Raw genomic sequence first — 115,343 nt, 5'->3', positions numbered from 1 at the left:
CAGTATTAAGCGGGTTAAACGTAAGCGCGACGTTGAAATCAGGCCCGTTCAGGGCATAAGACTTGAGACTCGGCAAGTCGATTGACAGGGTATACAGCCCGGTACGGGGGTCTACCCCGCCCCGGGTAAAACTCATGAAACTAAAGGCATTGGAATGGACGGACGTGACATTGCTCATGACGGCGAATCTCCAGAAACACCTGCGTGACAGAACGCGTATTCAGTATTCATATCCAAAGCAGGACAGCTTTCCATCGATTTTCCCTCTTACGACTTTCCGTTCGAGACGCAGGCCAGGCTTCACCTGGTCACCCACATCAGATTCATCAAGCTTCTCAATTTTCATCCATTCCGTGCCCAGCGGGTGCTTTGTGCCTTTCACGGTAAAGAAGAAGTTCCCGCCGCTTCCACAATCAGGATCGTCCGCTAGCCAAAGTAGTGCTGCAGAGGGGAAATTCTCCACCTTAAAATAGTAGACTTGGTCGTTACCGCAGGCCATATCCTTAAGATGGATTTGTTTTTTGGTACTCCAACTAAACTCCTTGGTGCACGACTTACCCGGGTTTTGGTCTTTATCATTAGCAAACGAAATTTTCACGGTGTTACTTGACTGTGGCGTAGTCTCCGCATAGGCGCATCCGAACGCCAGAACAGTGACTGTACACAACGCGACACTCCATTTGAATGCGCTCATTTTAGCGATCTCCTTGATTCGAGAGAGTGACGCCCACAAACCGACTGTGTTTCAGATGATTACGATGTCCAACGATTGATTCTGGCAAGAATGAAATCTTTCGCTGATGTAGATTTCCGTTTCGGTCACGCAAGCGCACTGCCATTTCTCTGGAGAGCGTTGCGATGGCGTCGTTCTTTTTGGAATCGATCCAGCTCACGTCATCGCGACGATGGTTGGTAATGATCAAGGTCTCGACTTCAAACTCCTTGAAATCCACGGGAATTTCCAAATCGATCAAGGATGGGAGCTGCTTTTGCAATGCATCATCAAACCTTACATGCGTCGGCGGTTGAGTATCCTTATCCGTTTTCGCATAAAATATCCAACCTGTGAAACTGACCCCTTGTTCGCTGCGGTGGTTGTTCTCCCAGCTGAGCGTACTGACATTTAACTTTCCTTCCACATCAGGCGGCAAGGTTTCCAGCCCAGACGGGACAAACTCACAGGTCATAAACGCCGACAGCTTATATTTTAACTTCCAGTAATCCACCGTACGCGGGAACAGGTAGAAATCATCGTGCCCGGGAAGGTCAGGAAGTTCGTAATAGTTACCACCACCGTCTACGCGGTATCCTTTGAACGAGTAGAGATCGTCATCCGTAAAGTCAGGAAGCGGCTTCGCCGTCACCTCAATTTTTGAATTAGTATCGCTGGTGCTATTGGAGTAGAACCACTCATTACTGTCAGACTGCAACCCTGAATAAAACGTAGGAATCTCACCTGCCGTGCCCAGGGTATGCAAATAGAACGTCGAGGTTTGCTCCGTCGCAGACCTCGTCGTCGGCAGCGACGAAAGCAGATTGCCAGGGATGGCAGGGTCGAAGCGATTACGGAGCTTGCGCGTGGCCCAACGGAGCTTACCAGTCTCTATACCTTCAGCGTCTTCCAGATCAGGCAGTTCTTGACGGGCAGCGCCCTCAAAAATACGAATACTGTTGAGTTCTTTGATGCTCAAAGGGTAATGCTTGCCATCCACTTCTGCCGTATCAACCGTCACCTCGATCTGCAGTTGCTGGAACCCATTAGGGAAGAGCGCCCCTGTCGTGCCCAGGTTCGCACCGCCTTTGACCTTGATGTTGTGAACCCTTAACGATTTCCAAGTAGGTTCTTGCTGCATTTGAGATTGCTGCACCACGCTGTAATCAGTGGCATAAACCACACCGTCCTTCAACACTTCGCAGAGCACTACATTGTTTTGGGTTTGGGTGTTGTCCGAAGCCGTAAATTGCCCGCTTTGGTTGATCGCACCCTTCCCAGCCATAATTCGCCAACGCTTGGGCAGCGTCGACAACATGCCCGAGGTCTCTGCCAGCTTCACACTGGCCTGGGATTGCAACCGCGGCACGAAACGCGGCTCAAGCGCGAGCAGTTGTTGCGCATTGACCATGACCAGGGCAGCCGTGCCCTCTTCGCTGTCCTTCGCCTGGATCTGTTGAACCGCCAGCGGCCTCAAGGTGGTATCCGCAAAGGGCACAAATACCGCCGAGTGCCCGTCGGTGACACCCAGCTCCCCCTGCTCAGCGCCTAGCAATCTCCAATCAATGGTTCCTGACCCACCCGTTTCCCAGGCACTGAGGTGAATTTCTCGTTGATTCGGGGCGAAACTGACGACCCGTGGCATCAGCTGGAGCCGTTCATAAGCGACTTGCACACGTGCAGACGCGATATACGTCTCACCGCCTTGATCAAACTCTGCCGTGACCAGCACCGTGAGGTTTTCGTGGCCAATATGGTCCACATCAGGCGCGCTATAGAGGCCTTTGGCTGTGATTTCCCCTTGCGCGGCAGCCGTATGATTAGTCAAGCCGGTGATGCTCCAGCGGCTGGCTTGCTGCTCTCGACCTGAACCGTCATACAGTTTGAACTGCACGTGCTCACCGGCATGAATGACGCGGCCAGAGGGCTGCACAGTCATGGTAGTACGCAGTGGATTGATGTTGCCAAACACCGCGAGATCACACGGCGTAGCTCGCTCGCGCTCGATGAATTCGTGGGAGGCCGGGAAGAGTATGCTATTGAGCAATACCAAATCGATTTCACTGGCATGCCCCAGCAAGTGGTCGGAAATCACCAACGTGGCGGAGTAGTCACCATCGGGTAGCAAATACGGAAAGTGCTGGTCGGGTGATGCACCGTCCCGGCCATCTGCGCGCACGCGAATGAACACCAGTACCGCACCATCACCATAATTCATTGCACTTCTGACCTTCGCACCCGGTGCAGCCTGAGTTCGCAAAATAAACCCGGTAGGGGTCAGCGGGCCATATCCGTCAAGGTCGATAATCCCCAGCTCGAAAAGGCTGCAACGTGCCGGCAACCCTTTGAACCACTTGGCAAGGCTGGCAGTGAGTTGGGCATTGAGAACGCGGTTATCGGCAAACAGGTTGCACCGAAACGAACTGCCCTTGGCAAGGTCAAGCGTCACCCTGCCCCGGCGGTCCACCGAGCCAGTTACCATGGCCAGGTCTACATCGATCTCCACCTTGAAGTCCATGGCTTCACTGAAGTTGAATACCGAGAACAGCTTACTGTCGTCCCTGTTGGTACTCGAACAGGTGCCGGCAATGATGCTCATCGTCAGGCGGGCCCTGGAATTCGTCACCGAAGCCGTGCTGAATGACAGCAGCGGCGTACCCAGCTCGATATTCGTCAGGCTGATTGCAGTGGAGGGCGCTGAGGCACGATCGTTCTCAACTGCAGCCCCCTCATCGATATCTAGCGAGAGGTGCACGCGCGAATCGCTGACACGCTTGGCGCTGACCGAAGTCAATGAGGGGGCGCTACTGACAAGCTCGGGCTGCCCCCCAGTTGCCTCCCGCGCGCCTGTGCTCAGTTCAAGTGTCAGCAGTGGCAAATCCCGAGGGCCACCCAAGCGGTCTAGATACTGCTGGTGCAGCAACCGGTTGAGTCGCTCACGGCTATACACCGCCACGGCTCCCCACCCAAGGGTGACAGACTTTCCCCACATACGCGCCAGCACTTCCAGCATGGAATTGGACATGGTTTAATCCTCTTGACGATGCATCCGGTTCGATGCGTTGAATGATCACTAACCGATGGCGGCGTTACACGCCCTGCACGGCTGATTCAGTGGGCGTACCAAGTGCCCCTGCAGATCGCCAAACGGCGTATCGGGCAAGATGGCCGTAACAGTGCATATGCAAGGGAGCCGTCATCGGGTGGCCAGTAGAGCCCAGCGTCTTCCAGGAAGCCGTCACCGAGCAGCTGTTTCCAGATCACCTTTTTGGTGAAGTCCGTACCGTTGAAGGACGCGCTCAATTGAACGCTACCGTCAGGCTTTGGTGCTCCTGCCTCTAGATACAGAAGAGGCTCTTCCTGCATGACCAGCACATGAACATGAGTGAGCTCACCCGTTTCACTGTTCTTCACCTCGATCTTTTCCAGCAGATAGGCCCCCTCATCCAGCTGCCAACCGGCCGTGTAGGTGCAACGGCGGCCGTCGTCACTGGGACTCACTTGCCCGCTTCCTTCCTGCTCAATGACACGCCACTGCGGGTCGCCACCCAGAGCGCCGGCGGTGAATGTCAGCTGATCGTCGAAGGAACAGACACGGATCTGCGGATTGGCAGTGATGCCCTGTGGTAAGACGGTCAGCATCGAGGTGCTGCGAGCACGGGTCTGGTTATCGGTCGCCACCACCAGCACACGGGCTTGGCGATAGCGCAACGCATGGGCCGGCGGGGCGCTGTAGCGGCCAGATACAGGGTCGATTTGCCCAATGTCCCCCGCATTACCGGGCATCCCTTCCAGCGCCCAGCTAACCGAAGCAAAGGGCGATTCGACCCTGAACGTATGAGTTTGCCCAGGCGATAGTCGTATGCCTTGATCAAGAATACGCAGGCGTTGAGCATTGCTAGCGATCGACCCGAACAACGCCAGGCCATGCGGAAGCTCCACATCCTGTCCAGCAAAGCGGTTGTTTCCGGCCAGGCTGAAGCCCTCGAGCACCCTTTCGGGGATTCTCGCCGTAAGCGTGCGCGACAGCCCTTCAAGCAGTGCCTGCTTGAGTACTAATGCGACGAACTGATTGACCTCCTCACGCAGCGCCTCGGGAAGATTGCCTTCAAGCCCCTTACGCAGCGTGACCTCAACGTGCTCCGGCCAAGGCCATGCCACCTGAGCCATGAGCAAGCCGCCATCTGCCTCTTGCTCGGACGGTCGGAAGAAATAGAATCGATGATGCAGGCGAAATTCGAATGTTCCAGAAAGCCCCCGCCAGCCCTCTTCGCCCTTGGGTTTGTAGTCGAAGCCAAGGTCGCACTGAGAGTGCCAGTTCAGTTGCACTTCATCCTCATCGAACTCGGCGCGCAATGGCGTATCGCCTATCCACGCCTCAACGCTGAACCGCTCCGATTTGAACTCAAAGCGGTTGCCCTTGTGTTCAAGCCCAAAGACCGGAAGCTTTCCAGCAGTGGCTTGCATGCGTTCAATCACACCCTGCGGTGTCAGGCGGTAGTCGATCATGCCGCCTTCGATCATGGCCTCGAAGGCATAGGCATAGGCGGCCCGGTGCAACAGCCGCCGGGAGAGCAAAAGAGTGACCGGCGCACGCTCCGCCATCGCATCCGGCAGCAGGAAGGGTAAGTCCGAATCTTCCCTCGGATACTGGCCCACGGGGCCGTGCTCAAGCGCTGCAAAAACAACCAGCGCACCTTGCTTGTCAACACGACTGGTTTGGATCCGTGCCCCGATACCCCGCACCTGGAGGAATGGGTTATTGGATGTTGCTGAAACAGCCGCCAGCGCGTAAAGGCCACGGTCCTCAGGCAAGGTTTGAAGGAAGTCTGCAAGCTGCTGGCCACCTGCCCAACGTTCCTGAAGACTGTCACCCACATCGAACTCAAGGCTTTCAGCTTCAGGCCGTTTCAGGTCTAACCCAAGGCGAAGTGCCTGGGTATCAAAGCGCGTGCGCCCTCGCACCTGCAAACTGTCGAGCGCATCATGCGCAGAGACGGCCAGCACATCGTAGAAGTCATCCTCAATGATGTGTGTGCCGCCTTCCACCGCCAAACTGAAACTTACCCTGGGGTTATCGTAGGAGGCCACACGCCAGTCCAGAGACGGCGCGGTGAGCCGGTAGTTGTTCAGCACATGCGTTTGTTTGCTACTGGGAACCCTGATACTGAGCTGTTCCCAACCCACATCCCGTCCTTGAATGATGTGATTGATTTGGGCTTGCTCAACCAGTGAGCCGACCGTAGCGGGCGACATCGCGAAAATGAAATCCCAGTCCGACAGGTGTGGATTGCGTTTCATCCACTCCAACAAGGCCAATAGAGAATTACCAGGCATGGCGATCACCTCAAATGCGTTCAGGGCTTGGGCGCTTCAGTAGAAGCAGTGGAGGTCTGGGTGCTAGTGGCCAGGCGGCGGCGTCTCGTGACCGAGGACTGAGCTTCATAGGCTTCGATCGATGCGTCCAAAGGGAGTGGCAAAATAATGAAGCCTTCGAGATCACCCCATTCCTGGCTCTGGACACGCCCTGCAACTACGGCAAACCGGTCACGGCTGTTACGCTTGACCTCGTAGCGGTCCTGGCTGATGGTTCCCGGCCCGTACACTACGGACCACTCGACATCCTTTTGCTCGTCAGTGCCGACCCAAAGGGCTGGCCGAACCCAGTCCGTTTCGATTGAACTTCCCCACTCTTCGGGTGTGACCGGCATGGGCTTTTTCCGCTTCATGCGCGTTACCACACACGTGCTGCGCTCGCCGTAGACACCTTTATTACGGACCGTGATGACGTCGACTTTGAATGCGTCGGTGCGCGAATCCGCACCTGCGATGTAAGTGTTGGCAGCACCTGAGGCATCTGGGTCAGCCAACCGACCATGAGGGTTCGCGTTAGCGAACGACCACTCAATGTCGACCGTTCCACCGTTCCCGGCAGTCAGTTCCAGCGACTCACCCGGCGCGGTCACCTCAAGCAACGGACTCAAGGCGATGGCATGATCGACCACGGTAACCAACGCTGAACGAGTCACGGCTGTGATTGGGTCCGTCGCGGTAATGCGTACTTGCGTGAAACCGCCTTTGAACCCAAGGGCAAACGGAGCGTGATAGGTCCCGTCGGGGTCAATGCTGCCGACCTCATCTGAAAACACCTGCAAGGCATCGACTTGCCAGCGCACGTTATTAACCGGCGGCTCGACCTTGAACTGTAAAGTGCCACCGGGCTGGAGAACGGGCTCCATTGGATGGACCGCAAAGTTATTGCCATCTGGGCTGACATTGCCAAAAACGGCAATGGCTTTAGCACCATGCACTTCATCGCCCACAAACGCATTACCAAAGTTAAAATGCAGCGTTTCCTTGACCAAGGGCTCAAGGAGCTGGTCCACGTTTAAATCCATGGCCAGCTTCTCCCGCAACAGCCCAACAACCTTATCCTCCACCGCTTTGCGGATAGCGTAGTGGTAAATCGCACGTATGAAGTTCTTGTGAAAATCGCCTAATCCCTTTCTCAAGCCTAATGACTGAGTGTTTGACGCTTCTAACCCGCCTGGCGACGCCTCTTCAAGACCGTCGAAAATAAAACTGGACAGTTCATAAGCACCGCCCTGACGGTCGGCACGACGATAGGCAATAAGGCACGTGATGTCCTTATTAATATTAACGACCTTGAGATCTGGGAAATCGTCAGCCGTGTGGAGGTTGTAGTTGTCTCTTAACGACAACATTTTGGCGCTGGCATTAAGTTTCATTAGCCACGTTACACGGGCGCCATCGTCATCGACTTCAACTCGAAGAGGTAACGCAGACACCGGCCCCCTCAAAGTTTCCATGTCAATTTCTACCAAATGACTAGGCCCTAGTGAAATAGGCACAGTGGCATTTATCATCGGCGATGAAATGACTCCCCAAAACTCACTTGCCCCTGTGAGCACACCCTTGGAATCTGCATCAATTTGATAACGTAGCCCGGAGGGCATCATCGGTATCATCAGTGACGTTAACCGCCCAAGCAGATGCTCCAGGATCAAACGGCGAGCGTTGAAAATTCCAGCGGCCGAAAAGTCCTTCGTCCCTTTGTCCGGGATCAAGTACCGAAAATCAGAGTTGCTGTCCGGCATGCTACCGCCTAGGCCCTTGTGCATGCGAATGAACGCAAGCATGGCGCCATCCCCTTCCTGGGAGCCCTCGGCAGCCGGCGCCAAGGCACTGGCTGGCTTGGCCTGCGTTCGCAATTTGAAGGACTCAGGGCGCAACAGGGGCCGGTTGCCCGACGCAATGGAGCCAAGCGGCCATACGCGCTGCTCATCCGGGAGACGCTGGAACAACTCTTTGAAGAAATTACCTCCTAACTCTCGCTCCTCTTCCTGATTGGAGAAGGTGAGCGTGAAGTTGTCGCTCTTGCTGAGGTCGAGCATGATCGCTCCCCCGGCCGACACATCGCCGGGGACATCATCCAAGCGCAGATCCAGGCGCAACTCCGGCCCCGCCAACGGTCCAATCCAATCCAAGCGCTGCACATACCAGTGGCTGACATCCTTCCTCAACCCCAGTTGATTACCCCCGATAACAGCCATGCGCAACCGCGCCTTGGCATCAAACAGGTCAGCATTCTCAACCGACAACCGGGGGTGGGCGAGAAGAAAGTCATGAATAAGTGTCTTTGACTCATTGCTCACACTCAGCTCGCCATTGACCGGCTCAAGAAAACTTTGAGTATTGAAGCGACGAATATACTCCTGCGCCAACAGCGCATTGAGCTTGCCACGGTCAAGGGCCACAATCGCGTCCCAACCAAACAAACGGTCGTGTGCGCGCAACCACTGCAATACACTTTCAAGGGAAGTTGAAGACATGCTGCACCTCTCACGGTTCACGTGTGGTATCAAGCGATGAGTAAAATGTCGATGTGGCGGAAGCTTTTGAAACTGCGCCCACCGTCGAAGCTGACATTTGCCGATATCCGAAAATGTGTATTCACTTCCAGCTGACTCAGGAACGTAAGGGGTAAAGACGCCGAAGCGAGCCCGGCTTGATACTCGTCCCTGGTAATATCGGAGTCGCGCATCGACCAGCTGGCAGCGGTCTGGGACACCCCTTCTGCGACAATGCGCAACCGTTGCCCCTCGGCCATGAACGGCCAACTTCTCAACGTGAACAGCGCATCTGTATTAGATTCGGCAACTTCAGCCAAAGAAAGCTTCCCACCTCTGACTTGCATACTCTGTATGGGTGGAAAACTGCCAATCCCCAAATCAGCGATGCGCAGGTCGAACGGGTCTGAATCTTGTGGCCATTGGTCGGGTAGCGTAACGGTGTAGTACAAGCTCACGCGCTTGCCTAAGTTGGCGGGAATCGTGCCGGGCGGGACATTGAACAAACGGGGGTCGCCAACCGAAACGGGGAATTCCAGCGTTTCATGGCCCTGCCAAATCAACTTGACCTCCCCCCCACTGATCTCCGCGTTACCGGGAATACGCACTGTCGCGCCACTGCGTAAATCGGCCGGGTAAACCACGCCCTGATTTTCTTCACCTTCAGGTATCGAGTTTTCGACGATGGGCGCCGACAAAACCAACGGCTTACGCAACACCAACCCCAGCGCGTGCGAGTGCCTGTCCAGGTGTCGGCGGGCGTACTGATAGCTGATTGCGAAGGGCTTACCGAAGTTTTCGACATTGCTGACCCAGGCACGGTCGATTACCGCCATGAACTGGCTGTCCAGCGAGGTATGATCAACACGTGCGGCATAAACGACGCGCTCGACGCCTTCGATGTACACGATCAGTACATCGCCCATCCTCAATTCGGCGTTAGCCGGTATGATCAGTTCAATGCCATCTGGAAATGCGTCTGGATCCAGCGACCCACCCGAATGCCCTTTGACGCGCGGTGCCTCTAGCAGCGGCTCAGAAGGCGGTCGGCTGTAAGGGATATCAAAACGCTGCACTGAAGATTCAGTAAATCCACCGTTGGCATACTCAATGCGGTAGTGCAGATCAGCAAATCCATCTTCAAGCACGGCGATCTGATCATAGGGCAAGGTCCAGCTCACAGGGCGGCCAACATCTTCCGGCTTTAACGTATAGGAACGTACATACGGCTCAAACGGATCGTCTTCAGCAAAGTACCCCAACCACGTCAGTGTCAGAACGTCACCTGCTGTCATGGCCTGATAAGGGGGGGTTACTGCCGTTGCATCTTTATCTTCCAAGTCTTCGATTGCGATCTTCAAATCATGGGATTGGCGTACCTGAGCCACCCCCAACCGCAACCCAGCGGGTACGGGACGGTTGACGCGAAACGCGAGGCGCTTGGACTCCTCGCCTACAGCCCCGCCTGGCCCATCAAGCGCATAAGAGTAGAAAACATCGCCACCGTCCAATTCGCTCAGAATGGGGTATGGGATGTCGAGTTTGATGCGCCCTTCGTCATCCAGTTCTTGAACTTGAACACGGTCGACAATATCCCGCGCCTCACCGATTGCAGTGCGGCCCCACCAACGAATATGAAAGAAGTCATCAACGCTCATGGCCGGGGCCGGCAAGTACGTTGACAAGGCGCGACCGGCCAGCAGCGCGAGATCCACAGACTCAGTGTCGGGGTCTAGATAAGGTTCAGGGATGTGGGGTATGTCCATTGATTTCAATTTCTTATGGCGCCGCATGATTTCACCCTCATTGAGCGCTTGTGCTCGTTGAATGTGAGGAAGTATTAGCGCCAAGGTCCAGCGTTGAATACTAGTAAAAATGCCAGGTGACCCGTACCGCTCAAACAGATAGCGTGATCAGCAGCAATCGACTCTGCACCGACAGGAAGGTGCTAGCGCCTTCCCTCTCATGCACACGGGGGTTACTTCAAAATGTCGACCAATCTGTCACTGCATTCCAACGCGATGAACTTTCTAAGTTTCATGAAAAATGGGGTAGATCCGCGCACGGGGCAGTACACGTTGTCGGTCGAACTTCCCGCACTGCTCGGCAACCGCCAATGTGAGCCATCGCTTACCTTGAACCTTGACTTCAACCCTTTAAACCAGGCGGACTCTGGCTACGGAAAAGGGTGGAACTTAAACCTGTCACAGTATTCGACCCAGAATCAGATGTTGTCCCTGAGCACCGGTGAGTCCTTCCAATTGACAGACAGTAGTTCGGGGCAACGCCTGGGCGTGAGAGAACAAAAGTTGACCAGCTTCAATGTCTATAAAGAGGGCAAAGACAGCCTGGACAAGGTCACGCGGTTTCGAGTGATGCACCGTTCGGGCGTGGTCGAGATCCTTCAGGTGCATGGAAAAAGCACTGCACTTCCGGTGGAGATTCACTCACCGAATGGCCGCAAGTTGTATTTGACCTACACACATTTCCAAGGCGATGACTATGTCGTCAACACCATAAAGGACAGTGGCCAGGAACCCTTGTTGAAAGTTGAACGATCGGGCGGCCAGGTGACATTCGACTACTTGCCTTTTACCAAGGGTACGGCCACATCGCGCTTGCGTTACACCATGGTGTTGGAGGGCATCGAGAATTGGGTCAGCCAAATCACGCTGCCGGGTGATGAACCCGCCACGTGGCAATTCAGGTATCGAAACGTGCTCGGCATTCTCTGCCTGGATACCGTTCATACGCCCACCGGCGCTAGAGAATACCTGTCATACGAAGATGGCGGTCATCCGTTCCCAGGCAATATCCGCCAAAACTTACCGCGGGTGACCCGTCACCGCATCGAACCACGCTTCGGCCAGCCGCCCATGGAAGTCACTTACACCTACGGCTTCATGGACGCAGGCGGCGTGTTTCGTAACCACAGTTTCATCGGCAGCGGCACCAACATCGGCTGGGACGATTCAGGCCGAGACAACCTCTACAAGTACGTCGGTCCGTACGAGTATCGCTCGCAGGAACAGGCCAGGGTCAACGGCAATGTTGTTCGCACGGTCGAGCGCCGCTTCAATCGATTTCATCTGCAGACTGCAGAAATCACCACCCAAGGCAATTCGGTGGCTGAGGTGCTCAATGAATACGCCTCTATTGACGACAAGCCATTCGATCAGCAGCCCGCCACCTGCCAGCTCATTACCAAGGAGCAACGTCGCTGGCGCCTTCTCGACAATACTTGCCCGCCCCGCAGCGAGTACATCGAAACGACATACGATAACCACGGAAACATACGCACAAAAAAACTCGCCAATGGGGTGATCGAACGTTTCGAATGGTATTCCGCCGCGGGTGAAGAAGGCTGCCCGGCTGACCCAGAAGGCTTTGTCCGTCACCTCAAGCAAAAAACCACCACGCCTGCGCCCGCGCTGGGGGACACGCCAGCAAGGGTGCAATACGAGCGTTATCGCTACCTCACCCTGCCGCGCTTGAACGATCCCGAACACGACGAAACCAATCCGGACCACGCCTGGCACAAACAGCAGTGGCATGCCGTGCATAGTGAGACCCTGACCGAACAAACCGACACCGAACAGGTTCTTTCGCAGGCCCGTTACTACTATGCAAATTCAGCCGGTGATCTGCTGCTGCATGGCCGCCGTTACATGCAGGTCAAAGTGTGCAATGGCTTGGAAACCGTCACGCAGTGGCACTTCACCCAGGTCGATGGACCCGACGCAGGCCGACCCGTCCTGCAGACGGAGCAGGTACTGATCGGCTATGACGGCACCCGTCGCAGCACCCTGGACCAACGCTCATTGCAGCATGGCAAACCCCTGCTGGTACGCAACGAAAACGGCTTAGACACCTGCTACGAGTACGACCCACTGCTGAGGGTAACCAAGGAAACCGTGGCACCCGGCACTGCCTTCGAAGCCGTGCGCGAGTATGCCTATACCTTCGCCAACTCAACTGACAAACACACCTCCCAGACGTTGACCAACGCGCGCAAGGTAAAGACCGTGACCTTGGTCGATGGCCTCGCCAGGGTCGTGGAAGAGCGTCGCGACAACGTATACGAGGGTTACCCACAACGCTTTCACACCACCCATACTCTACGTTACGACGCGCTCGGCCAACGCGCATCAGAAACGCGCTCGGACTGGCTCCACGCGCAAGGAGGCCGCGACCTGACCCAATACTTCGAGTATGACGAGTGGGGCCAGCAATGCTGCGTCATCGGCCCTGAAGGGGTGGACGCAACAGCGATCGGATCAGATGCCGTGCGTGTTTACGAAGTCACCAGCCCCCTCGGTAGCCGCGAGCATCCGGGTGGCCCGATCGTGACACGCTGGCGGCAGGTGGGTAAAGGAGCGGACAAGATCATCCGTGACTGGGAACAGGTCTGGCAGAACCTGTTCGAAAAACCCCAGCGCACCCTCCGCCTTGACGCATCGGGTGTGCAGTGCGTGACCCGAACTTACGCGTACGATGGCCTGGGCCGATGTGTAAGTGAGCTCGATGAGCGGTTGTATGCTACCGATTACAGCTATGACGGCTGGGGAAGGATGATCAGCACCCAGTTGGCGGATGGCACCCGCGTCGAACGCGACTACGCCCCTCATACCGAAGCAGACCTGCCCACCGGCATCACCGTCGTCCCTGACAATGCTAACCTTCCCCCCTGTCAGATTGGCGAGCGCTGGTTCGATGGCCTTGATCGGTTGGGCCTCAGCCGAACCGGTCCGCGAACCGAGTACTTCTACTACCGTGGCGGCGAATCGCAACCCCGCGAGCACAAAACGGCGGCAGGCGCCAGGGTCCTCTATGACTACAACCTGGCGCTTACCACAGAGCCGACCTCCAGCGTCGCTGAGGATGAGGAAAACGTTTTTGCCTTCAACCCGGTGAGTGCCCGTATTACAACCGCTGATAATGCTGAGAGTGGTCGCAGTTACGACTACAACATCGCCAATCAGATCGTTGAAGAGCGCTGGGTCAACCCGCAAGACGCAACGACCAAGTCGCGAAAATACCTCAGTTCCCTCGACGACCGGCTGCTGCAAAGCATTGAAGCCAATGGCATCACCACTCGGCACAGTTACGATTGTTATGGTCGACTGGCCACTACGGTACAAGGGACAGTGAAGGCCGACCACGCGTATAACAAGCTCGCTCGGCTGTCGCGCATCACCACCCTTGATACCGTCACGTCCGCAGAGTTGGTGACTGAACTCACCTATGACCACCGAGACCGAGAGTGCCGAAGAACCTGGCGACAGGCCGGCCGACCGGACCGTCTCCAGGTACAGAAGTGGGGCGAAGACGACTTGCTGACCTGCCGCGAGCTGACCGAAAACAACCAGGTCTTGCTCAGGGAAACCTTCGTCTATGACAGGCGAAGCCGCCTTACCACTCATAAATGCGAAGGCACGCAATTGCCACGTGATGCCCTGGGGCGACCGATCAAATCGCAGACGTTCGTGATGGATGCTTATGACAACGTCAGCACGACTGTCACTCAATATGCGGATGGTTCACGCCAGGAACGCGCAAGGTACGTCTACGCCGCCAACGACCCCTGCCAACTGCGACGCATCGAGTACACCCCGGCACGCCCCACCGGCAACTCGGTGCTGCGCTACGATACCAATGGCAACCTGATCAGTGACGAACGCGGGCGCACGCTGACGTATGACAGCCGCAACAAGCTGCTCTCGGTCGATGCCACCCGCTACCGCTACGACGGTTTCGGGCACCTGCAGGGCAAGCAGGATGCCAGCGGTGAAGAGACCATGCTGTTGTTCGACGGCGACCGCCTACGCCTTGCCGTGCGTGGCAGCCTGAACAGCCTGTACTGCCACCTTGGCGACTGGCCGTTGGCGCAGCAGAGCAATGACGGCAAGGCGCCGCTGTTGTTACAGACGAACGCCAGCCACAGCGTCATCGCCGAAAGCCTGGCAGGTGACCATCGTTACGCGGCCTACACGGCGTACGGTGCTCAGCCTGTGAACCTCACCGAACCGCTTCGCGCAGGGCTGGGGTACAACGGCGAGGTAGTGGACGCTGACAGTGGCTGGTATCTGCTCGGCAATGGTTATCGTGCCTACAACCCAGCACTGATGCGCTTCCATAGCCCAGATGTTCAAAGCCCGTTCGGCGATGGCGGATTGAACTATTACGCCTATTGCCAAGGCAACCCCGTCAACTTCCGCGACCCGACCGGGGCGTCTGCTATCGGATGGAGCGGTCGGTTGCGCGAAGTCTATGAAGACGACCCAAACAACGGGACGGTGGGCGACGGGTCGACGACGTGGAGAACGATCGGGCTCTGGATCGCTTACGGCATCGGCGTTGTGATCACGGCTGTTACCGTGGCGGTAGCCGTGGTGGCTACCGCCGGCGCAGCCACACCCGCGGCATTTGCTGCGGCGGCATTACTCAAGGTCACTGCCGCCTCACTTGCGACCGCTTCAACGGTCGCCGGGGGTATTAGCTTGGCGGATCCTAATAATCAACTAGCGGGTGACATTGCGCTCTGGACAGGGATTGCAGCGGCTGCGACCTATCTACCAGGGGCAATTAATGCGGCTAGACAGGGTATGGGACAAGGGTTTAAGGCACTGGCCCAACATTCACCAAAATGGCTAAGCCACCATGCGAACAGAATAGGGATGGGCATGCCAAAATTCATGCGGTATGGGTTCAACAGAGTCCTTGGAACTCGGATAGGTAGCTACTCCGTCGAAGCGGCCGAATATGCTAGCTTCTCGGAAAGAATAATACCACAAATAAGACTCCCCATAGCCATCCCAGAGTTTGGTGAGGAACTGGCAAGCCGCTCTCATCGACTATTCGATGCCCAGCTAATTTCAAACGCAACATCATCTATACGACATTAAAACTATCTTCAACGACATTGAGTACGCCACGCACGTATCTGCCCACGCATCCACCCGCCAGTCGAATGGAGCAAAACCATGAGCACACCACTCGCTTCATCCAACCCACGCAACACCGCCGAACAAGTTCGCCTTGATTACCGCACTGCACGCGAACAAGCCAGGCAATCACGCCTTGATGAATACGCAACACGTAAAAACACCAACCAGCCTCTGCAGCCTGTGGAGGTAAAAGACATGGTTCACCCCGACGGCACGTTGGCACGCAAAGCATTGGACAGCGACCTTGAGGTCACCATTCCCAGTTGGCAGTTGTTACCTGAAGATGGCGATACAGAGTATGTATACCTGCAACTTTCCAAAACGGGAGACACCGAGTCCGGCTATCAAGATGTCGCCTTCGAAACATTCAACGGGCCTACCGACGGTTCGATCTTCCCCTACCCCATGCACATCCCTCAGAACGAACTTCCTGCAAACGGCACCGTTCACGTCCGTTACCGTCATATCAACTTTGTGGGTCAACCTACTTTTTCCACTCCTCGCTCACTTATTTGCGACAGCCTGCCGCCGTGGGGAAGGGACGCTCAGCCCGAGGGCGTATTGTTTACCGCGCTGGTCATTGATGATTCGAACCTGGGTGCCGGCGTGCAAGGCACCCTCCCTGTCGACCCCCACGCCGGCGAGGGCGATACCTACGAACTGTATTTCCTCGACCGCTGGCCAGAAGAAGGCGACGATTTCGACAACCCTGTCGACAAGGGTATTGTACCTACTGACAGGTCCGTGGTGATTCCAGCTCACCACTTCACGTACAATGGGGACGGCAAATACCATGTGGCCTATTACCTTTGGGACAGGGCTGGTAATAAAAGTCGACTGTCCCTTCCTATTACGCTGAATGTGGTATTGGGTGATTTGCCCGATAACCTCAAACTTCCCACAGTGCCCCTGGCTCAACGCGATAACCTTATCGACCTGAAGGACGCGATCCAAGGCGTTACCGTGGAGATCGATCGATACGAGCACGCGCGCGAGAATGATCGCGTTGTGGTCCGCTGGGGTAACTCCGTGCTGGCCCCGGAGACCGTGGGGGTTAAAGATAAAATAACCGTACATGTCCCTAACCCGGTACTGCGCCGTGAGTTCGGTACCGCTGCAGGCCCGCTGACGACGACGGTCAGTTATCAGGTATTGCGCGGCGAGGTGCCTTTCCCTGCTGCCCCCTTGTCGGTGGCCGTCGAGGTCGATTTCAGCGTGGTCGGGCCTGAGCGCCCCGACCCCGACGACAGATGGCCTAACCCCGTCAACGATCAGCTCGTGGCACCGACCATTCGCGGGAAGGTATCTAACACCGACAACGTCCTGACACGCGCTGACAAAGAGCAGGATGCCACCCTGACATTTGCCCACTACCAGAACATCCTGAGCGGGCAGTATGTGGACTTTTACTGGGATGACGTGCGGGTCAGCGAGAAAGAATACGAGGTCGATACCAACGACCCTGATCCCATTTCGATCGATATCCCCTGGAAGTACATCCTGCAGGCCGGCAATAAACCTGACGTCAAGGTTTACTACACCGTACGTGCCGACATCGCTGCCCTGAATGAACAGTATTCCGTACCGCAATCGGTGAATGTGGATGCCATTGAACTCATCCTGCCGCTGCCCGGCTATGAGGGCATCGAGAACAATTGGCTGAACTGCGGCTCTTTGGCAGACCCGGCCAATCCAGGCGCGCCATTGTCACTTAGGGTGAAGATTCCAGATCTAAGCAACGATCTGAAGGTCGGTGATCGTGTGACCATGCACTGGGAACCCTGGATTGGTAGCAGTGACAACGATGGTTCCAGGCCTGTGCCCGGCGCCGCCGAAAGCAAAACCATCACACTGGACCCCGATAACATCGGTGGTTTCACCTGGCACATCGAACCTTATGCAGAGCGCTTGCTCCCGACATTCAACCCTTCGGTATCCATCAGGGCTCGGGCGCGCTTCCGCTACGCCAAGGAAGACGACTCGATCACGTCCGATTGGGCGGTGCAACGGCTCAGCCTGGCATCCGGTTCCAGTTCTTGCCCACTGCCGCCCCTACGCAAGCCGTAGTTAGCGAGGCCGTACCCACAGGGTACGGCCAGCTACTCCCCTGCCATTCAACGTGGGATTTTTCGCTTAGAGATGTAGGGGTTTTCCTACATCTTCGCGGAAACAAGGAATTTACGCTCGGCACCCTACCGATCCATCGACTGTTGGAGTCCTTCAGGATCACGTGTGTGACCTCACTTTCAATACAGGGTGCTCTCAATGACCAATCGCTCAACGCCCCAGCCCAACCTGCTGCTTCGCTTCGCGCCTACCTTGCTCGCCGGCCCGCTCTTGCTGCTTGGCACACCGGCGCTGGCACAGACCAACGTGACCAAGGACACTGTTATCAGCCCTGGGGCGCCTCTGGACAATTACCGGGTCATGAACGGCGCTACGCTGACCGGCAATGACGCCACGTTGCTCTATGTCGATGTCGAATCCGGCGCGTCGTTGGTGCTCAACGACGCCCAGGTCGATCCAGGCAGCAGGGGCGCGATCGGCGTAGCACTGGTGGGCGCCAATGCGTCCCTGAACCGCACCACGGTCACGGCCGCAGGCCGCGCTGTGACTGCGACCGTAGATAGCGCTGGCCGTGGCTCCCTGATCCAGGCCACGGATAGCATCCTTCACGGTGGCAACCGCGGCGCCGTGATTAACGACAGTCGAATAGAACTTGAGCGCAGCGAGCTGCGCGGGCTTGACGCGAACAGCGTTGGCGCAGAATTCTTCAACGGCACACTGGTGGCCAAAGACAGCAGCGTCAGCGGTGGACAAAACGGCGTACGCATGCGCGAAGCCCCCGGCGCGGCAGGCGGCGTTGCCACGCTGGTACTCGACAACAGCCTGGTCGAGGGCCGCGACGGCTCAGCGGTAGTGGTTGGCCGCGGCGCCGGGCGCCCCACCTCGGCACAGGTCGAGGTGCGCAATGGCGCCGAGCTCCGCGCCAGCAATGGTGTGCTGCTGGAAGTTGCCGACAGTGCCACGGCAACCTTGCGCGTCAGTGACAGCAACACGCACCTGGTGGGTGACGTGCGCGTGGCGCAAGGAGGCAATGCCAGCGTAACGCTCGAACATTCCGCCACCCTCACAGGCCGCCTCGACAATGTAGAGCGGCTGGCAGTGGACAGCGGCGCGCAGTGGGTTACCGTCGGCGACAGCACGCTCGCCAACCTGGCGATGGCGGGCGGTAGCGTCCGTTTCGGCAACCCCGGCGACTTCCATACGCTTTCAGTAGACAATCTGTCCGGCAACGGCACCTTCATCATGGAAGGTAACTTTGCCACCGGCCAAGCGGACCTGCTCACCATCACCGGTAGCGCCACCGGCGAGCACACGCTGCGCATCGACAGCAGTGGCACGGACCCCGTGGCCGAAAGCAGCTTGCACGTGGTCCATGCCGCCAACGGCGATGCCCGCTTTGCCTTGGAGGGCGGCCCGGTAGACTTGGGCACATTCTCCTATGACCTGGTGAGCAAGGAAAACACGGACTGGTACCTCGACCTGACCACCCGCAAGGTAAGCCCTGCTGCAGGCTCGGTACTGGCCCTGTTCAACAGCGCACCCACCGTCTGGTACGGCGAGCTCGGCAGCCTGCGTAGCCGCATGGGCGAAGTGCGCCAGAACAGCGGCAAAGCTGGAGGATGGATACGTACGTTCGCCAACAAGTACAACGTTTCGGCAGCATCCGGTGTGGCCTACCAACAAGCCCAGCAGGGCTTTTCGTTCGGTGCCGATACGCCACTGCCGATCGGCGACGGCAACTGGCTGGCCGGTGTGACTGCAGGCTACAGCAGCTCCGAACTGAACCTTGACCGGGGCACATCGGCCAATGTCGACAGCTATCACCTGGGTGCATACACCACCTGGCTCGACCCGCAAAACGGTTACTACTTCGATGCTGCGGCACGGGTCAACCGCTACGAAAACAGCTCCGATGTACGCCTCAGCGACGGCCAGAAAACCAAAGGCAACTACAACAACCATGGCGTCGGTGTTTCCCTGGAGGGCGGCCGTCATCTGAAATTTGACCAAGGCTACTTCGTTGAACCCTTCGCCCAGTTGTCAGCACTGGTCATCGAAGGGAAAGACTACGACCTGGACAATGGCATGCGCGCCGAGGGCGGCAACACCCAGTCAGTGCTGGCCAAGCTCGGGACTACTGTCGGGCGCACCTACAACGTCGACGACGCACGCATGGTTCAACCTTATGTGCGGATGGCATGGGTGCATGAATTTGCCAACGACAATGCGGTCAAGGTCAACGGCAACCATTTCAACAACAACCTTTCAGGCTCGCGCGGTGAAGTGGGTGTCGGGGTTGCGGTGGCCTGGGCCGACAAATGGCAGGCTCACGCCGACTTCGACTACAGCAACGGCGAGAAGCTCGAACAGCCCTGGGGCGTGAATCTCGGGGTGCGTTACAACTGGTGATTTTTGTTCATGGGGAGGGTCGTCGGCGACCCTCCCCTTTTTGTCCATGGAGAACCGTCAATGGCCACTTCAAACACCTCGCCCAGCGGCAAACGATCAACCCCGGCTAAGCGCTCGAAAAGCAGCAGTACGCGTAATGACATGGTGTTCTATTTACCCCCCATCATTCCCGCCCTGCTCATGGACGTGGACGATGCGCCAAGCAATCAACTACCGTTCGCTGCCACCTACAAGCCACTGCGCGTGGAGTTCCCCAAATGGCTGTTCTCAGACCCTTCTGAGGAAGACCCTGAAACGCTGACGCTGTACATGGAAGTCTTGTATGACCTGGCCAGTGCCAGGACCGCCATGCGGGTCCCAGTCGCTTCTAAGACGTGGACTGCCCCGATTGCGGAAAACGACCTGTTCGTTGAAGTTCCCACCCGCTATTTGCGCGATGGTCGTTACAAGTACCACTATGAAGTCACGCTATTCAACGGCGATCTTACCCCGTCCAAAGAACTGATCATCAACATCGACACGACACCACCCTCGCTAGGCCAGACGCCCCTGTTCAGTTTCAACCCGGCTGTGGTCAGGAACACACTCACTGATGCCTACTTCCAGAACAACGACCAACAGCTCATAGGGGCATTGCCACGGCCTCGCGCTGAAGATATTCCACCAGGTTTCGAAGGCGAAACACTGCCTTATATCGGTGCTGCGGTCGGCGATGTGGTGATGTGGTACTGGAGCCAAGACCCCGCTGGCAATGAGTTGGTCGGCCGTCGTGAACTAAAAACGGTCGACTTGGGAAAGCCGCTGGAGGTGAGCTTTCCGGCTGATTTCATACGCCAATCCGGCAACGGGATGCATTTCCCTCGGTACGAAGTTCAGGACCGCGCCGGCACGGCGCTTCAGCGTTCGATGAGCGTGGCACTGAATTTTGAGGGTACTCCGGTTGCTGCCCGGACGCCGCCCAGCATCAAGGAAGCCTCTGGAAACGCGTTTTCCAGCGAACTCAAACCTGTCGATGCGAGCAATGGCGCAACAGTCCTCATACCGGCTTCAGCAGTAATCGAAGGGGCCAAAACCCGTGTGTATTGGGGGGCTCCTGGCACTGCCTTTGCCTATGAAACTGACACGCCAGTCTCTCCAGGTTCCAGAGAATATACAATCCCCAAGGCCTTCATTGCACCGCATATGAACAAGGTCGTCGAGGTCTACTACCACGTCCAAGTCGAGGGCGAGAAACCGTCGCAGATCCACCGCACCGCCGTGCAATGGATTACCGGCCTGCCCCGCACGCAGTCAGACCAGATCCAAGATGGGTTGTTGGTGTTGGATACCCTCAGCGGCGGCCCCGCCACCTTCACAATCGGCACTTGGTCACACATCGCCACCTCGCAGTACATCAGTGCCTGGATCGAAGGCGTGGAGCGCGGCAACGTGGAGAATGCAGTGATACTGCCGATCGCCACTGAGATGGAAGTGCCAAGCGAGGATACGACCATTACACTGGGCTCACTGGACAAAGCCAGCCTCGAGAAGCTTGCGCCACTTTATCAGTTTCGGATCCACGTACGCGTAAGCTTCGACGATAAGGAAAGTTGGAGGGTCTTTCCGTTCGTGGACGCGACGTTGGTGGACTCCGAACGTTGAGCATTATTTGGAAAAAAAAACGCCACTCGATTGAGTGGCGTTTTTGTAACTGAATACTTAAATGCAACGAAAAAAGACGCCTAAGCGTCTATTTTCAATGATCCACAGAACAATAACGCCTCTGCAAATCAATAAATGGAGCGGGAAACGAGACTCGAACTCGCGACCCCGACCTTGGCAAGGTCGTGCTCTACCAACTGAGCTATTCCCGCATTGTGAAGCTTTTACCGCTAATCGGCGTGAAGCGCCTTGACGACCTTCACCACCACTGCACCGCATAGACGCCACAGTATTTAAACTGGAGCGGGAAACGAGACTCGAACTCGCGACCCCGACCTTGGCAAGGTCGTGCTCTACCAACTGAGCTATTCCCGCAAATGGCGTCCCCTAGGGGACTCGAACCCCTGTTACCGCCGTGAAAGGGCGGTGTCCTAGGCCACTAGACGAAGGGGACACACAACACTTTTCAGTGCGCCAGATATTGAACCTCACGATTCAACCTGGGCTTTCTTTTCCTGCCCCGCCGTTAAGCGTTGCCGGAGAAACTGGAGCGGGAAACGAGACTCGAACTCGCGACCCCGACCTTGGCAAGGTCGTGCTCTACCAACTGAGCTATTCCCGCAATATGGCGTCCCCTAGGGGACTCGAACCCCTGTTACCGCCGTGAAAGGGCGGTGTCCTAGGCCACTAGACGAAGGGGACACGCTGCAAGCATTTACATGCTGCTTTCACTCCCTGCCGCGTTTCGCTTTGTGCTTTACGCTGCAAGTGGCGCGCATTCTATGGATGCTTCGAAGGTGCGTCAACCCCTTTGTAGAAATTTATTTAAATCAATGACTTCCGGGTGTGCCGAGCGCTGTTTCAGGCAGCCCGCAGGGGTTTGGCGTTGATTTTCTGGCGTCAAGTCAGCATTAATGTGCCAGCATCCAGCCATGGCATAGTTTGCCGATAGAAAAGAGAATGCCTGTCAGGGCCTCTTCCGAGCAAGCTCGCACCTACACTCAATAATGCAAACCTATTCATGAGGCATTAACGGTGACACCACTTCTGATCACTCTGCTCATCGTGGCGGGTATCGCGTTGCTGATCGTGATCGGCTACCTCAACAATGTGGTCGAGAACAGCAAGCTGGAACGCGCACGGTTGAAGATCGAGCTGGCCGACCGCTTGCGCCGCTGCGGCGAAATCACCGAGACCTTCCCCGGCCAGTTCATGACCCCGGCCCTCAAGCTGCTGCTGGCCCGCCTGGAGCTGAACCTCAACCAGCGCCAGCTGACGGTGGACAAGCACAATGCCGAACTCAAAGCGCGCATCGCCGAGCTGGAGGGCCTGATCGCCCTGGGCGAAAAGATCCCGGTGAACAACCCGCCCAACCCGATCCAGACCGAGGCCAAGGCCAAAGACGTACGTTTTCTGCTCGAAGCGCTGCACACGCAGGTGGCCCGCGCCGCACAGGAGGGCTTCCTGCCTGCCAACGAGGCCAAGCAGTGGGTCAAGGAGATCCGTCATATTCTGGTGCTGTTGCACATCGAGTTCTTCAACAACCTTGGCCAGCAGGCCTTGCAGAAAGCCCAGCCGGGCCAGGCACGCCTCGCCTTCGAGCGGGGTGTGCAGTATTTGCGCAAGCAGCCAGAGCCGAAGGTGTATGAAGAGCAGCTGACCTACTTGGAGAAACTGCTGGCACGGGCTAACGCCCAGGTGATGGACCGCATGGCGCCGGCGGAGGACGAGCACAACGAACTGACCGACGGGCTCAAGACCGACGAGGAAGAGACCTGGAAGAAGAAGGCGATGTACGACTGATTGCTAAACCTGCACTGGCCTCTTCGCGGGCAAGCCCGCGAAGAGGCCGGAACAGGCAACCCAATTATCAGCAGTCAGTCAATTCCAGAAAGATCGCCGCCAACCGCTCCAACCCCACCTGGTCCGCCTCACTGAAGCGCCCCACCTTCGGGCTGTCCAGGTCCAGCACCCCAATCAACCTGCCCGCCTTCACCAACGGAATCACCAGCTCGCTGTTGGATGCGCTGTCACAGGCGATATGCCCCGGGAACGCATGCACGTCTTCCACCCGCTGGGTTTGCCGCGTGGCCGCAGCCGCACCACACACACCCTTGCTGAACGGAATGCGCACACACGCCACCTGCCCCTGGAACGGCCCGAGCACCAGCTCTTCGTTGCGGTTCAGGTAAAACCCCGCCCAGTTCAGGTCGTCCACCTGGTTATAAAGAAACGCCGAAAACTGCGCGGCGTTGGCGATGAAGTCACGCTCGTCGGCAAACAGCGCCTGCACTTGCGCGGCCAGCAGGTTATAGCCATCGAGGCCGGCGCCACTGGCATTGAGGTCGATCATTTACTTTTGCTCCAGCAATTGCAGCCCGACCCAGTAGCGGGCGAACTGATAGGCACAACGGCCATTACGGTTGCCGCGGCCAGTGGCCCAGCGCACGGCGAGGATGTCCAGGGCTTCGTCACGCTGCCAGTTCAACCCGGCAGGGCGCGCCAACTGGCCGATCCAGTGTTCGACCACATTAAGGAAGTGGTCCTGGGTGAAGGGGTAGAACGACAGCCACAGGCCAAAGCGGTCAGACAGGGCAATCTTGTCTTCCACGGCTTCGCTGGGGTGCAGCTCGCCGTCGACGCGCTTCCAGTTCTCGTTGTCGCTCTCTTTTTCCGGCACCAGGTGGCGACGGTTGGAGGTGGCGTACAGCAAGACATTGTCGGGGGCTTGCTCCAGCGAACCGTCGAGCACGCTCTTGAGCACCCGGTAGTCGCCCTCCCCGGCTTCGAACGACAGGTCGTCGCAGAACAGGATGAAGCGCTGCGGCAGTTTTTGCAGTTGCTCGACCACCCGCGGCAGGTCGGCCAGGTGGTCGCGCTCGATTTCGATCAGGCGCAGGCCGGCACCTTCGTGCTCGGCCAGCAAGGCGCGCACCAGCGACGACTTGCCGGTGCCACGCGAGCCCCACAGCAAGGCATGGTTGGCCGGCAGGCCATTGATGAACTGATGGGTGTTGCGGCCCAACTGGTCACGTTGCTGGTCGACCCCGATCAGGTCGCTCAGGCGGATGTCCAGGCTGACTTCAAGGGGCATCAGGTAACCGGTGCGGCCATCGCGCTGCCAGCGGGCAGCCAAGGTGGTGTGCCAGTCGATGTCCGGGCGTGGTGCGGGCAACAGCGGCTCAAGGCGCGCCAGTACCGATTCGGCGCGGTCCAGAAAAGCAATCAAGCGAGCGTCCATGACGACTCCTACAAATTTCAGTTTTTTGGGGCCGCTGTGCGTCCCTTCGCGGGGCAAGCCCGCTCCCACAGGGCCCGCGCAGAGCCAGGGGCTACGCTGTACCTGTAGGAGCGGGCTTGCCCCGCGAAGGGCTGCACAGCGGCCCCCGCTTGGCGATCAACTGAAATGAACAGACAGACCCGCCAGCAGCCGGGGCTATTCGGCTATGCTTGCGCAGCGCAAGGGACGTGAAACCGGCTCGGGACTCATGGATATCAAGTTCACCAATCGCCTGTCATACAAGCAAGCCCGGCTGACAGTCCTGGTCGGCTTCATCCTGGGAACATTGCTCAGTCTCATCCAGATCGGCATCGATTATGCCAGCGAAGACGCATCCATCAACCGTGAAGTGCGTGCACTGCTGCAAATCAGCCACAACCCGGCTTCGCGCATCGCCTACAACATCGATGCCGAACTGGCCCTGGAGCTGACCCGCGGCCTGCTGCAATCGCCAGCAGTGATCCGCGCCCGGCTGATCGACAACAACGATACCGTACTGGCCGACGTCGAGCGCCCGCGCCTCGAAGACCGCTACCGCCCGCTCAGCGACTTCCTGTTCGGCGAGCAGCGCCAGCTTCAAGACCGCCTGTTTCTCGCCCATATGCCCAATGAATACCTGGGCACCCTGTACCTGGACGTCGACACCTACGCCTTCGGCAGCCGCTTCCTCGACCGCGCCGGCATTACCTTGTTCAACGGCTTTGCCCGCAGCCTGGTGCTGACCGGGATCCTGCTGGCGCTGTTCTACATGATGCTGACCAAACCGCTGGTGACCGTGATTGGCGCGCTCAGCGGCAGCGACCCGCGCAAGCCGCGGCAAACCCGGCTGGAATGCCCCCACGGCCACGAACACGACGAGATCGGCGTGCTGGTCAAAGTCGCCAACCAGCAGTTCGTCAGCATGGCCACCGAGATCGAGCAGCGGCGTAACGCCGAAAACCGCCTGACCCAGTACCTGAACGAGCTGGAAGACATCGTGTCGGCGCGCACCGACCAGCTCAAGGCCAGCAACAGCAGCTTGAGCCTGACCAACCAAGAGCTCGAAGAAGCCCGGCGCCGGGCCCTGGACATGGCCCAGGCGCGCGCGGCCTTCCTGGCCAACATGAGCCACGAGATCCGCACCCCGCTCAACGGCATGCTCGGCATGATCGCCCTGGCCCTGGACAGCCCGCTGCCCAGTGAACAGCGCCAGCAGATGACCATCGCCCACGACTCGGGCAAGGTGCTGGTGGAGCTGCTGAACGATATTCTCGACCTGTCCAAGTTCGATGCCGGCCAACTGGAGCTGGAACGCATCGCCTTCGACATGAGCTCGATGGTCGAGGACACCGCCAACCTGCTGTCGCAGAACACCGCGCAAAGCGTCGAGCTGACCTGCCTGATCGCCCGCGACTTCCCCAGCAGCGTGCTCGGCGACCCGACACGGGTGCGCCAGATCGTCAGCAACCTCTTGTCCAACGCGCTCAAGTTCACCCGCTTCGGCCGCGTCGACATCCGCCTGGTGACGATTGTCGGCGGTGTGCGCCTGGAAGTGCGCGATACCGGCATCGGCATCCCCGAGGAGGCGCAGGCGCGAATTTTCCAACCCTTCACCCAGGCTGGCGCTGGCATCACCCGCCAGTACGGCGGCACCGGCCTGGGCCTGGCACTGACGCGCAACCTGTGCAAGGCCATGCAGGGGCACCTGCATATCCAGTCCGAACCAGGCTTTGGCAGCCGCTTCAGCGCAGAGCTGCCACTGGCCGTGCACACTGAAGCCATCCCGCCGGCGCCGCTGCAGGGCCGCGTGGTGGCCCTGAGCGATGCCAGCAGCGGGCTGCATGAGCTGCTGCAAGACCTGCTGCCCGCCTGGGGCCTGGCGTACCAACGGCACGACAGCAGCGCAGGCCTGCACACTGCAGCGTTCGACCTGCTGATCACCGACGACCTGGAGCACCTGCTGGCACTGCGCCCTGCACTGAAGACGCCCATCCTGCTGGTGACGGCCTACGGCAATTTCCTGCCCAATGAGCAATCCATCAACCTTGCACCGCTGCACCAACTGGCCCGGCCACTGGCGCGCAACGCGTTGTACCAGACGCTGCGGCGTATCCTGCAAGGCCACGAGCCCGAGCACCCGCTGGCCAACCCGCACACCTCCCCGGAAGAAGGCCGTGCACGGATTCTGCTGGTGGAGGACAACCCGGTGAACCAACTGGTGGCCAAGGGCATGCTGGCCAAGCTCGGCTGCCAGGTACAGCTGGCTACCCAGGGCGCCGAGGCCCTGGCGTGGCTAGAACAAGAGGATTTCGACCTGGTGCTGATGGACTGCAACATGCCGGTGATGGACGGCTACGAAGCCAGCCGACGCATCCGCCAGAGCGGCCGCTGGCCAGACTTGCCAATCGTCGCGCTCACCGCCAATGCCATGCCCGAAGAGCGCGAACGCTGCCGGGCGGCGGGCATGAACGACTACCTGGCCAAGCCGTTCCGCCGCGAAGAACTGCTGGCGCTGGTCGAGCACTGGGTGCCGATCAGCGGCTGAGCAGGCGCTCGATGTCTGCTTCCAGTGCCTGCGGCTTGGTGGTCGGCGCGTAGCGCGTGACCTGGCCGCTGGCCGGGTCGACCAGGAACTTGGTGAAGTTCCACTTGATCTTCTGGCTACCCAGCAAGCCGGGGGCGCGCTGCTTGAGCTCGACGAACAGCGGGTGAGCACCCGGCCCGTTGACCTCGACCTTGCGAAACAGCGGGAAGCTCACGCCAAAATTGCGCTCGCAAAACTGCGCGATGTCCCGCGCTTCGCCCGGCTCTTGCTTGCCAAACTGGTTGCAGGGGAAGCCCAGCACCACCAGGCCGCGCTCGCGGTAGGCCTGCCACAGCTGCTCCAGGCCTTTGTATTGCGGGGTAAAGCCGCACTGGCTGGCGGTATTGACCACCAACAGGACTTTGCCTGGGAAGTCACCGAGCTTCTTGTGCTCGCCACCCAGCGTCACGCAGGGGATGTCCAGCATCGATCCAGCCATGTTCAGGCTCCGGTCAGTCACGTGGTCGAAGGTCGATGCACACCGAGTTGATGCAATAGCGCAGGCCGGTCGGGGGTGGCCCGTCAGGGAACACGTGGCCCAGGTGCGCATCGCAGCGGGCGCAGGTGACTTCGGTGCGGATCATGCCGTGGGAGGTGTCGCGAATCTCGATCATCGCGCTGTCTTCGATCGGCGCGTAGAAGCTCGGCCAGCCGCAGCCGGAATCGAACTTGGTCTGCGCATCGAACAGCGGCAGGCTGCAGCAGATGCAATGGTAGATACCATCACGGCGCTCGCTGTTGTACTTGCCGCTGAACGGCCGCTCGGTGCCTTTGAGGCGGCACACCTGGTACTGCTCGGGGTCGAGCATCGACCGCCATTGTTCAAGTGTCTTCTCGATCTTTTGCATGTAGGGACCTCGACAGGCTTAATTTCACCCCGCGCCGTCTTTTCCGTAACGCGGGTGGCACGTATATTAGTTGGCTTCGTGTGCCAGGCGTTCAGTCTGGCACCCGCTTCCTGCCCTTTCAAACCTTTCGAAAGGGCGCGGTGCGTATTCTCAACCGGGACCCCATCATGCAGTTCAGCAAATCGAACAAGCTCGCCAATGTCTGCTACGACATTCGCGGCCCAGTGCTCAAGCACGCCAAACGCCTGGAGGAGGAAGGCCACCGCATCCTCAAGCTGAACATCGGCAACCCGGCGCCGTTTGGCTTCGAGGCGCCGGACGAAATCCTCCAGGATGTGATCCGCAACCTGCCCACCGCGCAGGGCTACAGCGACTCCAAAGGGCTGTTCAGCGCGCGCAAGGCGGTGATGCAGTACTGCCAGCAGAAGGAAATCGAAGGCGTCACCATCGAGGACATCTACCTCGGTAACGGCGTGTCCGAGCTGATCGTCATGTCGATGCAGGCGCTGCTCAACAACGGCGACGAAGTGCTGATCCCGGCCCCCGACTACCCACTGTGGACCGCCGCAGTGAGCCTGGCTGGCGGCAAGCCGGTGCACTACCTGTGCGACGAACAGGCCGACTGGTTCCCTGACCTTGAAGACATCAAGGCCAAGATCACCCCGAACACCAAGGCCCTGGTGATCATCAACCCGAACAACCCGACCGGCGCGGTGTACTCCAAGGAGCTGTTGCTGGGCATGCTGGAGCTGGCGCGCCAGCACAACCTGGTGGTGTTCTCCGACGAGATCTACGACAAGATCCTCTACGACGAAGCCGTGCACATCAGCACCGCCTCGCTGGCCCCCGACCTGCTGTGCCTGACCTTCAACGGCCTGTCCAAGTCGTACCGGGTGGCGGGTTTCCGTTCCGGCTGGCTGATCATCTCGGGGCCCAAGCACCACGCCCAGAGCTACATCGAAGGCATCGACATGCTGGCCAACATGCGCCTGTGCGCCAACGTGCCGGCCCAGCATGCCATCCAGACCGCCCTGGGCGGCTACCAGAGCATCAACGACCTGGTGCTGCCACAAGGCCGCCTGCTGGAGCAGCGCAACCGCACCTACGAGTTGCTCAACGACATCCCGGGCGTGAGCTGCGTGAAGCCGATGGGCGCGCTGTATGCGTTCCCGCGGATCGACCCGAAGGTCTGCCCGATCCTCAATGACGAGAAGTTCGCGCTAGACCTGCTGCTGTCGGAAAAACTGCTGATCGTGCAAGGTACAGCGTTCAACTGGCCATGGCCGGACCACTTCCGCGTGGTGACCTTGCCGCGGGTGGACGACCTGGAAGCGGCGATCGGGCGGATCGGGAATTTCCTGCGGACTTATTCGCAGTAAGTGAAGGCCTCTTCGCAGCACAAGGCTGCTCCTGTAGGAGCAGCCTTGTGCTGCGAATGGGCTGCAAAGCAGCCCCAAAAGTTTCTTACATCCTGCAACGCTCTACCTCACAGCCCCCACCGCATCCTCTGCCATACTCCGCCGTACACAGTTTGAAATAGTCGCCCGATTGAATCGGCACGGCTTGCACCTTATATACCCCGCAGTAAGCAACACACTCATCCGTCAGGAGAACGTAACAACCATGATGCGCATTCTGTTGTTTGTAGCCACCAACCTCGCGGTGGTGCTGGTTGCAAGCATTACCCTGAGCCTGTTCGGTTTCAACGGGTTCATGGCCGCCAACGGGGTCGACCTCAACCTCAGCAGCCTGCTGGTGTTCTGCGCCGTGTTCGGCTTTGCCGGCTCCCTTGTCTCGCTGTTCATCTCCAAGTGGATGGCGAAGATGAGCACCGGCACCCAGATCATCTCCCAGCCGCGCACCCGCCACGAACAGTGGCTGTTGCAAACGGTCGAGGAGCTGTCGCGCGAGGCCGGCATCAAGATGCCCGAAGTGGGTATCTTCCCGGCCTACGAGGCCAACGCCTTCGCCACCGGCTGGAACCGCAACGATGCCCTGGTAGCGGTGTCCCAAGGCCTGCTGGAGCGTTTCTCGCCCGATGAAGTGCGTGCGGTGCTGGCCCACGAGATCGGCCACGTGGCCAACGGTGACATGGTCACCCTGGCGCTGGTGCAGGGCGTGGTGAACACCTTCGTGATGTTCTTTGCCCGCATCATCGGCAACTTCGTCGACAAGGTCATCTTCAAGAACGAAGAAGGCCAGGGTATTGCTTACTACGTCGCGACCATCGTTGCCGAGCTGATCCTGGGCATCCTGGCCAGCATGATCGTCATGTGGTTCTCGCGCCGCCGCGAGTACCGTGCCGACGAAGCCGGCGCACAACTGGCCGGCACGGCCGCGATGATCGGCGCCCTGCAGCGCCTGCGTGTGGAGCAAGGCCTGCCAGTCCATATGCCGGACACCATGAAGGCCTTCGGCATCAATGGCGGCCTCAAGCACGGCCTGGCCGGGCTGCTGATGAGCCACCCGCCGCTGGAAGACCGTATCGAGGCGCTGCGCCGTCGCGGTTGATTCACCCAGCAAAAACAAAAAAGGGCGACTTCGGTCGCCCTTTTTTGTGGGTGGTCCCCTTCAGAGGCCTATGCGATACACCCGCTCGAGCAGGCTGGTAGCACCGGCCTGGGCGAACTTCGGGCTCTGCTCAATGATTTCCAGCACCGCCAGCGGCTCCACCTGCCGACCGGCAAAGCCGTGCCGCACCTCATCATCGGCGACCGAAAACGGCGGGCCAGCCAACAGCGCCTGGTCATAATCCAGCGTCACCAACAGCCCTTGGCACCCCGCTGGCAGCACGTCAGCCAACAGCCGCATGTAGCGCAGGCGCATCTCGGGCGGTAAAGCAATCAACGCCGCACGGTCATAGAAACCCGCGCAATCGGCCACATCCTCGGCCCGCAAGGCAAAGAAGTCCCCGCACCACAGCTCCACCTCGGCGCTTCTCCAAACCTCGAACGCGCCCTTCTGCGAGACTTCAGCCTCAAGCCCGTGCTCTTGGAAAAAGCCCTCCACTGCCCGCCGCGACAGCTCCACCCCCAGCACCCGATGCCCCTGCCCTGCCAGCCAGGCCAGGTCCAGGCTCTTGCCACACAACGGCACCAGCACACGGCTGCCAGCCGGCAGCGCCAGCACTGGCCAGTGCGCTTGCAGGTAGGGGTTGACCTGCGCTTGATGGAAGCCGATCTGGTTGTCGGCCCATCGTTTGTGCCAGAACGCTGGCTCCATGGTTGCTCCTGTACTTATCAAGCGCTTCGATACATAGCGCAGAAAACTTGGTTTGGATTTCGATCGGTAACTGATCGAAGATGACTGCATCTTAACCCTCAGGACATCACCATGCTGCCCAGCCTGTTCATTTCCCATGGTTCCCCCATGCTTGCCCTGCAGCCGGGCGCCAGCGGGCCGGCCCTGGCCGGGTTGGCCAATGCCCTGCCGCAACCCAAGGCGATCGTAGTGGTGTCGGCGCACTGGGAAAGCCGTGAGCTGCTGGTGACCGGCAGCCAGCAGCCCGAGACCTGGCACGACTTCCACGGCTTCCCCCAGGCGCTGTATGCCGTGCAGTACCCAGCACCGGGTGCCCCTGCGCTGGCTGAGCAGGTGTGCGCATTGCTGGGCGCTGCCGGCTTGCCGGCGCGCACCGATGCGCACCGGCCGTTCGACCATGGCGCCTGGGTGCCGTTATCGCTGATGTACCCGGGCGCCAACATCCCGGTGCTCCAGGTGTCGCTACCCAGTCAGCTAGGGCCTGCCTTGCAGCTCAAGGTTGGCCAGGCACTGGCAGGGTTGCGCGCGCAGGGGGTACTGCTGGTGGGCTCGGGAAGCATTACCCATAACCTAGGCGAACTGGACTGGCACGCCGGGCCGGATGTGATAGAGCCTTGGGCGCTGGCGTTTCGGGATTGGGTGGTGGCGCGGCTGCAGGAGGATGACCGGGATGCGCTGGTGGGTTACCGGCAAGCGGCACCGTTTGCGGTGCGTAACCATCCCAGTGATGAGCATTTGCTACCGCTGTTTTTTGCCCTCGGGGCTGGGGGCACGTTCGGCATCGTCCACCAGGGGTTCACCTTGGGGGCACTGGGGATGGATATCTACAGGTTCGACTGAAACACAGATCCCCTGTAGGAGCAGCCTTGTGCTGCGAAGAGGCCGGTGCAAGCACAGTGAATGCTCGCTGCTTGCACTGGCCTCTTCGCAGCGCAAGGCTGCTCCTACAAGGGGCCTTGTGCGCTTCACTCAGGCAAAAAAATCCCCAGCTCAGGCCGGGGATTTTTTTATTACGCCAGGATCAATCTTCGCGGTAGCGACGCAGCTTCAGCTGCTTGCCAGCCACGCGGGTGTCCTTGAGCTTGGACAGCAGACGCTCCAGGCCATCTTCCGGCAGCTCAACCAGGCTGAAGCTGTCGCGTACCTGGATACGGCCGATAGCGTCACGGGCCAGGCCGCCTTCGTTGAGGATCGCACCCAACAGGTTCTTGGCAGCGATGCCGTCACGGGCACCCAGGGCAGTACGGCAACGCACGCGGCCTTCAGCCAGCGGCATTGGCGCACGACGCTCACGGTCACCACGGTCACTGCGCTCGCCACGCTCGGCACGCTCACCGGTACGCTCACGCGGTGCACCAACGCCCGGTACCAGCGGCTGCTCGCGCTCTACGGCAGCCAGGTCCAGCGCCTGACCATTGGTGGCTTTGCGCAGCAAGGCCGAAGCCAGGGCACGCGGGCTGCAACCCAGGTCGGTGGTCAGGCGGTCGAGCAGGTCGCCATGGCTGGCTTCCGATTCGGCCACCAGCGGCGCCAGGCTCGAGGTCAGTTTCTTGATGCGAGCATCCAGAACGGCCTGGGCATTGGGCAGGCGTGCTTCGGCAACTTTCTGCCCGGTAACACGCTCGATCACTTGCAGCATGCGGCGCTCACGCGGGGTGACCAGCAGCAGTGCACGGCCTTCGCGACCGGCACGGCCGGTACGGCCGATACGGTGAACGTAGGACTCTGGGTCGTACGGCATGTCGACGTTGAACACGTGCGTGATGCGCGGTACGTCCAGACCACGGGCAGCGACGTCGGTGGCGACGACGATGTCCAGGCGGCCATCCTTGAGCGAGTCGATGACGCGCTCACGCTGGTTCTGGGCGATGTCGCCGTTCAGCGCAGCAGCCTTGTAGCCCTTGGCTTCCAGCGCGGCGGCCAGGTCCAGGGTGGCTTGCTTGGTACGCACGAAGGCGATCAGCGCGTCGAACTCTTCAACTTCCAGCAGACGCAGAACAGCCGGGATCTTCTGGTCGGCATGGACCATCAGGTGAGCCTGGTCGATCGCGGTAACGGTCTGGGTCTTGCTCTGGATCTTGACGTGCTTGGGTTCACGCAGGTGACGTTCGGCGATCGAGCGGATCGACGACGGCAGGGTTGCGGAGAACAGGACGGTCTGACGGCTAGCTGGGATTGCGTCGAAGATCACTTCGAGGTCATCCATGAAGCCCAGCTTGAGCATTTCGTCGGCTTCGTCCAGTACCAGGTACTGTACGGTCGACAGGACTTTTTCGTCACGACGCAGGTGGTCGCACAGACGGCCTGGGGTAGCGACGACGATTTGCGCGCCGTTACGGATGGCACGCAGCTGTGGGCCCATCGGGGCACCACCGTAAACAGCGACCACGTTAACGCCCGGCATCTGCTTGGCGTAGGTTTCGAAAGCGGTAGCAACTTGCAGCGCCAACTCACGGGTTGGCGCCAGGATCAGGGCTTGCGGTTCGCGCTTGCTCACGTCGATCTTGTTGAGGATCGGCAGGGCGAAGGCAGCGGTCTTGCCGGTGCCAGTCTGCGCCTGGCCGATCATGTCGTGACCGGCGAGGATGATCGGGATCGACTGATGCTGAATGGCGGACGGCTCTTCATAGCCGGTAGCCAGTACAGCAGCAACAATATTCGGATTGAGATCGAGAGCGGCGAATCCGCCGGTTTCCTGGGTCATGGGTCTGCCTCTAGGTGCATCCGCAAAGACCCATGCTCCAAAGCTGCACATGCCTTGAAAGACCAGAAGGTCACCCAGGCAGCTTTGGCGGCGGGGATTTGCGAAAACGATTGAAAAAGAAAAACTTGGGAAGGTCCGCCTAGCGGACGTGCAGCCGAAGCTGGACTCGGAGGATTTGCACCACCTGATTTTGAGGTCCGCTAAAAGACCGGCGCGTACTATACCCGAATTAATGGGTTACGTGAGGAAAATTTTCAGTAGACCGGAGCCACCAGGTAGCCACTAGCGACCACGGGCTGAATCGTTAATTCACATCCCCTTGTAGGCGCAGCCTTGCGCTGCGCCTACAAGGGGATGTCAGCAGCTCAGGTCGCAGGCCGAATTTCTTTGATCAGCCCGTCAAGGGTATACCCCAACTGCGGCGCCAGCGCCTCGGCACGCGCCCGCAGCCCTTGCATGTCCAGCGTTTGCTCAAGGTCCGCCGGCACCAAGAGGATCACGTTGCCCTCCTTCACCGGCAACTCCCAATAATGCCGGTGGTACAAGCCGCGCAGCAGCGCCGCGCCCAGCGGCCTGCCGTCATCGCTGGCCCACTGGTTGATCACCAGCCACCCCCCAGGGTTGAGCTGTTTCTGGCAGTTGTCCAGAAAACCCCAGGCCAGATGCCCGACACCCGGGCCAAAGTCGGTGTACAGGTCGACGAAGACCAGGTCGGCCTTTTCTGCGCTGGGCAGCAGCTCGATGGCATCGCCCACCCGCACATACAGGCGCGGGTCATCATCCAGGCCCAGGTATTCCATGGCCAGGCGCGGCACGTCTGGGCGCAGCTCGATGGCTTCGATATCGTCCAGCGGCAGAAACTTCATGCAGGCCTGGGTCAGCGTGCCGGCGCCCAGGCCCAGAAACAGCGCACTCTCGGGCTGCGCGTGGCACAAGGCGCCGACCAGCATGGCGCGGGTGTAGTCATATTCCAGCCAGCTGGGGTCGGCGGTGAACACGCAGCTCTGCTCGATCGCGTCGCCGAATTCGAGAAAACGGTAGTCGTCCACCTCGTACACGCTGATGACGCCAAAGGCATCTTCGACCCGTGCCAGTAGCCGCTCTTCCCGTTCCGCCGTCATGTTCGCCACTCGCCCGTGCAAAAACGCGCATTGTCCGCCAACACCCCCGATGCAACAAGCGCGGCGGCAACTGTTACCATGACCCAAAGCCTACAACCCACAAAATCGAGCCCGACATGAACGCACCGTGGAGCCCTGACAGCTGGCGTGCCCTGCCTATCCAGCAGCAACCGACCTACCCCGACGCCGCGCACCTGCTCAAGGTCGAACAGACCTTGGCCAGCTACCCGCCGCTGGTGTTCGCGGGCGAGGCCCGCGAGCTGCGCCGGCAGTTCGCCGAGGTCACCGAAGGCCGCGCGTTCCTGTTGCAGGGCGGCGACTGCGCCGAGAGCTTTGCCGAATTTTCCGCCGCGAAGATCCGCGACACGTTCAAGGTGCTGCTGCAGATGGCCATCGTCATGACCTTTGCTGCCGGCTGCCCGGTGGTCAAGGTCGGGCGCATGGCCGGGCAATTTGCCAAGCCGCGCTCTGCGGGCGACGAGACCATCGGCAACGTCACCCTGCCCGCCTACCGTGGCGATATCGTCAACGGCATCGGCTTTGATGAAAAAAGCCGTGTCCCCGACCCGGACCGCCTGCTGCAGGCCTACCACCAGGCCACCGCCAGCCTCAACCTGTTGCGCGCCTTTGCCCAGGGTGGCTTTGCCGACCTGCACCAGGTGCACAAGTGGAACCTGGACTTCATCGCCAACTCGGCGTTGGCCGACAAGTACCATCAACTGGCCAACCGTATCGACGAGACCCTGGCCTTCATGCGCGCCTGCGGGCTGGACAGCGCGCCGCAACTGCGCGAGACCAGCTTCTTCACCGCCCACGAAGCGCTGCTGCTCAACTATGAAGAAGCTTTCGTGCGCCAGGACAGCCTGACCGGCGACTACTACGATTGCTCGGCGCACATGCTGTGGATCGGCGACCGCACGCGCCAGCTCGACGGCGCCCATGTCGAGTTCCTGCGCGGCGTGCACAACCCGATCGGGGTCAAGGTCGGCCCCAGCATGAACCCCGAAGAACTGATCCGCCTGATCGACACCCTCAACCCGAGCAACGACCCCGGCCGGCTCAACCTGATCGTGCGCATGGGCGCCAACAAGGTCGGCGACCACCTGCCAGGGTTGATCCGCACTGTCGAGCGCGAGGGGCGCAAGGTGCTGTGGAGCTCCGACCCGATGCACGGCAACACCATCAAGGCCAGCAGTGGCTACAAGACCCGTGACTTTGCGCAGATCCTCGATGAGGTGAAGCAGTTCTTCCAGGTGCACCAGGCCGAAGGCAGCCATGCGGGCGGGATCCACATCGAGATGACCGGGCAGAACGTCACCGAATGCATCGGCGGCGCCCGCCCGATCACCGAAGACGGCCTGTCGGACCGTTACCACACCCACTGCGACCCACGCATGAATGCCGATCAGTCGCTGGAACTGGCGTTTCTGATTGCCGAAACCCTCAAGCAGGTGCGCCGCTAAACCGCCGCATCTACAAAAAACGGCCTATTTGCGCAGCGGATCATCCCAGAAGTGCCGCTCGGCCTCTTGCTGGATATCCGCCCGGCTCAAGCCCAGGTCGTGCAATGTCGCATCGCTGAGGCTGGCCAGTTCCTGGCGCTGACGGTACAGCTCCCACCAACGCGCCGGCCGCTGCAGGGCTGCGTGCCACAGGTGGTTCAGGGAAAAGGCAGGTTGCTGGATGCTGCTGACATGACCTTTCATCGTGAAGCCCTCCGTGTTGATGGCTCCAGTCTCGCGCCGGGCTTAAGATCAATCCAACGAATGTTTCTGATGCCATGCATCTCGGAGATTGATGCAATGTCCCAGTATCAAAGCCTTGACGCCGACGTGTTGCGCACCTTCGTCGCCATTGCCGAGCAAGGCGGTTTCACCCGCGCCGGCGAGGTGGTCAACCGCACCCAGTCGGCGGTCAGCATGCAAATGAAACGCCTGGAGGAAGACATCCTGCAGCGCCAGCTGTTCGAGCGCGAGGGCCGCCAGGTACGCCTCACCGCTGAAGGGCAGGTACTGCTTGGCTATGCCCGGCGCATCCTCAAGCTGCACGGCGAAGTGTTCAATACCTTGCGCATGCCGCACATGGTCGGAGTGGTACGCATCGGCACACCCGACGATTACGCCATGCGCTTTCTGCCGACCATCCTGTCGAGTTTTGCCCAGGCTTACCCGCTGGTGCAGGTGGAGGTGCATTGCGATTCGTCAAAGCAATTGATGCTGCGTCAGGACCTGGACCTGACCATCGTCACCCGCGAACCGGGCAACGAAGTCGGCCAACTGTTGCGCCAGGAACGATTGGTGTGGGCTGCCGCCGAAGGGTTTTGCCCGCAGGAGCAACGGCCCATGCCGGTGGCGCTGTTCAACACCGACTGTTTTTGCCGCGCCTGGACCTGCAATGCGCTAGAAGCGCAAGGCATCGACTACCGCATTGCCTACACCAGCCCAAGCCTGGCGGCGATCTTTGCCATCGTCACTGCCGGGTTGGCGGTGACGGCACAGTTGCAGAGCCTGATCGGCGGCAACATACGGATTTTGGGCGAGAGCGACGGGCTGCCGCAGTTGCCGGTGGCCAATGTGATGCTGGTGCGCAGCACGCAGCACCCGTCCCCGATCACCGATTGCATGGCCGATTACATCGTCGAAGGGTTCAAATAGATCAGTGGCAGCCATAGCTTTGTGTAGGAGCAGCCTTGTGCTGCGAAGAGGCCGGTGATTTCAGCGACATTTTGCGCTGCTTGGACGGGCCTCTTCGCAGCGCAAGGCTGCTCCTACAGGGAGATGGCTGCAGCATGTACGCTCAAAGCTCAAACCCCAACATCACCGCACACACCACCAGAAACGCACAAAACATCGCCCGCAACACCTTCTCTGGCAGGGCATGCGCCAACCTCACCCCCCAGCTGATGCTGAGCAGCCCACCCACCGCCAAGGGGATCCCTACCCCCCAATCAACACTCTGGTGCACGCCATAGGTCAACAGGGTCACCGTCGTACTGGGCGCCGCCAACGCCAGCGACAACCCCTGCGCCACCACCTGCGTGGTCCCGAACACACTGGTCAGAATAGGCGTGGCGACTACCGCGCCCCCTACCCCGAACAACCCACCCATGGTCCCGGCAAAACTGCCCAGCACGCCCAGCCACGGCCAGGCGTAACGCAGTTCAGGGCTGGGCGGCGCGACCTTGAGGAACATCCGCGCCACGTTCCACACCGCCAGCGCCACCAGAAAGCCGACAAAGCCCAGCCGCATGGACTGGGCATCGATGCCCACCGCCCAAATCGACCCCAGCCAGGCGAACAGGAAACTGCACAGTGCCAACGGCAGCGCATGGCGCAGCTCGATGCGGTTGCGCTGGTGGTAGCGCCACAGCGCCAGCAACACATTCGGCACCACCATGACCAACGCAGTGCCCTGCGCCAGCTGTTGGTCCAAGCCGAACAACACCCCCAGCGCCGGGATTGCAATCAACCCCCCACCAATCCCGAACAAACCACCCATGGTGCCCAGGGCAGCGCCCAACGCGATATACAACAACCACTCGATCATCAGGGCCTCTGCGCCTCTCGCTTGTAATGGTGAGCATGCTACCGAGTCGGGGCTGGTGGGGAAACGCACAGCAGTGCACAATGGCTGTGCGTTTTATGCAAAGCCGAGCCACCATGAACCCCGATATCCTCACCGACCAACTCAGCCTGTTTCTCGACGTGCTGGAAACCGGCAGCTTCTCTGCCGCCGCGCGGCGCCACCCGTTGACGCCCTCGGCCGTTGCCCGGCGCATCGACAACCTCGAAAGCGCCGTGGGCAGCCGGCTGTTCACCCGCAGCACCCACGCGGTGCGTGCCACCCCGGCCGGCAACGCTTTTGCCGAACGCGCACGACGCATCATCGAGGAGCTGCGCCTGGCCCGCGCCGAAGCTGTCTCGTTGAGCAGCGCCCCGGAAGGCCTCATCCGCATCGACGCCCCCGCCGCGTTTGGCCGTCGCCACCTCGCCCCGGCCATCGCCGACTTCCTCGTGGCCTACCCCGGACTGGACGTGCACCTGCGCCTGATCGACAGCTTCGTCGACATGCAGGGCAGCCACCTTGGCGAAGTCGACCTGGTATTGCGTGCAGGCCCCCTGGCCGACACGCGCCTGGTCGCCACACCGCTGGCCTACATGGTGCGCATCGCCTGCGCCAGCCCGGCCTACCTGGCCAGCCGAGGCGTACCGGCGTGCCCCAGCGAGTTGCCTGCGCACGACGGCCTCGACTGGGACGGCCTGGCGCCACCGTTTGCCTGGCGCTTCAGCGTGGCCGGCCAGGCCCGCCTGTACCGGCCATCGCGCATGCGCATGGCCGCCAACAACGCCGAAACCCTGCTGTTCGGCGCCCTCGCGGGTTTGGGCATTGCCCATCTGCCCACCTGGCTGATCAGCGACTACCTGCTGCGCGGCGAACTGGTCCCGCTGTTTTGCGAAGGTGGCCTGCCAGCCGCCGAGTCCAGTGGCATTTATGCGTTACGCCTGGCACATGAAACGAACTCTCGCAGCCGTTTGCTGCTCGAATTTCTCAAGAGCCGTTTCAGCCCCATTCCACCCTGGGACCTGGCCCTGCGCAGTGAACTGCGCTGGCAATGAACGCACTAATGATCAGCGTGCTAGATTTCCCCATTGATTATTCCAAGGACCTGCATGAACGCCGACACCCAAGCCTCCTGTGACGAGCTGCTGCTGGACAACCAGGTCTGCTTCGCCCTGCATTCGACCTCGTTGCTGATGACCAAGGTCTACAAGCCGCTGCTGCAAACGCTGGGCCTGACCTACCCGCAGTACCTGGCCATGCTGGTGCTGTGGGAGCGGGATGGCCTGACCGTGGGCGAGATCAGCCAACACCTGCTCACCGACCCTGGCTCGTTGACCCCGCTGCTCAAGCGCCTGGAAAGCGAAGGCCTGCTCAAGCGCACCCGCAGCCGGGAGGACGAACGGGTGGTACTGGTGCAACTGACCGACAAGGGCCGTGATTTGCAACAACAGGCCAAACAGGTGCCCCCGTGCATCCTCAAGGCCAGCGGGCGCAGCCTGGAACGCCTGAAACAGCTGCAAGCCGACCTGCTCGAACTGCGCGACAACCTGCAGAAAAACCTCTGAGCGCTATGCTGTGTGATGGCCGTTCGGATGAACGGTGATGATTTATCTTGCGCGCAAACTAATTGCGCGCTAATTTAAATCCCACACCTACCCAGCGCCGCCGCCACCCGGTTGCGCACAGCACATTAGCGAGGCTCAAGATGCAAAAGGTCACTCCGCTGTACATCGCAGAAGCCACCTCCACTGGCGGGCGCGACGGTAAATCCCGCTCCAGCGACGGCAAGCTGGAAGTCAAGCTGAGCACCCCCAAAGAACTGGGCGGCGCGGGCGGTGACGGCACCAACCCTGAACAAATGTTCGCGGCCGGCTACTCGGCCTGCTTCATCGGCGCACTGAAATTTGTCGCCGGGCAAGAGAAAAAAGCCCTGCCGGCCGATGCCTCGATCACTGCAAACGTGGGCATTGGCCAGATCCCGGGTGGTTTCGGCCTGGACATCGACCTGCACATCAACCTGCCGGGCCTGGCCCAGGCCGATGCCGAAGGTTTGGTGGAGAAGGCGCACAAGGTCTGCCCTTACTCCAACGCCACCCGCGGCAATGTGGATGTAAGGCTGCACGTGACGGTCTGAATGCAGGCATAAAAAAACCCGGCCGAGGCCGGGTTTTTTGTGCGCATCACAAGAAGAATTACTTCTTGGAACGGCCTTTGAAGCTGTTGTCGCGAGTGTCGATGTCGATCCACTCGTCGATCTGGATGAAGTCGGCAACCGAGATCTCGGTACCGTTTGCCAGCTTGGCAGGCTTCATCACTTTGCCGGAGGTGTCACCACGCGCAGCGTTCTCGGTGTAGACAACTTTACGGCTGATGGTGGTCGGCAGTTCAACCGATACCAGGCGGCCTTCGAAGAAGACGGCTTCGCAGATGTCTTCCATGCCTTCTTCGATGTACGGCAGAACGGCGTCGATGTCTTCGGCGTTCAGTTCGTACATGGTGTAGTCGGTGGTGTCCATGAAGGTGTACGAGTCACCGCTGATGAACGACAGGGTCGCTTCTTTGCGATCCAGGATCACGTCGTCCAGCTTGTCGTCCGCACCGTAGACGGTTTCGGTCTTGTAGCCGGTCAGCAGGTTCTTCAGCTTGGTTTTCATGATCGCGCTGTTACGGCCCGATTTGGTGAACTCAGCTTTTTGAACCAGCCACGGGTCGTTGTCGATCCGCAGTACGGTACCGGGTTTCAGTTCTTTACCAGTTTTCATTACGAAGTATCCGAATCTGGATGGATTTATAAAAATCGAGGCCGCATATCATAGCCAATTTCGGTAAAACTGTACCAGCGTCATGGCAAGGTCCGGCCGAGTGGCCTGCCGGGCCGCCCAATCTCGGGCATGCTGCTGCAGTTCTGGCCAGTGCCGCTGGGCCGCTTGCCACGCCTGGCCGACGTCGTTGTCCATGTTCCAGGCACGCCACAACGCAACCAGTGCGTCAGCGGCATCGTCTGACAGGCCTTGTCGATAATGCGCAAGGAACGCTTCGAGTTTTTCCCAGTGGGCGTTCTCGTCCTGCACGTAGATGTGCCACAGCATCGGCCGCCCAGCCCACTGCGCACGCACGAACGAGTCTTCACCGCGCACGGCATTGAAGTCGCAGGCCCACAGCAGGCGATCATAATCGTCCTGGCTGACGAACGGCAAAATTTGCACCGTCAGCGACCCGCGCAGGCGCACATCGCCCACCGCCAGCCCCGGCTCGCCCAGCCAATGGGCGACGTCAGCCAGGATGCGCCCTTGCGGTACCAGTAGGTGGGTCGGCTGGGTATCTGCTGCCAACGCATCCAGCCAGTTGCCCAGCTGGGTGTTCTCATAGGCGAACAGCGAGATCAGCCGCGCTTGCGCCTCGGGGTGTACACCCAGGCGCTGCAAGAATGCCTGCCGGGCTTCGGCAGACTGCGCGAAGGCTTCGCGCCGCGCCAGTAAATCGCCCTCACGCAACAGGCCACCGGTTTTTTCGGTAAAGCCTGGGAAGAAGAATACTTTGCGCAAGCCGTTGGGCTGGGGCGACGGCAAACCGTGGCAACCCTCAACCCAGTCCTCTGCACTGAGGTAGTCGAGGTTCAGCCACAGCGGCGGCTTGGGCCGCGCACGCATGGCCTCGACATAGTGCACCGGCAGCTGGCAGGCGAACGCGCCGATCACCACCTCGGCAGGCTCCACCGGCAGCCACTCGGCAGGCCACTGGCGCACATCGACACCGTGCTGCCATTGTTGCAGCGCCGTGGCATCGGCACCGGGGCACATCGGCACGAAGGCGTTCAGGTCGTCCACCCACAGGCGCACCGCCAGATCGTGCTCGTCCACCAGTTGCCGCGCCAGGCGCCAGGTGACGCCGATGTCGCCATAATTGTCGACGACGGTGCAAAAGATGTCCCAGGTGGCCTTCATGTGCCCTCCCCCTCATGGTGCCCAAAACCGCGAATTCTGCGGATTAATTGCCGTGGACAAAAGCACCCACGGGTAAAATTCGCCGACAGCGTGCGACAATGCACCTCGAACTGCCCTGCCAGGAGGCTGCCATGCCCCGCCACCGCGAACTGAAAATCACCCTCAAGCCGTTGCAACTGATCCTCTGCGTGGCCTTTGGCCTGTGGCTGGGCGCCGTGGCCATCGCCATGAGCCTGTGGTTGGCGTTGCAGCTGTGGCCAGAGCAGGTGCAGCCGGTCGCCCAGGCCATGGCCCCTGCCCGCAGCCAACCCGCCGCGCCGCCACCGGCAGATGCCCAGGGCGAAATGTTCGAGCGCTACAAGGACATCCTGCACCAGCAGCAACTGCAACAGGCCGCCGAGGCCGCCCAAGGCAACCCTCGCAACCTTAACAGCCCCAAGTGCCAGTTCTGGCTGCAACAGAACCGCACCGCGCCCACCGAAAAAAGCCAGGCCCATGTGCTGGAGTTCTGTTACTGAAGATGGACAAGCCCCTGCTACTCACGCGCATCGTCGCGACCCTCGAACATGACGTAGACGTGCTGAGCCGCGCCGCGCAGACCGCGTACGAAGCCGCCACCGCGGAAGAGAACATCGCCGAAAACAAGTATGACACCTTGGGCCTTGAAGCTTCGTACCTGGCAACCGGCCAGGCGCGGCGTACTGCCGAGATTCGCCAGGCGTTGCAGATTTACCAGCAACTGCTGTTGCGTGACTACGACCCTGCGCGTGGCGTGCAGGTGAGCAACCTGGTGACCCTTGAGGACGAGGGTGGCCAGCAACGTAGGCTGTTCCTCGGGCCTGAGGCGGCGGGGTTGAAAGTGGGTGAAGGGGATGAACTGGTGACCGTGATCACACCGCGCTCGCCGCTGGGGCAGCAGCTGGTGGGCAAGCGGGTAGATGACGAGGTGAGCTTGGGGGCGCAGGTATTTTTCATTGTTGATGTTGCCTGACCCGGCCTCTTCGCGGGGCAAGCCCGCTCCCACAGGTATTGCGCCACCCTGTGGGAGCGGGTTTACCCGCGAAGAGGCCGGTTCAGGCAGCATCAATCTAAAGGCCCTGCAGCGCATCGAACTGCCCCGCCAACCCCTGCTGGGCGAACTGCTCCACGACAAAATCGATAAACGCCCGGGTCTTCCCGGGCAACAATTTGTGCTGGGCGTAATACACGCTGATATGCCCATCGTCCACATACCAATCCGGCAACACCCGCCGCAGCCGCCCGGCCTGCAGGTAAGGCACGGCAAACGGCAGACTGACCAAGGCAACCCCCAACCCCTGCTGCGCCACCGCGCAGGCCGCATCCGAATCACTCATGGTCATTGCTTGGCGCAGCACCAACGGCTGCTGCTCCTGCCAGCGACTGGTCAGCGGCCAGGAGCGCACCCGGCCGGTCTGCGGTGAGCGAATCAGAATGCCGGCGTGGCGCTGCAGCGCCTGCGGGCCCTCGATCGGCGCCTGTGGGTCCAGGTAGGCAGGCGCAGCCACCAGCACCCGGTGTGCCGGGGTCAGCTTGCGCGCCACCACCCCCGGCGGCAAATCAAAACCGCCACCGATGGCAGCATCGAAGCCTTGGCCGATCAGGTCGACCTGGCGATTGTCGAAATGCCAATCCGGGGTAATCGCCGGGTAACGGCGCAAGAATTCTCCCAACAGGGGTAACACGTACAACCGCCCAAACACCGTGCCCATGCTGACCCGAAGCAACCCGGCTGGTTGGCCTTCGGCACTGGCCAGGTTAGCCACGGCGTACTGGATGGTACGAAAACTGTCACTCACTTCACCCAGAAAACGCTGGCCTGCTTCGGTCAAGGTCAGCTTGCGGGTACTACGCTGGAACAGTCGCACGCCCAACCGGGCTTCCAGCTGAGCCACATGCTTGCCCACTGCGGCGGGGGTCAGGCTCAGGCGGCGAGCGGCCTCGGCGAAGCTGCCGACCTCGGCGCTGCGGATAAAGCATTCGAGGGCGTTGAACGACTCCACGGCCATGATTAACAACCAAGGGTTTACTCTGCTGATAGTGATTGCCATCTTATCAGCAGGTAATTAGCCACCGATACTGCGCCCATCCAAGGCATTCGGCCTTGCTTCCCAGCAGGAGATCAGCATGTCCAAACAACTTCCACTCGACGGTAAGGTAGCCCTGGTCCAGGGCGGCTCCCGCGGCATTGGTGCGGCCATCGTGCGCCGCCTGGCCCGCGACGGTGCTCGGGTTGCCTTCACCTACGTCAGCTCCGCCGGCCCGGCAGAACAGCTGGCCCAGGAAATCATCGGCAACGGCGGCCAAGCCCTCGCCCTGCGCGCCGACAGCGCCGACGCCGCCGCCGTGCAATTGGCGGTGGATGACACCGCGAAGGCCTTTGGGGGGCTGGACATTCTGGTGAACAACGCCGGTGTGCTGACGGTGGCGCCGATCGCCGAGTTCGACCTGGGCGACTTCGACCGCATGCTGGCGGTGAATGTGCGCAGCGTGTTCGTCGCCAGCCAAGCGGCCGTGCGCTACATGGGCCAGGGCGGGCGCATCATCAACATCGGCAGCACCAACGCCGAGCGCATGCCCTTTGCCGGTGGCGCCCCCTACGCCATGAGCAAATCGGCGCTGGTTGGCCTGACCCGCGGCATGGCACGCGACCTCGGCCCCCAGGGCATCACCGTCAACAACGTGCAGCCCGGCCCGGTAGACACCGACATGAACCCGGCCAGCGGTGAGTTTGCCGACAGCCTGATACCGCTGATGGCCATCGGGCGCTATGGGCAGGTGGATGAGATTGCCAGCTTCGTGGCCTACCTGGCGGGGCCGGAGGCGGGGTACATCACGGGGGCCAGTTTGACGGCGGATGGTGGGTTTGCGGCTTGAGGTGGGCGCAGTTCTAGGTGTCTGCCTTGGTTTTTTTTTGCGCCTGGGAGATCGAGCGCCGCCCGCGCGGCGCTCGATCTCCCAGGCGCTAAACATCCCCCGCCATACCCTCAACGCCCTAGAATACAGCCCCCTGCCAATGCCCCCCGAGATCCCCATGAACGCCCCGACCCTCAGTCGCGCCCTGATCCTGCTGATGGCCACCGCCACCGGCCTGGCCGTGGCCAGCAACTACTACGCGCAACCGTTGCTGCACAGCATCGCCCTGCAGTTCGGCCTGAGCACCGCCGGCGCCGGCAGCATCGTCATCGCCGCCCAGCTCAGCTATGGCGCTGGCCTGTTGCTGCTGGCGCCCCTGGGCGACCTGTTCGAGCAACGCCGCCTGATCACGGTGATGACCGCCATTTCGACCCTCGGCCTGGTCATCAGCGCCTGCGCACCGAGCCTGCCGTGGTTGCTGCTCGGCACCGCGCTGACCGGCCTGTTCTCGGTGGTGGCGCAAATCCTGGTGCCGATGGCCGCGAGCCTGAGTGAGCCGCACCAGCGCGGGCGCGCAGTGGGCACACTGATGAGCGGCCTGTTGCTGGGCATTCTGCTGGCGCGTACGGCGGCCGGTTTCATGGCGGAGTTGGGTGGCTGGCGCAGCATCTATGTGCTGGCCGCGGTACTGATGGCCATCACCGCCCTGGCCCTGTATCGCAGCTTGCCGCAGCACCACAGCCATGCCGGTTTGAAGTACCCGGCCTTGATCGGCTCGGTGTTCCGCCTGTTCATCGAAGAGCCCGTGCTGCGCTTGCGCTCGCTGCTGGGCTTGCTGGCGTTCAGCCTGTTCGCGCTGTTCTGGACACCGCTGGCCTTCCTGCTGGCGCAAGCGCCCTACCACTACTCGGACGCGGTGATCGGCCTGTTCGGTTTGGCAGGCGCGGCGGGAGCGCTGTCGGCCAACTGGGCTGGGCGCCTGGCCGACCGAGGCAAAGGGGCGTTAGGCACCACGGTCGGGCTGATCGTACTGCTGCTGTCGTGGGTGCCGCTGGGCTTTGCCGAGTACTCGCTGCTGGCGTTGCTGCTGGGGGTATTGATGCTCGACCTGGCCGTACAGCTGGTACACGTGAGCAACCAAAACGCGGTGATCGCGCTGCGGCCAGAGGCGCGCACACGGCTGAATGCAGGCTATATCACTTGCTACTTCATCGGCGGTGCGCTGGGGTCGCTGCTGGGGACGCAGTTGTTCCAGCGTCAGGGCTGGATGGGCATTGTCGTGGCCGGCTTGGTGATCGGTACGCTGGCACTGTTGGCCTGGGCGCTGGCCGAGCGCAAGCGCATCAGCCGCGACATTGCAACGCACTACCCTCCGTCGCCTGAGCGTTGACTGCCTGCCTCGGGAGGGCTCAAGTAAGTGCTGGACAATGCCCCCTCCCTGAAGGACGACTTTATGACAAGACTCACGGTTCGATCCGGCGATTTCTTGCAAGGTGAAGGCGAGTATCGCAACGGATCGCTCACACTCAAGACCCCGCGCAGCCCCTCGCCTGGCGAGCGGATCTCACTCGCACGCATCAGTGACCTCAAGCTGTCCAGTTTGGAGTCCAGCCGCAGCCTGGGTACCGCCCTTGGCTGGGGTGTAGCTGGGGCCTTGGTGGCCGGGCCGGTGGGGCTGCTGGCCGGGCTCTGGCTCGGTGGCAAGGAAGAAGAAGCCACCTTCCTCGCCACCTTCAAGGACGGGCGCAAACTGCTGGCCGTCACCGATGGCAAGACCTGGTCGAAGATCGACGACAACTGGCGCCAGCACAAGCGCCCGGCCAGCAACGACTGAATATCGCGCGGGCGTGATCGTCCAATGTTGAAGGCGGCTGTTAAGATGCCGCCTTTTTCATGGCCTGTACCGGCCTCTTCGCGGGGCAAGCCCGCTCCCACAAGGGTTGCGCAAAATCCTGTAGGAGCGGGCTTGCCCCGCGAAGAGGCCGGCACAGGTGTCGCGTATCCAGGAGCCTCCGCATGCCCCCGCTTCGCCCCCGCCTGCCCCTGAGCTTGCTCAGCCTGGGCCTGGCCCTGCATTGCCCTCATTTGCTTGCCGAAGACAGCATCGTGCTGGACCCGCTGCGGGTCTCCGACAGCTATGGCAACGACGGCTACCAGGTGCGCGAAGCCTCGGTGGGTGGCTTCCAGCCCGCGCCGCTGCTCGACACCCCGGCCTCGGTCAGCGTGTTCAGCCAGCAATTGCTGGAGGACCGCCAGGTGCGCAAGCTCAGCGAAGTGCTGCAAAGCGACGCCTCGGTGGGGGAAAGCTATGCGCCCATCGGCTATTACGAAAACTTCAACGTGCGCGGCTTCGAGCTGAATGCCGCCAGCAGCTACCGGATCAATGGCCAGACTATCGCCGGCGAGCAGAACGTGGCCCTGGAAAACAAACAGCAAGTGGAATTGCTCAAGGGCTTGTCGGGGCTGCAAAGCGGCGTTTCGGAACCGGGCGGCCTGATCAACTACGTGACCAAGCGCGCCGAAGACGTGCGCAGCGTGACGGTATCGACCAACGAACAAGGCGAACGTTACCTGGCCACCGACCTGGGCGGCTGGTTCGGCAGCGAGCGGCAGTTCGGCCTGCGCGCCAACCTGGCCCATGAAGACATCCGCAGCTATGTCGACCATGCCGACGGCAAGCGCGACTTCGCCTCGCTGGCCTTCGACTGGCAGATCAACCCGGATGCCACGCTGCAGCTGGACGCCGAGTACCAGCACCGCGAACAACGCTCGGTGCCCGGTTACCAGTTGCTCGGCGGCACCGAGGTGCCACACGGTATCGACCCGCATGATCGCCTGGCCTACCAGCAGTGGGCCAAGCCGGTGCAGAACGATTCGCTGAACCTGGGCGGGCGTTTCGAGTACCGCTTCAACGAGGCTTGGACCGGCACGTTGAGTGCGTCGCGCAGCAAGGTGGTGATCGACGATTACAGTGCGTTTGCCTGGGGCTCGAGCGAGGGGGCGTTTTTCGGCAGTAATGGCGACTACGACATCTATGACTACCGCAGCCCGGATGACACCCGCCGCACCGATGAAGCACAGGCCACGCTCAACGGCCGCTTCGATGCCTTGGGCGTAGGGCACGACCTGACAATCGGCAGCAGCGCGCAACGCCGCACGGTGGATCAACGCCCCTATTACAACGAGTGGCTGGGTACCGGCAGTATCTACACCGGTGCGCCAGCACTCGCCCCGTCTGACAAGCCGATCGGCGCCAGCGAGCGTCGCCTCGACAGCCGCCAGTACGGCCTGTTCGTGAGTGATCGCATCAGCTTCAACGAGCAGTGGCAAACCGTGATCGGCGCTCGCGAACTGCGCCTGGACGAGCAGACCTGGGACGAGACCGGTGTTGCCGGGCGCCACACTCGCCAGTACCAGTTGCTGCCCAATGCTGCGCTCATCTACAAGCCACGCCCAGACACCACGCTGTACGCCAGCTATGCCAAAGGCCTGTCGGCTGGCGGTACCGCACCGTGGTTTGCCAGCAACGCGGCTGAAATCCTCGCCCCCACCCTGTCACGCCAGCTGGAGTTGGGCATCAAGCGCGACTGGCAAGGCATCAGCTTCAGTGCCGCACTGTTTCAGATCCGCCAGGCGTATCAATACGCACGCCCCGATGGCCAAGGCACCTTCACCTATGTCCAGCAAGGCCAACAGAAAAACACCGGCCTAGAGCTGGGCGCCAGTGGCTGGGTAACCTCGAACCTGCAAGTGCAGGCGAGTGCCGCAGCCATTCGCGCGCGGGTAAAAAACAGCGGGACCGAGGACTACGAAGGGCATCAGGCAATCAATGTGCCCAACCTGCGTGCGGCGCTGCAGGCCGAATACAGCCTGCCGGTACCAGGCCTGGCGCTGCTGAGCGGTGCGCGCTACAGCGCCAGCAAATATGCCAGCCAGGCGGGTAATGTCGAGGTGGGCGGTTATACCGTGTTCGACCTCGGCAGCCGCTACCGCACCCGCATTGGGGGGTATGACACGGTGCTGCGGTTGACCGTGGATAACGCGTTCGACAAGCGCTACTGGCGCGATGTGGGGGATTACCTGGGGGACAACTACCTGTTCCAGGGTGCGCCGCGTACGGCACGGTTGTCAGCGTCTGTAAGTTTCTGAAACCCTGCGCACTGCCTTTGTGTAGGCGCGGCCTTGCGTCGCGAAAGGGCTGCGAAGCAGCCCCAGCAATATGTGCGGCGACGCTGAAACCTGGGGCTGCTTTGCAGCCCTTTCGCGACGCAAGGCCGCTCCTACAGGGACCGCCATCACCTGACAGGTGAGCAGCCCAAAAACAAAAAGCCCCCGAGCTTTTCAGCGCGGGGGCTTTTTGTAGAATGTGGCGGTGAAGAAGGGATTTGAACCCTTGATACGATTTCTCGTATACACACTTTCCAGGCGTGCTCCTTCGACCACTCGGACACTTCACCGTTTTCTCTTCAAGCCTTTTAGCCTGTCGAGGCGCGCTAATTTAGTGGAAGGCCTTTCCTTTGGCAAGCATTTTTTTCAAATTTTTCATGCATTTGCATTTGAGGCCCGGTAAACGCTGACCGGCCAGTCAGCCTTGCTGCTTTACCTGGCCCACGGCGCTGGGTAACGTCGTCGCCACGCCAACAAAAGGACTCTGCAATGAGCGAGCTGATTACCTACCACGCCGAAGACGGCATCGCCACCCTGACCCTGAACAACGGCAAGGTCAACGCCATCTCGCCGGATGTCATCACTGCCTTCAACGCCGCCCTCGACCGCGCCGAACAGGAACGTGCCGTGGTGATCATCACCGGGCAGCCGGGCATTCTGTCTGGCGGCTACGACCTCAAGGTCATGACCAGTGGCCCCAAAGAGGCGATAGGCCTGGTTACCGCCGGCTCCACCCTCGCCCGCCGCCTGCTGTCGCACCCGTTCCCGGTGATCGTCGCCTGCCCCGGTAATGCCGTGGCCAAAGGGGCCTTCCTGCTGCTGTCGGCCGACTACCGCATTGGTGTCGACGGTCCCTACAAGGTCTGCCTGAACGAAGTGCAGATCGGCATGACCATGCACCATGCCGGCATCGAACTGGCCCGCGACCGCCTGCGCCGCTCGGCCTTCCACCGCTCGGTGATCAACGCCGAGATCTTCGACCCGCAAGGCGCACTGGACGCCGGCTTCCTCGACAAGGTGGTGCCGGCCGAGCAACTGCACGAGGCGGCCCTGGCAGCTGCCCGTGAACTGAAGAAGCTGAACATGCTGGCGCACAAAAACACCAAGCTGAAGGTGCGCAAGGGCCTACTGGAGGCTCTGGACAAGGCTATCGAGCTGGATCAGCGCCACATGGGCTAACCCTGCCGATCGACAGACTCACCCCAGGTTTGCCTCTTTGAGTGCACAGTCGTACACTGGAATGCGACTATCTGGTGTGAGTCATCCCATGCTTTATTCGTTGCGCATGCTCCTGCTGGCCCTGCATTTTCTGTTGGTTGGCGCCGTCGGCCTGATTATCGGCCTGTGCCGCCCCTTCAACCCCGACAACAGCCGGGTATTTGCCCGGCTTTATAGCGTGCCGGCCGCCTGGCTGATGCGCGTCAAGGTCAAAGCCGAAGTCGGCCCATTGTTCGATCACCCGCCCGGTTGCGTCATCATCGCCAACCATCAGTCCAATTTCGACCTGTTCCTCATTGGCCAGGCCGTGCCGCGGCGCACCGTGGCTATTGGTAAAAAAAGCCTGGGCTGGATCCCGTTGTTCGGCCAGCTGTTCTGGCTGGGCGGCAACGTGCTGGTCGACCGCAAGAATGCCTACCAGGCGCGCAAGGCGCTGCAAAAGACCACGCGGGTGCTGCAGGACGATACATCGATCTGGATTTTCCCCGAGGGCACCCGCAACCCGGCAGAGCACCTGCTGGCGTTCAAGAAAGGCGCCTTTCACATGGCCATCGAAGCCGGTGTACCGATCGTGCCGGTGTGCGTCAGCCGCTATGCCCGGCGTTTGAACCTGAACAGCTGGCGGCAGCGGACGGTGATCGTACGCTCGCTGCCGCCGATTGCTACCGCGGGTTTGAGCCAGCGCGACATCCCCGCCCTGGTCGAACAGTGCCGCAGCCAGATGCAGCAGTGCATCGACCGCATGGAAGATGAACTCGCACGCCGCTAGGTTGCCCTCTGGGCCCTTACAGCCCAAGCTGTAAGAGTGTTCAATCGAATAAGTGGACAACCATGGGTCGAGTCGTGGCGTCGGCGGTGTACAGCGCCGGCAGAAAGGTCACTAACATCAGCATCGACGAAGGCAGCGAATGGGCGCGCAAGCCCGGCCACTTCGTCTGGATCGGCCTCGAAGAGCCCAACGCCGAGGAGCTGGCCAACCTGCAGCGGCAGTTCAACCTGCACGAGCTGGCCATTGAAGACGCGCTGGAAAAGCACAGCCGGCCCAAGCTTGAAACCTTCGGTGATGCGCTGTTCATCGTCACCTATTCGCCGGTACGTCATGAAGGCAAGCTGGAGTTCATCGAAACCCATATCTTTGCTGGCAATGGCTACATCATCACCTGCCGCAACGGCCACTCGAAATCCTACGCCCTGGTGCGCCAACGCTGCGAAGCACGGCCGCTGCTGCTGGAGCATGGCGAGGACTTCGTGCTGTATGCGCTGCTCGACTTCGTGACCGAGAACTACCAGCCGGTCAGCGAGGCGATCCATGGCGAAATTGAAGAACTGGAACAAAGCGTGCTGGGCGGTTCGCTGCAAGAGGATGACATCCGCCGGCTGCACAGCCTGCGGCGCGACATCTTGCGCCTGCGCCGGTACGTGGCGCCGATGCTGGAGGTGAGCGAAGAACTGCAGCGCCTGAGCTTTCCGTTCATCGACAAGAACATGCGACCGTATTTTCGCGATGTGCAGATTCATGTCACGCGGCAGATGGAAGACCTGGTCGGCATTCGCGATATCGCCAGCCAGACCATCGAGATCGGCATGTTGCTGGAGTCGTCGCGCCAAAGCATCGTGCAACGCAAGTTCGCGGCCTGGGCGGCGATTCTGGCCTTCCCCACGGCGATTGCCGGGATTTATGGGATGAACTTTCAGAACATGCCGGAGTTGGCGTGGCAGTACGGGTATTTTGGTGTGTTAGGGGTGATTGGGTTGGGGTGTGCGGGGTTGTATGCCAGCTTCAAGAAGTCGGGTTGGCTTTGAGATGTTGGGGCCGCTGTGCGGCCCCCCGCCATCACGCCACGCTGTCTTTACTCACCGACTGCCCAATGAACCGCAACATCCACTCGCCCACCAGGTCGCCCTGGTGCTCGGTGGCCAGGCTGGCAATGGCCTTGTGGTACACCTCATCCCCCAACGACGTCTGCCGCGCATCCAGCAACGCCCGGGAGTAGTCATGCACGAACTCTGGGTGCCCCTGGAAGCACAGCACCTGGTCACGAATGTGGTAGGCGGCGTTGGGGCAGAAGTCGCTGGAGGCAATTACGGTCGCGCCTTCCGGCAGCTCGGTGACCTGGTCCTGGTGGCTGATCAGCAGGGTCAGCTCGGAAACCTCCGGGTCCATCCAGGGCGCATGCGCCGCCAGTGAATAACGGTGGATGCCCACACCCCAGCCCTTCTCGGCGCGCTCGGCCTTGCCACCCAGGGTCAAGGCCAGCAGCTGATGGCCAAAACACACGCCCAGCAGCTTCTCGCCCCGTGCGTAGAGTTTCAACAAGTAAGCCTTGAGCGTCTGGATCCAGGGATCGGAACCGAACGAATCGGCCTTGCTGCCCGTCACAAGGTAGGCATCGAACACTTCATCGTCGGCGGGATAGTCGCCGTTCATCACGTTGTACACGCGAAACTCGGCGGCGATCGGCTGACGCGAGAACAGCTGCTCGAACATCCTGCCATAGCCGTGGTACTGCGCCGTCAACTCCGGTCGCAGGACATCGGTTTCCAGGATGCAGATGCGTAACGACATAGAAATAGTCCTGAACGACATGGGTGGGAATCTGCTGTAGAGACTGCCGCGAAAGGCACGTACAAGCAAGTAGGCTGCACTGACGAACGGTCATATTTCGCCGGCGTGTCGTTTGCAGTAACGCCACTGTCTAGCGAGAGCATGCCAGCCAGCTGGCCATTGGCCTCATAACCCAATGAAATTAACCAGCCTTACAATTAGAACAAAGGGTTCTCAAACATGGATGACGCACACCCTACTGTTGGTTGTATATCGACTTTCAAGAGGCAAGCAGAACAGGCGTCAACTTACGCCACTGCGATCGACCCGAAACGCGACAGGGAAGCCAACGGGTATTCAGGAATAACAACAAGAAGGCGGTCCGCCATGTTCAGACAATCGAAAATACGCCAAGCAGGGCTCATTCTCTTCGCCACGACTCTACTGCTGATACTGCCGAACCTGACACGTTTGTTCGGCTGACGGTGGCTGTGGCGTCAACAGGCAGCGCGCATGTAACCTGCCGGCCTTGAAGGTCGGAGATTCCACATGCGCCACTGCCTTGCCCTACTCGCCCTGCTTTTGAGCCTGCCACTGTCGGCGGCGCAGCTGCACCTTGAGCTGGGCGACACCTCGCGCCAGTGGAGCAGCGCCGAGCTGCTTGCCCATCCGCAGGCGCGCGACATCAGCATCGAGCAGGACGTTTCCTATAAGCGCCCCATGCAGTATCGCGCGGTCCCCTTGGCTGTGCTGCTGCAGGGTGTGGGTGTGAACGACCACTTGCAAGCCGTGGCGCTGGATGGTTTTGCTGCCGAAATGCCTGCCGCGCCGCTGCTGCAGCAAGGGCCGGCGCGTGCCTGGCTGGCCGTCGAAGACCCGGCCAAGCCGTGGCCCGCGTTGGGCAACGGCAAGCCGAGCGCCGGGCCGTTTTACCTGGTCTGGACAGCACCGCAGGCCAGCGGCATCCGCCCAGAGCAGTGGCCGTTCCAGATCGCCAGCATCCGCCGCCTGGCTTCGGTGGAGCAACGTTTCCCGGCACTGCTGCCAGACCCGAAGCTCCCGGCCGATAACCCGGTGCGCCAGGGGTTTGCGTTGTTCCAGCAGAACTGCCTGGCCTGCCACCGCCTCAATGGCGCGGGTGATGCCCAATTTGGGCCAGACTTGAACCTGCCGCACAACCCTACCGAGTACTTCCAGCCGGCATTTTTGCGCAAGCTGATACGTGACCCGCAAAGCCTTCGAACGTGGCCGCAGGCGAAGATGCCGGGGTTTACAGAGGCGGTGCTCAGCGAGCAGGAGCTGGATGCGCTACTGGCTTATCTGGGGCATATGGCGGGGCGTAAGCCCTGAGAGGTTGGGGCCGCTTGGCGGCCCTTCGCGGCACAAGGCCGCTCCTACAGGGAGGTGCATAAGCCTGTGGAGCGGCAGTGGGTGAGTCAGGGTCAGGCGCACAGTCGCTCTTGCTTGACGCCCCATCCTTCCACCTCGCCACCGTACGGTGAAACGAGTTGCTCGAACGTTTCTTCGAAGTCGCCAATCCCTCCATAAGTGGCATACATGACCTTGCTCAGTTCAAGGTGCCAGGCGCCGTCTTTGCGTTCGCGTACCTGGGCGTTGAGGGACTCGCCACGAAATTGCCCGGCTGCCCGTCGCGCGCCGGCTTCATCAGGGAATACTGCGTAGAACTCGATAGGGTGGATGCGGGTGAAGTCAAAACCGCCAGCTTTCATCTGGCGCAGGACATTGCTGCTGATATCGTCGTTCTGGCTGCTCATGAATCGTCCTCCTGCAATGCAATGGATAGACTTTCCGGGCACTACGTACCTGCCGGCGGTGCCGGACAGATCGAGTTGTATAGAGCTGATGCAAGACGCGAATGTTATGGGTGCCGACCCGCAGAATAGGTCGGCACCTGGGTCCAGCGTAGTGCCTGCGTGGGCACCACGTCAACGCAAGCTTCAGGGCGCTTCCTGGATACGGGTGATGGTGACGCCATTTTGCTCTTTGAGCCAGCGCGCCGTGGGGGATGGTGCACGGTCCTGGAAGTCGTTGAGGTCTAATTCATCCATGACCGGAAACAAGTGCGAGCGAATGGCACGGGCCGCGTCTTCTTCGCTGGGGCAATGTTCAGCCCGCAGCCGCAATGACGTCGGTTCGCCTTTCTGGTCGGCAAAGATGACTTCCCACTCTTTCATGGAACGAGCCCTCGATCTGAAGAACGCCGGGTGTGTGGCGCCTGTATAGCTTGACCTTGGGCGGGGGGATTTGTTCAGTTGGCAGGGCTTTGCGGTGGCGAAGGGGCCGCGAAGCGGCCCCTATTGCAGCGTTACTTCGGCGTGCCGTGCACGACGCCAGCGGTGTTGTCCAAGAGGCTCTTGGTCGCCGTCTGGATGTACGCTTCAAGTTTTTTCAGCATTTCCGGCTGGTCCGGGCTTTCGATCAGCTCGGCCTTGAACTCGCTGCCCAACTGGTAGCGGTACATGCGCGGGCTCATGTCCTTGGACTCGATGAGGATGCGGTCACCCTGCACCAAACCCACGATCTGCTCGCTGCCCGACGGCTTGATCATGCCCACGCCCTGGTCGCCCTCAGGCAGGTTGAGCAGGTCGCGGCCCCAGCACTGATGGCGGGTCTGGCCACCCAGGCGGCCCATGATGGTCGGCACGATGTCGACCTGGGTACCGACGGTGTGGTCGACCGCACCGAACTTCTCCTGGATGCCCGGGGCAATCAGCAGCAGCGGTACGTTGAAGCGGCCCAGGTCCAGCTCGGTGACCTGCTGGTGGTTGCCGAAGCCGTGGTCGCCGACGATGACGAACAGGGTCTCCTTGAAGTACGGCTCTTTGCGCGCCTTCTCGAAGAACTGGCCCAACGCCCAGTCGGAATAACGCATGGCCGTCAGGTGCTCGTCCAGGCGGCCTTGGCCGGTCACAGGCGCCACTGGCAGGTCCTTGGGCAACGCGTACGGCGTGTGGTTGGACAAGGTCTGCAGCAGCGCATAGATCGGCTTCTTGCCGTCGTGCTTGGCCAGCTCCTCAGCGCCACGGTCGAACATGTCCTGGTCGGACACACCCCAGGTCGGGTCGGAGAACACCGGGTTGACGAAGTCATTGCGGCCAATGAACGTGGTCATGCCTTGGTTGCCGAAGAAACCGGACTGGTTGTCCCAGGCGAAGTCACCGTTGTAGACGTACACGTCGTCGTAATCGCGGGCGCTGAGCAGTGCCGGCAGGCCCGACAGCTTGTGCCCGCCTTCCGGGGTCTGCATCAGGTATTCGAAGCCTGGCAGGTTAGGGAAGCAGGCCATGGTGGCGAACATGCCCTGGTGGGTATGGGTGCCGTTGGAGAAGAAGCGGTCGAACAGCAACCCTTCCTTGGCCAGTTTGTCGAAGTACGGGGTGATGTTGTTAGGGCTGCCCAGGGCGCCCACCGAGTGGCCGGCGAAGCTCTCCATGAGGATCACCACGACGTTCTTGATCGGCAGGGTACGGTCGGCCGGTGGCACGAAGTCACGGCGGATCGCCGCTTCGTCGGCGTCGACCAGGGTGTCGTGAGCGGTCAGCAGTTGCTCACGCACGGTCTGCGTGGCCAGCGGCTGGTCCAGCACCGGCTTCCAGATGTTGGCGCGGTCTTCGCCGAAGCGGCTCTTGGCGGCATCGATCAACGTCAGGGTGCCGTTCAGACCCAGCTGGTTGACGAAATTGGAGTCGGTGGTGAAGGCATCACCCCAACGCATCGGCGGGCCCTGGCGCAGGGTGCCACGGGCGGCGACCACGGCCACCAGCAGGATCACCATGAACACCGCCAGGCGGTTGTACCACGGCGCTACGCTGCGCTGCGGGGTGGCGCCGGTCGGCTGGCCGCCGCGCGTCATGCGGTCGATGCCCTTGAACAGCAGGCTCAGCAGCCAGGTGCCAATGACCCAGGCCAACAGGTAACGGACCACCGGGAAGCCGTACCAGAGCATGCTCATGACGGTCTTGGGGTCTTCCTTGATGTACTGGAACACCAGGCCGTTGAGGCGCTGGTGGAACTCGCGGTAGAAGTCCATCTCCATCAGGCCGAGGAACATCACCACGCTGGAGGCGAGGGTCAGCCACAGCCGGAACACGCCACGCCGGGCCATGGCCCAAGGGCTGAGAATGGCCAACAGCAGCGGAATGCTGATGTACACCACCACCCGCAGGTCGAAGCGCAACCCGTTCAGGAAGCCTTCAGCGACAGTCGCATAGGGGGTATCGCCGATCATGTCGCTGTTGTAGACCAACAGCGCCAGGCGCACGAGGCTGAGCATCAGCATGATGACCAGGCCGCTGAGCAGCGTGTAGGCCAGGTGGGATTTCAGGGTCGGCGCGAACGACGCTCGCGCGCCCTGTTTCAAGGCATCCGTGTTAGCCATGAATGGGAAAGTCCTAGGATTGCGGGTTTGCGGAGATGGCGAAGGTTAATACCAACGCAGCATTGTGCGGGTGCGGATTCTGTTTAAACCAATGTGAAAATTTTGTCACGGCCGCATTTCTGCTTATGTCCGGTATCAGATCCGCACATTGCCCCTGGGCCCGGCAATTGCCCAAATCACCAGCCCTATCACCGGCAGCAGCGCGATCAGCAGAATCCACAGCACCTTGATGCCCACTTCGCTGCCACTTTTGATCACATTGAGGATCGCCCAGATATCCAGGGCCAGAATGATCAGGCCAACCAAGCTATTGAATGTAGACCCCATGCCGCTACTCCCTTGCAAAGACGTTGCAGCACAGCATAGCCAGCTATCACGTCGATAGAAGGGAATCCTTGGCCGATCGTGCAGGTCCTTGCTTAGACTGCCTGTATTCATTGATTCGAGGTTCACATGCCCCCAGCCCATTCCGAAACTGCCACCCCACCCTCGCTGCTGAGCGCCTGGCGGCAACAGGTGCTGACGACCCCCTGGCTTAGCGCCGGCCTGGGGTTGAGCCTGCTGGCGGTGATCGTGCTATTGGCGGCAAGCCTGTGGAACGCGGTCAACGGCGACCATGCCGATAACCTGCACCTGGCGCTGCTGGGCGGTTTGTCCGGCTTTGGCGCCACGGCCCTGGGCGCGGTACTGGCGGTGGTGCTGCGTGATGTGAGTGCGCGCACCCAGGATGTGATGCTCGGCTTTGCCGCCGGCATGATGCTGGCCGCCAGTTCGTTTTCGTTGATTCTGCCGGGCCTGGATGCCGCCCGCGAGATCACCGGCAACGGCCCGGCGGCGGCGTTTACCGTGGTGCTGGGCATGGGCCTTGGGGTACTGCTGATGCTGGGCCTGGACCGCTTCACCCCACACGAGCACGAGAGCACTGGCCCTTGCGGCCCGGAGGCAGAGCGCATCAACCGGGTGTGGCTGTTCGTGTTGGCGATTACCCTGCACAACCTGCCCGAAGGCATGGCGATTGGGGTCAGTTTCGCCAATGGCGACATGAACATCGGCCTGCCGCTGACCAGCGCGATCGCCATCCAAGACATCCCTGAAGGCCTTGCCGTGGCCTTGGCGTTGCGTGCCACGGGGCTGTCGAACATGAAGGCGGCGTTGGTGGCGGTGGGTTCAGGGCTGATGGAGCCGCTGGGTGCGGTGATCGGCCTGGGGATTTCCACCGGTTTTGCCTTGGCCTACCCGATAAGCATGGGGTTGGCGGCGGGGGCGATGATTTTTGTGGTGTCCCACGAGGTGATTCCCGAGACCCATCGCAATGGCCACCAGACGGCGGCGACCCTGGGGTTGATGGGTGGGTTTGGGGTGATGATGTTTCTGGATACAGCGCTGGGCTGAGTTCTTCGACTGCCTGTAGCGGCCTCCTCGCGGGGTAAGTCGGACCGCGAAGAGGCCGGTACAGGCAGCCATCAAATCAGACGTGAACCGCGACCTTCAAAGCCTCCAAAGCCGGCTCGGTCTTGATCCCCACCTCAGCCCCCAACTCCAGCACCCGTGCCAGGTCATGCTGGCCGACCATCACCATCTGCAATTCATCATCCAGCAACTGGCTGAAGTTCAGCAGCACATACCCCCCCGCCTCCTTGTTCAACGCCCCCATCTGCACCTGGATGCGATTGAGCGCGGTCAGTGGCTCGGTGCGCGCCAGCTGCTTGGGCTTGAGGGTGAACGGCACGCTCTTGTCGAACGAGTCGGTGATGTTCTGGAACAGGTCCTGATAGCTGTCAGCCTGGAACAGCACGGTGTCCGGCAGGCTGCCCAGCACGATCCACTCCCCCAGCGGGATAGGGAAGGTGTCGTCGTAGTTGATGTCCGGGTTGGCCGCCAGGAAGGCGACGGGGTCGGCGTAGGCCTGGGCGGCCTCGTCGGCAATGCGCTCGATGTCTTCATCGCGCATGCAACCGGCGCCGATGAGGGTGATGAGTTCGAGCAATTGGTTTTTCATGAAGGGGGCCTGCGACCGGTGAAAAGTCGCCAAGGATAGCCGCAAACGCCCCCGAACAGTTAGCCGGCCAGCGCCTGCAGGCGCGCCACGGCGTCTGCCGCGCCCATGGTTTGCGCGGCCATCAGCGCGGTGGCGCCGCGGGCATCCTGGTGTGCCGGGTCGGCACCTTGGGCCAGCAGGTAGTCGAGGATCTCGCTGCGGTTGAACATCGCCGCCAACATCAACGCGGTGCGCCCGTCCTGCGCGGCGGCATCGACCGGCACCCCATGCTCCAGCAACAAGCGGATCATGGCCAGGTCGCCTTTGAACGCGGCGCCAGCGATTGGCAGTTGGCCATTGTCATTGGCCATCAATGGGTCGGCGCCGTGCTCCAGCAGCACGCGCACCGCGTCATGGTGGCCGTGGTAGCAGGCCAGCATCAACAAGGTGTCGCCCTTGTGGTTGCGCAGGTTGGCAGGCAGGCCACTGGCAAGCAACCGCTCAAGCATCGGGGCGTCACCTTGGCGGGCGCGTTCGAACACCTGCTCGGCGAAGGCCGCGGTTTCGTCATCGGTCATGGCGGCAGGCGAGGGTTGGACGGTGGACATGTTGAACCTCCTGGCAAAAATGGTTGCCCAAGTCTTTGTCAGGCAAGGCCATGCGGTCAAAGGTTCAGATTCTATCGGGCCGATAGGTAGCCGGCAGGCCGTGCAAAATGCACTGTGCAAAATGCACGACCTTGCAGGTTGCACGAAGAGATCCTTTCGGCAGCATCGTAAGCCGTTGAATTTAAAGGATTTTTAACTTAATCAGTTTCTGGCACGGTCACTGCAACTATCAACTCACGTCTGCCACACAACAGTCAGGAGTTGATATGGACCTCATCCAGGAAAAGTTCGTCTCGGTGTTTTCGGCCTACCAGGTCGCAACCCAGCCCCGCCCCGATGGTGGTGTCTTGCTCACCCTGCGCGCCGCTGATGGCAAGGTTACCCGCCGCGTGTTGACCTACGGCCAACTGCACAGCGCCGAGCAGCTGTCCTGGGCGATCAGCGCCATCCGCCGTGACCTGGCTGAACAGGCCAGCGAGCTGCCGGTGATTTCGATGCTGCAGAGCCAGCAACGGTTTGCCTTGCCGACCTATCGTTGATTGCCAGCACCGGCCTTTTCGCGGGCAAGTCGGACCGCCGCACCGCCGCTCCCACAGGAATACCACTGACCTGTAGGAGCGGCGGTGCGGCGGTCCGACTTGCCCCGCGAAGAGGCCCGCCCAAGCATTACAACTCGTCAATACCTAAAAACGCCCGGGCAGTCTCATCCCCGGTCAACCGCGCCTGCAGCCCCTGCTCACTGCCAAACAACCGCAGCGCCAGGCAGAACGGCGTCTCGCCCAGCTCAACCCAGCGCCGCGTGCCTGCCGGCACCACCAGCTGATCGCCCTTCTCGCACAGCACCGAATACACGAACTCGCCCAAGCGCAAACCCACTTGCGCCCGCCCGCTAACCACAGCGAACACCTCTTCGGCGTCATGCACATGCTCGTCACGTACATCCGCCTGTGCCGGGTCCACCCCGTCACGGTTGAGCAGTGTGAAGGCCGCACTGCCGTGGCCGGTCATCAACTGGTCGAGGTGCTCCCTGCAAGCTGCCATCACCTCGTCCTCCGCACTGCCAGGGCGAACCCGCAGCGCAAGCGGGTGATGAACAAAACGCACGCCCTGCTCGGCCAGTGTCGCGGCAATGTCGTCGTGGTGGGTCAGCAGCTTGTTCGGCAGGCCTGGGCTGGACGGGTGGAAAACGCTGAGGGTACTCATCAGTGGCGGGTCCTGGTCGATTGCGAACAAAGGGCAATGATAACGGCTGCGGCCAAGGCTGCGGCGCTGGCCATACCAAAGGTGAAGGTCGGCCCCAGCAGTTTCCAGCTGTAGCCCGAGTACAAGGCGCCCAGCGCACCGCCGGTGCCAGATAACGCCGCGTACAACGCCTGGCCCTGGCCTTGCTGGCGAGCGCCGAAGCTGGCCTGGACGAACGCGATGCAGGCGGCATGGAAGCAGCCAAAGGTGGCCGCGTGCATCACCTGGGCCAGCACCAGCACCGCCGGGTCATCGGCCAGGTTGCCGAGCAGCAGCCAGCGCAAAGACGCCAGCAGGAAACTGGCCAACAACACCCGCTGCACGGAAAACCGCGCAAAAATGCGGCTCATGGCCATGAACACCAGCACCTCGGCCACCACCCCCAGCGCCCATAAAAGGCCGATGGCGCTGCGGCTGTAGCCCAGGTGTTCCAGGTGCAGGGTAAGGAAGGTGTAGTACGGCCCGTGGCTGAGCTGCATCAGCGCCACGCACGCATAAAACGCGATTACCCCAGGTGCCCGCAGTTGCTGTAAAAAGCCGCCCGCCCCGCTGCGCTCGCCCTGCTCCACCGGCTGGGCATTGGGCACCCACAGGCTGGCGAGGACGATGCCCGCCATGATCGTCACCAGGGCGACCGGGTAGATGTCCAGGCTGAGCCATTCGAACAAGCGCCCCAAGCCCACCACCGTGAGGATGAAACCGATCGAACCCCACAGGCGGACCTGGCTGTAGCGGGCGGTTTGCCCGTGCAGGTGCGCCAGGGTGATGACTTCGAATTGCGGCAGCACCGCGTGCCAGAAGAACGCGTGCAGGGCCATGACCAGCGCCAGCCAGGCGTAGCTCTTGCCGAAGAAGATCAGGGCGAAGCTGGCCAGCGTGCACAACGCGCCCAGGCGCACGATCAGCAGGCGCTGGCCGGTACGGTCGCCCAACCAACCCCACAGGTTGGGGGCGACGCAGCGCATCAGCATGGGGATGGCCACCAGCTCGCCGATGCGCGCCGGGGAGAAACCCAAGTGGTCGAAGTACAGCGCCAGGAAGGGGGCTGTGGAGCCCAGCAGGGCGAAGTAGAAGAGGTAGAAGCTGGACAGGCGCCAGTAGGGGATTGGGGGCATGGAATGGGCCGATGGTGTGTTTAGCGTACCGGCTCGATCCCACTGTGTAATCGATGGACTCGCCCCCGCCGAGGCATCACAGTGCCACGGTGGCGTTCAAAGAAGCCAACGGCAGCGAGGGCGAGACCATGAAGAAGCATAGTTCGAAGCACGATCCCCTGTCTTCCACTGATGTGGAGCTTTGCACAACCCTCTGCGTAGACCTGGCCAAACAGGTCTTCCAGTTAGCAGGCGAGGATGCTACCGGGCGGGTGATCTACGAAAATCGCATCAAATCCCGTCAAAATTTCCATGATTTTCTAATCAAGCTGCCAGTGACGGTGACTGTCTTAATGGAGTGCGGTCCTGGTGCTCAAGCCTGGGCCAGACTACTGCAGGCCAAGGGTAATCCGGTTCGGATCCTGCCTGCGCAACGCGTTGCCGAACACCGCAGCGGCGCGAAGAATGACCGTAACGACGCCCATGCCATTTTGCGTGCCGGTCGCGATACCAGTATTGCCTCAATCCCGATCAAGAGCACTACAGCACTGGCTATTCAAGCGCTGCACCGTGTCCGGCGCGGCAACATCAAGCGGCATACAGCGCTGGGTAATCAGATACGTGGCCTGCTGCTAGAGCATGGCGTCTCCATGCCTCAAGGCGATGCGGCGATCAATTCGCATGTGCCACGGGCTCTTGAAGATGCCTCTTTACCTCTGCCCGACTTGTTGCGCGAGTTGCTCGATGAGCTGCTGACTGACTGGCTCTCTCTGGGTGAACGCATTGCGACGCTGAGTAGGCGGCTTGAAGCGACAGCCCAGGAAGATAAGGTCGCACAGCGGTTGATCACCATTCGTGGCGTGGGCCCAATCATTGCCACGGCGATCGTGGCGAAACAGACCGAGCCTAGCCGCTTCGCCAGTGGCCGAATGTATGCCGCCTTCTTCGGTATCGTGCCCGACCAGCACAGCAGCGGAAACAAAATCAGGCTGGGCAGGATGAGCAAGCGAGGTGATGGCTACATACGCAGCCTGATGATCCAGGGGGCGCATGCTGTCTTGAGTCAGCTAAGGCCTGATTCCGATCAGCCAGACGATCACCGCCTTTTACGCTGGCTATCCCGCCTTGGACGCAAGGAGGCGGCGATCAGACTGGCTAATCGAAATCTGCGCATTATCTGGGCCTTGTTGCAGAGCGATCAGGTATATCAGCGCAAACCGAACAGCAACTCGGAGGCTGCTATGAGCCTCTGATCAACCGAGCAATGCCACCGGGGCGCCGAGCGCTCCAACCCCTGCTAGTGAACATTGACCCCTGGTAAGACCGTCGCAGACAGATGCCTCTGCTCCTACAGGCCTGATGAATGGCCTCAATGTAAACGGCACGCTGCGAGCTCACCACGATGTTGGCCAGAAGCAAAAAGCTTCCTCGAATAGGCCTGATACATAGATGCAACCGGGTTCCTAAGTTCAAAAGCAGCTAGACAGTGTGGGCGAGTCCATACATAGGAGCAGCCTTGTGCTGCGAAAGGGCCGGTAGAACCACTGCACGAATGTGCCAACTGCACCGGCCTCTTCGCAGCACAAGGCTGCTCCTACACAGAGGTGTGCCGGTGCATTCGGCACATCAATCACAAATGGATCAAAGCTGGCCCAGCACCGGCGTACTGACCTTCACGTCGGCATTCTGTGCGCGGTGGCGCAGCAGGTGGTCCATCAGGGCGATGGCCATCATCGCTTCGGCGATCGGCGTGGCGCGGATGCCGACACAGGGGTCATGACGGCCCTTGGTGATCACGTCCACCGGGTTGCCCTCCACATCGATGGAACGGCCCGGCGTGGTGATGCTGGAGGTCGGCTTCAGCGCCAGGTGCGCAACGATCGGCTGGCCCGAGGAAATCCCCCCCAGAATGCCGCCGGCGTTGTTGCTGAGGAACCCTTCCGGGGTCAGCTCGTCACGGTGCTCGGTACCGCGCTGGGCGACACTGGCAAAGCCGGCACCAATCTCGACGCCCTTGACCGCGTTGATGCTCATCAGCGCATGGGCCAATTCCGCGTCGAGGCGGTCAAAGATCGGCTCGCCCAGGCCTGGCATCACGCCTTCGGCCACGACGGTGATTTTCGCCCCGACCGAATCCTGGTCGCGGCGCAGCTGGTCCATGTAGGCCTCGAGTTCCGGCACCTTGTCCGGGTCGGGGCTGAAGAAGGCGTTGTGCTCAACCGATTCCCAGGTTTTGAACGGAATCTCTATTGGGCCCAGCTGGCTCATGTAGCCACGCACGGTGATGCCCTGGGTGGCCAGGTACTTCTTGGCGATGGCCCCTGCCGCTACACGCATGGCCGTTTCGCGGGCCGAGCTGCGGCCGCCGCCGCGGTAGTCACGCTCACCGTACTTGTGGTGGTAGGTGTAGTCGGCGTGCGCCGGGCGGAACAGGTCCTTGATCGCCGAGTAGTCCTTGGACTTCTGGTCGGTGTTGCGGATCAGCAGGCCGATTGAGCAGCCGGTGGTGCGGCCTTCGAACACACCGGAGAGGATCTCGACCTCGTCCGGTTCCTGGCGCTGGGTGGTGTGCCGGCTGGTGCCAGGCTTGCGCCGGTCGAGGTCATGCTGCAGGTCGGCCAGGGAAATCTCCAGGCCCGGCGGGCATCCATCGACAATGGCGACCAACGCCGGGCCATGGCTTTCGCCTGCGGTGGTGACAGTGAACAGCTTGCCGTAGGTATTGCCGGACATGGACGCTCCGCGAGTCTGCCTGAGGTGAACGAAAGCGGCAGTATACGGAAAAATACCGAGGGATTGGTTGTCTGTGCTGGCCTCTTCGCGGGCAAGCCCGCTCCCACAGGAATATCACTGCTTTCAGGCTAGGGGTAATCCTGTGGGAGCGGGCTTGCCCGCGAAAGGGCCCGCACAGGCAACTACCCACCGAACCTTCCCACAAACATTGGGTCAAACCGACATCTCCCCACCGTAGTACCCCATGATGCCGCGCCTCGTCGCCTTGTTGTTCATGCTCTGTGCTGGCCTCGCCCAGGCCGCCTCCCCCACCGTCTTGCAGCGCCCCATCGACCTCGACACCGGGCAGGGCGTGCTGCACGGCAGCCTGCTGCTGCCACAACAGGCCACGCCGCCCCCGGTGGTGTTGATCATCGCGGGCTCCGGCCCCACCGACCGAGACGGCAACAACCCGGCCACGGGGCGTATCGACAACCTCAAGCGGCTGGCCCTGGTGCTGGCCAACGACCACATTGCCAGCGTGCGCTATGACAAGCGCGGCGTGGCCGCGAGCCAGCCGGCCACGCCCGATGAGCGTGACCTCAGCGTCGAGCGCTATGTCGCCGATGTGGTTGCCTGGAGCCACAAGCTCAAGGCCGACCCGCGGTTCGGCCCGCTGATTCTGGTGGGCCACAGCGAAGGCGCGCTGATCGCCAGCCTCGCCGCCGAACAGGCAGGTGCCAGCGCGGTGATCACCTTGGCCGGCGTCGGCCGCCCGTTGGCCGACGTACTGCGCGAGCAGCTGGCCCAGCGCCTGCCGCCCGCCCAATTGGCCCGTGGCAGTGACTTGCTCGACCGCCTGCAGGCTGGGCAGACCAGCCTGGATGTGCCCGCGCCGCTGCGCCAGGTGTTCCGTCCCAGCGTGCAGCCGTACCTGATTTCGCTGTTCCGGCAGAACCCAGCGGCGGCGTTCGCGCAATTGCCGATGCCGGCGCTGATCGTCCAGGGCCGCAACGACGTGCAGGTCGACGTAACGGATGCCGAGCGCCTCAAGGCTGCGAAACCGGATGCGCAACTGGTGCTGATCGATGGCATGAACCACATGCTGCGCATCAGCCCCAAGGCCATGAGCGAACAGCGTGACAGCTACCTCAACCCCGAGCTGCCACTGGCCCGTGAGCTGGGGGAGCGGATCGTTACGTTCATCCAGCATTTGCCATCGGCCTGACCCTCAGGTCTTGGCCGGGGCTGCCGATAAGGCGGTATTGGCGGCGAATCCGGGGCCGCGTTGGCGGCCCATCGCCGGCAAGCCGGCTCCCACAGGTGCAGCAGTGCCCTTGAGAGCAGCGCGCCCTTGGTGGGAGCTGGCTTGCCAGCGATGGGCTGCGCAGCAGCCCCATTTGTCGCATGCCCGAACCTAAGGACAGCCCCCATGACTATTGCCCCCGCCGCCCAAGAGCCGGCCGACGAGCCACAACCCCAGGACGGCGCCGCGCTGCCTTGGGCCGACCTTGCCGCCGAACACTTCCAGCTGTTGCGCCTGGCCCCCTTGCCCACCGACCGCGCCACCGGCGCCCGCCCCCTGCGCTTTGTGCAGTTCGGCTACGCCGAGCGCCACGACAAAGCCCACAGCCTGCTGCGCATGGAAATCCAGCTGCCGGGGCAAAAGGTGCGCAAAGAACAGAACCACCTGGATATCCGCGTCGACCACGCCGAGCGCCTGGTGCGCATTGGCAGCGACCAGGGCCTGCAGCTGGAACCCCTGAACCGCGGTATCGGCCGCTTCATGCTGGCCCAGGCCGTGCAATGGCTGCAGCGCAGGTGGTCGCATTACCGGGTCGAAGGCATGGCACTGCCGAGCAAGGATGCCCTGAGCGAGGATTCACGCCTGCGCCGGGACCAGTTCTTGCGCGGGGTGGGTATCGAAGTGGAGTACGAAGACCCTCAGCACCTCAAGGGCCGTACCGTTGAAGCCACAGTGGGCCAGCTCAAGGGCGCCTGGAGCAGCGAGCGGCTGCAGCGGGTGGAGATTCTCGATGCGGCCAACTTGCTGCAGCAGGCCGATCAACAGCTGCAGGAAATGGAAGGCCAACTGCGCGAACGGGATGAGCGGGTGGCCAAATACCGGCGTGAAGATGGCGGGTTGCGCTTTACCATCACCTGCCTGGTGGCATTTGCGATGTTTCAGGCCGGGTTGTTGATCTGGATTGCTACCCGCTGAGACCGTGGCGCCTGCTTCGCGGGTAAACCCGCTCCCACAGGTGCAGCACTGGCCTTGAGAACGGCGCTGTACCTGTGGGGGCGGGTTTACCCGCGATGGGCTGCAAAGCAGCCCCCACTCAAACCCGGGCTTTGAACAGCTCTTGATGCTGCCGGCACTGCTCAGCCGTCAGCATGAACACCCCATGCCCGCCCCGCTCGAACTCCAGCCAGGCGAAATCCACCTCGGGGTACAGCGACTCGACATGCACCTGGCTGTTGCCCACTTCGACAATCAGCAACCCTTTGTCGGTCAGGTGGTCAGCCGCCTCGGCCAGCATCCGCCGCACCAGGTCCAGGCCATCGTTACCGCAGGCCAGGCCCAGCTCAGGCTCGTGGTGATACTCGGCCGGCATGTCGCCAAAATCTTCGGCATCGACATACGGCGGGTTGGACAGGATCAGGTCAAAGCGCTGCCCTGGCAGGCCATCGAAACCATCGCCCTGCACGGTGTAGACGCGCATGTCCAGGCCGTGACGCTCGATGTTCTGGTTCGCCACTTCAAGGGCATCGAACGACAGGTCGCCCAGCACCACTTCGGCCTCGGGGAACACTTCGGCCGCGACGATGCCGATGCAACCAGACCCGGTGCACAGGTCCAGAATGCGCGCAGGCTCTGACGCCAGCCACGGCTCGAAACGTTTTTCGATCAGCTCGCCAATCGGCGAACGGGGCACCAGCACGCGCTCGTCGACAATGAACGACATGCCGCAGAACCACGCCTCGCCCAGCAAATAGGCGGTGGGCACGCGTTCTTCGATACGCCGCTTGAGCAGGTGCTGCAGGCGCACGCGTTCGTCGTCCTCGAGCATGCAGTCCAGGTAGCTGTCGGCCACCTCCCATGGCAAGTGCACGGCGCCCAGCACCAGCAGGCGGGCTTCGTCCCAGGCGTTGTCGGCACCGTGGCCGAAGAACAGCTCGCGCTCGTGGAAGCGGCTGACCGCCCAGCGAATGTAGTCGCGCAGCGTGCGCAGACGGGATGTGATCACGGGGGTACTCCTAATTCAGACCGTACAAAAGTCTAACAGCCCAACCCGCACAATTGTTCCTTGGCGTTCCCCAAAGGGTAGCCACAGGCCAGTAACCACGCTGTTTGCGATGTCAACCATTCCCATTGACGCCAAGGCAAGGGACAATAGGTATACAAAAGCCCTTCCAAGGAGCCCTTGATGTCCGTTCCAACCACGATGTTCCGCCTCACTGGCCGCGACTACCCGCCGGCCAAGCTGAGCCACGCCAGCCTGATCATCATCGATGCGCAAAAGGAGTACCTCAGTGGTCCCCTGGCACTGTCGGGCATGGACGAGGCCGTGGCCAACATCGCCCGGTTGCTCGATGCCGCGCGCAAGAGCGGCCGTCCGATCATCCACGTCCGTCACCTGGGCACTGTCGGTGGCCGTTTCGACCCACAAGGCAGCGGTGGCCAGTTCATCCCTGGGCTGGAGCCACTCGAAGGCGAAACTGTCATCGAAAAGCGCATGCCTAACGCGTTCAAGAACACCAAGCTGCACGACACCCTGCAGGCGCTGGGCCACCTGGACCTGATCGTCTGCGGTTTCATGAGCCACTCCAGCGTCAGCACCACCGTGCGCCGCGCCAAGGACTATGGTTATCGGTGCACCCTGGTGGAAGACGCCTCGGCGACCCGCGACCTGGCGTTCAAGGACGGGGTCATCCCGGCCGCACAGATTCACCAGTGTGAAATGGCCGTGATGGCCGACAACTTCGCCTGTGTCGCCCCTACCGCCAGCCTGATCTGATCTAGGGCGGGTAACGACCGCCCGGCAGCCGGGCGGAACCCAAAGGGCGAGCGCAGGTCGAATTCCGGATATCCACAGAGGAAATCGGAATGAAGCTCAAAGGCAGTTTCGACGCCAAACGCCTGCGCACGCGCGAACCGCGCAATTGGGGCGCACGCCTGGCTGCCGGCCTGTCCGCCTTGCTGGCAACGCTGGGTGTGCTGCTGGCCATGGCCGGCATCGCCGGCCTGCTGGGCAATTACCCGGCCCTGCAAGAACTCAATGCCAACAAACCGCTGGCCAGCATCCTCACCGGGGCTGGCTTGCTGTTGCTGTGGCTGGGCGTGCGCTTCTGGCGGCGCAGCCGTATTCGCCTGCGTCGCGGGCGGGAATTGAACCTGTCGCCGCACTTGATGAAAAAACACGACTGAGTCTTTTGTATCGCCTGTGCGGGCCTCTTCGCGGGGCAAGCCCGCTCCCACAGGATAACTTCAGCGCCTAGGCCAGAGAGTAATCCTGGACTGCCCCCAGAAAGTTGGACAGTTTCAGCTAGCAGCCTGAGCCCTGTAATCAACAGGGCTCAGGCCGTTAAGCCTTAGCTTGATGCGGTCATGGTTGTAGTAATGAATGTACTCATCCAGACCCGCCTTCAGTTCTTCGACGCTTTCAAATCGCTTCAGGTGGAAAAACTCTGACTTGAGCGTACCAAAGAAGCTTTCCATGGCCGCGTTGTCCAGGCAATTTCCTTTACGCGACATGCTCTGTTTTACGCCGCGCTGATAGAGCTTGTGACGATACTGAGGCTGTTGATAGTGCCAGCCCTGATCCGAGTGCATCACCAGCTTTGGCGTCTCGCCCAGCCTCTCAAGCGCCTTGTCCAGCATGTTTCCAACCAGGCTGCAACAGGGCCGGCTGGCCATTTCGTATGCCACGATCTCGGCGTTGTACAAGTCCATGACGGGTGAGAGGTAGAGCTTTTGCTCGGCGACCTTGAACTCGGTTACATCGGTTACCCACTTCTGATTGGGCCGTTGAGCCACGAAGTTACGCTCTAAAAGATTCATTGCCACTTTGCCCACTACGCCCCGGTAGGAACGGAATTTCTTGGGCCGCACGACCGATCTCAGGTCTAGCTCAGCCATCAACCGCTCAACGACCTTCTTGTTAACCAGGGTCCCGTTGTTTCTGATCACGAGCGCCACGCGTCGATAGCCATACAGCTTTTTGTGCTCGTGATAGACACGCTGTATCTGCTCTTTGAGCTCAGCATGCTTGTCCGGCTTCTGTTGGCTTTTGAGCTGGTAGTAGAAGGTGCTGCGCGCCAGCCTGACCATCCGCAGGAGGTCAGGTAAAGGAAATCTGCGCTTGAGCTTGCAGACGATCAGGACTTTTTCGTCTGTATTCGCTCCTTCTCCTCGCGCATAGCTTTGAGCTCCTTTAGGACAGCGTTCTCCATGCGCAGGTATTCGAGCTCAGCCAGCAGCTGCTCGCGGGGCTTTTGCGCGTCATCGATATCAGTGGGCTCGACTGGCTTAATTTTCTTTGGCACGTGAGTAGGCTTTCTTGGTTTGGCGGCAGTAGGCGCTGCGGGGCTACCACTGTAGTACCGTCGTTGCCAAATGCCTATCTGCGAAGACTGTCCGAGATCAAAATGGGCGGCTGTTTGGCGCAAAGAGAGCCGATGTTCATGCATGTACTTCAACACCCGATGCTTGAACTCTTCGCTATAACGCCGGCCGTGAGGGCGTCGGCCGATGCTGGAGTCGGCTTGGTGGCTGGCCACCCAGCGCCTCAGCAGGCTGAAATCGATGCCAAAGTGACGAGCCACTTTTCGGAAGCCGTGGCTGCCATCAAGGTAGGCTGCAATCGCCTTGAGCTTGAACTGCTCGGTGTACTTGCCCATAGATCCCCCAAGGGTTGGATTGGTGTCCAACTTCTTGGGGGCAGTCCATCCTGTGGGAGCGGGCTTGCCCCGCGAAGAGTCCCGCACAGGCTGCACACAGCCCCACAGTCGCGTAAACTACGCCGCCCACGTGGAGGCATCATGCAAGACGACGACTTTTCCCTGTTCCATGCCGAAGTGCGCGGCGTCAAGCCGATCAAGCACGACCGTGCCGAGGTCGGCAAACCCAAGGCCGACCGCAAGCAGCTGGCCGGCCTGCGGCAGGCGGCTACCGTGCGCAGCGACAAGGCGCTGGTGATCGACGGCATGTCCGACCAGTTCGTCATCGACGTTGGCGCCGAAGACGAACTGATGTGGCGCCGTGACGGCGTGCAGGAAACCCAACTGCGCAAACTCAAGCTCGGCCAGATTGCCTTCGAGGGCAGCCTCGACCTGCACGGCATGACCGTCGAGAAAGCCCGTGAAACACTCTGGGACTTCATCGCCGAGGCCACCAAGCTGGAAGTACGCTGCGTCCGCGTCACCCACGGCAAGGCGGCGCGCCTCGACGGCAAGCGCCCGATGATCAAGAGTCACGTCAACACCTGGCTGCGCCAGCACCCGCAAGTGCTCGGTTTTGCCTCGTGCAACCCGCGCCATGGCGGCACCGGCGCGGTGTATGTGATGCTTAAACGAACCATGCTCGAAGGACGCGACGAGTAACGCCGCGCTTGCAGCGCCGCCCTTGCCGCCGTACCCTTCGTTTTTGCGATTTTTCCCACAGGTAGATACATGTCCCTGGAACAGAACTACACCGAGATTCTCAGCCAGATCGGCGAGGACGTCTCCCGTGAGGGCCTGCTCGACACGCCCAAGCGGGCTGCAAAGGCCATGAAGTACCTTTGCCGCGGTTATGAGCAGACGCTGGAAGAAGTCACCAACGGCGCGCTGTTCACCTCCGACAACAGCGAGATGGTACTGGTCCGGGACATCGAGCTGTACTCGATGTGCGAGCACCACATGCTGCCCTTCATCGGCAAGGCGCACGTAGCCTACCTGCCCAAGGGCAAGGTGCTGGGCCTGTCGAAGGTGGCACGCATCGTCGACATGTACGCACGCCGCCTGCAGATTCAGGAAAACCTCAGCCGCCAGATCGCTGAAGCGGTCGAGCAGGTAACGGGCGCTGCCGGCGTGGCCGTGGTCATCGAAGCCAAGCACATGTGCATGATGATGCGCGGTGTCGAGAAGCAGAATTCGAGCATGATCACCTCGGTGATGCTGGGCGAATTCCGCGCCAACGCCGCCACCCGCAGTGAGTTCCTCAGCCTGATCAAGTGATTGGCTGGTTACCCTGAGCCGACCCTGCTGGGTCGGCTTTTTCTTTTCAGGAGTTGCCCATGATCGTCAAAGCCCTGCGGGTTGGCCTCGGCCAGCTCATCGTGTTCGGCGACTGGATCAGCCGCCCGGCCAAGCGTAAGCGCGATGCCGCCGCCCAGGCGCGTGTCGAGCAAGCGGCCAGTGGCCTTGCGCTGTACCAGTTCCATGCCTGCCCGTTCTGCGTCAAAACCCGCCGCACCCTGCACCGCTTGAACGTGCCAGTGGCGCTGCGTGACGCCAAGAACGACCCGCAGCATCGCCAGGCGCTGCTGGAAGGCGGTGGCCGCGTGAAAGTGCCGTGCCTGCGCATCGAGGAAGAAGGCAAGGTGAGCTGGATGTATGAGTCCAAGGCCATCATTGCCTACCTGGACAAGCGCTTCGCGTCCGTTTGACAGAACGCGTGGGGGCTACCGGCCTCTTCGCGGGACAAGTCGGACCGCGAAGAGGCCGGTACAGGCTCAGCCCACCATCGGCACATGCCGCGGATGGCTGGCCACGCGCTCCAGCCAGGCCCTGACCGCCGGGTAATCCGTCAGGTCGAACCCACCCTGCTGCGCCACATGGGTGTAGGCATACAACGCCACGTCGGCAATCGAATACTGCTGCCCCACCAGGTACGGCGTCATCTGCAACTGCCGCTCCATTACCTTCAGCGCCTTGTACCCGCCCTTGTGCAGCTTGCGGTACTCCTCCAGCCGATCATCCGGCAGCCCCAGGTAAAACTGGATGAACCGCGCCACGGCAATGTACGGCTCATGGCTGTACTGCTCGAAAAACTGCCACTGCAAGACCTGCGTGCGCAACCGCGGCTCAGTAGGCAAGAACTCGCTGCCGTCGGCGAGGAAGTTGAGGATGGCATTGGATTCCCACAGGTACGTGCCGTCTTCCAGCTCCAGCACCGGCACCTTGCCATTGGGGTTCATCGCCAGAAATTCAGGCGTCTCGGTTTCGCCTTTTAGAATATCCACCGGGTGCCACTCATACGGCCGGCCCAGCAGGCTCAGCATCAGCTTGACCTTGTAACAGTTGCCCGACTGGTAATCGCCATAGACCTTGTACATCACCCCTCCCCTCCCATGCAGTTGCGCATTCGTGCCCAATAGTTGGCGACTGTACGGCTAAAAGCAATGGCCGCTGTATGGCAAGGATCAACCTTGCTCGCGTTAGTCTGAAAAAACTGCTTACACCTTTACAAGGATTTTGTTCATGACCGATGCCACTTCCGCACGCCTGCGGCCCCTGGCAGACAGCTCCCCGTCGGCGGTGGTCGCCGGCTTCATTGCCATGCTCACCGGCTATACCAGCTCACTGGTGCTGATGTTTCAGGCCGGCCAGGCGGCCGGGCTGACCACTGCGCAGATTTCGTCCTGGATCTGGGCGCTGTCGATCGGCATGGCGGTGTGCAGCATTGGCCTGTCGCTGCGCTACCGCACGCCGATCACCGTGGCCTGGTCGACCCCAGGCGCTGCGCTGCTGATTACCAGCCTGGGCGGCGTCAGCTATGGCGAGGCCATTGGGGCGTACATCACCTGCGCCGTGCTGGTGCTGATCTGCGGCCTGACCGGCAGCTTCGAGCGCCTGGTCAAACGTATTCCGGCCTCACTGGCCTCGGCGCTGCTGGCGGGTATCTTGTTCAAGATCGGCAGCGAGATCTTTGTCGCCGCGCAGCACCGCACCGTGCTGGTGCTGGGCATGTTCTTCAGCTACCTGCTGGTCAAGCGCCTGTCGCCGCGTTACTGCGTGCTGGCCGCGTTGCTGGTCGGTACGGCGCTGTCTGGCGCCCTTGGCCTGCTGGACTTCAGCGGCTTCCGCCTGGAAGTGGCCACGCCGGTGTGGACCACGCCGAGCTTCTCGCTGGGGGCGACCATCAGCATTGGGATTCCGCTGTTCGTGGTGGCGATGACCTCGCAGAACATGCCCGGCGTGGCCGTACTGCGGGCCGATGGTTACCAGGTGCCGGCTTCACCGTTGATTTCGGCGACCGGGTTTGCCTCGTTGCTGCTGGCACCGTTTGGCTCGCACGGGGTGAACCTGGCGGCGATCAGCGCAGCGATCTGCACCGGGCCACATGCCCATGAAGACCCGAGCAAGCGCTACACCGCGGCGGTGTGGTGCGGGATTTTCTATGGCATTGCCGGGGTGTTCGGGGCAACGTTGGCGGCGCTGTTTGCGGCGTTGCCGAAAGAGCTGGTGCTGTCGATTGCGGCCTTGGCGTTGTTCGGCTCGATCATGAACGGGCTGACCGTGGCCATGAGCGAGGCGCGCGAGCGTGAGGCGGCGTTGATTACCTTTATGGTGACGGCGTCGGGGTTGACGCTGTTCTCGATCGGGTCGGCGTTCTGGGGGATTGTGGCGGGGGTTTTGACCCTGATGATCCTCAATCCGCGCAAGATCTAAGGTGTTGTAGCCTGCACCGGCCTCTTCGCGGGGCAAGCCCGCTCCCACAGGGATATCACCAAGCCTAAGAGCTGTGGAGTACCTGTGGGAGCGGGCTTGCCCCGCGAAGAGGCCGGTGCAGGCTACACAAAGCTCAAAGCCTGAAATGCCCCACCATCCCCTTCAAGTCCGTGCCCAACTGCGCCAGCTCGACACTCGACCTGGCATTGTCCTGCATCGCCAACGCCGCCTGATCGGCGCTGCCGCGGATCTGCGTAACGCTGCGGCTGATCTCTTCGGCCACCGAGCTCTGCTGCTCGGCCGCGGCGGCAATCTGCTGGTTCATCTGCTGGATCATTGAAACCGCCGAGGCAATGCTGCCCAGCGCACTTTCAGTCTGCAACACATCCGCCACCGCCAAACGCACCAGCTCGGTACTGCCGCGGATCTGCGCCACCGACTGCTGGGCGTTGCCGCGCAAGCTCCCCACCAGGGTCTCGATCTGCTCGGTCGATTGCCGGGTACGCCGAGCCAAGGCCCGCACCTCATCGGCCACCACCGCAAAACCACGCCCCTGCTCGCCCGCACGCGCCGCTTCGATCGCGGCATTGAGCGCCAGCAGGTTGGTCTGCTCGGCGACGCTTTTGATCACTTCCAGTACATCGCCGATGGTGTGGATCTCGGCACTGAGGCTGTCGATGCCGGCACTGGCCGTCTCGGCAGCCGACGCCAACTGCTCGATACGCTGCATGCTCTGACGCACCACCACTTGCCCAGACTCGACCTTGTCATCGGCAGACTGGGCCGCCTGCGCCGCTTCCTCGGCATTGCGCGCCACATCGTGCACGGTGGCCGTCATCTGCTGCATGGCGGTGGCCACCTGTTCGGTCTCCTCCTTCTGGCTGCCCACCTCGCGGTTGGTCTGCTCGGTCACCGCCGACAGCGCCTGCGCACTGCCGGCCAGTTGCTCGATACCCTGCTGCAGCCCGCTGACAATGCCCGACAGCCCGGCCGCCATCTGCTGCATGGCCTGCATCAACTGCCCCACCTCGTCGCGGCGCGGCGCTTCTGCTTCCAGGCTCAACTCGCCCGCGGCAATGCGCTGGGCACGGGCGATGACGCGCTTGAGCGGGCCGACCACCGCACGGGTGATCAGCCAGGCCGCCAGCACACCTACCAACAGCGCCAGCCCCGTGGCCAGGGCAATGGCCAGGGCATTGCGCGACAACTCACCTTGCAGGGCCTGCTCCTGCGCCAGGTAGGCCTGGTCGACCCGGCCGGTGACCTGCTCGGCCCGCGCCTGCAGCTGCGCCTTCAGGCCCTGCTCCTTGGCCAGCAGGTCGGTGTATTCGTTGAGTTTGTCGGAGAAACTGCCGATGTGCCCAGCCACTTCGCCCAGCACACTCTGGTACCCGGCATCACTGACGGCGGCCTTGAGCTGTTCGACCAGGCTTGCGGCTTCGAGGGTCTGGGCGATGCGCGTCTGGCCCGTGCCTTCTTCACCCTTGCGGCTCTTGTCCAGGCGCACGCGGGCTTCGTCCATTGCTTGCAGCATCAGCCGCGACACCTGCGCCACCTGCGCGGCCTGCTCCAGAAACTCGCCGCCCTGCTGGCCCTGGGATTGTTTGAGGGTGTAGGTGCCGTCGTCGGCCAGCCCGGCCTGCAGCACATCCAGGTTGTTGGCCACGCTGGACACCGACCAACTGGCCATGTCCAGCGCCAGTTCCTTGGCCTGCACCGCTTCGACAAAGGCCTCGAACGCCTGGCCATAGGCGCTTAGCTCAGCCTCGGCCGCCGCCAGCGCCGGCAAGCCACGGGCACGTTCGGCCATGCCCTGCAGGCCCATGCGCAAGGCCTCGGCCTGCTTGATGTCAGAACTCATGGCAAAGGTTTGTTCGTGCTGGCGCAACCTGAGCAGGTCGGTATTGACCTGGGCCAGCTGGCGCAAGCCGTCGAAGCGTTGGCCCACGCTGTGCAACGCGGCGATGCCGATGGCCGCCACCGCCAGCGTCAACAACAGCACCAGGGTAAAGCCCAGGCCGAGCTTGCGGGCCATGCCCAGGTTGGCCAGAACACCGTGCTTGGTCGCGCCCATCGCCGATTCCCCTTCACCTTGTCAGGTTTTGCCGAAGGCCAAGCGTGGCAACGATACCCGTGCACTCACAAGGGCCTGACGCCAGAATAGTGTCAAATAGCTATGAGCGTGTCGCTTTCAGGGTGCTGGAGGTCGCCCTGCGTGTTTGAAGAAGGCCTGGGCGCGGGAATCCTGCCCGTAAGCGACATTGATGCGCAGCCAATCGCTGGTCGCACCCTGGTAATCGAAGGCGCTGCCAGGGGTGAGCAGCACCGCATGCTCCAGGGCCAGCCGCTCCAGGCTGGCAACGTCACGCCCGGGTACCCGCGCCCACACGAACATACCGCCGTAAGGCTCACAGAACACCTCCCACCCCGCCTGCTCCAACTGCCCGAGCAATTTGGCCATGTGCTGGCCCAGGCGCACCCGCAGGCGTTGCACGCTTTTGCGGTAGCTGCCGTTGGCAAGCATCTGCCCCACCACCTGCTCGGCGAAGCGCGACGTGCCGATGCCACTGACCATCTTCAGCTCGGCCAGCCGCGCCAGCAGGGCCGGGTCGGCGACCAGGTAGCCGACCCGCAGCGAGCTGCTGAGGGTTTTGGAGAAGCTGGCCATGTAGATGACCCGCTGTTCGCTGTCCAGCGTGGCCAGGCGCGTGGCCGGGCCTTCCTGGAAGTCGGCGTAGATATCGTCTTCGATGATGCGCAGGTCGTGCTCGCGGGCCAGCTCCAGCAGGCGGTAGGCAACCTTGGGGGTCAGGCTGGTGCCGGTCGGGTTGTGGTACAGGCTGTTGATGAACAGGCAACGCGGGCGGTGTTCGGCCAGCAAGCGCTCCAGCGCCGCCAGGTCTGGGCCTTCGGCCAGGCGGGGCACGGGCAACATGCGCACCTGGTGCTGGCGCAGCAGGTTGTACAGGTTGTAGTAACCGGGGTTTTCCACCAGCACCGTATCGCCAGGGCGCAGCAAGGTGCGCACCAGCAGGTCGAGGCCATGGCTGGCGCCTTGAGTGGTGAGGATGCGTTCGGGGCCGGCGGCGATGCCCTGGCGCGCCAGGCGCTTGTGCAGTTGCTGACGCAGGCTGGCCAGGCCCAGCGGTGGGCAGTAGTCGAACAGGTCTTGCGGGTTGCCGCGGCTGACCTGGCGCACCGCCTGGGCCAGCTCGGTGGCCGCACGCCAGCTGTTGGGCAACCAGCCACAGCCGAGCTTGAGCAGCTCGTCATGGCCCTCGCGAAACTGCCGCCAGTGGCCATCGCCAGCCTCGCCCCAAGGCAAGCCATCGTCCGCCTCGCCCACCGGTTTACGCTCGGCGACGAAAAAGCCGGTGCCATGCCGCGCCTCCAGCCAGCCGCTGGCGACCAGGCGATCATAGGCCTCGATCACACAAGACGCGCTGACCGCCTGGCTGCGCGCCAACGCACGGATCGACGGCAGACGGGCGCCGGGGCGCAGGCGTTGGTGGCCGATCCAGGTTTGCAGGTGGTTGGTGAGCTGCTGCACCAAGGGCGTGGGGCTGGTGCGGTCTAGAGGGAAGTGCATGGCAAGTGTTCGCAGGTTTTGAGCGAACAGTTAAGCATAAATGGGGTGGCGGTGTGTCTGGTTGCGGGGGCTGCTTGGAATCATTGTTGCCTCACCGGCGCGGCCCTCACATCGCACGCGATTCGGGTAGGAGCACGCTGTACCTGTGGGAGCGGGCTTGCCCCGCGAAGAGGCCGGTGAAAACACCGGAAGTCTTGGCTGCTTTCACTGGCCTCTTCGCAGCACAAGGCTGCTCCTACCCGGATTTTTCACAGCCCATTGAACTGCGCTGTACCTGTGGCACTGCCCTTTGAAAAAAACCAGGATCTTACCCATGCCCCGCGCCCCCGCCAGACTGGCCTTCGCCCTATGCCTGATCACCCTCGCCGTCAACCTCCAGGCCCCGCTCTACATCACCTACGCCGACCTCTCCGGCCAGGGGGCCGCCGCCACCGCCGTGGCCTTCTCCGGCTACGTGCTGGGCGTACTCCCGGTACTACTGGCCCTCGGCGGGCTGGCCGACCGGGTTGGCCGCCGCCCTATGATCATCGCCGCGCTGATCCTGTCGATGATCGCCACCGTGCTCATGCTACTCGCCCCCAGCCTGCAAACCCTTGGCCTGGCGCGGCTGTTCCTGGGCCTGGGCACCGGCCTTGCCTCGGCCACGGCAACCGCCTACATGGGCGAGCTGATGGGCAGTGACGGCAGCCCCCGTGCCGCCAACTGGGTCACCGCCAGCACCTCGCTGGGCTTTGGCCTGGGCGCCGCGCTTACCAGCCTGTTCTTGCTGCGCGGCCCGAGCCTGACCCCAGGCAGCTTCCACCTGCAGCTGCTCCTCGCCGCCGTTGCCCTGGTGCTGGTCTGGCGCCTGCCCGACCCGCGCCCGACACAGCGCAGCGCCATGCTGCGGCTGCCGTGCTACCCCCGCGGCAGCGTTGCCTATGGCCTGGCCATCTTGCTGGCCTGGGCCTGCGTTGGCTTGGTCATCGCCCTGCTGCCGGGGATTTTGCGCCAGCATGGCTTGAGTGCCTGGTCGGGGTTTTCGACCTTCTGCGTGATCAGCTGCGGCTTGTTGTTTCAGCCGATGGCACGTCGCCTGTCGAGCCTCAAGGCCACGCTGCTGGGGCTGCTGATTCTGCCGTGCAGTTACGCGGTGCTGGCTTGGGGGGCCGATGCTGGGCGACTGGTGGCCGTGTTGCTGGGCGCGGTGGCGGCCAGCAGTGCGTGTTACGGGTTTATCTACCTGGGCGGGTTGGCGGCGGTGAACCAACTGGCCGGCACAGAAAAAACCCGGGCCAGTGCCGGGTTCTTCCTACTGGCGTACCTGGGCTTCAGCTTGCCGGTGATCTTTACCGGGTTGCTGAGCGACCGCTTGGGGTCACGGATGGCCTTGCTGGTGTTTGGTGGGGTGCTGCTGCTGGGGTGCGTGCTGGTTGGGTTGGCGTTGTGCTTGTCTGCGCGGACTGCTGCAGCGCAAAGCCCGCAGCTACAAGTACGCAACTGACCCTTGTAGGAGCGGCCTTGCGTCGCGAAAGGGCCGCGGAGCGGCCCCAGCATCCTGTGCCAAAACGCTGAAATCGTGGGGCCGCTCCTACAAAAAGGTCACATGCCCCGGACTTGTCAGATCGCCGTAGCCCCGCCATCCACTGTCAGGCTGTGCCCCGTGGTGAAGGCTGCCCCATCGCTGCACAGGTACAGCACCGCGCTGGCAATCTCCTCCACCTTGCCGATGCGCCCCACCGGGTGCATCGCCGCCGCGAATTCCGCCTTGCGCGGGTCCGCTTCATAGGCACGGCGGAACATGTCAGTATCGATCACCGCCGGGCACACCGCGTTAACCCGGATGCCCTTCTTCGCATACTCGATGGCCGCTGACTTGGTCAGGCCGATGACCGCGTGCTTGGAGGCACTGTAGATGCTCATCTTCGGCGCCGCCCCCAGCCCCGCCACCGACGCAGTATTGACGATCGCCCCACCGCCCTGGGCCAGCAGCAATGGCAACTGATACTTCATGCACAGCCACACCCCTTTGACGTTGACGCCCATGATGGCGTCGAACTGCGCCTCGCTGCCCTCGGCCAAGCGGCCCTGCTCGATCTCGATACCGGCATTGTTGTAGGCATAGTCCAAGCGGCCATAGGCGGCGATGAGCTGCTCATGCAGCTGGCGCACATCCGCTTCCCGGGTGACATCGCAGGCGATGAACATCGCATCACCGCCCGCCTCGTGAATCAACGCCACCGTGGCCTCACCGCCGACTGGGTCGAGGTCGGCCACCACCACCTTCAAGCCTTCACGGGCGAAGGCCAGCGCCGTTGCCCGGCCGATACCTGCGGCGCCACCGGTGACCAGGGCTACCTGGCCGGAAAAGGTCATGCTCATCGTTTGCTCCTGGTTGTTTTTTGGGGGATTGCATCAGGGCCGCTAGGTGCGGGGCTGGAGGGGGGCGGCGCCTGTGAGATCGAGCGCCGCCCGCGCGGCGCATCGCGAGCAACGCTCGCTCCTACGTTTGTTTCGGGCCAGTTATTCCTGGGGCAAACGCGCGCGACCGCCTTGTTTGTTCGACGCGATATCGCGCCATGCACCAAAGGCGGTCGCGCGCGCCTGTCACAGGCGTTACTGGCCAAAAACAAACGTAGGAGCGAGCGTTGCTCGCGATGCGCCGCGCGGGCGGCGCTCGATCTCCCGGCCACCAAACATCTTCCGCCGAACACCTGCCGGCCATTACCCAATGCCGCGCCAAACACCCACCAACCATCACCCACCCGCTGCCCCAGAGCATAGTCACCCCCTTCCCCCCCGTGCAGCATCATCACACCCACGGTTGAGCTACCATGCCTACCAGTGATTTTGCGCTACAACCTGCATCAGCAAGGTAAATTGCCCTTACACCGATCAACTGCCCACAAGGACCCGCCATGACCCAGACCAACCGCCGCTTCCTGCTCGCCAAACGCCCGGTCGGCGCCGTGCGCCGTGACGACTTCAGCTTCGAGGCAGTACCTGCCGAACAGCCCGGCGAAGGCCAGATTCTGGTGCGCAACCTGTACCTGTCCCTCGACCCCGCCATGCGCGGCTGGATGAACGAAGGCAAGTCCTATATCCCCCCGGTGGCCCTCGGCCAAGTGATGCGCGCCCTCGGCGTCGGCGAAGTGGTGGCCTCCAACCACCCCGACTACAAACCCGGCGACCACGTCAGCGGCCCGCTCGGCGTGCAGGACTACTTCACCGGCGAGCCCCAAGGCCTGCACAAAATCGACCCCAGCCTCGCCCCCCTGCCCCGCTACCTCTCGGCCCTGGGCATGACCGGCATGACCGCCTACTTCGCCCTGCTCGAAGTCGGCCAACCCAAAACCGGTGACACCGTGGTCATCTCCGGCGCCGCCGGCGCAGTCGGCAGCATCGTCGGGCAGATCGCCAAGCTCAAAGGCTGCCATGTGGTCGGCATCGCCGGCGGCGCCGAAAAATGCCAATACCTCAAGGACGAACTCGGCTTCGACGGCGTCATCGACTACAAGGCCGAAGACGTACTGGCCGGCCTCAAGCGCGAATGCCCGAAAGGGGTAGACGTGTACTTTGACAACGTTGGCGGCGAGATCCTCGATGCCGTGCTCACCCGCATCAACCTCAAGGCCCGCATCGTCATCTGCGGCGCCATCAGCCAGTACAACAACAAAGAAGCCGTCAAAGGCCCGGCCAACTACCTGTCGCTGCTGGTGAACCGCGCGCGCATGGAAGGCTTTGTGGTGTTTGACCATGCCAAGGATTACGGCAAAGCCGCGCAGGAAATCGCCGGCTGGCTGGCCGCTGGCAAAGTGAAGAGTAAGGAAGATGTGGTGGAAGGGTTGGAGACCTTCCCAGAGACGCTGCTCAAGCTGTTCAGCGGCGAGAATTTTGGCAAGTTGGTGTTGAAGGTCTGACAGCGTAGGCCCTGGATTTCAGTGCCTGTCTCGATTGTTGTATCGGGGCGTAAATCGAGCGCCGCCCGCGCGGCGCATCGCTACGTTTGTTTTTGGCGAATAACGCCTGTAGCAGGCGCGCGCGACCGCCTTGGCGCATGGCGCGATATCGCGTCGAATAAACAAGGCGTTCGCGCCCGTTTTCCCCAGGAATAACTGGCCCGAAACAAACGTAGGAGCGAGCGTTGCTCGCGATGCGCCGCGCGGGCGGCGCTCGATCTCACAGGCACCAAAACTGCTGTGGCGAACCCCTACCGACGCAAACGCAAACGCAACCCTGCCCCTTACCCCTTACCCGCGAATTTCAGCTACAACCGCAGCCAAAGCCTGTGCCGGGTCCGCCGCCTGGCTGATCGGCCGCCCGATCACCAAGTAATCCGAGCCAGCATCCAGCGCCTGACGCGGGGTCAAAATGCGGCGTTGGTCATCCTGAGCGCTACCTGCCGGGCGAATACCCGGGGTCACCAGTTGCAGCGAAGGGTGCGCAGCCTTCAGTGCCGTTGCCTCCAGCGCCGAGCACACTAGCCCGTCCATGCCCGCCTTCTCGGCCAAGGCCGCCAGGCGCAGCACTTGTTCTTGCGGGTCAACATCCAGGCCGATACCCGCCAGGTCTTCACGCTCCATGCTGGTCAGCACGGTCACGCCAATCAGCAACGGCTGCGGGCCGCTGCGCTTGGCCAGCACTTCACGGCAGGCCGACATCATGCGCAGGCCACCGGAGCAATGCACATTGACCATCCACACGCCCATCTCGGCGGCAGCCTTGACGGCCATGGCCGTGGTGTTGGGGATGTCATGGAACTTGAGGTCGAGGAATACTTCGAAGCCCTTGGCACACAAGGTTTCGACGATGCCCGAGGCACTGCTGGTGAACAGCTCCTTGCCAACCTTTACCCGGCACAGCGCAGGGTCAAGCTGGTCAGCCAGCTTCAGAGCGGCCTCACGGGTAGGGAAGTCGAGGGCGACGATCAGGGGCGTCTGGCAGGCGGACATGGTCAGGGTCTCTTGGCAAGTCGAAAACGGCGCGCATTGTAAACGAAGTGACGCAGGCTTTGGGGGCCGCGGGTCACGGAATTGGCCCTGCAAGGCCTGACTTCTATAATTGAACCAAAGGAACCGGCAATTGCTCAAATTTCATACAAGCGCCGCCCCATGATGATCAAAGGAGAACGACAATGCCCTGGTATGCCTGGCTGATACTCATCATAGCCCTCGGCTCGATTGTCGGCGGCTTGATGATGCTGCGAGATACGGCGAAAAAACTGCCGTTGACGGATGAGCAACTGCGCAAGGTGCATGAGCGCAATGCTGAGGCTGATGCGAAGGATGCGCAGGACCGCTAAACCCCCTGCCCCATTCCCTGTAGAAGACAGCAACGTCCATTCGACGTCGCTGTCATGCCAACTGCAAAGGCCTTAGTCCGCCCCCTCTCAACCTGTGGCAGCTGGACTTGTGGGAGCGGGCTTGCCCGCGAAGAATCCAACACACTCTTCGCTCGAGTTCCAGCTGGCTTTACCTATACCTCTCCATGGTCAAGTGATGCATACGTCCATAAATGGGCTGAGCCAAGCATCGCCTGCCCAGCCCGACTGCTGATTACTCCACCATTACCTTGTCCCGATTACGCTCCAGCAACGCATTGCCGATTCCCTTGATCTCCAGCAGCTCATCCACCGACGCGAATGGGCCGTTGGCTTCCCGGTAGGCGACGATCGCTTCAGCCTTGGCCTTGCCGATGCCGTTCAGTTCTTTTTGCAGGGTTGGGGCATCGGCCTTGTTCAGGTCTAGGCGGGTGGTCTGAGCTTCCATGTGGGTGACGATTGGCACTGGTTCCTGCACGGCGGTAGTGCTGGCGGGGGCGGCGCTGACCGAGAAGGACAGGCTGGCGAACAGGGGCAGAAGCAGGTAGGACAGAACGGTATTGCGCATTAGGGATCACTCCTTGGGTTGGTCTTATCTAGCAGCAGCTTTCCTTTGGCTGCGCAATCAACCCTAGCGGTATTCCATTGTTCTAACTAGACAGGCGGCTCGATGAATCGTTACTAAATGGGACAGCAAATAGCGGAGCTTCGTATACCCATATAAAGCGCCATGGCCCCACACTTCACATGATGACTAGCCTTAATCCAAATATTTTATAACCTGCACGAAAATTACCTTAAGGTAATACTTACATTCGGACTTCTGACTGTGAACATTCCTACAAAAACGCAAGCAAAGTAGTTCGCCCCTTAAAGCGAGACTCGACACCTAACTAGGGTAGATATAGGGCGCGCACTTGCGGGGCCGCATTCGTAAATCGCTCGTGCCCATTGCTTCTCAGCAATGGGCACGAGCGATTCGTTTATGACTTCTCGGCAAAAACAATCAGCCGCGGTGGCGACCACGGAAGTAATTGATCAGACCTTGCGTTGAGCCATCTTCAGCAGCCTCATCGTTACTCCCGACTAAACGCCCGTATACGCCGTTGCCCAGCTCCTTACCCAGCTCGACCCCCCACTGATCGAAGGCATTCACACCCCAGATCACGCTCTGCACGAAGACTTTATGCTCGTACATTGCAACCAGTGCACCAAGACGGCGCGGGTTAATGCGTTCGACAACCAAGGTGTTACTTGGGCGGTTACCCGGAATCACTTTATGCGGGGCCAGCTTCTCGATATCTGCTTCATTCAGGCCTTTTTCCCGCAGCTCGCTTTCTGCCTCATCGCGGGTCTTGCCCAGCATCAACGCCTGACTCTGCGAAAGGCAGTTGGCGTACAGCCATTGATGATGGTCAACCACTGGGTTGAAACTCACTACCGGTACGATGAAGTCAGCAGGGATAAGGTGGGTGCCCTGGTGCAAGAGCTGGTGATAAGCATGTTGCCCGTTGCAGCCAACGCCGCCCCAGATCACCGGGCCGGTTTCGGTCTTCACCGGCGTTCCATCCTGCAGGACGCTCTTGCCATTGGACTCCATGTCCAGCTGTTGCAAATGCTTGGTGATGTTTCGCAGGTAGTGGTCATACGGCAGGATCGCATGGCTGCGGGCGCCCCAGAAGTTGCCATACCACACGCCCAGCAGGGCCAGCAGCACCGGCATGTTCTGATCGAACGGCGCGGTCTGGAAGTGCTGGTCCATGGTGTAGGCACCAGACAACAGCTCCTTGAAGTTGGCGGTACCGATGGCCAAGGCGATCGGCAGGCCAATGGCCGACCACAGCGAATAGCGCCCACCGACCCAGTCCCACATCGGGAAGATGTTCTCTTCACGGATACCGAAGGCGACGGCGGCAGCCTTGTTGCTGGAGACGGCAATGAAGTGCCGGTACAACTCGGATTCCGCCCCGCCATGGGCCAAGTACCAGGTGCGCGCAGCCATGGCGTTCTTCAACGTCTCTAACGTGTTGAACGACTTCGACGAGACAATGAACAGGGTGGTTTCGGCGCGCAGGTTGGCCGACAGTTCGTGGAACTCACTGCCGTCAATGTTCGCCAAGTAATGGCAGCGTACGCCCCGTTGTGCGTAGGGCAGCAGCGCTTCGGAGACCAGTTCAGGGCCGAGGAACGAACCGCCGATACCGATGTTGACCACGTCGGTGATCGGCTTTTCGCTGTAACCGCGCCACAGACCGTTATGAATGCGTCCGACCAGTTCGGTGATCTGGTTAAGCACTTTGTGCACTTCCGGCATCACGTTGACGCCGTTGACGCTGAGCTTGTCGCCCACCGGGCGGCGCAGGGCGGTGTGCAGCACCGGACGGCCTTCGGAGGCGTTGATGATCTCGCCGCTGAACATCGACTTGATCGCATCCTGCAGGCCGACTTCGTTGGCCAGGTTCACCAGCAGGTCGCGGCTTTGCTCGGTGATCAGGTTTTTCGAGTAGTCGAGGAACAGGCCGCAGCTGCTCAGGGAGAACTGATCAAAACGCTTGGCATCGGCGGCGAAGGCTTCGCGCATGCTGAAGTTCTGCATGGCCTCACGGTGGTGCTGAAGCGCCTGCCAGGCAGGGAGGGCCGTCACATCACGGGGGTTACGGTAGTACGGCATTGCGAATGATTTCCTTGATGCATAATCTGTCCATGAACAACAGCCAGCTGCTGCCAATTTCGGCGGGCATTATAGGCACTGTGCTCGCTAGGGGAATGGCTGGCGGGATAAATTGTAAGCTTGGCACCCATCCCTAAAAATCCTTATGCGCCTATCGGTACCGATCCGGTAGGTCTCGCACCCCAATCAAGCCTGACTGATTTGATGCACGCAAACCAATCAGGCAAGCCCTAGACAACCTACTCGTAAGCAACTGAATTCTATAACCAAGATGGGTAAATTACAGTCAGACAGATAAGGGGGGGCTGGCATCATATTGACATCACCCCGCCAGCAATCCTCCCACCTGACACAAACCGGTTTTTTGCAACTCTGCTGACATACGGATCTTGCAGCAAACTCGTCCGATGTGTTGAGAGCTGACTGAAGCGACATCGTGGCAGATGGAGTGCACGGAGCCGGCGAATGATTGCAATTTCGCTCAATTTTCTTGACGCTTGCGTCTCATCGAATTAACCTCGCGCACCTTAGAACATGGAAGTATCCGGGATATCCCCAGCCTACCCGCCACGGGAATCGGGCCTTTCGTGAAGATGAATTCCGGCGTGCCTAGGCGCGCTGCTTTGCTTTGCGGTCGCCATCTTGAAGCCTCGTTCCTGTCTACAAATCCAGAAATCAGTTATTTTCGCACTCGTTTTACGTGAAGCGCGCGCACGCGTCGGCGACAGCCGTCTCGGGGCCGTGTGGATGCTGTTAGAACCCCTGGTTCACCTCCTTCTTTTTTCCTTGCTCTTTGCAATGCTACGAGGCCGCACCGTATCTGGTGTCGAATACCCGGTGTTCATTTTAGTCGGCATGGCGCCCTTCCTACTCTACCGAAATACTGCCCTACGGCTCATGGACAGCCTTCGAGAGAACCGATCACTGTTTGGCTACAAACAGATCAAACCACTGGATACCTATGTTGCACGGGTCATTGTCGAGACCTGCATTGCGGCCACAGTTTACGCTCTCCTGGTTTTTGGCTTTGCCTGGTTTGGATTCGACATGTCAATCCATAGTCCATTGGAGTGGGTCTTTACATTGCTTTTGGGTTTGCTGTTCGCCTTCGGCTTGGGGATGTTCCTAGCTTTGGTCACCCACGCCTTGCCCAGCCTTAAGATCGTCATTCGCATGGCGTTCTTCCCTCTGTACTTTATCTCCGGCGTACTGATCCCTGCATCGTACCTGCCACAGACTATGATGCCGGTGTTACTGCTGAACCCTTTCCTGCACATCCTTGAGCTAATCCGTGCAGAAGTGCTGCCACACTACACCCCGGTCGACGGCGTCTCCGTGACCTATGTGTTTACCTTCACCCTGGTATTGCTGTTCCTGTCCCTTGGTGCGTACCGCGCCCGCAGGATGCATCTGATTTCCACCAAGAACGGTTAAGTACAGGCCAAACGTGTTCGAACTCAGAAACGTCACTAAGTCTTACCTCACCCCTAAAGGGCGCCGGTATGTCTTTCGCAACCTATCGCTGGCGATACCGCCCGGAAAGAACATTGGTCTCATAGGCCGAAATGGGGCAGGCAAATCCACTCTCATGCGGTTGCTGGGTGGTGCCGATGTTCCGGACTCCGGCACGATTGCCACCGACCGAAGCATTTCATGGCCTGTTGGTTTGACGGGCGGCTTCCAAGGCAGCATGACGGGGCGCGACAACATCAAGTTCGTATGTCGAATTTACGGAGCCACCGGCGAAGCGATGCGCGAAAAAGTACGCTATGTCCAAGAATTCGCGGAAATAGGCGACTGGATTGACGAGCCGATCAAAACATACTCATCTGGCATGCGCTCGAGGGTTGCATTTGGGTTGAGCATGGCTTTCGACTTCGATTACTACTTGATTGACGAAGTCATGTCTGTAGGAGATGCGCAGTTCAAACGCAAATGCGCAGAAGTTTTTAAAGATAAACTCCAGAGATCGAATGTCGTATTAGTTTCTTACTCAATGCCTGAGATTGAAAAACTTTGTGATGTAGTCCTTCTTGTGCGCAACGGCGGCATCCAGGTATACGACGATGTTGCCAAAGGCATTGAAGCTTACAATAGTTGATTAAACTCTTTTCCAATTAAGCAGCACCGTTCCACTTGAAGGATGCATCCAACTATGAGCAGTACGGGTAAAAAGAAGGAATGGCGCCTTACGATCGCCATGGTGATTTTGCCAATGATATTGGCAGCCGTGTACTACGGGGTGTTTGCTGTTGATCGCTATGTAAGCTCCGCACAGGTTGTAGTACGTCAAGATGGCGGCACCCCAGGCGCTCAGGTACCAGGTCTGGCTACTCTGTTGACAGGTGCCAACCCTGCCTCTAGAGAGGAGACTCTTTATCTCCGTGAATTCATCACCTCTATGGACATGATGCTGCTGCTTGAAGAAAAAGCACATTGGATCGAGCAGTTTTCAGCCCAGCGCAGCGATGTGTTTTTCTGGCTGGACGAGAATGCTCCGCGTGAGAATTTGCTTAAGTATTACCAGCGCATGGTCTCTGCACATTATGATGAAACCACTGGCCTTCTGCGCGTTGAAGTTCAGGCATTTACGCCAGAACTGTCCGAGCAGATGCTGCGCATAATCCTTCAAGCTAGCGAACATTTCGTTAACGAAGTGAGCCACAACATAGCCCGCGAACAAATGAAATTCGCTCAAAGCGAATTGGAAAGCGCTCGAATCAATTATGCCAAGCGTAAAACTGAACTTATGGACTTTCAGAACATCAACAAAGTTCTGGACGGCGCGAATACTGCGCAGAGCCGGGCAACTATTATTGCCGACTTAGAGAGCCAGTATACAAAGGAGCAAGCTAGCCTGACGGAGATGTCGTTCAAGTTGCGTAGTGATGCTCCCCAAATACGTCAACAGAAGCAAAAAGTCGAAGCCATTACTCAACAATTAGCTAAAGAAAAGCGATTGCTCGTTTCTTCGCCAAAAGGCTCTCAACTTAACGTTGTTGCTTCACGCTTCCAACAACTGACCCTCGACGCCGGGATTGCTGAGGAAACTTACAAAGCATCTGTAGCAGCGCTTGATAATGCCCGCATCGAAGCGAGCAAAAAAATTCGTACCCTGGTCACTGTAGTCAGCCCCAACACCCCGCAGCTCGCCCTCTACCCAGAGCGCTGGTACAACCTGGCAACTATTTTGCTTGGCCTGTTGATGCTTTACGGCATCACCCGCTTCATTCTGGCGTCGATCGAGGATCATCGTGATTAAATCCCTGGCTTTATCTCGTAATTTTAATCTGAAGCTAGCAGCGGTGGCGCTTGCGACACTTGGCTTGGCTGGTTGCGGTGGAACCCTCTCAGGTGCTGGACCTTACAAAGGCGCAATCGAGAAAAAATCAGAGCAGTACATTCTCGTAGACATTAATGCGACCTCGATCGCACCTTACATGCAGGGGGCGCCACGTCCGGCTGTGAGCTCCGTGACTACACCAGTTTCACCAGAAGTCAGATTGATGTCCGGTGATACACTCAACGTACTCATTGCCGATACGGCTCCGGAAGGGTCTGCACTTTTTGCTCCGCTGGCCACCGGCGGCACTCAGCTTAAAACTCGTATCGACTCTCAAGGAATGCTGTCACTACCCTACGTCGGCAGACAGTTCGTGGCAGGCATGACTCTCAATCAAGTAGAGAACATGATCCGACGTCAGCTGAAAGGAATTACCACGGACGTTCAAACTCATGTTGAATTGGTCGGCGACCTCTCCGGCTCAGTGCTAGTAGCAGGAGCAGTGAAAACCCCCGGTCGTTTCAGTACTTTGCAAGGGCCGTTGACTCTGCTGGATGCAGTCAACCAAGCAGGCGGGCCTGTACTGGAATCTCATTTAGTTAATGTCACAGTGCGCAACGGTACTCAAGTACAGCAATTCAACTATGAGGACGTGCTTGCTGGCAATAACATGATTCTGCGCCCTAACTCTGAAGTAGTTCTAGACCGAGCACGCCAACGGTTTGTAGCTATGGGGGCTGTAGGTGAACCTGGCTTGAAAGATCTCCCTAGTAAGAACACAACCTTACTAGATGCCTTGGGATCTGTAGGCGGTCTGCGTGAACAAAACGCCAACCCTGAGGGTGTTTTTGTCTTCCGCATGCCTACCGGCGAGAATACAAAGCCGACTGTATTGCGTTTGAATATGAGAGATCCAGCAGCAATCTTTTACGCACGACAGATTGCTATCAAACCGGATGACACCATTTACGTGACTAATGCCGCAGTTTACGAATGGCAAAAAATCATCTCTCCTATTGTACAAACAATGATCATAGGCAGAACCACCGGACTATAAATAAGCGACCAATAACTCCGCCAACCCAAAAAGCTGATCGTTATTGCGTTACAACACTGAATAATTTCGGACATAACCGTGAGCTTACCTCACGGTTTTTCCTACCCACACCTCGAAGCAGCTAAAGACTGGAAATTATGATCAAGAAATGCCTTTTCCCAGCCGCCGGATACGGCACCCGCTTCCTGCCCGCTACCAAAGCCATGCCGAAGGAAATGCTGCCGGTGGTCAACAAACCACTGATTCAGTACGGCGTTGAGGAGGCACTGGATGCCGGCCTGAGCGAGATTTCCATCGTCACGGGCCGAGGAAAGCGTTCTCTGGAAGATCATTTCGACATTAGCTACGAGCTGGAGAACCAGATCAAGGGCACTGACAAGGAAAAATACCTAGTCGGCATCCGTCGCCTGCTGGATGAGTGCTCTTTCTCATATACCCGTCAGACCGAAATGAAGGGCTTGGGCCACGCGATTCTCACCGGCCGCCCTTTAATCGGCGAAGAACCGTTTGCCGTAGTCCTAGCGGATGACCTCTGCGTTAACCCGAACGGAGACGGCGTACTGACTCAGATGGTAAAACTATACAAACAGTTCCGCTGCTCAATCATCGCTATCCAGGAAGTCGACCCTCAAGAAACCAATAAGTACGGTGTGATTGCCGGCGACATGATCCGTGAAGATATCTTCCGAGTGACAAATATGGTCGAGAAGCCTGCGCCTGAAGACGCGCCCTCGAACTTAGCTATCATCGGTCGCTACATTCTGACGCCCGACATTTTCGACATCATCATGAACACTCCGCCTGGTAAAGGTGGTGAGATCCAGATCACTGACGCCCTGATGCAGCAAGCGCAAAGCGGTTGTGTCATAGCGTACAAATTCAAAGGCCAGCGTTTTGACTGCGGCGGCGCTGAAGGTTACATTGACGCAACAAACTTTTGCTTCCAAAATTATTATAAAGCTGGCAAAGCTTACTAAATGATCACAAGGGAAAGGCCAGAATGAATGGCCTTTCCTGCTTTCCGAGTGGAAAGTTAATCGAAAATTTCAACTATACCCAATACTTCACCACTTCCGGCCCCTAGAACCGCCAACGCGCGAACTTTATTTTCTCGCATGTAGCTTTCAGCCTCTGACAACTGCGCAGAATCGAGAATTGTATGAGGATTAGGTGTCATAAAATACTGAACACTTTCCCTGACCACATCGGGACTTTCAAGCAACGCCCTTCTCAAGTCCCCGTCCGTTACAATACCTACAAGCTCACCATTATTATCTGTAACCAATGTTAAACCTAGCCGACTTTGGGTCATCATCGACAGACAGTCATGAAAACTTGTATCAGGTGACACTATCGGCGCAGGAGAATGCATAACATCACATACGCGTGTCAGTAATTTTCGACCCAAGCTTCCACCTGGATGAAATCGCGCAAAATCCATGGGCTTAAACTGAAGCGCATCAATAAGAGCAACTGCTAACGCATCACCCATTGCCATGGTCGCGAGCGTAGATGTAGTAGGCGCCAGGTTATTTGGGCAAACCTCCCGCTCAACTGAAATATCAAGCCAAATATCAGCGTTCTTGGCAAGCGTCGACCGACCATTGCCTGTCATCGCAATGATGGTATTGCCAAACGAGCGAAGACTTGGCAGTAGCTTTATTAACTCCTCAGTCTCACCGCTATAGCTTATCAAGATCAAAACATCGATTGACTTGAGCATCCCCAAATCACCGTGAAACGCCTCTGCCGGATGGAGAAAAAAACTTGGTGTTCCGGTTGAGGCAAAAGTGGCTACCATCTTTTGCCCAATCAAACCTGACTTGCCCATACCGCAGACAACCGTGCGACCTTTACAGCCCAAGATTACTTGAACTGCACTTTGAAACTCACCATCCAGACGGTGCGCTAGCTGGTTTATCGCTTGGGCTTGGGCAACAAGCGCTTCCTTGGCGATTAGGAGATGATTCATTTCCACCTCATGGGCGTATTAGCAAAGAAACAATACTAAAGCTTTCAGCAAGCCCTGCAAAGCAGGATCGGGCAAAGCCACTGCTTTCCATCCCATTTTTTGGCCGAACCAAGGCCCAATTTCGTAAGCACCTACAGAAGCAGGGCCTCATGACTGCTGGCCTGCGGAGCAGGCTGAGAATAGCTTGGCGGTGTCAAATATCTCTCGCCCGCGGACAAGCTAGGCGTATGCGACTAAATCGCTTGCGAGCCACGAACAATTAGTAAGGGCAGCCGGCGCGTTGAACAAATGACGCCCGATTAGGCGTGCCACTCTCTTCCACCTCCACACTTAGTAGCATGTCGCGGACGCAGTGTGCAATAATTGATGCTCGCTTCAATAACTAGACACCATTGACTGAGCACACCGCTAACACATGATTATCGTTAATACCATAAGACCATACAAAGATGAACACAACAATGAAATTTTTTGCGACGAAGAGATCAAAACCGCTAGAGTTGTATTCTATGGGAAGAACAATAAACTCGTAGTTAAAAAAGGAAGTAAAATCAAAGGAGGGATTTACTTCGAATGCAATAACGGCACATGCCATATAGGGCAAAATCGATTCAAGGGCTTTATACGATTAGGAGAAGACTGCACCGTAACCATAAACGACAAAGTTACCTGCACAAATGATTGCCTGATTACCGCCGCCGAAGGAATATCGGTAACTATTGGTGAGGATTGCATGCTTGCTTCCGACATCCAAATACGCGCAGATGACGGCCATCCAATTTTTGATGTTAAGTCAGAGAAACGGATAAACATGCCTAAGTCGGTCAACATCGGAGCTCATACCTGGATCGGGGGAAGAGTAACAATATTGAGCGGCGCGAATGTTGGACAGGGTAGTGTTATCGGTTTTGGCAGTATAGTAAAGGGTAAAATACCGAACAACTGTGTAGCTGCGGGGGCTCCCATTAGAGTGGTTCGAAAGAATATCGCGTGGGAACGTCCTCACCTCAATCATGTCGCCCCTCCTTACAAGCCAGATGCTTCATTTGTATCCAAGTCCCCCTACTGGAACAGTACAATTGAAGAAGTCGCATCTATTGAAGAACCCTCACCCATTATAGAGGCCCATTGGACTAAACGCATTCTTCAAAAGCTAGGAATTAAAATAGGCGAATAGCAAATGAATTCACTTAAGCGTATTAGTCGTTTGTCGCTGAAGCCCCCCAGCATTTGCCATCTTCATTTATGCTAGCTAAACCTCTCGATTTGGCCTTTATAGTAGATAGGCAATCAGCCCAAGAAACAAGAGACTGCATTAGCGATCTTGAAAACTTACGGATAGGATAATGCTGCGAATCACAGAAGCTCAAAACATTGAACCTTGCAGATTGGATCATCTAGAGCATCTTACAGCTATCGTTCCTTTAGACCTGGAATTCCGAGCGAAGGACATACTAGCCAAAGTTAGACTGATGGTTGAACTTTGTCACGGCTCATCACTCAAGATCGTATTTGCCCATAACGATCGTAAAACAGCAGCGGATGCTCAACTAAAACAATCCCTCCGCGATATAAATAATGTATCGCTAGTATCAGGGAAATTTTACGAAGGCACTGTTAACTCAGGACTTCTAAGAAATATCGCGTTCGAAGCTGTTCAAACAGAGCACTTGGTGTTATTGGATGTAGATCTATGGCTTGATCTAAATATACTATCCAAATATCTTGCCAAAATCATCAAAAATGAAGAATCATTCACAATAATTCCTTGCCTTTATCTATCCGAGGCCGGTAGCAGGTCCTTGGTTTCCCGAGAGAAGTCCACTAACCTATTAAAAGAACAGTACTTTTCTTTCTCTCGGAAAGAATTTTTGCACTTGGCGAATCCCTCGTCTATCGTAATACTACGAAGTGATGATTATAAAATTCTGAACGGGTTCGATGTTACCTTTGCAGGTCACGGATACGAAGATTTTGACTTCCTTCTCAGACTTGCTGTATTACGTTCAAAAATCAGCCCTGCTCTAGACTTTTTTGAGAACGCGACGATGAGAGCTCCCCTTTTTGCACAAGGATTTAGACGGGAGATCGGGCGCTTTTGTTTAACACCATTATTAGAAAAAGATTTCTTCCTTCACATATTTCATCAAAAACCTAACGAAAGTGCTTTATATTATTCACTTCGCCAAAAAAATTATCTTTATTTTTGCGAGAAACATAAAGCCTTCGTTGACGGCGAGCGACCGGTCGATCCAACACTGATGACGGATTTTATAAATCTATGTTCAAGTACCGAAAGGAGAGTACAAGACTATTCGATTTATTTTGAGAACAAGCCTGGCCACGTAGACAGATATGACACTTTTCGGAAGCGGCTTAAGTTTTTATTTAAATGAAAAAAAAACTGATTTCCCCAAAGCTTGAAAAATTGGTTAGTGATCCGAATCGATTTTTTTTAGATTTCTTTCGAAAACGGGTTAATAAAACGAAGGTGCATGTGATTGGTCAACGCAGCACCCAGTCCGCAGCAAAAAAGCTCTCCGCGGCTGATCTAAATATGGTTAAGCAATTCGGTATACCGAGTTTCGTCATCAGTAAACTGAAATGCCCACATGGTGTCAGTGACGGTACTGATCCAAGAAGCCTCCTCGTCAATGGCTGTCATGTCAAAGACACGTTAAAACTGATTGATTTAATCAGATGCTCCTTCGGGCTTACAACATTACTATATGACCACGAACGGAGCGCGGTTATATACGCGGACGAAAATGCGTTACCTTTATCCAATGCAGCCTCCAAAGAATTTTCCAAAGCATCACAGTTTATTATAGAGTTTTCTGATCCTAAACATGAATTAGACACTGTTTTAAGAATTTACCTAAGCGATCAAACAGAAGACGGCTACTCAGCACTTCGTTCTAACCACGCCTGGGTTAAGAAATTAAAACTTGAAGAATATTCAAACTTGCAGTCTAAGTACATCAACGATCTTTGTCGCAAACCAATAGATGCCGTCATCACTTGGGTTGACTGCACCGATGAAGGATGGCAGTCCGCTTGGAATGAAACATATCCCGATAGGCCATTTGACCTCGACCGCTTCACAAGCAACGAAGAACTCCGGTATTCGCTAAGGTCAATTAACAAATATGCGCCTTGGTTCAATAAAATATTCATTGTTAGCAATTGCGAACGCCCATTATGGCTGTCGAAAAACGATGGGAAGGTTCAATGGGTCACGCATGATGAGATTTTTCCATCAGCCTCGACTCTACCGACATTCAACTCTCACGCAATAGAATCTTGCCTCCATAGAATACGCGGACTTTCAGAAAACTTTGTTTATTTCAATGACGACTTCTTAATCTCTTTACCATGTCGACCGAACGATTTTTTTGACGAGTACAATCGCCCCATTTTGTATTTCGAGGAGTGTACTCCCGCACTGTCAGGGTCCTCTCACACTGAAACCCCTGACTATCTACGCGCATCCATGAACTCAAGCGAACTAATATATGAATCTTTTAAGCATCGCCCACGACTTCAACATAAGCATGTTCCATACGCACTAAAGAAATCGATTCTAGAAGAGATGGAGGTACGCTTCATTCATGAATTTAATACAACTCGTAACTCACGCACCAGATCAGCCACCGACATCAATGTAGCTTCTTTTTTCTTCCAGCACTACATCAGAGCGACTGGTCGGGCGTCAACAGCCAAGGTCGCAAACTTTACCGCTAAGCCTCACACTGCCGCCAAATTACTTAATTACAACTCATTGAAGTATAAATTTATTTGCATCAATGACGGCGGCGACAGTGCAAAAAACAGTAAGTACAAAGAACTGTCAAAATCTTTCTTTGAAGAGCGCTATCCTGAATTACCAATTTGGGAAGTCTGCGAATCAATATCCGGAGACTAGAACCATGGTAACGAGACGCACCTTTACAGGTGGGCTGCTTGTGACGTTCATCGCCACTTATGCCAATGCCTTAACCCTTGGAGCTAAAAATCGAGGCGCTGACCAGCCATATTTCACATTGCTGTTGCCTTCTGACTATGATGCACAGGATTTAGCGCTTCAATCATTTGCTATTGACGATCACGGAGGTAGGCTTTACGCACAATTTGTAACCCATGAGAGACCTGCTCAGACGACCATTATGGAATATGACCTTACCCCAAACGGGAGGGGGTTACCCGTAACCATACGTCAACCGACTAGGGAAATAGGCCATCAGGGCCTTAGCTTGGAAAATGTCAGTGATGGGCCGCACCTCTGGGCCGCAGCACCTGGCAGAAGCTGGGAAGCCGTAAGATTTAAGTATAGCCTCGATGGGCGTTTAGACATCCAACGCTACAAATTATTTGACGATTCCTATATGCGGTTTTCAATAACCGTCGCTATAAGCTATGACCAGAAGTGGCTTATCGCAACCAGTAGAAAAACAAAAGAGTATGGTGGGTCCAATACCATACGAATATTCGAGCTTCAGAAAGTTCTGAGGAACGATAGCAGAGATCTTTCGAACTCTTTCGAATATGAGTGGTCAATACCCACCCGACGTCGATTCCCCGTACAGGGTATTGCATCCAATCAAGACATCGTCGCCATCTCGTATGGAACTTCAAAGGCGAACGAATCTAAACCTGTGTTTGTTTATACTATTGAAGGCACAGCGCAAGGAATGATTCCTGACATTAACCCAGGCAAGAACAGCCTATTACCTAGACAATCATATGAACCTGAAGGACTTTGCTATAGTCGCGTTGGCGAAAAAGGGACGCCAGTATTGTTTGTAGGCGTCACCACAGGAAGGAAAGAAACAGGCCGTCAACGTGCAATATATGAACTTAAATAAAGCCCATGCAATATCCGAAAGCGCCCAGCTCTGTGGGCGCATTATGAATATTTCTTTGAGGTGAGTAATCAATCATAAGCGCAGACTAAGGTGATGTGATATCGCTCTTATTCAAAAGCTCCTCAATGGCAGCTATGGCTCGATTACAATTATTTTGATCTGTATGAAGAAACTTATTGACTGTTGGCTCAGGCCATTTCTCCCCAGCGGCCCAGCTTTGAATAAGGGCTACTAACTCTGCCGGATTTTTCACAGACGAACGGCCAAGCCCCTCTTTCAAATCGAAATAGGAGCCATGAGCCTGATCATACATTGGCAGGTCAAAATGGAAGAAAGCGACTGGCTTTTTCATGTACATGAAATCCCAAGCAACGGATGAATAGTCGGTGACTAGCATCTTCGCTTTCATCATCAATTCATTGATTGGCTCTTGCCCGTTGTAGACAATTTCAACATGAGGCGGGAGATCCGTGAAGCATCCAATATGCTTCGCAATCATCGGGTGTAGATAAAACTTAATTACCAGACCCTGCCTTTCGCACAAGCTTGATAAATCAGAGCTTTTCAAAAATGTCATGTAGTTTCTGAAAAAGTCGCTCGACATAAAGCTGTGTTGATTTGATCGTTGTAGCCATTTCCGCCAAGTAGGCATGACAAGTATTTCATTTGTAGTATTCGACATATCTACCAACCTGTCAAACCGAGGAAGACCGACAACCGGTACCTCGTGTGGTTGATAGCCGAATTCCCGGCAGATAATGTCCTGCTCTAACGTAGTCGACGAGAAAAACAAATCAGATGCTACACGCGGATTACTTCTGTGAAATGAGATTTTCTTTAGTGCAATAACACCATGCTGAAGAAAAACAAAAGGCTTTTTAGCCATTACTTGGCCAATTGGATCCGCCTTCGGTGGCGCGAGACGATAACCGTGATAACGAGACTGAGATGACACATACACACGAGCGGTAAGCAACGACCAGTAATGCCGTAAGGTATACTTCCCTATCACATGCCTACCATATTTCTTTAACTTAATCGCATCTGGGCTTCTGCGATCAATAATATACTTAACATCTAGATCTGCCCTGCTCCGCTTGAGTTCCTCAAACAATGCCAATCCGTTATCTTGAGCGGCTGAAGCCTCAAACTCGTAGAGCAGCCAAGTATTAGACTGCGGCCGCCGCATGAAATTGAAAGCTTTGTATACGAGCGCGCGTTTGAACTTGTTAAAACTCGATAAAATCTCTTCCTCTACCCGGTGCGTAAAGAACAGTTCATCGCTATTGACTGCAGAGATGACTGATACGATATTACGACTCCCTATAGTGCCGAGCGACGCAATTGTGCGCACTTTCGAGTCTAAAGAAGCCGGAGTAGCCTTTGGAGTCCGCTCGTAAGATTCGCCATTAGCCCCTACGAGGGTAACTGATAACTTTAGACGACTTGGCGCTTTGAGCCGATCGTCACCATCAAACAGGTGTTTTGAAACATTGAATAGAAAGCCCGAATTGGTGTAATCACAATCAGGAAATCCGTATCTGTTTTGATTACCCATACTGCGCTTACGTTCACCTGGAACTCGCAGTACTTCCTCTCCAGCTTCATTTTTGAGTAACAGGAATGGCTCGAGATCAAGCGATGGTATCCCAGGTACAAAGGCGGAGCCCAATATGATGAACTCGTCTTTTTTGACCTTTACCGACTTCACATGTAAATGTTCAAGTCGTTTTACAGAACCTGCATGCTCAAACGCCTTCCTCACACGAAGGCGGGCACTCTTTCTGGTGTACGGAATATAAAGCTCGGCATCAAAAAGCTCACCCGCCCTCTGAAAGAATGTGCTCCCGATAAAGCGCTCATCGTTTGAGCTCACTTGCGCAGCAATTTCTTTACCCAATACGCGACTAATACCATTAGCCTTGCTGACATATCGAAACTGGTATGAGCCGCTGAGCTCAAGCACCTTGAAAGGCGCAACCCAAACCTCACCAGCCGAATCCGCTCTAAATCTCTCAAAATCCCATGTTTGTCCCGATTTTGTGTGCTCGAGAATCAATATAGAATTCGGTACCTTTTGAGCGAGCGGGATGGTAACTGTGATTCCAGTAGAGGTAAAAGCGAAAGCTGTATAGGCTAGTGTGCTAGGAGGCGCTTTTTCGAGTGCTTCACCCATTTTCAAAGATCCGTTAGTGCTTAATATTATCTACTGATACGCCGCCACTTTACGGACGACATCGACCTTACTATTTGAAATGCTTGGCGGTCTTACCGCCAAGCATCTAGGCGATTCAGGCCTCTACAGGAATCTTCTCAAGTAGCTGAATAGCGACTTTATGCTGAGGATTCTTGTAAATCACAACTTGCAGGCACTGTCGAGCTGCCTTAAAGCTTCCCGACAGGTATTGCGACCGAGCGTAGTAGAACTGAGCATATCCTTCGAGATCTTCAAAGTTAGTGCCCGTATTCTTCATATACATGTCGATATCGAAAATGAGCTCTTTAGTTTCACCCGCCTTGATAGCTTGAGCCATTTCTTCTTTGGTGGGCAGGGTGGTTGGAACTTGTACTGCGCCAAGCGTAGCAACTGGCATCAGTTCGCGCTGCCAACTGATTCGGCTCTTAATAACTTTGGCCGGCACACCAGAAACTAATGTATAGCTAGGTACTGGACCAGATACAACCGAGTGACCACCCACAACGGAGCCACTACCAATTGTCACACCTTTATAAATCGTAACGCCTTCACCAAGCCAGACATGGTCTTCAATCACGGTATTCTTAGCTGGATTGATACGGTCGCCACTAATGAGGTCTACAATAGAGTGCATGTCCGAGGTTCTAATTTCGACATTGGACATCAAGCAGCCACGGCCAATACGGATAGAAGCACCTTCCCATGCACTCAAGTGAGAATGCCGATTAAAGATGGTATTTTCACCAATTTCAATTTTGCTGAGTGGGGCAATCTGCAGCAACCCGTTTAGTTTTACGTTATCACCAACGATGAGTGTGCCGCTACCGCCCAGCATTTCGATGCGTACGTTCTCAAACGTTACATTTGCACCAATTTTAATGACGCAGTCTACACCCTTAAAATTAAGAGAATTCTTACCGTGGAAAATAGGCGTTGCGCCATCAAACCTATTACCTACGGCCGTAAACTCACCAAAAAAATCACTTTCACTAGTCATGCTTAATCCATCATTTTTCAAACAGAGCGGTTAAGGGGCGCGAACCTGAATGCGTCAAACCATTGACAGCTTTCAACTGCTGAGCTGATCCCTGTGACACAGGAGCGAAAACTTACTGATAAAATCTAACTGGTACTGCCTTTCGAAATGATAGGGCTCAAGGCCGAACGGGTAGCTTTCGTCACCTAGATAATACCGGTTGCGCATATCCACGGTCGTGACATCCCTTTCACTCAAAATCTGCTCATAGAATTTATTTAGCAAACTATTTGCTTTTTCAATATAACTGTATTTGGGGCCCTCAAACTTTACATGCTCTCCTTTTTTATTGATAAATGCATCTGTAAACTCGAAGAGGTGTAAAACAACCCGCGAATCTGGCAGCAGTCGTTTCATCAAATCAATAAAATCAAAGAAAGCTTGGAGGACTTGGGGCAACTGCTCAGGCGAATTCAGCAAACTGACGGCGGCAAGTCGCTCTTTGTTCTTTTTGTAGAACTCAGTTTTCATTAGACTGTTAGGATTGCAAGTGACAATAGACTCATTGACATTACAAACACCATAGTGCGTATCCGCATAAAGATCGAGAATAATGTAATCTGGCTTTAGTGATACCAGCTTCCTGATATGCGCCTTTTCAATGTCCTCTTTCAAATATGCCAGTTGCTTCTCATTGAGACGACCGACCAACTCATCATCCGCTACTTTCGTGGGGGGCGCGACAAGCGAAATAAATGAAGACTGCCAAACAGTTGCAACACACTCGAAGTTTTCCCGATAAAAAGGCACAAAACTCCGATTGAAACAATCCCGCGTCACACACGCGCCAACGACTGCTACTTTTGTCTTTTCCATGTCATTCACTCCTCTCGAACTTCGCTTCCAAGACCTTGTTAGCAAACAATCCTAGCATGTGTGTATTGTATTTATTTTCATATTTTGCAAGACCCACCCCCCAAGGATGAAGCTCATGACCATGAAACTTGAACGGATCACTTTTAATTACAGCATCAAACATACACTCACCTTCGGAATTAATCCGCTTTAAGAGAGTGCTTTTTGCATCATAGTCATCCCGCCGAACCTTCCTAGGAATACCTTCTTTATCTATATAGGAATTCATCAATGGCGCACTATGCAGAACAACCAAAGCTTTGGGACATATTTCTCTAACAGTATCAACCAGACGTTTACATGCAACCGACCAGCCACTCACAAAGTCGTCTTCGTCGGAAAATATCCGTGTCCGATCCACAAGATCATCTTTTAAATGCTTGAGCATTATCGGATTTCTAGTAACGATACTTCCATCGTGCTGCACGCTGGTATACATAACATCAGAAACAAAATCTACAACCACTACTTCCGGAGCGAAAGCTTGCAGCCTCTGCGGCCAGACCTTATTGAGGTTATTCTCAACAATCATTCTGTCCCAGGTAGAATAGGCACTGAAATCAACAGCATTCTTGACTGGCCCCGCAACATTACTCACAGTAGTGGTTTGATAACTAATAATTTCCGTCTTATAAAAAGAAACATCGTACGCATTAAAAATAAATATTCCACGCGTTGCTTCCGACCCAATTATTCCTACTTTCATTTTAGTTTCCTAATTCTATTTTTAGTGGCCAGGCAGCTGGTCGGACAGCTTATTGTCCTCAGCATTAAATATTCCTACCGAAGACCTGTACGCTTTGAAATAACGAAACTTTGGCACGTCATGGAATAAAAAAAACTCTTCATCATCCATGTCCACGCCCGACGAACATCTTGAAGGCCGATTAGGACTCCGCGTCCAATCTCTGGGTTCCGTCAAAATGTCGAATTCAGCAAAAGGACACGCGCACCACGATAATTGGACGTCACAAGACACATCCTCGAACGTCTGAGGGGGCCGCTGGAGAGAACGCAGACTATAACGGGCAGTATCAGTCAGCCTCCACGGACTATCGACGTAAAACGGAGCTGCACAGCGTGCTATCGGAAGTAGCACCGTAAGCAGGGAATGTGGGGATGAGGTGAGATTCAAGATGATGCACTGCATTGGGCGCCCAGCGGATCAACCGGGGCAGCGAAATCAATTTCAATGAAATGCCCTACCTTTCGCGGGGAAAAGGCATGCACGCTGCTTCCATTCTTCATATCCGCTAAGGTTAATCTGACCAGACTAGCTCAGTCAAGGCAGTCATGTACGCACGCAGACAGACGCCCCCCGCCATGGTGCATGGTGTGAGGCTTCAGACGCCAAGCATCATCCAATCTCAGATCGAATTAAGAGATGGGTAGCCCCGCAGCAGATTATTGAATAGTGATACCACAATGACATCATGGCACCGTCAGGGCATTTACCTTTGCGTTGAGCTCAGGGTGCAATTCTGGGGCTGAGCCACAGACCATGAAGGTGAATACGAAGATGACTACGAGTGCTGTAATCGCCCGCCTACAAAGACAGGGAGGTCACGATTCCCGACAGATCAGTCAGGTTGACTGCTCATACGCCGAAGGCCTACGCGACCACCTAGATCCAAAGGCACTACGCTTGCCAGCCACTCTAGCTTAGGAATGATAATCCTCGCACTGGTGAATTCTCTTCGCAGTGGCGAGTGTGACCACTAAAACGGCTAAAGAAATTGATAGGCCGGAAATCAAAACTGCCATTTGAATCCACATACGTGCATCTCCCTGAACAGATAGGTCCGACTATCCACCGAGATCGTTACAGCAATGAGACACCGTGCTGACCGCCTGTCGCCCCTCCTACACACTGCCTTGCGCATGAGAGTGATAGCTATCCTGGTGCGCCCAATGCATGCTCCGGGATTTTCGTTTCATTATAGGAGTAGCCTTTGAACGCTAGGGAATGGGGGCTTATCCATCCTGTCACCCAGGCAGTCCTGCTAAACCGTGTGGATACTCGCCATTTACCTGTTTGAATCCAAAAGCGAGAGACGCAGGCGCGCAGCCTCTTCCGCCCCAATAGCGCTGTGATCAAAATTTTTGGTTGTAGGACCTTCGGGGATGGCGCAGCATTACGCCCCCCAAATAGCTACCCGAATGAATGCAAGGCGCTGCCTACCAAAATGTTATGACTTCCACCGCAGAGCAAAAAATCTTATTTCGCTGGCGGCGCGCCGCGCTCGAGGACCACTTACGTGCCTTGACCCCCGGGTGGCGTGATCAACCCCTGATCATCCGGAGCCGCGAACTGGCTTTCAATGCCTCCTTCGTCAACTATGTCCGACACCACCGCTTAATTGACCCAACGACTGGCCAGCAGGTAGATCTCGTCGAGAAATCGATTCGCAAAATTGGATTCTTAAGTAGCCAAGAGGCGCGTTTTTACCGGGCACAGGGTATGCTTTCTGAATCGAAGCGCTTCCGTCACCCGCCCTGCCTTGGCGTAATAGAAACGCCTTGGGAAAGCATTATTTTCACGACGTATGTGCGCGGCAAACCCCCGCGAATGCAGGCGATCGCCAGATATTTGGGCCATTGCATTGCAGAGCAGGAGCACCTCAGCCATCAATATCTACGCTCCCGGCCAGGGCGGGAAAAGCCCTTGCTTTGGAGCATGGACTTCTTTCAGCCTTGGTTTTTGCTGCGCCCGCGCTTTAACTTCGCTCGCTATTTAGACAGTTTCGCGAGACTGGCACATGAAGACCGGATGTTCTTAGGAATCGCTGATAGGCTCAAAGCTTTCGTACCCCTGACCAAACGCTTAGCTAAGCAAGCACGAAGCAGCCAGCGGTGCATTAGTCATATGGATTACCTACGTAAGAACCTGTTCGTAAACCGAGGCCACTTGCACCTGATCGATTGGAGCGAGGTTAAGGTTGGACGCATAGGTTTTGATGGTGGGGCGTACCTGGGCAGCCTGTTCAGGAGGAAAGACCTAGCGGTATTCCTCTCGGCAGAGGCTCAATTCATAGAGGGGTACCTCGCTGGTCTGCCAACCCAGTACTCACACGAAGAGGCCCTTCGTAATTTGCGCTACGTGTTCCTGTTGACAGCTCTGTATCACACGCTGCGCCCTGAAAACATCTGTGAACACCGCACCTTAGGAACCTTGCCATTGCTCCTAGAAAAATGTGAACACTTACTCACCCTGCTTTAATTGGATATCACTATGATATCACCCTCCGAAAAATGGTGAAATCTTGGAGATTTCTGTCGTATTTTTTCTGGGAGGCCATCCCAAAAACCTGAATCTGTATTAAGATTCGTCGCTTAAAATCGCCCACTGGATTCATAAGGCCTTCTGACCTTAGCTGTCCCGGCACCGGAACGCCGCTACACGTTTATGGATGATGCTTTGCCTCGCCAACGCTTGCTGATCCTGTCCAAAGGGGCTCAGCAGATCACCACCTTACCTTCGCTACTGCCCGATTTCGAGCTGCAGAACGGAGCTGTGGGTGACGTTCTAGCGACCGACTGGGTGATGGCATGGGGACGTAAACCGAGCGCTCATCTGGCCATGGCCGAGGCGTACAAGGCAGGTAAGCCAGTGCTAACCCTAGAAGACGGTTTTGTCCGCTCTGTGGGGCTAGGTGCAGAGGAGCCACCGCTGTCCTTAATCGTCGATGACGTAGGGATTTATTACGATGCCAGCCAGCCCTCGCGATTGGAGCAGTTGATTACAGAACCGCTGACAGCAGACCAGCATCAACGTGCTACGGCGCTGAAAGCGCTGTGGCAGGATCAGCGCATCTCCAAGTACAACGATGCGCGCATTGAGCAGCCTGCTCTACCAGAGAACTGTGTGCTGGTGGCAGACCAGACTTTGGGCGATGCTTCGTTGCAAGGCGCAACAGCTGGTGATTTCACGGCGATGCTCCGTGCGGCTCTGGCCCGTTACCCCGACAGCACTGTTCTTCTCAAAATACATCCTGACGTGCTAGCTCGGCGCAAGATGGGACATTTCGACTTGGCTATGGTAGCAAAGCTGCCGCGTGTGAAGATCCTGACCCAACACACACATCCAGCCGAGCTTTTGCCCAAGATGCGTGCGGTTTACGTAATGACATCCCAGTTGGGGTTTGATGCTTTGTTATGGGATGTAAAGGTCCACACTTGGGGTATGCCATTTTATGCAGGGTGGGGCTTGACTGAAGATCGCCTGCCGGCACCAGCGCGACGCACTCCGGTGTGCCTTACCCAGTTGATTCATGCCAGCCTGGTGCGCTATCCGCGCTACGTCTGCCCGGAACGGGGCATTCCGTGCACGCCAGAGTCCTTGATCGAATGGTTGGGGCTGCAACGCCGCCACCGCAGCTTGCTGCCAGCTTCCGTGCAGGTATGCGGGTTCAGTCGCTGGAAAGAACCATTAGCAGCGCTCTTTTTCAGCGGCAGTGCAATTCGGTTCGTCAAACCTAAAAAGCGCGCATCCCCCTCAATGCCAGTGGTGGCTTGGGGATGCAAACATGATGCAGAGTTATTGAATCATCCCTATCCAGTCCATCGCGTGGAGGACGGCTTTTTACGGTCTGTCGGCTTGGGCGCTGGCAAGGCACGCCCGCTTTCGTGGATAGTCGATGATGTGGGGATTTATTACGACGCCACACGGCCATCACGCCTTGAACACATGTTAGCTAGCGGTAATTTCGAGGCCGCACTGCTAACCCGCGCGCAAGCGCTACGCGAGTCAATCTGCAACGCGGGGCTTACCAAATACAACCTTCCCGGAAAGCCCTGGCAACGGCCACCAGACGCACAAACAGTCATTCTCGTTACTGGACAGGTCGAAGGTGATGCCTCTATCCGCTTCGGCGGCACCAGCATTTTCACCAATTTGCAATTACTGCGCGCCGTACGCGAGAAAAACCCTCAGGCGTGGGTGCTTTACAAACCTCACCCAGAGGTACTCGCAGGTACCCGCTCGAGCGGCAGCGATGAAGCTCAGACGGTTCACTGGTGCGACGAGGTGATCGGCGACACCCCCTTGCAACAATTGCTTGCAGTGGTGGACGAAGTTCATGTTCTTACTTCGCAATCAGGCTTTGAAGCACTGCTGCGCGGGGTACCGGTTACCACTTACGGCCAGCCTTTTTACGCGGGCTGGGGGTTGACTGTTGATCATGAATTGGATGACCAAGTTCGGCGCCGACGCTGTCGCCCCGTGACCTTGGATGAATTGGTAGCGGCCACGCTGTTGCTTTATCCCACGTATGTGAGCCTGGTAACCAATCGTTTTACCACAGCCGAACAGACTCTCTACGAATTACAACATTGGCATGCATTACCGCAGCCCGGAGCAACGTCTAAATGGCAGGATTTGAAACGACGGTTGAGCAGTTTGCTGGGCAGGAAGCGCCCGGCCAACTGATCGTCGAACCGACGCGTCGTCCGCTATTAGGGATTCCGCGTAACAATTTTTTGTTTTTGCAAAGTGTCAGCTCGCCCTTCTTCAGTCGACTAGCCCAAGGGCTTAGAGCGATTGACCAGCGCGTACACAGCATAAGTTTCAACGTCGGTGATGTACTTTACAGCTCGGGTTCGCGCCGCCGCTGCGGGCTGCAAACGGGAGAGCTGGAGGGCTACTACTCTCAGGTTTTTCGGGATTTAGACATTACCGACCTGGTACTTTTTGGCGACTGCCGTCCAGTGCACCAAGTGGCGATAAAGCTTGCTCGCCTGCAAGGTATCCGCGTGCACGTGTTCGAGGAAGGCTACTTCCGCCCTTACTGGATCACCCTGGAACGTGATGGTGTTAACAATAATTCACGCTTGCCGCGGGACCCGGAGTGGTACCGCGAAGTGGGCAAATACATCCCGCGCTACCAAAACGGCAAGTCATTCAAACTGTCCTTCACGGCACGCGCAGCACATGATGTGATTTATCATGCAGGCGGCGCGCTCAACGCCCTGTTCTACCCGAAATACCGCACTCATGCGCCCTTCAACGCCGCAGTGGAATATGCTGGTTTCATCCGCCAAGGCCTGCGCCTCCTCCGCGCCCGCAGCCGCGACGACGCCCTAGTCGCCGACGTCGCCTCTGAGCGCCAGCCCACCTACCTGCTACCACTGCAACTGGACAGCGACGCGCAGATCCGCGATCACTCGCCGTTTGAGAACATGACCCAGGTCATCGAGCACGTGATCGATTCGTTCTCGCTGAACGCTCCGTTCAATGCCCGCCTGTTGGTCAAGAACCACCCGTTGACGCCTGGGCTGGTTAACTATCGGCGTGTCACCGAGGCGCTGGCCCGTGAATACGACGTAGCCGATCGGGTCGAGTTCATGGAAAGCGGGCATATGCCAACCCTGCTCTCGCACATCAATGGCATGATTACCGTCAACAGCACCGCCGGCGCATCAGCCATCCTCCACGGCCGCCCAACCATCACGCTGGCCGACCCAATCTACGCCATGCCCGGTCTGACCCACCAAGGCGCGCTGGCCGATTTCTGGCAATCCCCGGACATGCCAGACATCAAGCTCTTTCATCGTTTTCGCAACACAGTCATCCACACCACCCAGGTCAACGGCGGTTTCTACACCGGCTGCGGCATCGACATGGCGGTCACCAATTGCCTCGAAGTGCTGATGGCGAAAACTTCAAGAATCGAAAAATACCTATGAACCACACCGCTTCACCCCGCTGCATCCTCATCACCGGCGCCACCGGCGGCATCGGCGGCGCGCTGGCGCCTGCCTATGCCGCACCGGGCGTGACGCTGATTCTGCAAGGCCGGCGCCTGGACCGCCTGGATGAGATGGCCGAGCAGTGCCGCGCCTTGGGCGCCGAGGTACTGCTGGAAGCCATCGACGTGCGCGACCTGGATGGCCTGCGGGCGATGGTGCGGCGGGTCAGCGAGGCGCATCAGCCAGACTTGGTGCTGGTTGGTGCCGGGCTCAACACGGCAGTGGGCGCCAATGGCGAGGCCGAGTGCTGGGACGACAGCCGGGCGTTGCTCGAGGTGAATGTGATGGCGGCGCTGGCCACTGTGGAAGCCGCGCTGCCGGCCATGCGCAGCCGGGGCCATGGGCAGATTGCGCTGTTCAGCTCGCTGGCGGGCTGGCGTGGGCTGCCGGTGACGCCTACCTACAGTGCCAGCAAGGCGGCGATTCGGGTGTATGGCGAAGCGATCCGCGATTGGCTGGCGCCGGAAGGGGTGAAGGTGAATGTGATCGTGCCGGGCTACGTGGAATCGAAGATGTGCTTCGAAATGCCGGGGCCCAAGCCGTTTTTGTGGACCGCCGAAAAAGCGGCCAAGCGCATCAAGCGTGGGCTGGCTGCTAACCAGGCGCGTATCAGTTTTCCGTTCCCGCTCAACCTGGGCACCTGGCTGCTGGGGCTGATCCCGCAGTGGCTTTCTTCGATGATCCTGCGTGGGCTGAAGTACAGTGATTGATGTTTCTCTGCTGCCGGTTGCGTTGATCGGCCTGATGCTGACCGTGCTGGTCGAACGCTTGTTGATACCCCGCCCTGCCCTGCGCCGCCCGGCTGACTGCTGGATGCTGCATGTGGGGTTGTGGTGCGTGGGGTTTGGGTTGCTGTATGCGCTGACCGCGCGGCCGCTGTTCAGTGGCGTGAACCTGCTGTTGCTGTGGGTGCTGATCGTGCTGGTGAGCAACTCGAAGTACCACTCGCTGCGCGAACCGTTTGTGTGTGCGGATTTCGAGTACTTCAGCGATGCGGTGAAGTTTCCGCGGTTGTATTTGCCGTTCTTTGGGTTTGGTAAAGCGGCAGTGCTGGCGGTCGGGTTTCTGGTTTACCTGTGGGCGGGCTTGCGCTTCGAGGTGCCGGGGGCGCGGGTTGAGGCGTTGCTGCCGGTGGTGATTGGCCTGGGGTTGCTGCGGTTGGGGCATCGTCGGGTGGTGCCGAGCTTTGATGCCGAGCGCGATGTGCGGGGCTGGGGGTTGGCGGCTAGTTTGTGGCGGTATTTTTGGGCGGCGCGGGCGCCGGTTGATCAGGCTGGGTTGGGGTCGCCGTTTGCTTGTGAGGGTAGTGTCGGGGCGACTGGCGCATTCGCGGGTAAAGCCGCTCCCACGGGGAATGGGCTGGCGGACTTGGTGTCGGTGCAGAGCGAGTCGTTCTTTGATGTGCGTGGCTTGTGGCCTGGCGTGCGGGCTGAGGTGCTGGGCGAGTATGACGTGCTGGCCAGCCAGGCGCTTGCGCGCGGCAAGCTGCAGGTGGCGGCGTGGGGGGCCAACACGGTGCGTACCGAATTCGCCTACCTCACGGGCATCCCGTCCGAGCGGCTTGGCGTGCACCGTTTCAACCCTTATCGCGTACTGGCGCGCCGGGGCTTGCCGAGTATCGCTTCGCGGCTGAAGGCGCTGGGCTACCGCACGGTGTGCATTCACCCGTATGACGGTGGGTTCTACGGCCGCAATAAAGTGCTGCCGGCGTTGGGCTTCGATGAGTTCATCGATGTGCGCGCGTTCAACCCGTCGCAAAAGGCTGGGCCGTTCATTGGCGATTGCGCGGTTGCGCAGAAGATTCGCGAACTGCTGGAGGCGCCTGGGCGTACTCAGCCGTTGTTCATCCACGCGGTCACCATGGAAAACCACGGGCCGCTGCACCTGGAAAGCGTGGCCGAGCACGAGCTGCCGGCCTGGTTCGACCGCCCGTTGCAACCGGGCATGCAAGACCTGGCGCCTTACCTGCGGCATATCGGCAATGCCGATCGCATGCTTGGCATGCTGCGCGAAACGTTACTGAGCCAGCCGAACGAGGCGCTGCTGTGCTTCTTTGGTGACCATGTACCGATCCTGCCCGAGGTTTACCAGGCAGTCGGCGCGCCGGCCGGCGACACTGACTACCTGATCTGGTCCAACCGGCGCCAGCCTGGCAGCCAAGCGTGCCCCATCGCTGTACACAAGCTGTCCAGCGCACTGCTGGCACACGCCCAGGCGCCCGCACAGGGCCAGGCGGCGCACAGTGCCGTGGCTGGGGTAGCCTGAAAACGTGGTGCGCATCGTTCTGGGATCGGACCTGGCGCCGGAGCGTGCCGCAGACCCTGCCTTGGCTCAGTTGCTGACCCAGGGGCGCGGTTCGCTGGCGTTTCTGATTGGTAACCCTACTTGCCGCTATCGCCTGCTGGGCGGGGCCATCCACTGGGACCGCGTGCTGCTGGCCTTCGAGGGCGAGCAGGCGCTGGGCTTTGCCGCCTTGAAGCATGACGGGCGTGGGCCATTTGCGTTGCACTGGCGGCCGTTCATTCGCGAGTTCGGGCTAATCAGTGGCTGGGTGCGCTTTGCCGGGTTTTGCCTGAGCGAGCTGCGCGAGTGGCGTTACCCGTTCTTGTTGTATGGGCTGCGCGTGAGCAAGGCGGCTCGCCAACAGGGCATGGGATCGGCTTTGGTGCAGGCGTGCTGTGCGCATGCGGCCAAGCTGGGCTTTACCCAGGTCGAACTGGAAGTGCCGCTGAACAACCCACGGGCCAAACGGCTGTACCTGCACAATGGCTTTGCCCTGCGCCGCAAGCGTTGGGTGCCGTTCCCGCCGGTGCGTGGCATGTGGCGGGGGGTGCCATGAACCGTATTGAAGCGCCGGCAGCGGTGACCTTGCAAGCACTGGTGGACGGCCCGGGTTGGGTCGGCATCATGTCCCAGTGGGTTGCCTGGAAGGTGCTGCACCTGCCGCAGTTTCTTGGGCCCGAGGGCCCGCCCTTCTGGCTCTGGCGCCGGGGTAGCAAGGCACCGAAGGGGCTCAAGGCGATTGCCGGCATCGGCTACAAACAGTCTTCTGCGCAGGCGCGCGTGTTGTGCCAGCGCTGGGGGCTGCCTTATATCGCGCTGGAGGACGGTTTTTTACGGTCTTCGTCGCTGGGCATCGAAGGCGACACGCCGATGTCGATGGTGGTCGACCCGATAGGTATTCACTACCTGGCAGACCGGCCTTCGCTGCTCGAGAACATCCTGCAACAGCCCGAGGCGCTGACCGAGCATGAGCTGGAGTGCGCGCACGCACTGATCTCGCTGATGCGCAGCACGGGCATCGGCAAGTACAACAATGCCCAGGACCTGCCCGCAGACGACCCGCTGGGCCGTGAGCGGCCGTTGGTGCTGGTGGTTGACCAGACGGCGGGCGACTATTCGATCCCCGGTGGCGGTTTGTGCGAAGCGGACTACGTGCGCATGCTCGATGTCGCTTTGGCCGAGCACCCTGATGCCGATGTGCGGGTACGTATTCACCCGGACTGCCTGGGCGGGCAGAAACCCAGCTGCCTGCTGGCCGCCGCGCAAGCCCGGGGCGTGCCGCTGGAGGCACGGCCAGTGGCGTGGGCGTCGTTGGCCAAGCGGGCGCAGCGGGTGTATGTGGGCACCAGCCAGGCTGGGCTCGAGGCGTTGATTCAGGGCGTGGCGGTGACCTGCTTCGGGCTGCCGTTTTACGCTGGCTGGGGCCTGACCGACGATCGCATGCCCATCCCCCGCCGCCAGGCGCGGCCCAGCCTGGAGCAACTGGTGGCGGCGGCGTACATCCGTTATTGCCGCTATGTCGACCCGCTCACCGGCCAGCTGACCGATGCGCTGACCGTCGCTCGCCAGCTGGCGCGCAAAAAGGCACGCGACACTGAATTTGCCGGGCCTACCACGGTGCTGGGGGTCAAGCGCCACAAGCAGCACAACATTCGCCGCTTCTTTGCCAGCCGCTGGGGCCAGCTGCGCTTTACCGTGGATAGCCCGCAACTGGTGCAGCAGGTGGCGGCAGAAAACGGCCGGCTGCTGGTGTGGGCGGCGCGGGAGCCCGCCAGCCTGGCTGAACGCGCGCGCCAGCAGGGGGTGCCGATCTGGCGGGTCGAGGACGGCTTCATGCGGTCCACGGGGTTGGGGGTGAGTAACAGCCCGGCCCTGTCGTTGGTGCTGGACCGTGGCGGCATTCACTATGACGCCGCGTCGGACAGTGACCTGGAATGGCTGCTGCTCAATACCGACTTCGACGACGCCAGCCTGGCCGAAGCCGCGCAGTTAAGGGCGCAGATCGTCGCCAGCGGCACCAGCAAGTTCAACCTGCGCAGCGGGCCAGTGCCGCCGTTGCTGGGCCAGCCGGGCCAAGCACGGGTGCTGGTGGTGGGCCAGGTCGAAGATGACGCTTCGGCGCTGTGCAGTGGCGGCGGCGCAGGCTGCAACCTGCGCCTGCTGCAACGGGTGCGCGCGCAGTTGCCGGACGCCTGGATCATCTACAAACCCCACCCGGACGTCGAGGCCGGCAAGCGCCAGGGCCAGGTTGCCCCGGCGCTACTGACGGGCCTGGCTGACCAGGTGTTGGGCGGTGTCGATATCGCCAGCCTCTACGGCCAGGTCGATGCGCTGCACACCTTGAGCTCCACCGCTGGCTTCGAAGCGCTGCTGCGCGGCGTGCCGGTGGTGACCTACGGCACACCGTTCTACGCCGGCTGGGGGTTGACCCACGACCACCAGCCGCTGCCGCGCCGCACCCGGCGCCTGACCCTGGACCAGTTGGTAGCCGGCGCCTTGATGCGCTATGCGAGCTATGCCGACGTTCAGCAAGACTTGCCCTGCGATGCCTGGCACGCCCTCGCTTGCCTGTCGATGCCGCGCCCTGCGCGGTTGGCCGAACACCGGCGCGTGGCGCCGCTGCTCAATTACTCCCGGACCATGCTCGGCTGCGGCCGGCCACTGGCCCCATCAAAGGACTAGAACATGCCCGTATCGATCAAGGACATCGGCCGCTATGCGGCGCTCCCCTGGCATTGCATGCAACTGGCCACCCACGCGAAATCGTTCGAGAACAACCCGGTGCTCGGCAGTGCGCGGCTCAATGCGCTTGGCCTGCATGTGCAGCGTCGCCAATTGGCGATGGCCATGGCCAGCTACCGTCGCCAGGCCCTGGCCTCGCGCCTGGATGCCGGCGAGCGTGCGCATTTTGAAGAAAACGGGTTTTTCATCCGCGAAAACGCCCTGCCCGCTGACCAGTTCGCGGCGTTGCGCGCCGAGTTGGGTGCCTTGCGCAGCACGGGTTGGGAGATGCGCCAAGGGCGTGCGGTTACCCGCCGGGTCAGCCTTGATCAGGATGTGCTGGCCAGCAACCCGGCCAGTGCGGCGTTTGTGGCGGACCGTGGGGTACGCGACCTGATTGCCTATGCATCGTCCAACACGGGCGGCATTACCTATCAGCTGCAGTCGATCATCATCGATGCTGCCAATGCCGACCAAGACCCGCAAACTCGCCTGCACGCAGACACCTTCCACCCCACCGCCAAGGCGTGGTTATTCCTGGATGACGTGGCCGACGACCAGGGGCCGTTCAGTTATGTGCCGGGGTCGCACCGCCTGACGCCCGAGCGCCTGGCGTGGGAGTATCAGCAAAGCCTGGGCGCTGCCCGCTCGACCGAGCAGATGCACCGCGAGGGCTCGTTCCGTATCGACACACCCGACCTCGCCGCCCTGGGCCTGCCGCAGCCGCGCCGCTTTGCGGTGCCTGCCAATACCCTGGTGGTGGCCGATACATCCGGCTTCCATGCCCGCTGCGCCAGCCACCAGGCCAGCCACCGGGTAGAAATTTACGCCAGCTTGCGGCGCAACCCGTTCATCCCTTGGCGCGGGGCGCACCTGTTTGCCCTGCCGTGGATTGCCAACCATCACATGCGCTGGGACATCCGCCTGAAGCGCTGGATGGGTTTTGACAAGAAGAGCCATTGGCGGTTTGTGGAGCAGCTGAATGCCTATGAGCCGCCGCATATTTGAGGCAGTTATCCCGTCGGTCAGCACCGACCCGTAGGAGCAGCCTTGTGCTGCGAAGACGCCAGTGGCAGCAACGAAAATTGATTGTGCTGGCACCGGCCTCTTCGCAGCGCAAGGCTGCTCCTACAAGGGACTGCGCCAGGCGAAAGCCCTTGCGTGCGCTCAGTTATTCCTTCGCTTAGCACCGACCTGTAGGAGCAGCCTTGTGCTGCGAAGACGCCAGTGGCAGCAGCGAAAATTGATTGTGCTGGCACCGGCCTCTTCGCAGCACAAGGCTGCTCCTACAAGGGACTGCGCCTGGCGAAAGCCCTTGCGTGTGTTCAGTTATTCCTTCGGTCAGCAC

At 59.0% G+C, this 115,343-nt stretch carries 97 protein-coding genes, 6 tRNA genes and 1 pseudogene (1 of these 104 only partly in view); 55 read left to right on the top strand and 49 right to left on the bottom strand.

The genetic code is table 11. The annotated features are described in order from the left end of the window. The 6 genes from HU764_RS05595 to HU764_RS05570 form a co-directional block, all read right to left on the bottom strand. Positions 1 to 178 carry the 5' portion of an RHS repeat domain-containing protein gene (locus tag HU764_RS05595; protein ID WP_186703679.1) on the bottom strand. It extends 3,740 nt beyond the left edge of the window, so only the first 178 of its 3,918 coding nucleotides appear in the window; the start codon lies at positions 176 to 178; the stop codon falls past the left edge of the window. Positions 179 to 220: 42 nt separating this feature from the next. Next, the gene (locus HU764_RS05590; protein WP_186679572.1) at positions 221 to 694 is read right to left on the bottom strand and encodes a hypothetical protein; all 474 of its coding nucleotides are present in this window, start codon (positions 692 to 694) and stop codon (positions 221 to 223) included. Between the two features lies 1 nt (position 695). Beyond that, positions 696 to 3,737 (bottom strand): hypothetical protein, encoded by a 3,042-nt coding sequence (locus HU764_RS05585; RefSeq protein WP_186679570.1) that lies wholly within the window; start codon positions 3,735 to 3,737, stop codon positions 696 to 698. 86 nt (positions 3,738 to 3,823) lie between these two features. Further along, a complete protein-coding gene (locus HU764_RS05580; protein ID WP_186703678.1) occupies positions 3,824 to 6,049 on the bottom strand; it encodes a hypothetical protein in 2,226 nt (741 codons plus the stop codon). Between the two features lie 20 nt (positions 6,050 to 6,069). Further along, positions 6,070 to 8,565, bottom strand: a complete 2,496-nt coding sequence (locus HU764_RS05575) for a hypothetical protein (protein ID WP_186703677.1) — start codon at positions 8,563 to 8,565, stop codon at positions 6,070 to 6,072. A gap of 29 nt (positions 8,566 to 8,594) precedes the next feature. Then, positions 8,595 to 10,376, bottom strand: coding sequence for a hypothetical protein (locus HU764_RS05570; RefSeq protein WP_186679561.1), 1,782 nt, complete (start codon positions 10,374 to 10,376; stop codon positions 8,595 to 8,597). A gap of 195 nt (positions 10,377 to 10,571) precedes the next feature. On the opposite strand from HU764_RS05570, the gene HU764_RS05565 reads away from it, so the two are divergent. The 4 genes from HU764_RS05565 to HU764_RS05550 all read left to right on the top strand — a co-directional run bounded on the left by HU764_RS05565 (position 10,572) and on the right by HU764_RS05550 (position 21,647). Further along, positions 10,572 to 15,488: an RHS repeat-associated core domain-containing protein gene (locus HU764_RS05565; RefSeq protein ID WP_186703676.1), complete on the top strand. Its 4,917-nt coding sequence runs from the start codon at positions 10,572 to 10,574 to the stop codon at positions 15,486 to 15,488. Positions 15,489 to 15,566: 78 nt separating this feature from the next. Beyond that, a complete protein-coding gene (locus HU764_RS05560; RefSeq protein ID WP_186679557.1) occupies positions 15,567 to 17,597 on the top strand; it encodes a hypothetical protein in 2,031 nt (676 codons plus the stop codon). Between the two features lie 198 nt (positions 17,598 to 17,795). Next, positions 17,796 to 20,006, top strand: coding sequence for an autotransporter outer membrane beta-barrel domain-containing protein (locus HU764_RS05555; protein ID WP_186703675.1), 2,211 nt, complete (start codon positions 17,796 to 17,798; stop codon positions 20,004 to 20,006). 60 nt (positions 20,007 to 20,066) lie between these two features. After that, on the top strand, positions 20,067 to 21,647 hold the full coding sequence (locus HU764_RS05550) for a hypothetical protein (protein ID WP_186703674.1): 1,581 nt from the start codon (positions 20,067 to 20,069) through the stop codon (positions 21,645 to 21,647). 136 nt (positions 21,648 to 21,783) lie between these two features. On the opposite strand, the gene HU764_RS05545 is transcribed toward HU764_RS05550, so the two are convergent. From HU764_RS05545 to HU764_RS05525, 5 genes are all read right to left on the bottom strand, one after another. Further along, positions 21,784 to 21,859, bottom strand: a tRNA-Gly gene (locus HU764_RS05545). Between the two features lie 87 nt (positions 21,860 to 21,946). Next, a tRNA-Gly gene (locus tag HU764_RS05540) sits at positions 21,947 to 22,022 on the bottom strand. A gap of 3 nt (positions 22,023 to 22,025) precedes the next feature. Continuing rightward, positions 22,026 to 22,101: transfer RNA gene (locus HU764_RS05535), tRNA-Glu, on the bottom strand. Between the two features lie 92 nt (positions 22,102 to 22,193). Continuing rightward, positions 22,194 to 22,269, bottom strand: a tRNA-Gly gene (locus tag HU764_RS05530). A gap of 4 nt (positions 22,270 to 22,273) precedes the next feature. After that, positions 22,274 to 22,349: transfer RNA gene (locus HU764_RS05525), tRNA-Glu, on the bottom strand. Positions 22,350 to 22,682: 333 nt separating this feature from the next. Between HU764_RS05525 and HU764_RS05520 the strand changes: the two genes are divergently transcribed. Beyond that, the gene (locus tag HU764_RS05520; RefSeq protein ID WP_186679551.1) at positions 22,683 to 23,450 is read left to right on the top strand and encodes a hypothetical protein; all 768 of its coding nucleotides are present in this window, start codon (positions 22,683 to 22,685) and stop codon (positions 23,448 to 23,450) included. 67 nt (positions 23,451 to 23,517) lie between these two features. On the opposite strand, the gene HU764_RS05515 is transcribed toward HU764_RS05520, so the two are convergent. Further along, positions 23,518 to 24,000: a GAF domain-containing protein gene (locus HU764_RS05515; RefSeq protein ID WP_027596054.1), complete on the bottom strand. Its 483-nt coding sequence runs from the start codon at positions 23,998 to 24,000 to the stop codon at positions 23,518 to 23,520. After that, positions 24,001 to 24,888 carry an ATP-binding protein gene (locus HU764_RS05510; protein ID WP_027596053.1) on the bottom strand — a complete coding sequence of 296 codons (888 nt, stop codon included), beginning with the start codon at positions 24,886 to 24,888 and terminating at the stop codon, positions 24,001 to 24,003. A 205-nt stretch (positions 24,889 to 25,093) separates the two neighbouring features. Here HU764_RS05510 and HU764_RS05505 point away from each other — a divergent pair, with 205 nt between their 5' ends. Further along, positions 25,094 to 27,451: a hybrid sensor histidine kinase/response regulator gene (locus HU764_RS05505; RefSeq protein WP_186679548.1), complete on the top strand. Its 2,358-nt coding sequence runs from the start codon at positions 25,094 to 25,096 to the stop codon at positions 27,449 to 27,451. Here HU764_RS05505 and HU764_RS05500 read toward each other — a convergent pair. Both HU764_RS05500 and msrB read right to left on the bottom strand, forming a co-directional pair. Next, positions 27,441 to 27,929, bottom strand: a complete 489-nt coding sequence (locus HU764_RS05500) for a glutathione peroxidase (protein ID WP_027596051.1) — start codon at positions 27,927 to 27,929, stop codon at positions 27,441 to 27,443. The genes HU764_RS05505 and HU764_RS05500 overlap by 11 nt on opposite strands. Positions 27,930 to 27,942: 13 nt before the next feature. Continuing rightward, positions 27,943 to 28,338, bottom strand: coding sequence for a peptide-methionine (R)-S-oxide reductase MsrB (gene msrB, locus HU764_RS05495; protein WP_099453284.1), 396 nt, complete (start codon positions 28,336 to 28,338; stop codon positions 27,943 to 27,945). A gap of 167 nt (positions 28,339 to 28,505) precedes the next feature. On the opposite strand from msrB, the gene HU764_RS05490 reads away from it, so the two are divergent. Further along, positions 28,506 to 29,717, top strand: a complete 1,212-nt coding sequence (locus tag HU764_RS05490) for a pyridoxal phosphate-dependent aminotransferase (protein WP_085273706.1) — start codon at positions 28,506 to 28,508, stop codon at positions 29,715 to 29,717. A gap of 244 nt (positions 29,718 to 29,961) precedes the next feature. After that, entirely contained in the window at positions 29,962 to 30,849 is an 888-nt protein-coding gene (htpX, locus tag HU764_RS05485; RefSeq protein ID WP_016715101.1) for a protease HtpX, read from the top strand. 60 nt (positions 30,850 to 30,909) lie between these two features. Here the strand turns inward: htpX and HU764_RS05480 are convergent, their stop codons facing one another. After that, entirely contained in the window at positions 30,910 to 31,560 is a 651-nt protein-coding gene (locus HU764_RS05480) for a thiopurine S-methyltransferase (RefSeq protein WP_186703673.1), read from the bottom strand. Positions 31,561 to 31,671: 111 nt separating this feature from the next. Here HU764_RS05480 and HU764_RS05475 point away from each other — a divergent pair, with 111 nt between their 5' ends. Continuing rightward, a complete protein-coding gene (locus HU764_RS05475) occupies positions 31,672 to 32,439 on the top strand; it encodes a DODA-type extradiol aromatic ring-opening family dioxygenase (RefSeq protein WP_186679542.1) in 768 nt (255 codons plus the stop codon). A 181-nt stretch (positions 32,440 to 32,620) separates the two neighbouring features. On the opposite strand, the gene HU764_RS05470 is transcribed toward HU764_RS05475, so the two are convergent. Together HU764_RS05470 and HU764_RS05465 are read right to left on the bottom strand one after the other, a co-directional pair. Further along, on the bottom strand, positions 32,621 to 34,303 hold the full coding sequence (locus tag HU764_RS05470; RefSeq protein ID WP_027596046.1) for a DEAD/DEAH box helicase: 1,683 nt from the start codon (positions 34,301 to 34,303) through the stop codon (positions 32,621 to 32,623). A 365-nt stretch (positions 34,304 to 34,668) separates the two neighbouring features. Beyond that, complete coding sequence (locus tag HU764_RS05465; RefSeq protein ID WP_186679539.1) at positions 34,669 to 35,424, bottom strand: spermidine synthase; 756 nt, start codon at positions 35,422 to 35,424, stop codon at positions 34,669 to 34,671. A gap of 116 nt (positions 35,425 to 35,540) precedes the next feature. Between HU764_RS05465 and HU764_RS05460 the strand changes: the two genes are divergently transcribed. Beyond that, entirely contained in the window at positions 35,541 to 36,887 is a 1,347-nt protein-coding gene (locus tag HU764_RS05460) for a class II 3-deoxy-7-phosphoheptulonate synthase (RefSeq protein ID WP_186679536.1), read from the top strand. 24 nt (positions 36,888 to 36,911) lie between these two features. Here HU764_RS05460 and HU764_RS05455 read toward each other — a convergent pair whose 3' ends face one another. Beyond that, positions 36,912 to 37,130, bottom strand: coding sequence for a DUF1127 domain-containing protein (locus HU764_RS05455; protein ID WP_027596043.1), 219 nt, complete (start codon positions 37,128 to 37,130; stop codon positions 36,912 to 36,914). A 96-nt stretch (positions 37,131 to 37,226) separates the two neighbouring features. Between HU764_RS05455 and HU764_RS05450 the strand changes: the two genes are divergently transcribed. After that, positions 37,227 to 38,078 carry a LysR substrate-binding domain-containing protein gene (locus tag HU764_RS05450; RefSeq protein ID WP_027596042.1) on the top strand — a complete coding sequence of 284 codons (852 nt, stop codon included), beginning with the start codon at positions 37,227 to 37,229 and terminating at the stop codon, positions 38,076 to 38,078. A gap of 142 nt (positions 38,079 to 38,220) precedes the next feature. Here the strand turns inward: HU764_RS05450 and HU764_RS05445 are convergent, their stop codons facing one another. Further along, positions 38,221 to 38,970 carry a sulfite exporter TauE/SafE family protein gene (locus tag HU764_RS05445; protein ID WP_186679533.1) on the bottom strand — a complete coding sequence of 250 codons (750 nt, stop codon included), beginning with the start codon at positions 38,968 to 38,970 and terminating at the stop codon, positions 38,221 to 38,223. 113 nt (positions 38,971 to 39,083) lie between these two features. Between HU764_RS05445 and HU764_RS05440 the strand changes: the two genes are divergently transcribed. The 3 genes from HU764_RS05440 to HU764_RS05430 all read left to right on the top strand — a co-directional run bounded on the left by HU764_RS05440 (position 39,084) and on the right by HU764_RS05430 (position 41,119). Then, positions 39,084 to 40,040 (top strand): LysR family transcriptional regulator, encoded by a 957-nt coding sequence (locus HU764_RS05440; RefSeq protein WP_186679531.1) that lies wholly within the window; start codon positions 39,084 to 39,086, stop codon positions 40,038 to 40,040. A 54-nt stretch (positions 40,041 to 40,094) separates the two neighbouring features. Beyond that, the gene (locus HU764_RS05435) at positions 40,095 to 40,550 is read left to right on the top strand and encodes a MarR family winged helix-turn-helix transcriptional regulator (RefSeq protein WP_186703672.1); all 456 of its coding nucleotides are present in this window, start codon (positions 40,095 to 40,097) and stop codon (positions 40,548 to 40,550) included. Positions 40,551 to 40,690: 140 nt separating this feature from the next. After that, positions 40,691 to 41,119: an organic hydroperoxide resistance protein gene (locus tag HU764_RS05430; RefSeq protein ID WP_027596038.1), complete on the top strand. Its 429-nt coding sequence runs from the start codon at positions 40,691 to 40,693 to the stop codon at positions 41,117 to 41,119. A 58-nt stretch (positions 41,120 to 41,177) separates the two neighbouring features. Here HU764_RS05430 and efp read toward each other — a convergent pair whose 3' ends face one another. Both efp and earP read right to left on the bottom strand, forming a co-directional pair. Beyond that, positions 41,178 to 41,747: an elongation factor P gene (efp, locus tag HU764_RS05425; RefSeq protein ID WP_099428595.1), complete on the bottom strand. Its 570-nt coding sequence runs from the start codon at positions 41,745 to 41,747 to the stop codon at positions 41,178 to 41,180. Positions 41,748 to 41,795: 48 nt separating this feature from the next. Continuing rightward, positions 41,796 to 42,929, bottom strand: a complete 1,134-nt coding sequence (earP, locus tag HU764_RS05420) for an elongation factor P maturation arginine rhamnosyltransferase EarP (protein WP_186679529.1) — start codon at positions 42,927 to 42,929, stop codon at positions 41,796 to 41,798. A 131-nt stretch (positions 42,930 to 43,060) separates the two neighbouring features. Here earP and HU764_RS05415 point away from each other — a divergent pair, with 131 nt between their 5' ends. Both HU764_RS05415 and HU764_RS05410 read left to right on the top strand, forming a co-directional pair. Then, positions 43,061 to 43,447, top strand: a complete 387-nt coding sequence (locus tag HU764_RS05415; protein WP_186703671.1) for a hypothetical protein — start codon at positions 43,061 to 43,063, stop codon at positions 43,445 to 43,447. A gap of 2 nt (positions 43,448 to 43,449) precedes the next feature. After that, positions 43,450 to 43,920, top strand: a complete 471-nt coding sequence (locus HU764_RS05410; protein ID WP_186703670.1) for a GreA/GreB family elongation factor — start codon at positions 43,450 to 43,452, stop codon at positions 43,918 to 43,920. A 97-nt stretch (positions 43,921 to 44,017) separates the two neighbouring features. Here the strand turns inward: HU764_RS05410 and HU764_RS05405 are convergent, their stop codons facing one another. Further along, positions 44,018 to 44,956 (bottom strand): LysR family transcriptional regulator, encoded by a 939-nt coding sequence (locus tag HU764_RS05405; protein WP_186703669.1) that lies wholly within the window; start codon positions 44,954 to 44,956, stop codon positions 44,018 to 44,020. 118 nt (positions 44,957 to 45,074) lie between these two features. Between HU764_RS05405 and HU764_RS05400 the strand changes: the two genes are divergently transcribed. The 4 genes from HU764_RS05400 (at position 45,075) to HU764_RS05385 (ending at position 49,952) form a co-directional block, all read left to right on the top strand. Beyond that, positions 45,075 to 45,824, top strand: coding sequence for a 3-oxoacyl-ACP reductase family protein (locus HU764_RS05400; RefSeq protein ID WP_085273713.1), 750 nt, complete (start codon positions 45,075 to 45,077; stop codon positions 45,822 to 45,824). A gap of 157 nt (positions 45,825 to 45,981) precedes the next feature. After that, positions 45,982 to 47,193: an MFS transporter gene (locus tag HU764_RS05395; protein WP_186679510.1), complete on the top strand. Its 1,212-nt coding sequence runs from the start codon at positions 45,982 to 45,984 to the stop codon at positions 47,191 to 47,193. A 63-nt stretch (positions 47,194 to 47,256) separates the two neighbouring features. Further along, positions 47,257 to 47,637 carry a hypothetical protein gene (locus HU764_RS05390; RefSeq protein WP_186679507.1) on the top strand — a complete coding sequence of 127 codons (381 nt, stop codon included), beginning with the start codon at positions 47,257 to 47,259 and terminating at the stop codon, positions 47,635 to 47,637. Between the two features lie 182 nt (positions 47,638 to 47,819). Next, positions 47,820 to 49,952: a TonB-dependent siderophore receptor gene (locus tag HU764_RS05385; RefSeq protein ID WP_186703668.1), complete on the top strand. Its 2,133-nt coding sequence runs from the start codon at positions 47,820 to 47,822 to the stop codon at positions 49,950 to 49,952. A 218-nt stretch (positions 49,953 to 50,170) separates the two neighbouring features. Here HU764_RS05385 and HU764_RS05380 read toward each other — a convergent pair. After that, positions 50,171 to 50,260: transfer RNA gene (locus HU764_RS05380), tRNA-Ser, on the bottom strand. A 199-nt stretch (positions 50,261 to 50,459) separates the two neighbouring features. Between HU764_RS05380 and HU764_RS05375 the strand changes: the two genes are divergently transcribed. From HU764_RS05375 to HU764_RS05365, 3 genes are all read left to right on the top strand, one after another. Beyond that, positions 50,460 to 51,149 carry a crotonase/enoyl-CoA hydratase family protein gene (locus tag HU764_RS05375; RefSeq protein WP_186703667.1) on the top strand — a complete coding sequence of 230 codons (690 nt, stop codon included), beginning with the start codon at positions 50,460 to 50,462 and terminating at the stop codon, positions 51,147 to 51,149. Between the two features lie 88 nt (positions 51,150 to 51,237). Next, the gene (locus HU764_RS05370) at positions 51,238 to 51,957 is read left to right on the top strand and encodes a lysophospholipid acyltransferase family protein (RefSeq protein ID WP_186679504.1); all 720 of its coding nucleotides are present in this window, start codon (positions 51,238 to 51,240) and stop codon (positions 51,955 to 51,957) included. 62 nt (positions 51,958 to 52,019) lie between these two features. After that, the gene (locus HU764_RS05365; RefSeq protein WP_027596026.1) at positions 52,020 to 52,991 is read left to right on the top strand and encodes a magnesium and cobalt transport protein CorA; all 972 of its coding nucleotides are present in this window, start codon (positions 52,020 to 52,022) and stop codon (positions 52,989 to 52,991) included. Between the two features lie 31 nt (positions 52,992 to 53,022). Here HU764_RS05365 and HU764_RS05360 read toward each other — a convergent pair whose 3' ends face one another. Beyond that, positions 53,023 to 53,754 (bottom strand): amidotransferase, encoded by a 732-nt coding sequence (locus HU764_RS05360; RefSeq protein WP_027596025.1) that lies wholly within the window; start codon positions 53,752 to 53,754, stop codon positions 53,023 to 53,025. Between the two features lie 528 nt (positions 53,755 to 54,282). Between HU764_RS05360 and HU764_RS05355 the strand changes: the two genes are divergently transcribed. Beyond that, on the top strand, positions 54,283 to 55,083 hold the full coding sequence (locus HU764_RS05355; RefSeq protein WP_186679499.1) for a cytochrome c: 801 nt from the start codon (positions 54,283 to 54,285) through the stop codon (positions 55,081 to 55,083). A gap of 92 nt (positions 55,084 to 55,175) precedes the next feature. Here HU764_RS05355 and HU764_RS05350 read toward each other — a convergent pair whose 3' ends face one another. The 4 genes from HU764_RS05350 to HU764_RS05335 form a co-directional block, all read right to left on the bottom strand. Further along, positions 55,176 to 55,508, bottom strand: coding sequence for a ribonuclease E inhibitor RraB (locus tag HU764_RS05350; protein WP_027596023.1), 333 nt, complete (start codon positions 55,506 to 55,508; stop codon positions 55,176 to 55,178). Positions 55,509 to 55,691: 183 nt separating this feature from the next. Beyond that, entirely contained in the window at positions 55,692 to 55,928 is a 237-nt protein-coding gene (locus HU764_RS05345; protein WP_027596022.1) for a hypothetical protein, read from the bottom strand. Between the two features lie 131 nt (positions 55,929 to 56,059). After that, on the bottom strand, positions 56,060 to 58,132 hold the full coding sequence (locus HU764_RS05340) for an LTA synthase family protein (RefSeq protein WP_186679497.1): 2,073 nt from the start codon (positions 58,130 to 58,132) through the stop codon (positions 56,060 to 56,062). A gap of 135 nt (positions 58,133 to 58,267) precedes the next feature. After that, positions 58,268 to 58,459, bottom strand: a complete 192-nt coding sequence (locus HU764_RS05335) for a PLDc N-terminal domain-containing protein (RefSeq protein ID WP_027596020.1) — start codon at positions 58,457 to 58,459, stop codon at positions 58,268 to 58,270. Between the two features lie 126 nt (positions 58,460 to 58,585). On the opposite strand from HU764_RS05335, the gene HU764_RS05330 reads away from it, so the two are divergent. Next, positions 58,586 to 59,524, top strand: coding sequence for a ZIP family metal transporter (locus HU764_RS05330; RefSeq protein WP_027596019.1), 939 nt, complete (start codon positions 58,586 to 58,588; stop codon positions 59,522 to 59,524). A 76-nt stretch (positions 59,525 to 59,600) separates the two neighbouring features. Here the strand turns inward: HU764_RS05330 and HU764_RS05325 are convergent, their stop codons facing one another. Then, entirely contained in the window at positions 59,601 to 60,131 is a 531-nt protein-coding gene (locus tag HU764_RS05325; protein ID WP_186703666.1) for a hypothetical protein, read from the bottom strand. A gap of 59 nt (positions 60,132 to 60,190) precedes the next feature. After that, positions 60,191 to 60,718 carry an ankyrin repeat domain-containing protein gene (locus tag HU764_RS05320; protein ID WP_027596017.1) on the bottom strand — a complete coding sequence of 176 codons (528 nt, stop codon included), beginning with the start codon at positions 60,716 to 60,718 and terminating at the stop codon, positions 60,191 to 60,193. 266 nt (positions 60,719 to 60,984) lie between these two features. On the opposite strand from HU764_RS05320, the gene HU764_RS05315 reads away from it, so the two are divergent. Next, entirely contained in the window at positions 60,985 to 61,257 is a 273-nt protein-coding gene (locus HU764_RS05315) for a DUF3509 domain-containing protein (RefSeq protein WP_027596016.1), read from the top strand. Positions 61,258 to 61,384: 127 nt separating this feature from the next. Here the strand turns inward: HU764_RS05315 and HU764_RS05310 are convergent, their stop codons facing one another. Next, positions 61,385 to 61,921 (bottom strand): oxidase, encoded by a 537-nt coding sequence (locus tag HU764_RS05310; RefSeq protein ID WP_186679495.1) that lies wholly within the window; start codon positions 61,919 to 61,921, stop codon positions 61,385 to 61,387. Beyond that, a complete protein-coding gene (locus tag HU764_RS05305; RefSeq protein ID WP_186703665.1) occupies positions 61,921 to 63,075 on the bottom strand; it encodes an MFS transporter in 1,155 nt (384 codons plus the stop codon). The genes HU764_RS05310 and HU764_RS05305 overlap by 1 nt, the downstream gene beginning before the upstream one ends. Before the next feature lie 173 nt (positions 63,076 to 63,248). Here HU764_RS05305 and HU764_RS05300 point away from each other — a divergent pair, with 173 nt between their 5' ends. Next, the gene (locus HU764_RS05300) at positions 63,249 to 64,307 is read left to right on the top strand and encodes an IS110 family RNA-guided transposase (protein WP_186683367.1); all 1,059 of its coding nucleotides are present in this window, start codon (positions 63,249 to 63,251) and stop codon (positions 64,305 to 64,307) included. 388 nt (positions 64,308 to 64,695) lie between these two features. Here the strand turns inward: HU764_RS05300 and aroC are convergent, their stop codons facing one another. Then, positions 64,696 to 65,787, bottom strand: a complete 1,092-nt coding sequence (gene aroC, locus HU764_RS05295) for a chorismate synthase (protein ID WP_027596013.1) — start codon at positions 65,785 to 65,787, stop codon at positions 64,696 to 64,698. Positions 65,788 to 66,031: 244 nt separating this feature from the next. On the opposite strand from aroC, the gene HU764_RS05290 reads away from it, so the two are divergent. Continuing rightward, positions 66,032 to 66,994, top strand: a complete 963-nt coding sequence (locus HU764_RS05290; protein ID WP_027596012.1) for an alpha/beta hydrolase — start codon at positions 66,032 to 66,034, stop codon at positions 66,992 to 66,994. Between the two features lie 204 nt (positions 66,995 to 67,198). Next, positions 67,199 to 67,987 (top strand): hypothetical protein, encoded by a 789-nt coding sequence (locus HU764_RS05285; RefSeq protein ID WP_027596011.1) that lies wholly within the window; start codon positions 67,199 to 67,201, stop codon positions 67,985 to 67,987. A gap of 118 nt (positions 67,988 to 68,105) precedes the next feature. Here the strand turns inward: HU764_RS05285 and prmB are convergent, their stop codons facing one another. Further along, positions 68,106 to 69,014 carry a 50S ribosomal protein L3 N(5)-glutamine methyltransferase gene (gene prmB, locus HU764_RS05280; protein ID WP_027596010.1) on the bottom strand — a complete coding sequence of 303 codons (909 nt, stop codon included), beginning with the start codon at positions 69,012 to 69,014 and terminating at the stop codon, positions 68,106 to 68,108. Positions 69,015 to 69,194: 180 nt separating this feature from the next. Between prmB and HU764_RS05275 the strand changes: the two genes are divergently transcribed. Continuing rightward, entirely contained in the window at positions 69,195 to 69,785 is a 591-nt protein-coding gene (locus tag HU764_RS05275; protein WP_085273722.1) for a cysteine hydrolase family protein, read from the top strand. 89 nt (positions 69,786 to 69,874) lie between these two features. Beyond that, positions 69,875 to 70,195 carry a hypothetical protein gene (locus tag HU764_RS05270; RefSeq protein WP_027596008.1) on the top strand — a complete coding sequence of 107 codons (321 nt, stop codon included), beginning with the start codon at positions 69,875 to 69,877 and terminating at the stop codon, positions 70,193 to 70,195. 114 nt (positions 70,196 to 70,309) lie between these two features. Here HU764_RS05270 and HU764_RS05265 read toward each other — a convergent pair. After that, positions 70,310 to 71,667 (bottom strand): IS3 family transposase gene (locus HU764_RS05265; protein ID WP_420876183.1). Its coding sequence is split into 2 segments (ribosomal slippage): positions 70,310 to 71,191 and positions 71,194 to 71,667, totalling 1,356 coding nucleotides; the frame shifts between segments, so codons are not numbered across the junction. Between the two features lie 141 nt (positions 71,668 to 71,808). Between HU764_RS05265 and HU764_RS05260 the strand changes: the two genes are divergently transcribed. The 3 genes from HU764_RS05260 (at position 71,809) to HU764_RS05250 (ending at position 73,415) form a co-directional block, all read left to right on the top strand. Then, entirely contained in the window at positions 71,809 to 72,369 is a 561-nt protein-coding gene (locus HU764_RS05260) for a Smr/MutS family protein (RefSeq protein ID WP_027596007.1), read from the top strand. A gap of 69 nt (positions 72,370 to 72,438) precedes the next feature. Continuing rightward, positions 72,439 to 72,984 (top strand): GTP cyclohydrolase I FolE, encoded by a 546-nt coding sequence (folE, locus tag HU764_RS05255; RefSeq protein ID WP_186679489.1) that lies wholly within the window; start codon positions 72,439 to 72,441, stop codon positions 72,982 to 72,984. Between the two features lie 59 nt (positions 72,985 to 73,043). Beyond that, positions 73,044 to 73,415, top strand: coding sequence for a glutaredoxin family protein (locus HU764_RS05250; protein WP_186679488.1), 372 nt, complete (start codon positions 73,044 to 73,046; stop codon positions 73,413 to 73,415). A 66-nt stretch (positions 73,416 to 73,481) separates the two neighbouring features. Here the strand turns inward: HU764_RS05250 and HU764_RS05245 are convergent, their stop codons facing one another. Then, complete coding sequence (locus HU764_RS05245) at positions 73,482 to 74,084, bottom strand: glutathione S-transferase family protein (protein ID WP_085273724.1); 603 nt, start codon at positions 74,082 to 74,084, stop codon at positions 73,482 to 73,484. 145 nt (positions 74,085 to 74,229) lie between these two features. Between HU764_RS05245 and HU764_RS05240 the strand changes: the two genes are divergently transcribed. Then, positions 74,230 to 75,420 (top strand): benzoate/H(+) symporter BenE family transporter, encoded by a 1,191-nt coding sequence (locus HU764_RS05240; RefSeq protein WP_186703942.1) that lies wholly within the window; start codon positions 74,230 to 74,232, stop codon positions 75,418 to 75,420. A 133-nt stretch (positions 75,421 to 75,553) separates the two neighbouring features. Here the strand turns inward: HU764_RS05240 and HU764_RS28050 are convergent, their stop codons facing one another. From HU764_RS28050 to HU764_RS05230, 3 genes and pseudogenes are all read right to left on the bottom strand, one after another. Then, a complete protein-coding gene (locus HU764_RS28050) occupies positions 75,554 to 76,417 on the bottom strand; it encodes a methyl-accepting chemotaxis protein (protein ID WP_371098508.1) in 864 nt (287 codons plus the stop codon). Further along, a pseudogene (locus HU764_RS28045) lies at positions 76,415 to 76,942 on the bottom strand (HAMP domain-containing protein); the annotation flags it as partial. The pseudogene HU764_RS28045 and the gene HU764_RS28050, both read right to left, overlap by 3 nt. Positions 76,943 to 77,611: 669 nt before the next feature. Beyond that, entirely contained in the window at positions 77,612 to 79,009 is a 1,398-nt protein-coding gene (locus tag HU764_RS05230) for an aminotransferase-like domain-containing protein (protein WP_186703944.1), read from the bottom strand. A gap of 313 nt (positions 79,010 to 79,322) precedes the next feature. On the opposite strand from HU764_RS05230, the gene HU764_RS05225 reads away from it, so the two are divergent. Then, positions 79,323 to 80,492, top strand: a complete 1,170-nt coding sequence (locus tag HU764_RS05225; RefSeq protein ID WP_186703945.1) for an MFS transporter — start codon at positions 79,323 to 79,325, stop codon at positions 80,490 to 80,492. A 116-nt stretch (positions 80,493 to 80,608) separates the two neighbouring features. Here HU764_RS05225 and HU764_RS05220 read toward each other — a convergent pair whose 3' ends face one another. Continuing rightward, positions 80,609 to 81,370 (bottom strand): SDR family oxidoreductase, encoded by a 762-nt coding sequence (locus HU764_RS05220; protein ID WP_186679476.1) that lies wholly within the window; start codon positions 81,368 to 81,370, stop codon positions 80,609 to 80,611. A 536-nt stretch (positions 81,371 to 81,906) separates the two neighbouring features. Between HU764_RS05220 and HU764_RS05215 the strand changes: the two genes are divergently transcribed. After that, complete coding sequence (locus tag HU764_RS05215) at positions 81,907 to 82,908, top strand: NADP-dependent oxidoreductase (protein WP_186703946.1); 1,002 nt, start codon at positions 81,907 to 81,909, stop codon at positions 82,906 to 82,908. A 330-nt stretch (positions 82,909 to 83,238) separates the two neighbouring features. Here HU764_RS05215 and pyrF read toward each other — a convergent pair whose 3' ends face one another. Then, a complete protein-coding gene (gene pyrF / locus HU764_RS05210; protein ID WP_027595997.1) occupies positions 83,239 to 83,940 on the bottom strand; it encodes an orotidine-5'-phosphate decarboxylase in 702 nt (233 codons plus the stop codon). A 182-nt stretch (positions 83,941 to 84,122) separates the two neighbouring features. On the opposite strand from pyrF, the gene HU764_RS05205 reads away from it, so the two are divergent. Then, positions 84,123 to 84,290: a DUF2897 family protein gene (locus HU764_RS05205; RefSeq protein ID WP_016500979.1), complete on the top strand. Its 168-nt coding sequence runs from the start codon at positions 84,123 to 84,125 to the stop codon at positions 84,288 to 84,290. 253 nt (positions 84,291 to 84,543) lie between these two features. On the opposite strand, the gene HU764_RS05200 is transcribed toward HU764_RS05205, so the two are convergent. Together HU764_RS05200 and pgi are read right to left on the bottom strand one after the other, a co-directional pair. Next, positions 84,544 to 84,876 (bottom strand): ComEA family DNA-binding protein, encoded by a 333-nt coding sequence (locus tag HU764_RS05200; protein WP_027595996.1) that lies wholly within the window; start codon positions 84,874 to 84,876, stop codon positions 84,544 to 84,546. Positions 84,877 to 85,314: 438 nt separating this feature from the next. Further along, positions 85,315 to 86,979 carry a glucose-6-phosphate isomerase gene (pgi, locus tag HU764_RS05195; protein WP_186679468.1) on the bottom strand — a complete coding sequence of 555 codons (1,665 nt, stop codon included), beginning with the start codon at positions 86,977 to 86,979 and terminating at the stop codon, positions 85,315 to 85,317. A 642-nt stretch (positions 86,980 to 87,621) separates the two neighbouring features. On the opposite strand from pgi, the gene HU764_RS05190 reads away from it, so the two are divergent. The 5 genes from HU764_RS05190 to galU all read left to right on the top strand — a co-directional run bounded on the left by HU764_RS05190 (position 87,622) and on the right by galU (position 92,296). Continuing rightward, positions 87,622 to 88,413 (top strand): ABC transporter permease, encoded by a 792-nt coding sequence (locus tag HU764_RS05190; RefSeq protein WP_081717535.1) that lies wholly within the window; start codon positions 87,622 to 87,624, stop codon positions 88,411 to 88,413. A 13-nt stretch (positions 88,414 to 88,426) separates the two neighbouring features. Next, positions 88,427 to 89,080 (top strand): ATP-binding cassette domain-containing protein, encoded by a 654-nt coding sequence (locus HU764_RS05185; protein ID WP_186715115.1) that lies wholly within the window; start codon positions 88,427 to 88,429, stop codon positions 89,078 to 89,080. 54 nt (positions 89,081 to 89,134) lie between these two features. After that, complete coding sequence (locus HU764_RS05180) at positions 89,135 to 90,241, top strand: KpsE/RkpR family capsule polysaccharide export protein (RefSeq protein ID WP_027595992.1); 1,107 nt, start codon at positions 89,135 to 89,137, stop codon at positions 90,239 to 90,241. After that, on the top strand, positions 90,234 to 91,319 hold the full coding sequence (locus tag HU764_RS05175; protein WP_027595991.1) for a polysaccharide biosynthesis/export family protein: 1,086 nt from the start codon (positions 90,234 to 90,236) through the stop codon (positions 91,317 to 91,319). The genes HU764_RS05180 and HU764_RS05175 overlap by 8 nt, the downstream gene beginning before the upstream one ends. A 137-nt stretch (positions 91,320 to 91,456) precedes the next feature. Then, complete coding sequence (gene galU / locus HU764_RS05170) at positions 91,457 to 92,296, top strand: UTP--glucose-1-phosphate uridylyltransferase GalU (RefSeq protein ID WP_027595990.1); 840 nt, start codon at positions 91,457 to 91,459, stop codon at positions 92,294 to 92,296. A 56-nt stretch (positions 92,297 to 92,352) separates the two neighbouring features. Here galU and HU764_RS05165 read toward each other — a convergent pair whose 3' ends face one another. After that, the gene (locus HU764_RS05165) at positions 92,353 to 93,291 is read right to left on the bottom strand and encodes a KpsF/GutQ family sugar-phosphate isomerase (RefSeq protein WP_027595989.1); all 939 of its coding nucleotides are present in this window, start codon (positions 93,289 to 93,291) and stop codon (positions 92,353 to 92,355) included. A gap of 415 nt (positions 93,292 to 93,706) precedes the next feature. On the opposite strand from HU764_RS05165, the gene HU764_RS05160 reads away from it, so the two are divergent. From HU764_RS05160 to HU764_RS05145, 4 genes are all read left to right on the top strand, one after another. Next, positions 93,707 to 94,468 carry an acyltransferase gene (locus tag HU764_RS05160; protein WP_186703947.1) on the top strand — a complete coding sequence of 254 codons (762 nt, stop codon included), beginning with the start codon at positions 93,707 to 93,709 and terminating at the stop codon, positions 94,466 to 94,468. Between the two features lie 169 nt (positions 94,469 to 94,637). Beyond that, the gene (locus HU764_RS05155; RefSeq protein WP_186703948.1) at positions 94,638 to 95,687 is read left to right on the top strand and encodes a galactosyltransferase-related protein; all 1,050 of its coding nucleotides are present in this window, start codon (positions 94,638 to 94,640) and stop codon (positions 95,685 to 95,687) included. After that, complete coding sequence (locus tag HU764_RS05150; RefSeq protein WP_186703949.1) at positions 95,684 to 97,216, top strand: stealth conserved region 3 domain-containing protein; 1,533 nt, start codon at positions 95,684 to 95,686, stop codon at positions 97,214 to 97,216. Before HU764_RS05155 ends, HU764_RS05150 begins: the two co-directional genes overlap by 4 nt. A gap of 40 nt (positions 97,217 to 97,256) precedes the next feature. Continuing rightward, positions 97,257 to 98,156, top strand: coding sequence for a phage baseplate protein (locus HU764_RS05145; protein WP_186703950.1), 900 nt, complete (start codon positions 97,257 to 97,259; stop codon positions 98,154 to 98,156). Positions 98,157 to 98,241: 85 nt separating this feature from the next. On the opposite strand, the gene HU764_RS05140 is transcribed toward HU764_RS05145, so the two are convergent. The 4 genes from HU764_RS05140 to HU764_RS05125 form a co-directional block, all read right to left on the bottom strand. After that, positions 98,242 to 100,332 (bottom strand): CDP-glycerol glycerophosphotransferase family protein, encoded by a 2,091-nt coding sequence (locus HU764_RS05140; protein WP_186703951.1) that lies wholly within the window; start codon positions 100,330 to 100,332, stop codon positions 98,242 to 98,244. Between the two features lie 115 nt (positions 100,333 to 100,447). Further along, positions 100,448 to 101,350 (bottom strand): acyltransferase, encoded by a 903-nt coding sequence (locus HU764_RS05135; RefSeq protein WP_186703952.1) that lies wholly within the window; start codon positions 101,348 to 101,350, stop codon positions 100,448 to 100,450. Between the two features lie 72 nt (positions 101,351 to 101,422). Further along, positions 101,423 to 102,205, bottom strand: coding sequence for a DUF6270 domain-containing protein (locus HU764_RS05130; RefSeq protein WP_027595987.1), 783 nt, complete (start codon positions 102,203 to 102,205; stop codon positions 101,423 to 101,425). Position 102,206: 1 nt separating this feature from the next. After that, positions 102,207 to 102,950, bottom strand: a complete 744-nt coding sequence (locus tag HU764_RS05125) for a DUF6270 domain-containing protein (protein WP_186703953.1) — start codon at positions 102,948 to 102,950, stop codon at positions 102,207 to 102,209. Between the two features lie 1,485 nt (positions 102,951 to 104,435). On the opposite strand from HU764_RS05125, the gene HU764_RS05120 reads away from it, so the two are divergent. The 8 genes from HU764_RS05120 to HU764_RS05085 all read left to right on the top strand — a co-directional run bounded on the left by HU764_RS05120 (position 104,436) and on the right by HU764_RS05085 (position 115,003). Further along, complete coding sequence (locus HU764_RS05120) at positions 104,436 to 105,464, top strand: phosphotransferase family protein (protein ID WP_186703954.1); 1,029 nt, start codon at positions 104,436 to 104,438, stop codon at positions 105,462 to 105,464. A gap of 186 nt (positions 105,465 to 105,650) precedes the next feature. Then, the gene (locus HU764_RS05115; protein WP_186703955.1) at positions 105,651 to 107,672 is read left to right on the top strand and encodes a capsular polysaccharide biosynthesis protein; all 2,022 of its coding nucleotides are present in this window, start codon (positions 105,651 to 105,653) and stop codon (positions 107,670 to 107,672) included. Continuing rightward, complete coding sequence (locus tag HU764_RS05110; protein ID WP_027595983.1) at positions 107,612 to 108,928, top strand: capsule biosynthesis protein; 1,317 nt, start codon at positions 107,612 to 107,614, stop codon at positions 108,926 to 108,928. Before HU764_RS05115 ends, HU764_RS05110 begins: the two co-directional genes overlap by 61 nt. Beyond that, a complete protein-coding gene (locus HU764_RS05105; protein ID WP_027595982.1) occupies positions 108,925 to 109,701 on the top strand; it encodes an SDR family NAD(P)-dependent oxidoreductase in 777 nt (258 codons plus the stop codon). Before HU764_RS05110 ends, HU764_RS05105 begins: the two co-directional genes overlap by 4 nt. Positions 109,702 to 109,708: 7 nt before the next feature. Beyond that, positions 109,709 to 111,256, top strand: coding sequence for an LTA synthase family protein (locus HU764_RS05100; RefSeq protein ID WP_186703961.1), 1,548 nt, complete (start codon positions 109,709 to 109,711; stop codon positions 111,254 to 111,256). 4 nt (positions 111,257 to 111,260) lie between these two features. Then, positions 111,261 to 111,830 carry a GNAT family N-acetyltransferase gene (locus HU764_RS05095; RefSeq protein WP_186682335.1) on the top strand — a complete coding sequence of 190 codons (570 nt, stop codon included), beginning with the start codon at positions 111,261 to 111,263 and terminating at the stop codon, positions 111,828 to 111,830. Further along, on the top strand, positions 111,827 to 113,956 hold the full coding sequence (locus tag HU764_RS05090) for a capsular polysaccharide biosynthesis protein (protein ID WP_186703956.1): 2,130 nt from the start codon (positions 111,827 to 111,829) through the stop codon (positions 113,954 to 113,956). The genes HU764_RS05095 and HU764_RS05090 overlap by 4 nt, the downstream gene beginning before the upstream one ends. Positions 113,957 to 113,959: 3 nt before the next feature. Beyond that, entirely contained in the window at positions 113,960 to 115,003 is a 1,044-nt protein-coding gene (locus tag HU764_RS05085) for a phytanoyl-CoA dioxygenase family protein (protein WP_186682331.1), read from the top strand. Positions 115,004 to 115,343 lie beyond the last annotated feature (340 nt).

This window comes from Pseudomonas kermanshahensis, assembly GCF_014269205.2.
Classification (GTDB): Bacteria; Pseudomonadota; Gammaproteobacteria; order Pseudomonadales; family Pseudomonadaceae; genus Aquipseudomonas; species Aquipseudomonas kermanshahensis.
The sequence above is the reverse complement of the archived record's forward strand: the minus strand, read 5'-3'. Positions and strand labels throughout refer to the sequence as shown.

What these genes read in the sequence shown, in the direction of transcription:
- HU764_RS05590 (WP_186679572.1), bottom strand. Translation starts at nt 694, where the DNA reads ATGAGCGCATTCAAATGGAGTGTCGCGTTGTGTACAGTCACTGTTCTG.
- HU764_RS05585 (WP_186679570.1), bottom strand. Translation starts at nt 3,737, where the DNA reads ATGTCCAATTCCATGCTGGAAGTGCTGGCGCGTATGTGGGGAAAGTCT.
- HU764_RS05580 (WP_186703678.1), bottom strand. Translation starts at nt 6,049, where the DNA reads ATGCCTGGTAATTCTCTATTGGCCTTGTTGGAGTGGATGAAACGCAAT.
- HU764_RS05575 (WP_186703677.1), bottom strand. Translation starts at nt 8,565, where the DNA reads ATGTCTTCAACTTCCCTTGAAAGTGTATTGCAGTGGTTGCGCGCACAC.
- HU764_RS05570 (WP_186679561.1), bottom strand. Translation starts at nt 10,376, where the DNA reads ATGCGGCGCCATAAGAAATTGAAATCAATGGACATACCCCACATCCCT.
- HU764_RS05565 (WP_186703676.1), top strand. Translation starts at nt 10,572, where the DNA reads ATGTCGACCAATCTGTCACTGCATTCCAACGCGATGAACTTTCTAAGT.
- HU764_RS05560 (WP_186679557.1), top strand. Translation starts at nt 15,567, where the DNA reads ATGAGCACACCACTCGCTTCATCCAACCCACGCAACACCGCCGAACAA.
- HU764_RS05555 (WP_186703675.1), top strand. Translation starts at nt 17,796, where the DNA reads ATGACCAATCGCTCAACGCCCCAGCCCAACCTGCTGCTTCGCTTCGCG.
- HU764_RS05550 (WP_186703674.1), top strand. Translation starts at nt 20,067, where the DNA reads ATGGCCACTTCAAACACCTCGCCCAGCGGCAAACGATCAACCCCGGCT.
- HU764_RS05515 (WP_027596054.1), bottom strand. Translation starts at nt 24,000, where the DNA reads ATGATCGACCTCAATGCCAGTGGCGCCGGCCTCGATGGCTATAACCTG.
- HU764_RS05510 (WP_027596053.1), bottom strand. Translation starts at nt 24,888, where the DNA reads ATGGACGCTCGCTTGATTGCTTTTCTGGACCGCGCCGAATCGGTACTG.
- HU764_RS05505 (WP_186679548.1), top strand. Translation starts at nt 25,094, where the DNA reads ATGCTTGCGCAGCGCAAGGGACGTGAAACCGGCTCGGGACTCATGGAT.
- HU764_RS05500 (WP_027596051.1), bottom strand. Translation starts at nt 27,929, where the DNA reads ATGGCTGGATCGATGCTGGACATCCCCTGCGTGACGCTGGGTGGCGAG.
- msrB (WP_099453284.1), bottom strand. Translation starts at nt 28,338, where the DNA reads ATGCAAAAGATCGAGAAGACACTTGAACAATGGCGGTCGATGCTCGAC.
- HU764_RS05490 (WP_085273706.1), top strand. Translation starts at nt 28,506, where the DNA reads ATGCAGTTCAGCAAATCGAACAAGCTCGCCAATGTCTGCTACGACATT.
- htpX (WP_016715101.1), top strand. Translation starts at nt 29,962, where the DNA reads ATGATGCGCATTCTGTTGTTTGTAGCCACCAACCTCGCGGTGGTGCTG.
- HU764_RS05480 (WP_186703673.1), bottom strand. Translation starts at nt 31,560, where the DNA reads ATGGAGCCAGCGTTCTGGCACAAACGATGGGCCGACAACCAGATCGGC.
- HU764_RS05475 (WP_186679542.1), top strand. Translation starts at nt 31,672, where the DNA reads ATGCTGCCCAGCCTGTTCATTTCCCATGGTTCCCCCATGCTTGCCCTG.
- HU764_RS05470 (WP_027596046.1), bottom strand. Translation starts at nt 34,303, where the DNA reads ATGACCCAGGAAACCGGCGGATTCGCCGCTCTCGATCTCAATCCGAAT.
- HU764_RS05465 (WP_186679539.1), bottom strand. Translation starts at nt 35,424, where the DNA reads ATGACGGCGGAACGGGAAGAGCGGCTACTGGCACGGGTCGAAGATGCC.
- HU764_RS05460 (WP_186679536.1), top strand. Translation starts at nt 35,541, where the DNA reads ATGAACGCACCGTGGAGCCCTGACAGCTGGCGTGCCCTGCCTATCCAG.
- HU764_RS05455 (WP_027596043.1), bottom strand. Translation starts at nt 37,130, where the DNA reads ATGAAAGGTCATGTCAGCAGCATCCAGCAACCTGCCTTTTCCCTGAAC.
- HU764_RS05450 (WP_027596042.1), top strand. Translation starts at nt 37,227, where the DNA reads ATGTCCCAGTATCAAAGCCTTGACGCCGACGTGTTGCGCACCTTCGTC.
- HU764_RS05445 (WP_186679533.1), bottom strand. Translation starts at nt 38,970, where the DNA reads ATGATCGAGTGGTTGTTGTATATCGCGTTGGGCGCTGCCCTGGGCACC.
- HU764_RS05440 (WP_186679531.1), top strand. Translation starts at nt 39,084, where the DNA reads ATGAACCCCGATATCCTCACCGACCAACTCAGCCTGTTTCTCGACGTG.
- HU764_RS05435 (WP_186703672.1), top strand. Translation starts at nt 40,095, where the DNA reads ATGAACGCCGACACCCAAGCCTCCTGTGACGAGCTGCTGCTGGACAAC.
- HU764_RS05430 (WP_027596038.1), top strand. Translation starts at nt 40,691, where the DNA reads ATGCAAAAGGTCACTCCGCTGTACATCGCAGAAGCCACCTCCACTGGC.
- efp (WP_099428595.1), bottom strand. Translation starts at nt 41,747, where the DNA reads ATGAAAACTGGTAAAGAACTGAAACCCGGTACCGTACTGCGGATCGAC.
- earP (WP_186679529.1), bottom strand. Translation starts at nt 42,929, where the DNA reads ATGAAGGCCACCTGGGACATCTTTTGCACCGTCGTCGACAATTATGGC.
- HU764_RS05415 (WP_186703671.1), top strand. Translation starts at nt 43,061, where the DNA reads ATGCCCCGCCACCGCGAACTGAAAATCACCCTCAAGCCGTTGCAACTG.
- HU764_RS05410 (WP_186703670.1), top strand. Translation starts at nt 43,450, where the DNA reads ATGGACAAGCCCCTGCTACTCACGCGCATCGTCGCGACCCTCGAACAT.
- HU764_RS05405 (WP_186703669.1), bottom strand. Translation starts at nt 44,956, where the DNA reads ATGGCCGTGGAGTCGTTCAACGCCCTCGAATGCTTTATCCGCAGCGCC.
- HU764_RS05400 (WP_085273713.1), top strand. Translation starts at nt 45,075, where the DNA reads ATGTCCAAACAACTTCCACTCGACGGTAAGGTAGCCCTGGTCCAGGGC.
- HU764_RS05395 (WP_186679510.1), top strand. Translation starts at nt 45,982, where the DNA reads ATGAACGCCCCGACCCTCAGTCGCGCCCTGATCCTGCTGATGGCCACC.
- HU764_RS05390 (WP_186679507.1), top strand. Translation starts at nt 47,257, where the DNA reads ATGACAAGACTCACGGTTCGATCCGGCGATTTCTTGCAAGGTGAAGGC.
- HU764_RS05385 (WP_186703668.1), top strand. Translation starts at nt 47,820, where the DNA reads ATGCCCCCGCTTCGCCCCCGCCTGCCCCTGAGCTTGCTCAGCCTGGGC.
- HU764_RS05375 (WP_186703667.1), top strand. Translation starts at nt 50,460, where the DNA reads ATGAGCGAGCTGATTACCTACCACGCCGAAGACGGCATCGCCACCCTG.
- HU764_RS05370 (WP_186679504.1), top strand. Translation starts at nt 51,238, where the DNA reads ATGCTTTATTCGTTGCGCATGCTCCTGCTGGCCCTGCATTTTCTGTTG.
- HU764_RS05365 (WP_027596026.1), top strand. Translation starts at nt 52,020, where the DNA reads ATGGGTCGAGTCGTGGCGTCGGCGGTGTACAGCGCCGGCAGAAAGGTC.
- HU764_RS05360 (WP_027596025.1), bottom strand. Translation starts at nt 53,754, where the DNA reads ATGTCGTTACGCATCTGCATCCTGGAAACCGATGTCCTGCGACCGGAG.
- HU764_RS05355 (WP_186679499.1), top strand. Translation starts at nt 54,283, where the DNA reads ATGCGCCACTGCCTTGCCCTACTCGCCCTGCTTTTGAGCCTGCCACTG.
- HU764_RS05350 (WP_027596023.1), bottom strand. Translation starts at nt 55,508, where the DNA reads ATGAGCAGCCAGAACGACGATATCAGCAGCAATGTCCTGCGCCAGATG.
- HU764_RS05345 (WP_027596022.1), bottom strand. Translation starts at nt 55,928, where the DNA reads ATGAAAGAGTGGGAAGTCATCTTTGCCGACCAGAAAGGCGAACCGACG.
- HU764_RS05340 (WP_186679497.1), bottom strand. Translation starts at nt 58,132, where the DNA reads ATGGCTAACACGGATGCCTTGAAACAGGGCGCGCGAGCGTCGTTCGCG.
- HU764_RS05335 (WP_027596020.1), bottom strand. Translation starts at nt 58,459, where the DNA reads ATGGGGTCTACATTCAATAGCTTGGTTGGCCTGATCATTCTGGCCCTG.
- HU764_RS05330 (WP_027596019.1), top strand. Translation starts at nt 58,586, where the DNA reads ATGCCCCCAGCCCATTCCGAAACTGCCACCCCACCCTCGCTGCTGAGC.
- HU764_RS05325 (WP_186703666.1), bottom strand. Translation starts at nt 60,131, where the DNA reads ATGAAAAACCAATTGCTCGAACTCATCACCCTCATCGGCGCCGGTTGC.
- HU764_RS05320 (WP_027596017.1), bottom strand. Translation starts at nt 60,718, where the DNA reads ATGTCCACCGTCCAACCCTCGCCTGCCGCCATGACCGATGACGAAACC.
- HU764_RS05315 (WP_027596016.1), top strand. Translation starts at nt 60,985, where the DNA reads ATGGACCTCATCCAGGAAAAGTTCGTCTCGGTGTTTTCGGCCTACCAG.
- HU764_RS05310 (WP_186679495.1), bottom strand. Translation starts at nt 61,921, where the DNA reads ATGAGTACCCTCAGCGTTTTCCACCCGTCCAGCCCAGGCCTGCCGAAC.
- HU764_RS05305 (WP_186703665.1), bottom strand. Translation starts at nt 63,075, where the DNA reads ATGCCCCCAATCCCCTACTGGCGCCTGTCCAGCTTCTACCTCTTCTAC.
- aroC (WP_027596013.1), bottom strand. Translation starts at nt 65,787, where the DNA reads ATGTCCGGCAATACCTACGGCAAGCTGTTCACTGTCACCACCGCAGGC.
- HU764_RS05290 (WP_027596012.1), top strand. Translation starts at nt 66,032, where the DNA reads ATGATGCCGCGCCTCGTCGCCTTGTTGTTCATGCTCTGTGCTGGCCTC.
- HU764_RS05285 (WP_027596011.1), top strand. Translation starts at nt 67,199, where the DNA reads ATGACTATTGCCCCCGCCGCCCAAGAGCCGGCCGACGAGCCACAACCC.
- HU764_RS05275 (WP_085273722.1), top strand. Translation starts at nt 69,195, where the DNA reads ATGTCCGTTCCAACCACGATGTTCCGCCTCACTGGCCGCGACTACCCG.
- HU764_RS05270 (WP_027596008.1), top strand. Translation starts at nt 69,875, where the DNA reads ATGAAGCTCAAAGGCAGTTTCGACGCCAAACGCCTGCGCACGCGCGAA.
- HU764_RS05260 (WP_027596007.1), top strand. Translation starts at nt 71,809, where the DNA reads ATGCAAGACGACGACTTTTCCCTGTTCCATGCCGAAGTGCGCGGCGTC.
- folE (WP_186679489.1), top strand. Translation starts at nt 72,439, where the DNA reads ATGTCCCTGGAACAGAACTACACCGAGATTCTCAGCCAGATCGGCGAG.
- HU764_RS05250 (WP_186679488.1), top strand. Translation starts at nt 73,044, where the DNA reads ATGATCGTCAAAGCCCTGCGGGTTGGCCTCGGCCAGCTCATCGTGTTC.
- HU764_RS05245 (WP_085273724.1), bottom strand. Translation starts at nt 74,084, where the DNA reads ATGTACAAGGTCTATGGCGATTACCAGTCGGGCAACTGTTACAAGGTC.
- HU764_RS05240 (WP_186703942.1), top strand. Translation starts at nt 74,230, where the DNA reads ATGACCGATGCCACTTCCGCACGCCTGCGGCCCCTGGCAGACAGCTCC.
- HU764_RS28050 (WP_371098508.1), bottom strand. Translation starts at nt 76,417, where the DNA reads ATGGCGGCCGGGCTGTCGGGCATTGTCAGCGGGCTGCAGCAGGGTATC.
- HU764_RS05230 (WP_186703944.1), bottom strand. Translation starts at nt 79,009, where the DNA reads ATGCACTTCCCTCTAGACCGCACCAGCCCCACGCCCTTGGTGCAGCAG.
- HU764_RS05225 (WP_186703945.1), top strand. Translation starts at nt 79,323, where the DNA reads ATGCCCCGCGCCCCCGCCAGACTGGCCTTCGCCCTATGCCTGATCACC.
- HU764_RS05220 (WP_186679476.1), bottom strand. Translation starts at nt 81,370, where the DNA reads ATGAGCATGACCTTTTCCGGCCAGGTAGCCCTGGTCACCGGTGGCGCC.
- HU764_RS05215 (WP_186703946.1), top strand. Translation starts at nt 81,907, where the DNA reads ATGACCCAGACCAACCGCCGCTTCCTGCTCGCCAAACGCCCGGTCGGC.
- pyrF (WP_027595997.1), bottom strand. Translation starts at nt 83,940, where the DNA reads ATGTCCGCCTGCCAGACGCCCCTGATCGTCGCCCTCGACTTCCCTACC.
- HU764_RS05205 (WP_016500979.1), top strand. Translation starts at nt 84,123, where the DNA reads ATGCCCTGGTATGCCTGGCTGATACTCATCATAGCCCTCGGCTCGATT.
- HU764_RS05200 (WP_027595996.1), bottom strand. Translation starts at nt 84,876, where the DNA reads ATGCGCAATACCGTTCTGTCCTACCTGCTTCTGCCCCTGTTCGCCAGC.
- pgi (WP_186679468.1), bottom strand. Translation starts at nt 86,979, where the DNA reads ATGCCGTACTACCGTAACCCCCGTGATGTGACGGCCCTCCCTGCCTGG.
- HU764_RS05180 (WP_027595992.1), top strand. Translation starts at nt 89,135, where the DNA reads ATGAGCAGTACGGGTAAAAAGAAGGAATGGCGCCTTACGATCGCCATG.
- galU (WP_027595990.1), top strand. Translation starts at nt 91,457, where the DNA reads ATGATCAAGAAATGCCTTTTCCCAGCCGCCGGATACGGCACCCGCTTC.
- HU764_RS05165 (WP_027595989.1), bottom strand. Translation starts at nt 93,291, where the DNA reads ATGAATCATCTCCTAATCGCCAAGGAAGCGCTTGTTGCCCAAGCCCAA.
- HU764_RS05160 (WP_186703947.1), top strand. Translation starts at nt 93,707, where the DNA reads ATGATTATCGTTAATACCATAAGACCATACAAAGATGAACACAACAAT.
- HU764_RS05155 (WP_186703948.1), top strand. Translation starts at nt 94,638, where the DNA reads ATGCTGCGAATCACAGAAGCTCAAAACATTGAACCTTGCAGATTGGAT.
- HU764_RS05150 (WP_186703949.1), top strand. Translation starts at nt 95,684, where the DNA reads ATGAAAAAAAAACTGATTTCCCCAAAGCTTGAAAAATTGGTTAGTGAT.
- HU764_RS05140 (WP_186703951.1), bottom strand. Translation starts at nt 100,332, where the DNA reads ATGGGTGAAGCACTCGAAAAAGCGCCTCCTAGCACACTAGCCTATACA.
- HU764_RS05135 (WP_186703952.1), bottom strand. Translation starts at nt 101,350, where the DNA reads ATGACTAGTGAAAGTGATTTTTTTGGTGAGTTTACGGCCGTAGGTAAT.
- HU764_RS05130 (WP_027595987.1), bottom strand. Translation starts at nt 102,205, where the DNA reads ATGGAAAAGACAAAAGTAGCAGTCGTTGGCGCGTGTGTGACGCGGGAT.
- HU764_RS05125 (WP_186703953.1), bottom strand. Translation starts at nt 102,950, where the DNA reads ATGAAAGTAGGAATAATTGGGTCGGAAGCAACGCGTGGAATATTTATT.
- HU764_RS05120 (WP_186703954.1), top strand. Translation starts at nt 104,436, where the DNA reads ATGACTTCCACCGCAGAGCAAAAAATCTTATTTCGCTGGCGGCGCGCC.
- HU764_RS05115 (WP_186703955.1), top strand. Translation starts at nt 105,651, where the DNA reads ATGGATGATGCTTTGCCTCGCCAACGCTTGCTGATCCTGTCCAAAGGG.
- HU764_RS05110 (WP_027595983.1), top strand. Translation starts at nt 107,612, where the DNA reads ATGGCAGGATTTGAAACGACGGTTGAGCAGTTTGCTGGGCAGGAAGCG.
- HU764_RS05105 (WP_027595982.1), top strand. Translation starts at nt 108,925, where the DNA reads ATGAACCACACCGCTTCACCCCGCTGCATCCTCATCACCGGCGCCACC.
- HU764_RS05090 (WP_186703956.1), top strand. Translation starts at nt 111,827, where the DNA reads ATGAACCGTATTGAAGCGCCGGCAGCGGTGACCTTGCAAGCACTGGTG.
- HU764_RS05085 (WP_186682331.1), top strand. Translation starts at nt 113,960, where the DNA reads ATGCCCGTATCGATCAAGGACATCGGCCGCTATGCGGCGCTCCCCTGG.